74 protein-coding genes and 1 other RNA gene are annotated in these 94,222 nt (G+C 61.4%); 46 read left to right on the top strand and 29 right to left on the bottom strand.

Annotated features, from left to right (window positions below):
- A partial coding sequence (locus HMPREF2630_RS09225) for a hypothetical protein (RefSeq protein ID WP_210389017.1) occupies positions 1 to 243 on the bottom strand: 243 nt, incomplete at its 3' end.
- A 668-nt stretch (positions 244 to 911) separates the two neighbouring features.
- Here HMPREF2630_RS09225 and HMPREF2630_RS05580 point away from each other — a divergent pair.
- A complete protein-coding gene (locus HMPREF2630_RS05580) occupies positions 912 to 3,311 on the top strand; it encodes an S-layer homology domain-containing protein (protein WP_070483799.1) in 2,400 nt (799 codons plus the stop codon).
- Between the two features lie 104 nt (positions 3,312 to 3,415).
- Here HMPREF2630_RS05580 and HMPREF2630_RS05585 read toward each other — a convergent pair whose 3' ends face one another.
- The 4 genes from HMPREF2630_RS05585 to HMPREF2630_RS05600 all read right to left on the bottom strand — a co-directional run bounded on the left by HMPREF2630_RS05585 (position 3,416) and on the right by HMPREF2630_RS05600 (position 10,906).
- Positions 3,416 to 4,168, bottom strand: coding sequence for a PspA/IM30 family protein (locus HMPREF2630_RS05585; RefSeq protein ID WP_049332152.1), 753 nt, complete (start codon positions 4,166 to 4,168; stop codon positions 3,416 to 3,418).
- A gap of 156 nt (positions 4,169 to 4,324) precedes the next feature.
- Entirely contained in the window at positions 4,325 to 6,406 is a 2,082-nt protein-coding gene (locus tag HMPREF2630_RS05590) for a TPM domain-containing protein (protein WP_070483801.1), read from the bottom strand.
- A gap of 188 nt (positions 6,407 to 6,594) precedes the next feature.
- On the bottom strand, positions 6,595 to 8,169 hold the full coding sequence (locus tag HMPREF2630_RS05595) for a hypothetical protein (RefSeq protein ID WP_070483802.1): 1,575 nt from the start codon (positions 8,167 to 8,169) through the stop codon (positions 6,595 to 6,597).
- 370 nt (positions 8,170 to 8,539) lie between these two features.
- Entirely contained in the window at positions 8,540 to 10,906 is a 2,367-nt protein-coding gene (locus HMPREF2630_RS05600) for a non-ribosomal peptide synthetase subunit (protein ID WP_070483804.1), read from the bottom strand.
- Positions 10,907 to 11,673: 767 nt separating this feature from the next.
- On the opposite strand from HMPREF2630_RS05600, the gene HMPREF2630_RS05605 reads away from it, so the two are divergent.
- The gene (locus tag HMPREF2630_RS05605; protein ID WP_049333352.1) at positions 11,674 to 12,981 is read left to right on the top strand and encodes a S1C family serine protease; all 1,308 of its coding nucleotides are present in this window, start codon (positions 11,674 to 11,676) and stop codon (positions 12,979 to 12,981) included.
- Between the two features lie 157 nt (positions 12,982 to 13,138).
- Here the strand turns inward: HMPREF2630_RS05605 and HMPREF2630_RS05610 are convergent, their stop codons facing one another.
- Positions 13,139 to 13,786, bottom strand: a complete 648-nt coding sequence (locus HMPREF2630_RS05610; protein ID WP_070483806.1) for a uracil-DNA glycosylase family protein — start codon at positions 13,784 to 13,786, stop codon at positions 13,139 to 13,141.
- 1 nt (position 13,787) lies between these two features.
- A complete protein-coding gene (locus HMPREF2630_RS05615; RefSeq protein WP_049333350.1) occupies positions 13,788 to 14,255 on the bottom strand; it encodes a tRNA (cytidine(34)-2'-O)-methyltransferase in 468 nt (155 codons plus the stop codon).
- Between the two features lie 146 nt (positions 14,256 to 14,401).
- Between HMPREF2630_RS05615 and HMPREF2630_RS05620 the strand changes: the two genes are divergently transcribed.
- The 10 genes from HMPREF2630_RS05620 to secA all read left to right on the top strand — a co-directional run bounded on the left by HMPREF2630_RS05620 (position 14,402) and on the right by secA (position 28,199).
- On the top strand, positions 14,402 to 15,649 hold the full coding sequence (locus HMPREF2630_RS05620; RefSeq protein WP_070483808.1) for a cysteine desulfurase family protein: 1,248 nt from the start codon (positions 14,402 to 14,404) through the stop codon (positions 15,647 to 15,649).
- A 280-nt stretch (positions 15,650 to 15,929) separates the two neighbouring features.
- The gene (gene mnmA, locus HMPREF2630_RS05625; RefSeq protein WP_049343962.1) at positions 15,930 to 17,132 is read left to right on the top strand and encodes a tRNA 2-thiouridine(34) synthase MnmA; all 1,203 of its coding nucleotides are present in this window, start codon (positions 15,930 to 15,932) and stop codon (positions 17,130 to 17,132) included.
- 88 nt (positions 17,133 to 17,220) lie between these two features.
- Complete coding sequence (locus tag HMPREF2630_RS05630) at positions 17,221 to 17,622, top strand: chorismate mutase (RefSeq protein WP_049343966.1); 402 nt, start codon at positions 17,221 to 17,223, stop codon at positions 17,620 to 17,622.
- A gap of 37 nt (positions 17,623 to 17,659) precedes the next feature.
- Positions 17,660 to 18,928: a methionine synthase gene (locus HMPREF2630_RS05635; RefSeq protein WP_065425466.1), complete on the top strand. Its 1,269-nt coding sequence runs from the start codon at positions 17,660 to 17,662 to the stop codon at positions 18,926 to 18,928.
- A gap of 55 nt (positions 18,929 to 18,983) precedes the next feature.
- A complete protein-coding gene (gene mtrA / locus HMPREF2630_RS05640; RefSeq protein ID WP_080974956.1) occupies positions 18,984 to 19,685 on the top strand; it encodes an MtrAB system response regulator MtrA in 702 nt (233 codons plus the stop codon).
- Positions 19,686 to 19,733: 48 nt separating this feature from the next.
- Positions 19,734 to 21,497 carry an MtrAB system histidine kinase MtrB gene (mtrB, locus tag HMPREF2630_RS05645; RefSeq protein WP_049343973.1) on the top strand — a complete coding sequence of 588 codons (1,764 nt, stop codon included), beginning with the start codon at positions 19,734 to 19,736 and terminating at the stop codon, positions 21,495 to 21,497.
- A gap of 251 nt (positions 21,498 to 21,748) precedes the next feature.
- Positions 21,749 to 23,467 carry an LpqB family beta-propeller domain-containing protein gene (locus HMPREF2630_RS05650; protein WP_070483810.1) on the top strand — a complete coding sequence of 573 codons (1,719 nt, stop codon included), beginning with the start codon at positions 21,749 to 21,751 and terminating at the stop codon, positions 23,465 to 23,467.
- A 225-nt stretch (positions 23,468 to 23,692) separates the two neighbouring features.
- Positions 23,693 to 24,379 carry a ComF family protein gene (locus HMPREF2630_RS05655; protein ID WP_168162478.1) on the top strand — a complete coding sequence of 229 codons (687 nt, stop codon included), beginning with the start codon at positions 23,693 to 23,695 and terminating at the stop codon, positions 24,377 to 24,379.
- A 215-nt stretch (positions 24,380 to 24,594) separates the two neighbouring features.
- Entirely contained in the window at positions 24,595 to 25,230 is a 636-nt protein-coding gene (gene hpf, locus HMPREF2630_RS05660; RefSeq protein ID WP_070484057.1) for a ribosome hibernation-promoting factor, HPF/YfiA family, read from the top strand.
- Between the two features lie 341 nt (positions 25,231 to 25,571).
- On the top strand, positions 25,572 to 28,199 hold the full coding sequence (secA, locus tag HMPREF2630_RS05665; protein WP_070483815.1) for a preprotein translocase subunit SecA: 2,628 nt from the start codon (positions 25,572 to 25,574) through the stop codon (positions 28,197 to 28,199).
- A gap of 129 nt (positions 28,200 to 28,328) precedes the next feature.
- On the opposite strand, the gene HMPREF2630_RS05670 is transcribed toward secA, so the two are convergent.
- Together HMPREF2630_RS05670 and HMPREF2630_RS05675 are read right to left on the bottom strand one after the other, a co-directional pair.
- The gene (locus HMPREF2630_RS05670; RefSeq protein ID WP_070483817.1) at positions 28,329 to 28,952 is read right to left on the bottom strand and encodes an Rv3235 family protein; all 624 of its coding nucleotides are present in this window, start codon (positions 28,950 to 28,952) and stop codon (positions 28,329 to 28,331) included.
- A 41-nt stretch (positions 28,953 to 28,993) separates the two neighbouring features.
- Complete coding sequence (locus HMPREF2630_RS05675) at positions 28,994 to 29,869, bottom strand: LysM peptidoglycan-binding domain-containing protein (protein ID WP_053088811.1); 876 nt, start codon at positions 29,867 to 29,869, stop codon at positions 28,994 to 28,996.
- Positions 29,870 to 30,077: 208 nt separating this feature from the next.
- Between HMPREF2630_RS05675 and HMPREF2630_RS05680 the strand changes: the two genes are divergently transcribed.
- Complete coding sequence (locus tag HMPREF2630_RS05680; RefSeq protein WP_070483819.1) at positions 30,078 to 30,677, top strand: histidine kinase; 600 nt, start codon at positions 30,078 to 30,080, stop codon at positions 30,675 to 30,677.
- A 134-nt stretch (positions 30,678 to 30,811) separates the two neighbouring features.
- Here the strand turns inward: HMPREF2630_RS05680 and HMPREF2630_RS05685 are convergent, their stop codons facing one another.
- A complete protein-coding gene (locus HMPREF2630_RS05685) occupies positions 30,812 to 31,045 on the bottom strand; it encodes a helix-turn-helix domain-containing protein (protein ID WP_049333339.1) in 234 nt (77 codons plus the stop codon).
- A 360-nt stretch (positions 31,046 to 31,405) separates the two neighbouring features.
- Between HMPREF2630_RS05685 and HMPREF2630_RS05690 the strand changes: the two genes are divergently transcribed.
- From HMPREF2630_RS05690 to HMPREF2630_RS05700, 3 genes are all read left to right on the top strand, one after another.
- Positions 31,406 to 32,107 carry an SAF domain-containing protein gene (locus HMPREF2630_RS05690; protein WP_070483821.1) on the top strand — a complete coding sequence of 234 codons (702 nt, stop codon included), beginning with the start codon at positions 31,406 to 31,408 and terminating at the stop codon, positions 32,105 to 32,107.
- Complete coding sequence (locus HMPREF2630_RS05695) at positions 32,104 to 33,750, top strand: CpaE/TadZ family protein (RefSeq protein ID WP_070483822.1); 1,647 nt, start codon at positions 32,104 to 32,106, stop codon at positions 33,748 to 33,750. Before HMPREF2630_RS05690 ends, HMPREF2630_RS05695 begins: the two co-directional genes overlap by 4 nt.
- Positions 33,751 to 34,128: 378 nt before the next feature.
- Complete coding sequence (locus HMPREF2630_RS05700; protein WP_070483824.1) at positions 34,129 to 35,703, top strand: sensor histidine kinase; 1,575 nt, start codon at positions 34,129 to 34,131, stop codon at positions 35,701 to 35,703.
- A gap of 145 nt (positions 35,704 to 35,848) precedes the next feature.
- Here the strand turns inward: HMPREF2630_RS05700 and HMPREF2630_RS05705 are convergent, their stop codons facing one another.
- Positions 35,849 to 36,097 (bottom strand): WhiB family transcriptional regulator, encoded by a 249-nt coding sequence (locus HMPREF2630_RS05705; protein ID WP_004005030.1) that lies wholly within the window; start codon positions 36,095 to 36,097, stop codon positions 35,849 to 35,851.
- Between the two features lie 496 nt (positions 36,098 to 36,593).
- Between HMPREF2630_RS05705 and HMPREF2630_RS05710 the strand changes: the two genes are divergently transcribed.
- A complete protein-coding gene (locus tag HMPREF2630_RS05710) occupies positions 36,594 to 37,037 on the top strand; it encodes a hypothetical protein (RefSeq protein ID WP_049333329.1) in 444 nt (147 codons plus the stop codon).
- 18 nt (positions 37,038 to 37,055) lie between these two features.
- Here HMPREF2630_RS05710 and HMPREF2630_RS05715 read toward each other — a convergent pair whose 3' ends face one another.
- Positions 37,056 to 40,793 carry an FtsK/SpoIIIE domain-containing protein gene (locus HMPREF2630_RS05715; RefSeq protein ID WP_246822757.1) on the bottom strand — a complete coding sequence of 1,246 codons (3,738 nt, stop codon included), beginning with the start codon at positions 40,791 to 40,793 and terminating at the stop codon, positions 37,056 to 37,058.
- Positions 40,794 to 41,988: 1,195 nt separating this feature from the next.
- Between HMPREF2630_RS05715 and glf the strand changes: the two genes are divergently transcribed.
- The 18 genes from glf to HMPREF2630_RS05805 all read left to right on the top strand — a co-directional run bounded on the left by glf (position 41,989) and on the right by HMPREF2630_RS05805 (position 58,167).
- On the top strand, positions 41,989 to 43,176 hold the full coding sequence (gene glf, locus HMPREF2630_RS05720) for a UDP-galactopyranose mutase (protein WP_070483828.1): 1,188 nt from the start codon (positions 41,989 to 41,991) through the stop codon (positions 43,174 to 43,176).
- Between the two features lie 2 nt (positions 43,177 to 43,178).
- Positions 43,179 to 45,185, top strand: coding sequence for a glycosyltransferase (locus tag HMPREF2630_RS05725; protein WP_049343999.1), 2,007 nt, complete (start codon positions 43,179 to 43,181; stop codon positions 45,183 to 45,185).
- Positions 45,182 to 46,063 (top strand): ABC transporter permease, encoded by an 882-nt coding sequence (locus HMPREF2630_RS05730; protein WP_049333323.1) that lies wholly within the window; start codon positions 45,182 to 45,184, stop codon positions 46,061 to 46,063. Before HMPREF2630_RS05725 ends, HMPREF2630_RS05730 begins: the two co-directional genes overlap by 4 nt.
- Before the next feature lie 4 nt (positions 46,064 to 46,067).
- Complete coding sequence (locus HMPREF2630_RS05735; RefSeq protein WP_049345391.1) at positions 46,068 to 46,841, top strand: ABC transporter ATP-binding protein; 774 nt, start codon at positions 46,068 to 46,070, stop codon at positions 46,839 to 46,841.
- Positions 46,842 to 47,305: 464 nt separating this feature from the next.
- Positions 47,306 to 48,568, top strand: a complete 1,263-nt coding sequence (locus tag HMPREF2630_RS05740) for a TadA family conjugal transfer-associated ATPase (RefSeq protein WP_049333322.1) — start codon at positions 47,306 to 47,308, stop codon at positions 48,566 to 48,568.
- The gene (locus HMPREF2630_RS05745; RefSeq protein ID WP_070483830.1) at positions 48,568 to 49,422 is read left to right on the top strand and encodes a type II secretion system F family protein; all 855 of its coding nucleotides are present in this window, start codon (positions 48,568 to 48,570) and stop codon (positions 49,420 to 49,422) included. Before HMPREF2630_RS05740 ends, HMPREF2630_RS05745 begins: the two co-directional genes overlap by 1 nt.
- Entirely contained in the window at positions 49,419 to 50,351 is a 933-nt protein-coding gene (locus tag HMPREF2630_RS05750; protein ID WP_070483832.1) for a type II secretion system F family protein, read from the top strand. Before HMPREF2630_RS05745 ends, HMPREF2630_RS05750 begins: the two co-directional genes overlap by 4 nt.
- A 108-nt stretch (positions 50,352 to 50,459) precedes the next feature.
- Complete coding sequence (locus HMPREF2630_RS05755) at positions 50,460 to 50,687, top strand: hypothetical protein (RefSeq protein ID WP_070483835.1); 228 nt, start codon at positions 50,460 to 50,462, stop codon at positions 50,685 to 50,687.
- Positions 50,687 to 51,142 (top strand): TadE family protein, encoded by a 456-nt coding sequence (locus HMPREF2630_RS05760; protein ID WP_070483836.1) that lies wholly within the window; start codon positions 50,687 to 50,689, stop codon positions 51,140 to 51,142. The genes HMPREF2630_RS05755 and HMPREF2630_RS05760 overlap by 1 nt, the downstream gene beginning before the upstream one ends.
- The gene (locus tag HMPREF2630_RS05765; RefSeq protein ID WP_070483838.1) at positions 51,108 to 51,629 is read left to right on the top strand and encodes a pilus assembly protein TadE; all 522 of its coding nucleotides are present in this window, start codon (positions 51,108 to 51,110) and stop codon (positions 51,627 to 51,629) included. The genes HMPREF2630_RS05760 and HMPREF2630_RS05765 overlap by 35 nt, the downstream gene beginning before the upstream one ends.
- Positions 51,592 to 52,185, top strand: a complete 594-nt coding sequence (locus HMPREF2630_RS05770; protein ID WP_083298895.1) for a pilus assembly protein TadG-related protein — start codon at positions 51,592 to 51,594, stop codon at positions 52,183 to 52,185. Before HMPREF2630_RS05765 ends, HMPREF2630_RS05770 begins: the two co-directional genes overlap by 38 nt.
- Positions 52,186 to 52,446: 261 nt before the next feature.
- Complete coding sequence (gene prfB, locus HMPREF2630_RS05775) at positions 52,447 to 53,574, top strand: peptide chain release factor 2 (RefSeq protein ID WP_049344015.1); 1,128 nt, start codon at positions 52,447 to 52,449, stop codon at positions 53,572 to 53,574.
- Positions 53,575 to 53,592: 18 nt separating this feature from the next.
- Entirely contained in the window at positions 53,593 to 54,087 is a 495-nt protein-coding gene (gene smpB / locus HMPREF2630_RS05780; protein ID WP_005508591.1) for an SsrA-binding protein SmpB, read from the top strand.
- Positions 54,088 to 54,232: 145 nt separating this feature from the next.
- Positions 54,233 to 54,694 (top strand): DUF4190 domain-containing protein, encoded by a 462-nt coding sequence (locus tag HMPREF2630_RS05785; RefSeq protein WP_049344017.1) that lies wholly within the window; start codon positions 54,233 to 54,235, stop codon positions 54,692 to 54,694.
- A 213-nt stretch (positions 54,695 to 54,907) separates the two neighbouring features.
- Positions 54,908 to 55,651 carry a DUF4190 domain-containing protein gene (locus HMPREF2630_RS05790; RefSeq protein WP_049344020.1) on the top strand — a complete coding sequence of 248 codons (744 nt, stop codon included), beginning with the start codon at positions 54,908 to 54,910 and terminating at the stop codon, positions 55,649 to 55,651.
- Positions 55,652 to 55,909: 258 nt separating this feature from the next.
- Positions 55,910 to 56,282, top strand: a transfer-messenger RNA (tmRNA) gene (ssrA, locus tag HMPREF2630_RS05795).
- 256 nt (positions 56,283 to 56,538) lie between these two features.
- Positions 56,539 to 56,718, top strand: a complete 180-nt coding sequence (locus tag HMPREF2630_RS05800; RefSeq protein WP_049344022.1) for a hypothetical protein — start codon at positions 56,539 to 56,541, stop codon at positions 56,716 to 56,718.
- Positions 56,719 to 57,516: 798 nt separating this feature from the next.
- A complete protein-coding gene (locus HMPREF2630_RS05805) occupies positions 57,517 to 58,167 on the top strand; it encodes a hypothetical protein (RefSeq protein WP_070483840.1) in 651 nt (216 codons plus the stop codon).
- Positions 58,168 to 58,271: 104 nt separating this feature from the next.
- Here the strand turns inward: HMPREF2630_RS05805 and HMPREF2630_RS05810 are convergent, their stop codons facing one another.
- From HMPREF2630_RS05810 to HMPREF2630_RS05840, 8 genes are all read right to left on the bottom strand, one after another.
- Positions 58,272 to 59,213, bottom strand: coding sequence for an inositol monophosphatase family protein (locus tag HMPREF2630_RS05810; RefSeq protein ID WP_070483842.1), 942 nt, complete (start codon positions 59,211 to 59,213; stop codon positions 58,272 to 58,274).
- Between the two features lie 39 nt (positions 59,214 to 59,252).
- A complete protein-coding gene (gene rsgA / locus HMPREF2630_RS05815) occupies positions 59,253 to 60,380 on the bottom strand; it encodes a ribosome small subunit-dependent GTPase A (protein WP_049344028.1) in 1,128 nt (375 codons plus the stop codon).
- The gene (gene aroA, locus HMPREF2630_RS05820; protein WP_070483844.1) at positions 60,380 to 61,864 is read right to left on the bottom strand and encodes a 3-phosphoshikimate 1-carboxyvinyltransferase; all 1,485 of its coding nucleotides are present in this window, start codon (positions 61,862 to 61,864) and stop codon (positions 60,380 to 60,382) included. Before aroA ends, rsgA begins: the two co-directional genes overlap by 1 nt.
- A gap of 202 nt (positions 61,865 to 62,066) precedes the next feature.
- Entirely contained in the window at positions 62,067 to 62,357 is a 291-nt protein-coding gene (rsrA, locus tag HMPREF2630_RS05825) for a mycothiol system anti-sigma-R factor (protein ID WP_049344032.1), read from the bottom strand.
- Between the two features lie 64 nt (positions 62,358 to 62,421).
- Positions 62,422 to 63,099: a sigma-70 family RNA polymerase sigma factor gene (locus tag HMPREF2630_RS05830; protein WP_049333287.1), complete on the bottom strand. Its 678-nt coding sequence runs from the start codon at positions 63,097 to 63,099 to the stop codon at positions 62,422 to 62,424.
- A gap of 163 nt (positions 63,100 to 63,262) precedes the next feature.
- The gene (locus tag HMPREF2630_RS09470; RefSeq protein ID WP_095343185.1) at positions 63,263 to 63,337 is read right to left on the bottom strand and encodes a 50S ribosomal protein bL37; all 75 of its coding nucleotides are present in this window, start codon (positions 63,335 to 63,337) and stop codon (positions 63,263 to 63,265) included.
- Between the two features lie 213 nt (positions 63,338 to 63,550).
- Positions 63,551 to 64,150, bottom strand: coding sequence for a GDSL-type esterase/lipase family protein (locus HMPREF2630_RS05835; protein ID WP_049333285.1), 600 nt, complete (start codon positions 64,148 to 64,150; stop codon positions 63,551 to 63,553).
- A gap of 202 nt (positions 64,151 to 64,352) precedes the next feature.
- Entirely contained in the window at positions 64,353 to 68,048 is a 3,696-nt protein-coding gene (locus HMPREF2630_RS05840) for a multifunctional oxoglutarate decarboxylase/oxoglutarate dehydrogenase thiamine pyrophosphate-binding subunit/dihydrolipoyllysine-residue succinyltransferase subunit (protein ID WP_049344034.1), read from the bottom strand.
- 530 nt (positions 68,049 to 68,578) lie between these two features.
- Between HMPREF2630_RS05840 and HMPREF2630_RS05845 the strand changes: the two genes are divergently transcribed.
- The 5 genes from HMPREF2630_RS05845 to HMPREF2630_RS05865 all read left to right on the top strand — a co-directional run bounded on the left by HMPREF2630_RS05845 (position 68,579) and on the right by HMPREF2630_RS05865 (position 74,112).
- Entirely contained in the window at positions 68,579 to 69,928 is a 1,350-nt protein-coding gene (locus tag HMPREF2630_RS05845) for a hemolysin family protein (RefSeq protein ID WP_070483846.1), read from the top strand.
- Positions 69,925 to 71,019, top strand: coding sequence for a hemolysin family protein (locus tag HMPREF2630_RS05850; protein WP_070483848.1), 1,095 nt, complete (start codon positions 69,925 to 69,927; stop codon positions 71,017 to 71,019). Before HMPREF2630_RS05845 ends, HMPREF2630_RS05850 begins: the two co-directional genes overlap by 4 nt.
- Before the next feature lie 265 nt (positions 71,020 to 71,284).
- The gene (locus HMPREF2630_RS05855; RefSeq protein WP_049342791.1) at positions 71,285 to 72,286 is read left to right on the top strand and encodes a metal ABC transporter solute-binding protein, Zn/Mn family; all 1,002 of its coding nucleotides are present in this window, start codon (positions 71,285 to 71,287) and stop codon (positions 72,284 to 72,286) included.
- A complete protein-coding gene (locus HMPREF2630_RS05860) occupies positions 72,287 to 73,192 on the top strand; it encodes a metal ABC transporter ATP-binding protein (RefSeq protein ID WP_049347557.1) in 906 nt (301 codons plus the stop codon).
- Complete coding sequence (locus HMPREF2630_RS05865; protein ID WP_070483850.1) at positions 73,189 to 74,112, top strand: metal ABC transporter permease; 924 nt, start codon at positions 73,189 to 73,191, stop codon at positions 74,110 to 74,112. Before HMPREF2630_RS05860 ends, HMPREF2630_RS05865 begins: the two co-directional genes overlap by 4 nt.
- 181 nt (positions 74,113 to 74,293) lie before the next feature.
- Here HMPREF2630_RS05865 and HMPREF2630_RS05870 read toward each other — a convergent pair whose 3' ends face one another.
- Positions 74,294 to 74,758, bottom strand: coding sequence for a Fur family transcriptional regulator (locus HMPREF2630_RS05870; RefSeq protein ID WP_049342794.1), 465 nt, complete (start codon positions 74,756 to 74,758; stop codon positions 74,294 to 74,296).
- 162 nt (positions 74,759 to 74,920) lie between these two features.
- Here HMPREF2630_RS05870 and HMPREF2630_RS05875 point away from each other — a divergent pair, with 162 nt between their 5' ends.
- The gene (locus tag HMPREF2630_RS05875; RefSeq protein ID WP_049342795.1) at positions 74,921 to 75,598 is read left to right on the top strand and encodes an MBL fold metallo-hydrolase; all 678 of its coding nucleotides are present in this window, start codon (positions 74,921 to 74,923) and stop codon (positions 75,596 to 75,598) included.
- A 77-nt stretch (positions 75,599 to 75,675) separates the two neighbouring features.
- A complete protein-coding gene (locus tag HMPREF2630_RS05880; protein ID WP_049342796.1) occupies positions 75,676 to 76,104 on the top strand; it encodes an HIT family protein in 429 nt (142 codons plus the stop codon).
- Between the two features lie 107 nt (positions 76,105 to 76,211).
- Here HMPREF2630_RS05880 and budA read toward each other — a convergent pair whose 3' ends face one another.
- The 5 genes from budA to lipB form a co-directional block, all read right to left on the bottom strand.
- Positions 76,212 to 76,961 carry an acetolactate decarboxylase gene (gene budA, locus HMPREF2630_RS05885; protein ID WP_049333268.1) on the bottom strand — a complete coding sequence of 250 codons (750 nt, stop codon included), beginning with the start codon at positions 76,959 to 76,961 and terminating at the stop codon, positions 76,212 to 76,214.
- 553 nt (positions 76,962 to 77,514) lie between these two features.
- On the bottom strand, positions 77,515 to 78,939 hold the full coding sequence (gene glnA, locus HMPREF2630_RS05890) for a type I glutamate--ammonia ligase (protein WP_049333266.1): 1,425 nt from the start codon (positions 78,937 to 78,939) through the stop codon (positions 77,515 to 77,517).
- A 315-nt stretch (positions 78,940 to 79,254) separates the two neighbouring features.
- The gene (locus HMPREF2630_RS05895; protein ID WP_049346728.1) at positions 79,255 to 79,971 is read right to left on the bottom strand and encodes a DUF4191 domain-containing protein; all 717 of its coding nucleotides are present in this window, start codon (positions 79,969 to 79,971) and stop codon (positions 79,255 to 79,257) included.
- Between the two features lie 202 nt (positions 79,972 to 80,173).
- Entirely contained in the window at positions 80,174 to 81,181 is a 1,008-nt protein-coding gene (lipA, locus tag HMPREF2630_RS05900) for a lipoyl synthase (protein WP_049333262.1), read from the bottom strand.
- Between the two features lie 120 nt (positions 81,182 to 81,301).
- A complete protein-coding gene (lipB, locus tag HMPREF2630_RS05905) occupies positions 81,302 to 81,973 on the bottom strand; it encodes a lipoyl(octanoyl) transferase LipB (RefSeq protein ID WP_049342798.1) in 672 nt (223 codons plus the stop codon).
- A gap of 422 nt (positions 81,974 to 82,395) precedes the next feature.
- Here lipB and HMPREF2630_RS05910 point away from each other — a divergent pair, with 422 nt between their 5' ends.
- Positions 82,396 to 83,634 (top strand): peptidase, encoded by a 1,239-nt coding sequence (locus HMPREF2630_RS05910; protein ID WP_143131600.1) that lies wholly within the window; start codon positions 82,396 to 82,398, stop codon positions 83,632 to 83,634.
- A gap of 153 nt (positions 83,635 to 83,787) precedes the next feature.
- Here HMPREF2630_RS05910 and sucB read toward each other — a convergent pair whose 3' ends face one another.
- The 3 genes from sucB to HMPREF2630_RS05925 all read right to left on the bottom strand — a co-directional run bounded on the left by sucB (position 83,788) and on the right by HMPREF2630_RS05925 (position 89,043).
- The gene (gene sucB, locus HMPREF2630_RS05915; RefSeq protein ID WP_070483853.1) at positions 83,788 to 85,500 is read right to left on the bottom strand and encodes a 2-oxoglutarate dehydrogenase, E2 component, dihydrolipoamide succinyltransferase; all 1,713 of its coding nucleotides are present in this window, start codon (positions 85,498 to 85,500) and stop codon (positions 83,788 to 83,790) included.
- A gap of 205 nt (positions 85,501 to 85,705) precedes the next feature.
- Complete coding sequence (gene lpdA, locus HMPREF2630_RS05920; protein WP_070483855.1) at positions 85,706 to 87,091, bottom strand: dihydrolipoyl dehydrogenase; 1,386 nt, start codon at positions 87,089 to 87,091, stop codon at positions 85,706 to 85,708.
- A 455-nt stretch (positions 87,092 to 87,546) separates the two neighbouring features.
- Positions 87,547 to 89,043, bottom strand: a complete 1,497-nt coding sequence (locus HMPREF2630_RS05925; RefSeq protein WP_070483857.1) for a leucyl aminopeptidase — start codon at positions 89,041 to 89,043, stop codon at positions 87,547 to 87,549.
- A gap of 368 nt (positions 89,044 to 89,411) precedes the next feature.
- Here HMPREF2630_RS05925 and HMPREF2630_RS05930 point away from each other — a divergent pair, with 368 nt between their 5' ends.
- The 3 genes from HMPREF2630_RS05930 (at position 89,412) to HMPREF2630_RS05940 (ending at position 94,117) form a co-directional block, all read left to right on the top strand.
- Positions 89,412 to 90,317 (top strand): proteasome assembly chaperone family protein, encoded by a 906-nt coding sequence (locus HMPREF2630_RS05930; protein WP_049343436.1) that lies wholly within the window; start codon positions 89,412 to 89,414, stop codon positions 90,315 to 90,317.
- Positions 90,318 to 90,574: 257 nt separating this feature from the next.
- Positions 90,575 to 92,503: a metal-dependent hydrolase gene (locus tag HMPREF2630_RS05935; RefSeq protein WP_143131601.1), complete on the top strand. Its 1,929-nt coding sequence runs from the start codon at positions 90,575 to 90,577 to the stop codon at positions 92,501 to 92,503.
- Between the two features lie 252 nt (positions 92,504 to 92,755).
- Entirely contained in the window at positions 92,756 to 94,117 is a 1,362-nt protein-coding gene (locus tag HMPREF2630_RS05940) for an RNA polymerase sigma factor (protein ID WP_049333249.1), read from the top strand.
- Positions 94,118 to 94,222 lie beyond the last annotated feature (105 nt).

Raw genomic sequence — 94,222 nt, forward strand, 5'->3', positions numbered from 1 at the left:
GGGGGGGGGGGCTCTGTCGTCTCTAACTTGTTCCGAAATCTCGTGGTCGCAGATGGGTGTCTTGCTGGCCCTTATCCCCGTGCTCGTTGGTCGGTCCAGCATGTCCCGCTCTTCTCTCTTCAGCTTCTCTTCTCCTCTTTCCAAATTCTCTGAGTTTGTCAGTCGGACCAGTAGTGATTGGATCGACGGTGGGGGGGAATTGGGGCTTCGGGGCGGCTCCTCGAAGGAGTTCGAAGGAGTCAAAATGCCTCCTTGTCGAGGCACTCGGAATCGTGCGCATGGGGGCCGGTGAGCTGCTATGAACTCCCCGAAAGGACATTTTTACCTCATGCCAGAACCGGAATATGCGATAGGTTCTCTATATTCCCGGTTGAGAAATCAGTCGATTTACCCCGGAATTCTGCGGATTTTGGTGCAAAAATGGCTAAAAACCGCAAAAATTCACTCGGAAAGTGATTGTCCTCACAATAAAACTCTAAAGCCTGGAGTGAATGTTTTTGAATAGAGCTCAAAAAACGCTCAAAAACCGCGAAAAATCAAGGCAAAACCCCTCATTCAACCGTCGGTTGAACCCATGTCATTCTCAACTTAAACCTTAGAAAAAGTTTAGGCTTAGGGTTAGTATTTTGCGAGGGGGTAAAAATGCTCCAAAAAACCGTTAGAAAAGGCTTTTTGACCTGGTAGCTTTGAGTACATGGTTACCACGGTCCGCCGCGCAGGTCATCGGACTGACCCCGCACAAACCATCGCATGAGGACATCCCCGCCACGAGCACGGGATGGTGATGGACAAACCAAAGCGGTGCCAAAACCGCAGGCCGACCGCCTATAGGCTTCTCACCTATAGATCACCTATCACTCAACCACTCACGGGCGTTCACGCCCCAGAAACACCAACAACGAGGACACCCCATGGCACTTCGCCCCCGCACCGTTAAGGCAGGCTCTCTCGCGGCTATTGCCGTTCCCACCGTGCTCGGTAGCACCCTGCTGTCTCCCGCATCCGCGTTCGCTCCCGTCGTACAGGACATCCCCGGCGGCACACCCCAGGGCTCGCTCTTTACCGCGACCGCCCAGTCTACTCTTTCGCAGGTGGCTGTGCAGGTTCGCCAGCAGGCTGAGGCTCCCGCAACCAACCAGGTCCAGCCCATCCAGCAGACCTACACCGCACAGGCAACTCAGGCAGCACAGACCGAGCAGGCTACTCCCGCAACCTTCCAGTCTGCACAGACCACCCCCTCGGCACAGGCTACCCAGACCGCTCCCATAGTCACCGAGCCCACTCTCTCACAGGTTGCTAACGCCCAGACCGCTCAGGCGGCACAGTCCACCGTTGCCGGCAGCACCGTTCCCGCAACCCGCACCAACCAGACTTTCCTGTCCTACACCTCCCCGGCGGGCACCACCTCGCGGTACCACGTGTACGCTGAGGGCGTGGACTTCTCCAAGCCCGTTGGCGTGGTCTTCTACTTCGACGGCGACTACTGGCGCAACGACCAGTCCAAGGTCTACGACCCCTCCGGCGAGCTGGCTCAGATGGCTGCCTCCGCCGCTGCACAGAACATGCTGTTCGTGCCCGTCATCTCCCCGGACACCAACCGTTACGATGCTGGCGTGACCTGGTGGGAGGACATGGAGCGCAACGGCGAGTTCTTCCGCTCCTTCGCGTCTTCCTTCATCGCGGCTAACGGCGTGGACTCCTCCAACGTGTGGACCATGGGTTACTCCGGTGGTGCCGAGTTCATCACCTACGAGCTGAACACCAAGCCCCAGACCTGGCGCAATGGTGGCGGCTCCATCATGGTCGCCGGCGGTGGCCTGGATGAGGGCACCCCCTCCGCAGCGCTGAAGTCCCAGCCGATGTTCTGGTACGCAAACTCGAACGACGGCACCGGCGAGACCTACCCGCAGACCTGGAGCGCCCGCGGCGCCGTTGAGGGCGGCTACAACGCCTACCGCAACGCTGGCTACACCAACGCCTCCGCAACCGTTCTGAACGGCTCGGGCCACTTCGACTACAACTTCTCCCAGATCCTGAGCAACTCGCTCACCAAGGGTAAAGCAACCGCCGCGCCCAAGGCTGAGCAGAAGCAGCAGAGCACCCAGCGTGCCCGCACCATGAGCTCCGCAACCTACCAGAGCTACACCTCCCCGGCCGGCACCACCTCGCAGTACCACGTGTACGCGAACAACCTGGACTACTCCAAGCCCGTCGGCGTGGTCTTCTACTTCGACGGTGACTACTGGCAGCGTGACGAGTCCAAGGTCTACACCCCCGACGAGGGCATGCTCGCCGCCATGGGTAAGATCGCTAACGCCCGCAACATGGTCTTCGTTCCGGTCATCTCCCCGGACACCAACGCATCCGGCGACGGCATCACCTGGTGGGAAGACATGGACGCCAACGGTGAGTTCTTCCGCTCCTTCGCGAAGTCCTTCGTGAGCGAGAACAACCTGGACGCATCCCAGGTGTGGACCATGGGCTACTCCGGTGGCGCCGAGTTCATCACCTACGAGCTGACCGATCACAACACCTCCTGGCGTAACGGTGGCGGCTCCATCATGGTTGCAGGCGGCGACTCGGACGGCTCCGTGGACGCTGACGCAACCACCAAGGCATCCCCGATGTACTGGTGGGTCGGCGCGAATGACACCTCCGGTAACACCAACCCCGTCACCTGGAGCGCACGAGGCGCCGTCGAGTCCGGCTACAACGCATACCTGAGCGCAGGCTTCTCTGACGCCCGCGTGAAGCTGATTGACGGCTTCAGCCACCACGACTACGACCTGCCGCACATCCTGGCCTCCTCACTGGACTTCGCGGGCAAGACCCCCGCGCTGGGCTACAGCGACCTGTCCGACTCGAACCCGAACTACAACGAGATCAGCTGGAACTCTGATCACCGCATCATGCTCGGCTTCGCGGACGGCACCTTCCGCCCGAACGCGTCGGTCAACCGTGCGCAGCTGGCAACCTACCTGTACCGCGTGGCTGGTCGCCCCGCCGTGAACGCACCGGCCGTTTCGCCGTTCAGCGACGTTCCGGTTAACCACCCCGCGTACAAGGAGATTTACTGGCTGAGCCAGCAGGGTATCACCGGTAGCGACTTCCGTCCCCTGGAGGCCGTCACCGAGTCCACCATGGCCGAGTTCATGTACCGTGCGGCCGGCTCCCCGGCACAGGCTCAGGGCGGCTACGCATCGCAGGCCCTGGCCTGGACCGCCTCGAATGGCATCGGCACCGGCTCGACCTCTTCGGCAGCCATCACCCGTGACGCTATGGCAGGCTACCTGTACATCTACGCTAACTAAGGCGTACGGCTCCTAAAGCATAAAGAACCGCCCCGCTCCTTTTCAGGAGCGGGGCGGTTCTTGTATGTGACCTACAGGGAGGCGCCTATCGGCGCGCTACCGGATTAGAGGGTCTGGGTGGGGGTGTCGCCACCGATAGCGGGGGTCTGCTTTGCCTTCAGCTCGGCCAGGCGGGTGTCGAGCTCGTTCTGGCGACCCATCTCCTCCAGGGTGTTGAACTGTGCGTCCAGCGAGGAGGATGCCAGCTCCTGCTGACCGATGACGCGTGCCTCTTCGCGGCGGACCTTCTCTTCGAAACGGTAGATTTCGCTGGTCGGGTCCATCACGTCGAAGGCCTTCAGAGCGTCGTTGACCTGGCTCTGAGCGGTGGCGGTCTTCTGACGCGAGGTCAGTTCGTCGCGCTTGTACTTCAGCTCGTCGAGCTTGGTACGCATCTTGTCCAGACCGTCCTTGAGCTGGTTCACGACCTGGGTCTGGGAAGCCAGCTGGGGCTCGAGGGCCTGTGCAGCCTTCTCAGCCTGCATCTGCTTGCCCAGGGCAACCTTGGCGAGGTTGTCGAACTTGTCAGCGTTAGCGGTATCGCCAGCGGTGCGAAGCTCATCTGCCTTGTTGGAGGCGGCCAGAGCCTTGGCGCCCCACTCCTGGGCTTCCTTGAGGTCCTCTGCGTGGTCCTTCTCCAGCAGGCGCAGGTTGCCGATGGTCTGGGCGACGGCGGCCTCTGCCTCACGGATGCTGTTGGTGTAGTCGCGAACCATCTGGTCCAGCATCTTCTGCGGGTCCTCGGCAGCGTCGAGCAGGGCGTTGATGTTTGCCTTCGCCAGCTGTGCGATTCGACCGAAGATAGTCTGCTTAGCCATGATTTCCTACTTTCTGTTCAACGGGCTGCGGGGGAGCGCCACGCTCCTCGTGAGCCGTGCCCGTACAACTTATTATGTGAGAGGTTTCTGGGCGTGGGCTGTGAAAACCATGCACGCCCGATGACCTCAATCTAAACTTTGGGTGAATTGGGTGAACTAGAAGCTACCGCCGTCGCCACCGCCGCTACCCCAGTCGCCGCCTCCGCCGCCACTGAAGCCGCCGCCGCTCCAGCCTCCGCCGGAGGAGGAGCCGCCGGAGCTGCTGCCCCAGCTGTGGGTTGAGCCGGAGCCCAGGGTGTTCAGGATGGCGCCCAGCAGCAGGCCCTTTGCGAGGTCGCTACCCCAGCTATTACCGCCGCCACCGCTGGACCGTTCGGAGAACTGGCCCATCTCGCGGGCGGCGCGGTTCTGCGCGTCGTTGGCCTGCTGAAGGGCCATGTTGGCCTCGTTCAGAGCCTCCAACGGGTTGGAGTTACGCATCCGGTTGGCGTTCATGAGGTGACGTTCGGCTTCGGAGATCGCGGTCAGGGTCGTGGGGCCCACGGCGCCGCGACGATTATCGATGTACCCGCGGGCACCGGTCACCGCGGCGTGCGCGGAGCGGAGGGTGCGATCGAGGGTCTGGCTTGCCGCGCGGGAACGATCGCGGGTGGCGCGCATTTCCGTCATCGACTTGTCCAGCTCGCTCGAGAGCTGACGCAGCTGATTGGCCAGGGCCAGCGGGTCGTTCGGGCGGGCGGTGGAGCTCTGCGTCACCTGTCCGAGGACCGCTTCCATACCGGCAGCCACGGCGGCCAGGTCGGAACGGCCCTGGGACATGGCCAGGCTCTTGGCCTCGGCCACGTCGCGCTGAATACTCAGCAGGTCGGTACTCAAAGCCTCCTGAGCCGCGTTGAGCTCGTTGTTGCGGTTCGTCACCGCATTGGACAGCGCGAGAATTTGTGCCGAGGCTTCCTCGGCAGAGCGCAGGTGTGCAACGGCCTCGGCTCGGTTGGTATCCACCAGCTGCTGTGCTTTCTGAAGCTCATCGGTGCACAGAGCCAGGTTCGATTCCAGCAGAGCAGCGGTCTTCGAGATGGGCTCCAGAGCCGAGGGCAGATAGCGTTCCTTCATCTGGGCGTATCGGGCGGAGCACTCCGCCACCGTGCTACGCACCTGCGGGAGGTGCTCGTTCAGCGCAGCGATGGCCTGGGGCGCCTGCTGCTCAAGGTCGCGCATCTGGGCCAGCTGAGCGTCCTGCTCCTGCGAGATGCGGGCCACGGCCTGGGAATTATCGATAATCTCGCTCAACCAGGCGCGCTGCTCCGCCTCGGTGTCGGGAATACTGTCGGTCAGCAGCTGCTGGCGCTGGAAGGAACGGCGCATCAGTTCTTCGGCGCGGGCGATTTCCTCCCCGAAGCGGGCGACCTGCTGATCGCCGTACTGGGCGCGCGCAAACTCCAGCTCCTGCTTGGCGCGACTCATCGTGGTGTCGGCCTGCAGCAGGGCGCTGCCGGCGCGGGTGCGCAGCTCTTCCAGGGGAATCTCCGGGACCTGCGGACGCGGAACCGGGCGGGGAGCGTTATAGGTGTTCTGCTGCGGGGCGTTTTTGCGACGCTTGCGGCGACGAGCCGCGTACACGCCACCACCAACGGCAGCCACCGCACCGACTCCCAGCACACCGGTCACCACGCTCGAAGAGCTACCGCCCTTCTGAGCCTCGATCCCCTCGACCGCGGCCAACGCCGCGCCGGAGTAATCGCTGTTCTGCAGCTTCGGCTTGATGTAGTTCTGGTACACCTTCGTCTGCTGATCACTCGACAGGGTCTTCGTGCTACCGGCCAGGAAATACGCCTGACGGCTTTCGGTGGCAATCACCAGCACCACGTCGGCCGAGCCCCAGTTGTTCTTCGCGGCCAGGGCCTTGGTCCACGCCTGGGAACCCGAGGGGTTCTCAAACTTATCGATGGTCACCACGTGCAGGTCCACGTTGTGCTTCTTCGACAGAGCCGAAATCTTGGAACTCAGCGTGGAGGTATTGCCCAGGGAATTCGTGGTGTCGTAGATGCGGGTACCGGTAATCTGCATGGGGTCAGCGGCCTGTGCGGCCGAGGGGCCGGCGGCGGTAAAGAACGCCGAACCGGCCGGGGCCACGACAGGGGCGAAGGACAGACCTGCTGCCAGCGCTGTGGCACCCACTACGGTGCGTAGGCGCGGGCGCTGACTGCGAGAGTAACGCGCGGGGGCGTGGTTGGTCATACTATTTCCTCCGTTATCGTGACGTATTTATGTGCTCGTTCGTGCAGGTAGCGGTCGTTGCGTACCCTCAACACCGGTCACACTATTAGTGTAACCGCGGCCCCGCGGTCAAGGCCCGATGATACGAAGCCTTCAGCGAATATGACCCGAATATTGGAACTCTGTTTACTGATCGTTTACTTTGACCGTTAGCGGTGAGAATCCCTTGCCTGCTTGCGATTCATAAGAAGGTAATGCGGGACGCCCCGAGCATCCGAGCCGTACACGGTACCCACCTTTCCGTCGGAGACGCTCACCGTTGATACGGGGGCGCAGCCCCGCATCTTGGCGGTGCTCAGCCTTCTCTCACCATCACGGATGAGTTCCTGAGCCTGCTCCCACGCGTCGCGGAGCGAGGGGAAAGCACCCGCCGCAACGGGGCGGGAAGATTCGCGAGCCTCGATGAGGTCTTCCAACGCCTCAACGGTGTGAAGCACCCCAACGATCCCGGTATCGTCTGCGCACGGGCCACAAGCGGTGCGTTCGATGAGAGAAAGAGGAAGGTACCCGTCGCACGTGACGAGCCAGGTCAGTTGCCTCTGCACGGTATGTAGACGTACCGTCTGGCGGAGTAGACGTACGTGAGCCCGCAGCAGGGGGAGGGGAATCTGCTCGGGACGAGCCGGGGATGCGGAGCCGGGATTTGCGAGCAAGAGCTTCCCCTCGTAGTGCAGGAAACGGATGATATCGGGGAACCCCGTTAGCGATTGGATGCGCTTCCCGATTGTGATAAGGGAATAGGGACCGGGATGATCCCAATCCTCTATATGGCTGGGAATCATGATTGGCTGTTCCGCGGTCTTTGGGTCGTGCTGAGCCAGCAGGCGAAGGTCGGCGGTCATCTCCTCGATGATTCCCTCACCCTCAAGCGCGAGGATAAGGTTCATCGCCTCGATGGTCTCGCGCACATGAATGTCTAGCACGGCCGCGAGGAACTCGGCGTCCTGCAACTGTAGGCGTGCCGCATCGAGACTCTCCTCGAGAGTGGCTCGCATACCCGTCAGCTCAAACTCGTTCAGATCTTCGACGCGCAAAAATCGGGTGATGCCGTCCCGACCGGTGCGGTAGAACGGATCGGTGAACTTCAATACGGACTGAAATAGCTGCAGGGCTTGCTCGCGCAGAGCAGGAAGAAGATTCGTAGCGTATTGAATCGTGGCATCCCAGAGCTTTCTGCTCTCATCCTTTTCACCCAGCCCACCGCCATTCGACGCCTTATACTGCTGAGCTCGGTTAGCCAGTACGGTCTGGGAGAGATTCACCGCGAGATTGTAATTTTTCCGCTCCACAAAAGCTGCCAGCTTCTGCGCGCTCTCGCGCAGGTAACGCACCGCATGGAGGCGGTCGTTCAAATCGGTGGGCAGGGTACCCTCCAGCAGACGGCTACGGAAGGTGCGCTCGAAGCACCGCTCCGTCTCCGTCACCACTGAGGACGCCAATGCGAGGGAACGGTCTCGGGCGTACGCAAAGGAATCCGGCTTTCCCTCGAGGTTAGCGAGGGAAGCGTAGTACTTCAGGGCTTCGCTGAGCCGCATGCGGTTCTGCTCAATGGACTGCTCCAGCTCAGCTGAGAGAAGCTCCTTCGATGCGTTCGGCGTCTGCTTTAGGGAGCGCAGGGGAGAAACCTGCGCACGCTCAAGCGTCTGCAGATTCAGCACGGCGTGCACGAGGTAGTTTTCGAGGGCTTTGACCTGTTGCTGCCACGAATACTGGTCAAGGGGCATGATCGCTAACGGCTCCCACTAGCAGACGCTGCGAGAGTAACGCGCGGGGGCGTGGTTGGTCATACTATTTCCTCCGTTATCGTGACGTATTTATGTGCTCGTTCGTGCAGGTAGCGGTCGTTGCGTACCCTCAACACCGGTCACACTATTAGTGTAACCGCGGCCCAGCAACCGACCCAGCTAACAGCCCGGCAGCCTGCCCCACGGCCAAGGCCTGATGATACGAAGCCTTCAGCGAATAAGACCACAATATTGTGCGGTTGTTTGCCACCCGCTTACCGTCTTCCCAGGGTTATACAGGAAAGCCGGCATACAGGTGGGCCGGCGTCTAGCCTCCCGCCAGACCCCGGCCCACCGGTTATGTAGCCAGTTAGCGCCGACGCGCAACCTTTAGATTGCTCATCAGGTGCTCCACTACCTCCGCGGCATCAACATCGTGGATGCTCTGTGCTATGCCGTTCACTACCTTAACCCGCGAAGACGAGGCGAACATCCAACCCAAGAACCGCACATAATTCAGCAACCTAGAACTGCAATCTGCCTGCTTCCGCATCTGTGACCACAAAAAGGGCGTAGTCGGCACGCCACGGCCCTTATACACCTGGGAGTTAGAACGGGCGTCCAGAAGCTCAGCGAGCGCCTCAATATTTTCGGTCAGCTCCTTCAGATCCTCATCCGCGGCAGAGGGACCAACGTAATACCGTTCAACCAGGCTCAAAGGCATGTAGCCGCTACAGCTACTCACCCACGCCAGCTTCAAACGCAGATTCTGCAGGCGAAGCACCTGCTGCAGAAGCCGCGAATGGGTGCGCAACACCGACAGCGGCATGGAAGATGACTTCATCTCCTCCGAAAGCAGACCCTCGAAGGAATCTTCCCCGGAAAACGCCTTATACGGATCCGAGACGCCCACCAGAAGCACCGGTCCCTCGTAGTGAACGAACGCCAGAACCTCGGGAACACTCGAGAGGGAACGGATGCGCTCGCCAATGGTCGGAAGATCCTCCCCATCCGGGGCGTACTGTTCGCGGCTGAACATCAACGTCTGGATAGGCCGCTCGGCAAGGTCGGGCGAGTCATGAGCAAGCGCCCGCAAATCGGTCACAATCTCGGTCAGAACGCCGTCCTGCTCAACCTGCAGAAGCTCCTCCAGAAGCTCAATGACAGCGTTCGTCTGCAGGCTCAAGACCGCGGCGCAGAACTCCGCATTCTGAAGCTCAAGACGCACCTTCTCCAGGCGCTCTTCCAGCGTGGACTGCACGCCCTTGAGCTCAAACTCGCTCAGCTGCTCTGGGCGGAGCATACGGTGCACACCGTCCTCGCCAGTGCGGTAGAAAAGTTCGCTAAACTCCAACGTAGACTGCACGCCCTTCAACGCCCGCTCTCGCAACTCGGGCAGAACGTCAAAGGCGACTTCGGTCATCTCATTCCAGACCTTGCCCTCATCGATCTTCGAATCCTTGCGGGCCGTCTTTTTCCAGGTCTCGGCAAGCTGCATAGCGCGGTCATATTCGCTCAGCTCCACAAAAGCCGCCAGCTTCTGGGCGCTCTCACGCAGATAACGCACCGCGTACAGGCGGTCGTTCAAAGAATCCGGGAGGGTATCCTCCAGCAGGCGCCAACGGAAGGTACGCTCAAAGCACCGCTCCGTCATTTCAATGACGGTGGCGCTCAGGGAGAGCGCGTGGTCGCGGGCAAAAGCGAAAGAGCCCGGGGCCTCCGCCAGACGGGGCAGGGACGTATAGAACTCCAAAGCCCCGCCCAGCTTCAGCCGAGACTTCCGGATGGTCTCTTCCAGCTCAGCGGCAAGTACCGCGCGGTCAGCCTGGGCAGTCTCCTTGAAACTGTGCAGCGGAGACACCTGCGCACGCTCCAATGTCTGCAGGTTCATGACCGCACGCATGAGATAGTTCTCAAGAATATCGACCTGCTCCCAGCGCTGACGCTGATTCAGCGGAACATGATTCTCCTGCGTGCCCACCAGTAGATGCTGCGGCACACCGCTAATCGACGGCAGCGCAAAGACCTCATCCTCTGATGTACTGACAGAAAGCACCATGGGGTAGCGGCTGCGCTGCGCATACTCTAGAGGGGGAATGAGCTTGAAGTTGGTGCTCAAAGAGAAAGGGTCGGAAGGCGCAGGCTTGGGCTGGTCAGCCTCGTCCTTCTGCGTAGTTTCTTCCTGCTGAGTCGTTCCGATCGGGGGAGTGGCTTCCTGCCGAACGGCCTCCTCCGACCGGGATTCTTCGCGCACACCGGCCTCTCGAGCGCCCGCGGGGTTTTCCACCTGCAGGGGAGCGAGCGGGGAGGGCACCCCCTGCTTCGCTGCGGTGCTCTCAACACGGTTCTGCTGTGCGTCGTTAGCCGGGGCGGTACCCTGCGGGTCACCCGAGGGCTGCGGATTCGGCAGGTACTGCTGCGGATAGCTGACGGCACCCCGGACGGGCTGACCCTGCTGGTTCTGCGCCTGCGGAGGGTACCCGTGCTGGGGTTGTCCCGGAGCATGGGGAGGCGCCTGCGGTGCGCTCGCCGGGTACGGGCTGTACGGAGGCGACACCCGCTGATTCTGCTGCGCGTCGTTTTTGCCCCGCCGTTTCTGGGCACGGAGGCTAACCAGCAGAACAACAAGGGTGATAGCGAGTACACCCCCGAGGAGGGTGTACAGGGGTGCAGGGCCCGCCACCGATAGCGAAGGTAGCGTGGCGAGAAGAGCGAACGCGGCGCAGGAAGTACTCATGTCTTTACGATAGCCCAGCATGCCCCGCCGTGCTCGGGAGCGTGTGAATCCGCCGCATACTAAGAGTCGATACCCGAGCCATCCTGCGGAGCGGGTGAGCCCGGGACGCGGAGCTAACGCAGGTACGAGCCCAAACAAAGAAGCGGCCCCCACCCGTATTCGGGGTGGGGACCGCATCCTCATCACTCATCACTTAACACATATGTCCCGGCTCGGCCTCACCCGAGCCGAAGGACACTTTCGGGGATACACCCCCATCCGTTACGGGTCTCTCAACTCCCGTACCGGAAAACTCGTTCGACGGTAAAGTCTTATCCGTCGTCTTGGCCAACGCTATCTAGAAATGGCCGCGCTCTGGTGTCGCTCGTGGAGTTGTTCCTCCTGCTGGCGGCGGTACACCATGCCTGAGCAGCAGGCCACCACACCGGCACCGATGCCGATTGAGCAAACCAATATGGCGCAAAAGATTATGGTTGCAATCACTGGAGTTCCTCCTTCGTTTATCATCTGCCCTCCACGCTACGGGTCTTCTCTGTGCTTCAGCTGTGCGTGGAGGCGGGCACCGCTGTGTAGATTGCCGTTCGCTAGATTCTCATTTGCGGGCACTTCGCGGGTAGCGCGGGGAAAAGCCGACACTCAGAAAATTCCCAGGGAACTCTACGCTGAGCGACAGTGAAAAAGCATCGAACGGCACAAAAGACCCTCTACAGTAGATAGAGATAGTGCGCCCGAACGACGCACGGGTAGACTTCAAGGAGAACAAACCCATGACTCAGAACACCGGATGGTCTCCGGGCGGCAACGACGGCCTCTCCGACGCGACACGGCCTCTGCAGAGCGTAAACGGGCAACCCAATTACCAGGGTTATCAGCAGGCCGGGTACCAGGCCTCCCAAAACGGCTACTCGCAGGCGTACCCTCAGAACGGCTACGGGTATCGTGCGACCGCTACGGTAGCTTCCCCCGCCCCGGAGAAGAGCAAGCGTTACGGTGGCGGAGTTGTTCTCACCGCGGCCGTGCTCGCAGCCCTCGTGGGTGGCGGCGTGGGCGCCGGCGTCGGGTCCTTCACCGCCTCGGCCGGTTCCTCCTCTTCGAGCTCCTCTCGTGGGTCGGTGAGCTCCAATATCAGCAACTCGTCGACCGTCACCGGTGTCGCCGAGACCGCGAAGAAGGTTCTTCCCTCGACCGTTAGCATCGTGGCATCTGACGGGTCGAGCACTGCCGGCGGCGGCAGCGGCGTCGTTCTGGACAAGGAAGGACACATCCTGACGAATAACCACGTGGTGGTTTTCTCTAACAGGGAAGCCTCCATCGTCGAGGTGCGCCTGAACGACGGTACGGTGCGCACCGCCAAGATCGTGGGGCGCGATGAAGCCTCCGACCTGGCCGTCCTGAAGATTAACTCCTCCGGTCTTGACCTGCAGCCCATCACCTGGGGAGATTCTTCGAAGCTGGTCTCGGGCGAGGTCGTGGTGGCCCTCGGTGCACCCTACAGCCGCACCGACACGGTCACCTCCGGTGTGGTGTCGAACGCGAACCGCGTGCAGCCTGCCGATGAGAAGGGTCAGAATTACATCCCCATGGTTCAGACTGACGCCCCCATCAACCACGGTAACTCCGGCGGCCCGCTCGTCAACCTCAAGGGAGAACTGGTCGGCATTAACGCGCAGGGCCAGGCCAGCCAGGACGGCGGTACCGCCGACGGTATGGCCTTCTCGATTACCTCGAACTACGCCAAGCGTATCTCCTCCGAAATCATCGCTAACGGCAAGGCCACCCACGGTTACCTGGGTGCGAACGTTAAGAACAGCCCCGCCGACACCGGTAGCGGCTCCTCGAAGCTGATTTCCGGCGGCGTGGAGATTAGCTCTGTGACCTCCGGCAGTCCCGCAGCCAAGGCAGATTTGCGTGCCGGCGACATCGTAGTGGAGGCAGACGGCCACCCCATCACGAAGAGCGACGAGCTCAACGGCACGGTGCGTGCGGCGGCGGCCGGCTCGAACATGACGCTCAAGGTTAAGCGCGGCGGGACGACCAAGGACATCACCGTGACCCTGGGCAGCGCCAGCTCGTAGCGCTAACCCGCCTCTTTGGCGCTCGCCTCTGCGACGGGGATGCGAGCCGACAAATACGGGCGGGTAGAAGAGCAAATAGAGACGAAGCTCCCGACCCTCGATGTGAGGGCCGGGAGCTTCGTCGTATTAGCGCTACGGGAACGGCCTTGCGGGAAGGCTAGGCGTTCTTGAGAATCTCTGCTACGCGCTTCTGCAGGGCAGGGATGACCTCCTGCTCGAACCAGGGGTTCTTCGCCTGCCACCTAAAGTTTAGGGGCGAAGGATGCACGAGCGGCAGGAACTTCGGAAGGTAGGACTCCCACGCGCGTACCGTCTCGGTCAGGTTACGTTCGGCCTTCGGACCGCGCTTACCGTTCAGATAGTACTTCTGGGAGTACGCGCCCACCAGCAGAATCAGCTGAACGTCCGGCATGAGCTCCAGCAGCTGCGGATGCCACTTCGGCGCGAAATCCTTACGCGGCGGGTTATCACCGTGCGCGCCCTTACCGGGGTAGTAGAAATCCATCGGCAGCAGCGAAATGAGCTCGGGGTTGTAGAACTGCTCGTCTGTCACGCCCATCCACTCGCGCAGCTTCTCACCGCTCGGGTCGTTCCACGGGATGCGGCTTTCCTGCGCGGCGCGCCCCGGTGCCTGACCAATCACCACGATGCGTGCCCTAGGTGACGCCGAATAGACCGGCTCCCAGCCCTGCTCGGTGTACTCCTTATTCTCAGGATCCCGGCGAATCTGCTCGGCCAGGGGAGGGGTAGAACTCAGAATCTGCTGAACCATGTGCTCGGGCAAATCGTGGTGTGCGGTAGCCATGCTAGATGGCGCCTCCTTCAAACCCGTTCTGGCGCCAGGCCTCAAACACGGCAATCGATGCGGAGTTAGCCAGATTGAGGGAACGACGGCCAGGCTTCATGGGAATCTTAACCCGTTCGGTAATGTGCTCGTCCCGCTGTACCTCGGCGGGCAGACCCACCGACTCGGGGCCGAACATGAGGACGTCTCCGGGACGGTACTCGATATCCGCGTAGGAGGTCGAGGCCGTGGTGGTGAACGCGAAGACGCGCTCCGGCTCGAGGGCCCGCCAGGCGTCCTCGAGGGTCTTGTGGACGGTCACCACAGCCAGGTCGTGGTAATCCAGGCCCGCGCGGCGCAGGTGGGCGTTATCGAAGTTGAAACCCAGCGGCTCCACCAGATGCAATTCGGCACCGGTAATCGCGGCCAGTCGGATGGCGTTACCGGTATTACCCGGAATCTCGGGGGTATAGAAAAGAATCTTGAACACGTTCCTAAGTGTACCGCGTAGCCTTTGAACAGCCCGGCTGAGTAGCGCTCACCGACCTGCCCACAGGCAAATGCTGCTAGAAGAGGCCAGAGGCAGCGCGATAAAATAAGCGAGGCGAACAGCCACGCATCCAGCAGGAGGAACACATGAGCGCAGAAACCAACCGCCAGAACGGCCGCGTCTACCTTGACCACGCCGCAACCACCGAGGTGCTTCCCTCCGCCATCGACGCGATGGTCGAACAGATGCGCGCGGGCGGCAACCCCTCCTCACTGCACGCCCTGGGCCGAGACGCCCGAGCCACCGTCGAGTACGCCCGCGAACGCATAGCCCGCGCCATTGGCGCCGACCCCGCCGAGGTTATTTTCACCTCGGGCGGCACCGAGGCGGACAACCTCGCCGTCAAGGGCATCTACTGGAAGCGTCGCGAGGAAGACGCTCGGCGTACCCGAATTCTCGTCTCCTCCATCGAACACCACGCCGTGGAAGACACCTGCGAGTGGCTTGAAAAGGCCGAGGGCGCACGGATTGAATGGATTCCCGTGGACGAACGCGGCCGCGTGAACCCGCAGACGGTCCGCGAGCTCATCGAGAAGAACCCCGAGGACGTCGCACTCGTGACCGTCATGTGGGCCAATAACGAGGTGGGTACCGTGCAGCCCATCCCCGAGATTGCCGCTATCGCCGCCGAGTACGGGATTCCCATGCACTCGGACGCCGTGCAGGCCTTTGGTGCTGTGCCGATTGACTTCCATGCCAGCGGCACGACCACCCTCGCCATTTCCGGCCATAAGATTGGCGGCCCCATGGGCATCGGTGCGCTGATTGCTACCCGCGCCGTGCAGATGACCCCCGTGCTCCACGGCGGCGGTCAGGAACGCTCCGTGCGTTCCGGCACCATCGACGCACCCGCCATCGCGGGCTTTGCCGAAGCCGCCGTGCACGCGGTTGAGCACCTGCCCCAGGAATCGGCCCGCATCGCCGCGTTGCGCAACGAACTGGTGGCCGCCGTCAGTGCGCTCATTCCGCAGGCGCACCTGAGCGGCGAGGATCCGCTCACCGAGGAGTACCCCGGCCAGAAGCGCCTGCCCGGCAACGCGCACTTCACCTTCGAGAACGCAGAGGGTGACACCCTGCTCTTCCTGCTGGACATGCAGGGCATCAGCAGCTCCACCGGCTCGGCCTGCAACGCCGGGGTGACTCGCCCCTCCCACGTGCTCATCGCCATGGGTATGGACGAGGACACTGCCCGCAGCGCCCAGCGCTTCACCCTCGGCCACTCGAGCACCGGCGCGGATATTGCGCGCCTCATCGCGGCCCTGCCCGCCGCCTACACCCAGGCCGCCAAGGCTGGGCTGTCGTCTCAGCTGCCGGACGCATCCCGCTGGCACTAAGCATCCCCGCATAGAACGCCCCGGAACCGCCCAAAACACCCCGAAGCCCCGAACCTCACCCCTGAACCGGAGGTTCGCTGAGGGTGCACTGCCCGGTACCGGGGCGTCGCCCTGCGTACAATAGGTAGCTACAGCCCCGGGCCCGCGTGCCTCTGCGCACCCGCGCATCCGAGGCAGCCGATAGAGCATCGGCGTATAGACGACATCAACACAGGACCGGCCGAACACCCCGCCGCGCAACGCGCGGAAAGGTTCGGCCACGGAAACGAGGAATAGCGTAGTGAAGATCCTGGCAGCTATGAGCGGCGGCGTTGACTCCGCCGTGGCCGCGGCCCGCGCCGTCGATGCGGGTCACGAGGTCGTGGGCGTGCACCTGGCCCTCTCGCGCATGCCCGGAACCCTGCGCACCGGCTCCCGCGGATGCTGCACCCTCGAAGACTCCATGGACGCCCGCCGCGTCTGCTCCCAGCTGGGTATTCCCTTCTTCGTCTGGGACTTCTCGGAACGCTTCAAGGAAGACGTCGTGGACGACTTCATCGCCGAATACGAGGCCGGGCGAACCCCCAACCCCTGCATGCGCTGCAACGAGAAGATCAAGTTCGCGGCCCTGCTCGAACGCGCCGTCGCCCTCGGCTTCGACGCCGTGGTGACCGGCCATTACGCCCGCGTCATCACGAACGAGGACGGTAACCGTGAGCTGCACCGTGCCGCCGACTGGGCCAAGGACCAGTCCTACGTGCTCGGCGTGCTCACCCACGAGCAGCTCAAGCACGCCTGGTTCCCCCTGGCCGATACCCCCTCGAAGGCACAGGTGCGTGCCGAGGCCGCCGAGCGCGGCTTCTCCGTGGCGAAGAAGCCTGACTCCTACGACATCTGCTTCATCCCCGAAGGCGACACCCGCGCGTGGCTCGGCGAGCACATCCAGATGCGCCCGGGCCTCATCAAGGACACGAGTGGCCAGGTGCTTGGCGAGCACCCCGGCGCACAGGCCTACACCGTCGGTCAGCGCAAGGGCCTGGCGCTGGGCCGCCCCGCCCCCGACGGCAAGCCCCGCTTCGTGCTGGAGGTGCGCCCCAAAGAGAACGAGGTGATTGTCGGATCCCGCGAGCTTCTGGCCGTGGACGAGATTCGCGGCATCCGCGCCACCTGGGCGGGAGTCCCGGTGGATCAGGCAGCCCGCTTCCTGCAGGAACCGGAGCAGCTAGGCGCTCGCAGCGAAGAGTTTGAGGTGACCGCGCAGGTGCGCGCCCACGCCGACCCGGTGCGCGCCAAGGCGTACCTGACCTGGGCCCCCGACCCCGAAGCTGAAGAAGAGAACGCGCTGCGCCTGGAGACCGTGGTGCGCCTGCTGGACCCGCTCTCGGGCGTCGCTCCCGGCCAGACCATGGTGCTCTACCAGGGCACCCGCGTGCTGGGCCAGTCCACGATTGCCCGCGCATACTCCCTGAACCGCGAGGATATTCAGGAAGCCCTGGGCGCATAAGGCACAGCAGTAAATACTCTCGCGGTTTGCCCCAACCACACTGCAGCAGCAACGCACAGAAGACCACAACCAATCTGAGGAGAAACCGATGACCGCCGAACACACGTCCTGCGAATTTGACCCTCACGCCACCTCCATGGGCGATGAAGTTGCGCCCGAGGTCTACGAGGAGCTTTTCGCGATGCGCCGCTCCATCGACAACTTCGATGCGGCCCTCGTGCACATTCTGGCGGAGCGCTTTCAGGCCACGAAGCGCGTGGGTCTGCTCAAGGCTAAGCACAATCTGCCGGCGGGCGACCCCAGCCGCGAGGAAGCTCAGATTGCCCGTCTGCGCGCTATGGCGAAGGAGTCCAGCCTGGACCCCGAGTTCGCCGAGAAGTTCCTGAACTTCATCATTTCTGAGGTGATTCGTCACCACATTCGTATCGCGGCTGAGCAGCAGGACTCCGAGCAGGGCGAGAACCCCGCCTCGGCCGATCATGCAGAGTAGCCCTCGCCGGGGCGGGCGAGGCCCCGCGCCGGAACCGATGCCTCAACGTCTGCTGATGCCCGGCGAGTACCGTGCCCCCGAGGGCGACGAGCTGGACGAGCGGGAGCTCGCGGCCCTCGCCGCCGAGCGTCCTCTGGTGCGCGCCAGCGGCACCGGGCCCTTCCCCGGAACCTCCCTGGCGGAGGCGATGGCCCGCATCGAGGGAGAACTGGGAGCGCCACATCTGCCCTATCTGCCGCAGCTGCCGGCCACCGGCTGGAAGGGGACCGCGACCGCGCGCACCCTGGCAATCTGCGAGGGAATCGCCTTTGATGGTGCATCCTTCGGCTGGCGCATGGTGCACAGCACCGGACGCGGTGCACGCGAATCGGCTCTGGCCGAGGACCGGCTGCTCTCGGATATCAATCTTCTGGCTGACCGAGTGGGCTCACGCGCTTCGGGCCGCCGCACCTCAACGCAGACTGGGGGAGAAAGGGCGACCCGCCCCGCCTACAAGATCCAGCTCACCGGTCCGTTGAGCCTCGCCGCGCAGGTGTACCTGCCCGGTGGCGAACGGGCGATGAGCGATGCCGGCGCGAGCCGCGATCTGCTGGATTCTTTCCTCGAGGGTATGGAACGCTGGTTTATTCTCCTGCGGGAGGCCCTGCAAGCCCCGACCGCGCCGCTGGCCGTGCAATTTGACGAGCCAGAATTTCAGCGCCTGCTGGAGGGCTCTATCCCCACCGTGAGCGGCTTCCGTACCCTGCCGGCAATTGAACCACACGTCTATCGCGAGGCGTACCGGCGCCTGACGGAGCGGTGCGCCGACCTGAACCTGCAGGTCATCCTGAATATCGACGGCACCGGGGTGAAGCCGTTGCGCGCGCCGAAGGTGAGTGTTAAGCCCGCCCCGAGCCTGGACGCGCTCGAGATGTTCAAAACCATGCAGGCTGCAGCCAACCCCGCCCTGCCCTGCGCCCTGATGCTGCACCCCGACCGTTCCCGTCCGCGCGGGGCAGGAACGCTGCACGTGCCGCCCCTGAGCGACCCGCGCTCTTGGGAGCCTATCGCCCAGCTAGTGGATGCGGGGGCCCGCATCTGGCTGCCGGTCGTCACCGAGGAAATAGTGCCCCACCAGGCACGACGCCTTTTCAACCTGTGGCGCGAGGTGGGGTTGGAAGCCCGTCAGCTGAGTTCCGTGGGCCTCATGCCCGACGACGCTCGTCTGCCCGCCGGAGGCTACGCCTCGCTGAGCCTCACAGAGGCGACGGCTTCTCTGGCGCGAGTGACAGAGTGTGCCCGAGCCCTGGGCGAGTGCGGGGTATGATTAGAGGAATGACATTTTAGTGTAAGTAATTTCGGCAATTCTTTAGGGAGGTACTGTGAGCGTAGGCGACGCACACACCATTCTGGTGGTTGATGATGATGACGCCCTGGCGGAGATGATTGGTCTTGTGCTCGCACAGGAGGGGTTCAACGCCGTTTTTTGCGAGAATGGTGCACGCGCTTTTGAAACCTTTATGCGCTCCACTCCCGACCTGGTTCTTCTGGACCTAATGCTTCCCGGAATGAACGGTATTGAGGTGTGTCAGCAGATTCGCCGTTCCTCGAACGTGCCGATCATCATGCTGACCGCCAAGAGCGATACCGAAGACGTGGTCAAGGGTCTGGAGGCCGGTGCCGACGACTACATTGCCAAGCCGTTTAAGCACGCCGAGCTGTTGGCTCGCATCCGCACCCGTCTGCGCCCGCGTGAGAGCCGCCAGCTGGTCGTGTCGATTGGCGATATCGTCATGGACATGGACGGCCGCACGGTGAAGTACCACGACACCGAGGTCCCGATGACTCCGCTGGAGTTCGATCTTTTGGCGGCCCTGGTGCGCCACCCCGGCCAGGCCCTGAGCCGTCAGGAGCTGCTGGACATGGTTTGGGGCTACACCGACGTGAGCGATTCTCTGGTGAACGTGCACGTCCAGCGCTTGCGTGCAAAGTTCGACGAGCTGGGCGCGGATCGCTTTATCCAGACAGTGCGCGGTGTCGGATACAAGATTCCGACCGAACTGGTTGGTTCCTCCGCAAACTAAGCGGGAACACACGACGACTCTCACCACAGTGGCGAAGGGATAACCTGATTGTCTGTTGCGAAGTCGCGCCGTAAGCACGGCGCTTTGGCGGCGGAGGCGGTTGCTTCCGCCTCTTCGCGTACCCGAACCCCTCGGGCGCGGGAGAATCGCAAGCCGCGCCGAAACATTCCGCAGCGGATGCGCAGGCTCTGGCGTGAATCCCTTCAGTTCCGTGCATTGGCAACCGCCGGTGTGCTCATGTTCCTGAGCTTCTTGGCGGTGGGCTGGTCCCTGTCGAGCCAGATTGCAACGAGCCTGTTCGAGAACCAGAAGTCGCAGGCACTTCAGGAGTCGATCAGCGGTTTCCGTAACGTGCAGAGCGTGCTGAACTCCTCCGAGATGCGAAGCGACAGCGAGATTCGTCGTAACGTGAGCCGTACCCTGACGGTCTTGGACGCCGGCGCATCCGGCAAACGTAGCTGGATTCTTGTGCCGCTGGAGGGGCAGGGCAAGCAGGGTTTTATCCCCGAGCAGAGTAGCGATAAGTCCCTGAATTCGTCGAGCATCCCCACGGATTTCAAGAACACCGTCCGCGATAGGAGCGGCGTGTATTGGCAGACCTCCACTATTACAACGTTTGAGAATAACCGCGAACGCACCTACCCCGTGCTTATCGTGGGTACGCACGTTTCTATCGCGCAGAATCCTAACTACGGTCTGTTCACCGTGTACGACATGACCGATTCGTCCTCGACGATTGCGCACATTAACTTCGTGCTGTTCGGCGGTTTCTGCGCCCTGCTGACCGTGGTGCTGTCCGTGGTGTGGCTCGTGACCCGCTTCGTGGTGCGCCCGATTACGCAGACCGCCATCACGGCGGAGCGTCTGGCCGCCGGTGATTTGGACCAGCGCGTGTCGATTAAGGGCGAGGACCAGGCCGCGCGTTTGGGTATTTCCTTCAACCGCATGGCCGATTCTCTGCAGGAGAAGATTGTTCAGCTGGAGCGCCTGTCGACCCTGCAGCAGCGCTTCGTATCGGACGTGTCGCACGAGTTGCGCACCCCGCTGTCCACGGTGCGTCTGGGCACCGAGCTGCTTTACGACTCGCGTGAGAACATGACCCCGATGCAGGTGCGAAGCGTGGAGCTTCTACACGGTCAGGTGGACCGCTTCCAGTCGATGCTGGCCGACCTGCTCGAGATTTCGCGCTTCGACGCCGGTAGCGCAATGCTGACGATTGATACCGAGGACTTCATCCAGGTGCTGTCGAATATTCTGCAGGAGGCTCTGCCGCACCTGGAGCGTACGAACACGAAGTTGAACGTGCACACGAACCACGAGAGCATCATGGTCGATATGGACCGTGTGCGTATTGAGCGTGTGCTGCGCAACCTGCTGTATAACGCGATTGAGCACGGTGAATCCCGGCCGATTGATGTGTATGTCGATGCGAACGCCACGAACCTGGGTATCGCCGTGCGCGACCACGGCATCGGCCTGTCCGAGGACGAAGCTGTTCAGGTCTTCAACCGTTTCTGGCGTGCCGATACCTCGCGTAAGCGCACCCTGGGCGGTACCGGTCTGGGCCTGTCGATTGCGGCTGAGGATGTGCGCCTGCACGGAGGCACGCTTGAGGCATGGGGCGAGAAGGGTCGCGGCGCCTGCTTTACGATGAACCTTCCGCTGGTTCACGGCGCTCCGCTCGGGGAGTCCCCGGTTCTGGCGACCGGCGAACCGGAAGCGTCGGCTAACCGTCCCGCGATTGCGAAGGATACCCTGCCCTCAATCGATCCGCGGCAGAAGAAGGATACCGCGGAGGGTGAGGAAGGGTAGCTTCCTCACCTTACCCAAACCGTCAAGGGTATGCCTTTTTTCGGGGGAGTGTTCCCACCCCGACGAGGCGCGATGTTTTTCTGGCGAGCAAAGGGAATCCGTGGATGATTCGCACACGCAATGTGCCTCGTCACATTGCGTGCACAAGGTACCTAGCCAGTACAATCGAGGAACGTATATTTTCACTCCGCTGTTACTTCTACGGGAGCGACGGCCATAACGTCACTGTTCTAGAGGAAGGTCTGACCCCTATGCCCCAGGGTGCTGTTTTCTCTCGGCGCGTTGCGCTTTCTGCGGGTGTCGCCTCTCTGGCGGCGTTCCTCAGCTCCTGTGCCGGTCTTCCCTCGAACGATCACGTGACGCAGCACAGTAGCACTCTGGGAGCGAAGGATTCGAAGACCTCCCCGGCGCGTGCGCCCGGCCCGTTGGCCGGCGCTACCCCCGAGGCCATCATCGAAGGTTTTATTCGCGCGGGAGTCGACAGTATCGAGAACTATGCTGTGGCCCGCCAGTACCTGAGCTCCTCGTATAGCCAGCATTGGAACCCCATCGGCACGACTCGCGTGTACCGTAACACGATTCAAGCCCAGGCCGACGAGGGAATCTCTTCGTCTAACTCGGCGGAGAGCACCTACCACGTGCGCTTCCAGCAGACCGCTACGGTGAACAGCCAGGGCCTGACGAGCACCTTCCCCGAGGCGCAGACCGAGACCCAGGACTTCAAGCTGGTCCGGGAAGACAACCAGTGGCGTATTAGCTCCTGCCCCGATGGGCTGTGGCTTGACGGCAGCGAATTTGAGCGGGTGTTTAGTCCCTACCGCCTGTATTTTTACGATCGAGCCTTCCGCTACGCCGTGCCCGATATCCGCTGGTTCCCACACATCGAGAACTACTTTGAACTTTTGGTGCGCACGTTGATGTCCGGCCCTGCATCCTACCTGAAGGATGTCGCCTTCTCCGCCCTGACCGACTCCATGACCCTGGATGAGGCGCACCTCTCCAATAACCAGGACGCCACGGTGCGCCTGTCGGGTGAGCGTCTGGATGATTCTCGCCTGGCGCGTATCCGCGAGCAGATTGTTCACGGGCTCAGCAACTTCTCCGGTCTGGAGAAGACCGAGGTGTACTACAACGGCACCCTCATTCCCGAGCAGACTCCGAACGGGTACATGCCCGTGCCGCTGACGCTTTCGGTCCCCGACCGTACCGTGGCCATCACCGCGAACGGGCAGATGGTGGCCCGCGATAACTACATGAGTGCCTCGGGTGAGCAGATGCTCCTGCGCGGCGTCAGCCAGCTGAGCGCCCCTGCGATGAGCTACTCGGGCGATATGTTTGCCTGCCTGGCGAATGATGCAGGTAGCCTGTACACGGTGTACCAGGGGACCGCCCGCCGAGTGTGGCAGGGATCGAACCTGACCGCCCCGACCTTTGACGCGTACGGTTGGGTGTGGGCCGCCGATGCCGAGGGTACGGTGCGTGCCTTCAAGCCGAGCTCCGAGGACGCTCAGGAACGCGAGCGCGGGGTCGATATCGGTATGTCGTGGCCGCGCAACCTGAGCTTCACCAGCATCAACGTGTCACACGATAGCGCGCGCATTGCGATTGTTGCCTCCACGGAGGGCGCGTCGGCCGTGATTATTTCGGGCGTGGTGCGTGATGATACGGGTAAACCGCTCAACCTGACCGAGATGGTGCGTCTTAGCTCCTCGGTGGTGCCCCGTAGCGCGCGATGGGCTGGCGATCAGAACGTCGTAGTGGTGAACGTGAAGAACGGCGAATCCGAGGTAATCTCGCTGAGCGGTGAGGAGACGAAGCTGGATCGTCTGGACGGCGTGATGAGCGTGTCGACGGCCGATAATACCTCCAACATCATTGCCCACCGCTCCGATGGTTCCTGCTATGTGCTGGAGGAGCGCGGCTGGACCCGCTTGGATACCCTTCTGCACGAGATTAGCTACGCCGGTTAGGGCGCTTGCATGAATTCACAACAGCGTGGTTTGAATTCTGAGCGGGCCCCAGGCCGGAAGCCCGTGCGTGGTTCGGAGCACCCCGTGCGCTGGGTGGAGAGCGCGTGGGGATCACTCGGTGAGTTGCTCCTGCCGCGGTCGTGTTCCTGCTGTTCCGCGGTGTTGCCGTACGGCTCGGGGCCCGCGCTCTGCGATGGGTGCCTGAACCGCTGGGAGCGTGCCTGCGTGAGGGTCGAGCGGGTGCACCCGGTGCAGGACGTTCCGGAAACCGTGGCGGCTTCGCGCTATGACGGGATTGTGCCCCGGGTTGTCCTGGGGATGAAGAACGCGGGGCGGACCGATCTTGTGCCGTTGATGGGGGAGGCCCTGGCTCGTTGCGTGTACGAGTTGTTGCGCGCGCACCGAGGGGAGCTCGTTCGGAATCCCGCGTCCGGTGCCGCCAAAAGCGAGGTCCTGCTGATTCCTGCCCCATCCTCACCCGCGAGCGTGCGTCGACGAGGCTACGCCCCGGCCTCGCTCCTGGCCCGTGAGGCGTCCCAACGGTTGAAGGGGCGCCTTCCCGCCGGCCTGAGGGTGATGCCCCTGGACATCATGGGGTACACCTCCAGCCCATCCGGGAGTGCCGGGGGAAGTCTCGGTAGCGTTGTGGGGGCCCTGACCGGGCGTCTGGGCGGCGCCTCCGGGGGAGAGGAACAGAAGACCCTGACCGCGGTGGCTCGTTCCGAGCGGATGCACGGGGCCCTGCGCGTTCTGGAGCCGGCCCTGGTTGAGGGGCGGCTGTGCATCGTCTGCGATGATGTGGTGACGACCGGCGCAACGGCCGCGGAGATGGTCCGTGCTCTGCGTGAGGCAGGTTCCGTGGTGCTGGGCGTGTGTGCCGTAGCCTCCGTACCGAAGAAGGCCTCGCTCTAGTACCTAATCCGTGAGATGCGCCTTTCTGTGAATGGGCCTGCAGATTGTTCTGACTATTGATAAATAGAGAGTAATGTAGGCGAATATTTGTCACATATAGTGATGTATGGCATCCATTCGTATTAGAATATAGGCAAGGGAACGGCATCGAGGTCGAACCCCCGTACCGGGTCCAGCCGGACGCGGTATAAACCCCCAACCTGGAGGGAATGATCGTGGAAGTCAACATCTACGGCCGCAATATCAAGGTCACCGAACGCCTGGAAGAGTACGTGAGCGAGAAGGTTCAGAAGTTCGCCCAGCTCGGTGATAACGTGAAGGACATCGACGTCAAGTTCAGCAAGGACGGTCACCTCGGTGGCGAGTCCATCCGCGTTGAGATTACCGTGGTCGGTACCGGCCCGGTCCTTCGCTCTGAGGCTCAGGGCAACGATAAGTTCGCGGTCTTCGATGAAACCTACGGCAAGCTCCTGGAGCGTCTGCGCCGTGCACGCGACCGCCGCAAGCTGGCTAAGCGCGGTGGCAAGCACCCGGTATCTGTGGCTGACGCTACCGGCTCGATTCCCGTTGTGAGCGAGGCAATCACCGAGATTCTGCTGCCGGATATTCCGGTGGAAGAAGCCGCCTTCGACAACAGCGAGGTCACCCTGGCCGACGAAGCCGCATCTCCCATCGAGATTCGTCACAAGAGCTTCAAGGGCGAGCGCCTGACCGCTGCAGAGGCAGTTGACCGCATGGAGCTGGTGGGCCACGATTTCTACCTGTACATTGACAGCGAGACCGGTGCCCCGGCTGCGGCATACCGCCGTAAGGGCTGGAGCTACGGCATCATCACCCTGACCGACGAATAACGGACGGGCAGGGAGTAACGGTTCATACCCGTTGGGAAATCTTCTGTGAGGTGCTGGTGTAAGCCGCAACCTCTCACCCCGGGAAGGCCCGGGTCCCGAAGGACGCAAGGTAATACGCATTATTGCCGGGTTGTCCGCTACGGGGCCCGGGCTTTCGCGTGCCCCGCGCACGGGGACGATGCCGCCAGGCTGATGGCTCACGGTCCGAGCGCAGAGCGTAAAAAAGAGCTCGGACGGGCGAATTAGGCGGCTCTGCCATACAATATGTAGGAAGGCCTCACCGCGCGCACTCTCGCGCGCCCTTGGTGAGGGTACCGAGACAATCAAGGAGTAGAAGCTCAGTGGCATCTTTCTTGGAGAAAATCCTCCGAACCGGCGATAAGAGGGTTCTGCGACAGCTCGAGGCGTATACGAAGGCGGTGAACTCGCTCGAGGACAGCTTCGCATCCATGACCGATGAGGAGCTGCGAGCGGAAACCGATAAGTTCCGTGAGCGCGTCAAGGACGGCGAGTCCCTCGACATCCTGCTGCCGGAGGCCTTCGCGGTGGTTCGCGAAGCATCCAAGCGTACCCTGGGCAAGCGTCACTACGACGTCCAGATTATGGGCGGCGCAGCACTGCACCTGGGTAACATTGCCGAAATGAAGACCGGTGAGGGCAAGACCCTCGTCGCGACCCTGCCCGCATACCTGAACGCTCTGAGCGGCAAGGGCGTGCACATCGTGACCGTGAACGACTACCTGGCCGAGTACCAGGCGAACCTCATGGGCCGCGTGTTCCGTTTCCTGGGTATGGAATGCGGCGTGATTCTCTCCTCGATGGAGCCCGACGAGCGCCGCAAGCAGTATGCCGCGGACATCACCTACGGTACGAACAACGAGTTTGGCTTCGACTACCTGCGCGACAACATGGCCTGGACCGTGGAGGAGCAGGTTCAGCGTGGCCACAACTTCGCCATTATCGATGAGGTCGACTCCATCCTGATTGATGAGGCGCGTACCCCTCTGATTATTTCCGGCCCCGCAGCCGGTGAGGCAAACCGCTGGTATGCAGAGTTTGCGCGCATCGCCGCAACGATGCTCAAGCGCGATGAAGACTACGAGGTGGACGAGAAGAAGCGCACCGTCGGTATCCTCGAGCCCGGTATCGATAAGGTGGAAGACCACCTGGGTGTGAAGAACCTCTACGAATCCAAGAACACTCCGCTGATTGGCTTCCTGAACAACGCCATTAAGGCGAAGGAGCTGTTCACCAACAACAAGGACTACGTGGTCATCGACGGCGAGGTTCTGATTGTGGACGAGCACACCGGCCGTATTCTGCCGGGCCGCCGTTACAACGACGGCATCCACCAGGCGATTGAGGCGAAGGAAGGCGTCGAGATCAAGCCTGAGAACCAGACCATGGCGACCGTGACCCTGCAGAACTACTTCCGCATGTACGACAAGCTTTCGGGCATGACGGGTACCGCAGAGACCGAAGCCGCCGAGTTCATGAACACCTACAACCTGGGTGTCGTGCCGATTCCCACCAACAAGGGCGTGCAGCGCGTCGATAACCCCGATAAGGTGTACCGCGACGAGATTGCCAAGTTCAAGGCCGTCGTCAAGGACATTAAGGAACGCCACGAGAAGGGCCAGCCGATTCTGGTCGGTACCGCCAGCGTGGAGAACTCCGAGTACCTGTCCCGCCAGTTGGCGAAGGCCGGCGTGCGTCACGAGGTGCTGAACGCGAAGAACAACGAGCGTGAGGCCGCGATTGTGGCTCAGGCGGGTCGTAAGGGCGCCGTTACCGTGGCGACTAACATGGCCGGTCGCGGTACCGACATCATGCTCGGCGGCAACCCCGAGTTCGAGGCCGTCGAGAAGATGCGTCAGCTGGGCCTGGACCCGAACACCAACTCCGAGGCGTATGAGGCCCGCTGGCCCGAAGTTCTCAAGGAGTGCGAGGACGCCGCAGAAGCAGAGCACGAGGAGGTCACCGAGCTCGGTGGTCTGTACGTGCTTGGTACCGAGCGCCACGAGTCCCGCCGTATCGACAACCAGCTGCGCGGTCGTTCCGGTCGTCAGGGCGATCCGGGCGAGTCCCGCTTCTACCTGTCGCTGACCGATGAGCTCATGCGTCTGTTCAACACCGGCATGGCGACCCGCCTCATGGCCGCTGCCCCCGAGGACTCCGCACTGGACTCCAAGATTGTCAGCCGTGCCATTGCCACCGCGCAGGCCAACGTTGAGGGCCGTAACGCCGAGCAACGTAAGAACGTGCTCAAGTATGACGATGTGCTCAACCGCCAGCGCGAGGCCATCTACAAGGATCGTAGCCGTATTCTGCACGGTGACGACCTGAAGGAACAGATTTCCGGTTTCGTGGACGAGGTGCTGACCTCCATCATCGACGCACGCGTCTCCGAGGGGCACGCCGAGGACTGGGATTTCGAGGAGCTTTGGAGCGCCCTCAAGCAGGTGTACCCCGTCTCCATTACCGTGGATGACCTAGCTGAGGACGCAGGCGATCGCACCAAGATTACCCGCGACCAGATCGTGAAGGAAGTCCTTGCGGACGCTCACGTCGTGTACGACGAGCGTGAGGAGAGCGTCGGCGAAGAGAGCATGCGTGAGATTGAACGCCGCGTGATGCTCTCGGTCATCGGTCAGCGCTGGCCCGAGCACCTGTACGAGATGGAGTACCTCAAGGAAGGTATCGGTCTGCGTGCAATGGCCCAGCGTGACCCGCTGGTTGAATACCAGCGTGAGGGCTACGACATGTACCAGTCGATGCTCGACGCTGTTCGCGAGGAGACCGTGACCTACCTGTACAACCTGGACCTGTCCAAGCAGCGCACTCAGGCTTCCGCCGTGCGCCTGGCTGAGCCTTCGCGTCCGAAGTTCCTGCAGTACTCGGCCCCCGACGAGGACGGCCACACTCAGGTGCACGTGGAGCGTTCTCAGAAGAAGTCTCAGAAGAAGTAGTCGCGGTATAAACCCCGAAACGTACGGAGAGGGTGCGAATCCATCACTGGGTTCGCACCCTCTCCGCGCGTTTATAGGTTTATGGCAATCTGAGCTAACGGGGCTCGTCCTTCCTCGGGGCAGAGCCCGCTAATTTGCGCCCGGCCGATTCTGCGGCTGCTCGATGGAAGTAACAAGCCAGGCGCCGTGCAGCTCCCGAACCTGCAGGGTAACCACCCTGATACCCTGACCGCATCGGAACAGAGCAACCGCCTCGTAGAGCTTGGGGTTGACCCGCTGTGCGCGGACCCGAAGGAGCGCCGGAGGCATCGAGAGGGCCTGCCCGGCGGGAACCTGACGAGGATTCTTGGGAAAACGCGGTAGCAGGCGGTGAAAGCAATCCGCCGAAACCCACTGAGCGAGCTGCTGGCGCGAGCGTCGGGCAGCCATGATTTCGAGATAGGCGATGGCCACGCCCGCGCAACGCCCCTCAATTTGGCGGGAGATGGCGTCCACGGGGCGAAGCGGGCGACCAGCCCGAGGAGGTGCCGTTCGGTGCGAGGAGCTCTGCTCATAGCGGGGGAGAGGAACAATCGATACTGGGGAATCGAAGCCTCGGGCCTGCACAAGGGCGAGGGTTCCGGGTGCCTGCGCAAGCTTTTGCGAAGGCTCCGGAACGGAACCTGGAGTCGGCGTGCTCACCTTCGGGGGAGGGAACGTGCGGAGCGCCGGAGTGCGGCGGGGGAGCGGAGGAAGAAGAGGCGTGAAGCCCATGACGGGTTCCTTTCTGAAATGATGTAGAGGAAAATAACCGGTTAGCGACGGAAAGTCTGTAGCGGCTGCTCGGGAATCTGGAGTACCTGCCCCTCGTACAGCAGATCGGCGTTCTGCCCCAGCGCCTCGCGGTTGGCGCTGTAGATATCGAGGGTGTAATCGTAAATAACGGAGGCATCGGTGCCTTCGCCCAGCTGTTCGGCGGCGATGGACCAGAGAGTATCTCCGGCGCGTACCGTGTAGGCATAGGTGCCTCGGGCTTCGTGCGAGGGCGCGAAGAATGGGCTGCGATCCTGGAGTGACCCGGTGGATTCGGTAGTGTTTGGGGCGAGGGGAATCTCTGCATTGGTGGTGTTTCCCGCATCGGTCGGTTCCGTCTGGTACGCGACCGATGAACCGTCGGTACTGTACCCGGCTGAGCACGCATCCGGGGCCATCAACGAGGTGGTCGGCGCGGTCGGCGCGGTCGGCGCGGGGGTGTGACTCGCCTCGGCGGCGTGTGCCGGGGCGAAGACCGCCCCAAGCCCGATGGCCGTGCCGCCCAGCGTCAGAACGATGCGACGCATGAAGAGCGGGCGGAAAATGCGCGGCGTTCTCGGCAAACGAGGTTCCAGAGGGTTAGTGACCCTGTGGGCGGTTCGGGCCTCGTGAAGGGCGCAGACGAAGCTGACAATCCACCAGAGGGTGATGAGTACAGCTGATATCCCCGCGCAGAGGAGCACCGCATCGGTGAGCGGGTGGGCTGAAGGGATGCGCGGCAGGTGGACGCAGAGGGCAGCCAGCACAAGCGCCGAGAGTACCGGGGGAGCCGTGAACAGAAAGATGTCTTGGCGGCTGGCCCGCGCCTCGGGACGGAGCGCTTCGGAACGGGGCTCGTCGCTGCGTACACCGTGCGCGTATTGTGATGTTTGGTCCACGATGACCTCCAAAGAGTACGTTTGGTAACCCTGTTTGTACTCTATTTATACCCTATACTCCTATCTAGATGTAGCAAAATGCATTAAAACACATGAAAATTTTAGTTTTTTTGCTTTATTGAGGGATATTGGGGGTAGTTTTTTGTCACATCGTGTCATTAGAGTCTGTTTTGACCCGAGAGTCCCGAGTATCCGGTAGGGTCAAATCATGAGCATGGAAAAATTCCTCCGAGATATAGAATCCCGACTGGCCTCCGAGCGAGCCTGGGAGCTCGAACAAGACGCCCGCCAGGTTGCGCGCGTGCAATACTCCACCATCACCCTCGACGATCGCCTCCTGGCCCAAAAAGGTGGCCCCGTCCGGGTCTGCGCGACAGATATGCAGGTCTACGAGGGGAACCTCGATATGGTGGGGGAGGAATGGATTAACATTGAATCCCACGGTGAGAGCATCCTCATTCCCCTACGAGGTATGCTCTGGTGGGAGGGCGGCCGGGCGCCCGGCCGTGCAGAAATTCGCCCAGGAAGGTATCGCATGAAGCTGCAGCTCGCCCTGCGAGCGTTGGGCGTGGCGCGCGAACCGGTCCGTCTCTCCCTCGAGGGTGGAACCGTCAGCTATGACGGGGTGATCGAGCGAGTAGGGGCGGATTTTTTGGAGCTCCGTCTTCTCAACGGGGGACAGTATCCTCGCATCTACGAGCGGGGATCCTATTCGCGCGGGTCCCGTGAGGTGCGGGCGCCCGGCGCGGGTGTCAGAATTATTCCGCTGGCGCGTATAAGCGCCGTTATTGCACGTATTTCACGGTAGCTTTGCAGTGACTCTGAATGATTCTGAAAGATAAAAATAGTCGTCCGGAGAATAGAACAAGGGCCCGTTCCCTCACGAAAGGGGACGGGCCCTTGCAGACACCTGGCAGAGTGCCTTAGGTAAAACTAGTTGTATTACTCGGCCTTCGCCTTGGCAGTCAGCTTGCCGGAAGCAATAGCCTCCAGGGTCTGCTCGTGACGCTCAGTAATGTACTCCTCGAAACGAGAACGTTCAATGCGCCACTGATTGCGGCCGCCAATCTGGATTGCGGGCAACTCGCCGCTACGCACCAGAGCACGCACCTGAGAAAGCGAAACCTGCAGTTCCTCAGCGACATCGCTCAGGGTGAGGAAACGAGGTGCAGACATGAATCTATCCTTTCCATATGTGGAATCTTGGGCCCCAGTGTCACGGAATCGCGACACTACATTTAGAGTTCTCATCGAACATCTATTGAGTACCTTCAGTATATGACACTGGGGTAAAAATTGCTCGCAAAAGCCTTATACTGCCCGAAATATTATCGAATCGTGTCTGAAAATGAGGGTAGGTTTGCGAGCATTTCATAAAATGCGTTCTTGTTGAGTGAATACACTAAATGAAATATCCTGTTAGGGTTAGTCCCTGTAGCGCTTATAGGAACATCTAACAACCCACTCGCTCATCGGTTAGTCGAATACAACGGCTCGGCAGCCCGCCGAACTTCCGCACCGAAAGGCACAACCCACATGCGTACACGACAGAACGCGACGAAGCGTTCTACCCTCACCGAACCGCACGCCAAACGCCTCAAAAGGCCCACAATTAAAGACTGGAGATTCATTCTGGGGATTCTCCTGGTCCTCGTCTCCATGACGGGCGTCCAACTCTACGTGCAGGCGAACAACCACAAAACCGAGTACTACACCGCCAAAACAGAAATCCGCATGGGTGAGAAAATTACCGACGATAAGCTCGCCCGGGTGGAAGCCAACATTGACGCAGCCAGCGATAAATACTTCACCCGAGCCGATACAGCCCTAATGCAGGGAAAAATTGCGACGCAGCGCATCCCCGCCGGAAACCTCATCAGTAGGGAAGCTATCGGTACCGAAACCCCCTCCGGGCGTCGCCTCGCCACCATCACCATCGATCGAACCGCGGCGACCACGCTAAAGACGGGGGAACGCGTAGATGTGTGGACCTCCGGGCCCCGTAATCAGGACACCAAACGACAGGAATCAGCCGAGAACAACCCCTCTGGCGCCCGCGCCATCGTGACCAACGCCGAGATCGCCTCAATCACGGTGGACGAGGGCGTGCTGGGTGCGAACGGTAAGGCCACCGTGCAATTGTGGGTGAAGGAAGAAGCCATCGCGGCGCTCGTACAGGAGAGCAATAGCGACTCGAAACTCAGCCTCATTCCCGGAACCTACGGGGAGGGCGAATGAATATCCCGGTCATCCTCTACGGCGATGACGGCACGCTCCTGAACGGTATCGAAACTCAGCACGGGCGCATCTCGGTTGCCCGTACCGTTCAGGACTTCAGCGAGGCTCTCGGCATGGCCCACACCGGCATCGCCAGGGCACTACTCTGCGCTCGCGTTCCCTCAGAGTTGAGTGCCTCCACCGTTGACTCTCTCGCCCAATCCGAGGTTCTGCTCGCCGTCATCGCGCCCGAGAACCTGCCGCTACCGGCCGAGGCCCACCGCATCCGCACCGAGGCTGCGCTGGAAGAAATCCTTGGCTCCATCGAACGGGCCGTGGATGCGGCCTTGGCTCGGCCTCGCGGTGCGTACGGTGTGCAGCACACGGCATCCGGCACGCTGCCCGGAAACACCCTGACGATGGACCCCTCCGGGTACGGTTACGACGCGGCGGGCCAGAACGCGGTGGGCTACGGCTACGATATCGGGACCGGACACGCCGACTACTCCTTGCCGGGCCTCTCAGCCGGGGCGTACGGTTACGACCCCGCATACGGGGCTCAGTCTCCCGAATTTCCCGCGGATTCCTACGGCCGCAATACCCCCGAGGGGGCCGTGCCTTCCTCATTCGACCCCGTGGCGCAGAACCCCGAGGCGCCGGCAATCCCGGGCGACGAAGAATCCGTGCTGACCCGGGCTGCCGCCATCGTTGATGGGTTCGCACCCGGTAGCGAATACGCCCGCCGATTCGAGGAAGAAAACGGCGACAGCCAGCCCCTGCATCCGGACATCACCCCGACCCCCGAAGCCCCGGCCCGTTACCAGCCCGGGCACCGCATCGGCAAGATTCTGACCGTTTGGGGCACCCACGGCGCACCCGGCCGAAGCACCATCGCGTTCAACCTTGCGGCGCTGGCCGCGCAGAAGGGGCAGAGTGTATGCCTGATCGATGCGGATACCTACGCACCCAGCCTCGACGCGCTCATGGCGTTGGAAGACGCAGGATCGGGCTTGGCCATTATCTGCTCGGACGCTGACCGCGCGCAGCTCGACGAGAAGAAGGCCGGAGCAATCATGGAACGGGTTCCGCTCAAGCAGGGATTCTTCGATTTTCTGAGCGGGATTACTTCATCCTCTCGCTGGCCGGAGGTGCGTGCCCGTGCCTTTAGCGAGGTGCTGGGCTGGCTCAAGCTCCACTACGATATCGTCATCTGCGATGTGGCCGCGCCCATCGAGGTGGACGAGGAACTCACCTTTGACGGACCCGCGCCCCGCCGTAACGCCGCGACCCTCACCGCCCTGGCGGAGTCCGATCGCGTGATTGTCGTGGGGGAGGCTGACGTGGTGGGTCTGCCTCGCCTCATCAACCTGGCCCGCGAGGTGCAGGAGCGGTCGGACCTCATAGCTCCCGGCACGAGCGTGCAGTACTGGCTCAACCGTTCCCGGCGTGAGGCGGCGGGCTTCAACCCAGAGGCAAAGATGCGCGATAACTGGTCCCGCTACCTCTCCGTTCCCCTGGACGGGGTGATTCCATACGAGCGGAAGATCATGGATCGCCTGCGCCGTAACGGGGAGGCCCTCCTGGAGGTCGCGCCTCGACACGCGATGGTGCAGGCATTCGATGCGATGCTGGAGGGAATGTACGCGGTACGGCCCGTAGGCTGAGGCCCCTTCTAATACGGTCTTATTGCTTCTAACATTGGTAGGTTTTGGCCCCAATAGATATACCCGGTGCCTCGCGACCGGTCGGCCCCGTTCGGGCGCACTGGACGCGATGCATCGGGTATATTTTGGTGGGGTACGTAGCGTGAGAACGATTCGCCCTGAGCAATGTAATATTCGGGGAAATTCTGAGACTTAGGAGCGGCTAACATCTTGCTCTTCTATCCGTTTCTTTAAGCGTGGAGCGCCGCAGCGCTGATTTCAGGCAATCTCTCAGACAAGCTCGTTACACTGACCGAAATATTACCGCCCGAAATAGACTCGGGCGGGCAACCGCATAAAATGGTTGAAGATACCTGAACTTACGGGAAGCACACAAACATGTCTTTTGCAGAAGGAATTCTGAGCGCCTGCGACTTCGGCCCTGGCGATATTGAACGCATTCACCTCATCATGGGGGAATGGCAGATTATCTCTGATATTGCCCAGAGCGACCTTGTCCTCTGGTTCCCCACCGACTACGTGGTTGCCGACGGCACCTCCCCGGATGCCGTTTCCGGTCCCCGCGAAACCAGTACCTTCGCAGCATTTGCACATGTGCGCCCCTCCAACGTCCGCACCCTCTTCCACCACGACATCATTGACCACGACATGGAAGACGGCATCCGCGACGAGGCCTACCGTGCCTGGACGACCCAGGAGATCAGCACCTACACCGACCCGGCCAGGGGAGAAGGCCTGGGATACCGCCCGGAGGTAAACATCACCTTCGTGCCGATTGTGCGCAATAACCGCACTATTGCCCTGCTCACCAGCCATCGCGTTGCCACTCTTCACACCTATCCCAGCCTGAGCGAAGAGGTCTACGAGTTCGTCACCGACACCATGCTGACCATGCTGCACAGCGGCCTGTGGCCCGACCCGCTGGCCCAGGGCAGCCGCACCCAGGGCAATCCTCGCGCGATTGACGGCATTATCGTGCTCGACCCGACCGGTCGCGTGGTCGTTGCTTCCCCCAATGCCAACTCGATGTACACCCGCATGGGCATGACCGGTTACCTTGAGAAGCGTAACCTGGCAGACGTGACCCGTGCGATGCTTTCCTCCGGCGAGGAGGCGGACGAAACCCTGCAGCTGGTCCTGGCCGGCCGTAGCGACCTGCGTACCGAGCTGACCATCGCCCGAGCCCGTGTGACGATGCGCGCCATCCCCCTGCTCAAGCAGAAGGGTGCGCACATCGAGCGCCTGGGCGCCCTGATTCTCTGCCGCGACGTCACCGAGCTGCGCCGTCGCGAGATGGAGCTCATGACCAAGGATGCAACCATCCGCGAGATTCACCACCGCGTGAAGAACAACCTGCAGACGGTGTCCGCTCTGCTGCGCTTGCAGTCCCGTCGCATGACCTCCGATGAGGCGCGTCAGGGCTTGGAACAGGCGATGCGTCGTGTCGCCACGATTGCCACCGTGCACGAGGCTCTCTCGCAGGGTCTGGCTCAGAACGTCGACTTTGACGAGCTTATCGAGCGTCAGTTCCACCTGGCCGCCGAGCTGGCCTCCCCCGGCCAGCACGTGACGACCAAGCTGCTGGGATCCTTTGGTGCCCTGCCGAGCCAGTTCGCGACCCCCTTGGCGCTGGTGATTAACGAGGTCGTCGCCAATGCCGTGGAGCACGGACTCGACGGAGAAACCGGAACCGTGACGCTCGAGGGTATTCGCGGCACCAATGACGAGGGTGAGGACACCCTGACCGTCATTATTACCGATGACGGCAAGGGTATGGGCGATAAGAAGATCGAGGAGTCCGGTCCGAACGCCTACCGCCCGGTCAGCGGTAAGGAAGGTCTGGGCATGCAGATTGTGCGCACCCTGGTGGCGAGCGAGCTCAACGGCTCAATCCGTTGGGAGGCTAACGAACCGACCGGTACCCGCGTGGTTATTACGGCGCTCCTCATCTAAAGCGAAGAGAAAACCCGGCCGCGGGACCTTGATTTTGGGGTTCCGCGGCCGGGTTTATCGTTGCCTCGGGTATAGCAAAAGCGTGGTGCAGTGACCGATAAGTCACTGCACCACGCTTTTAATGCCCTATTGAATACTCCGGAAGTTAGGATGCACGGCGGGCACGAGCTGCGCGACGCTTCATGGCGCGACGCTCGTCTTCACTGGTGCCACCCCACACGCCGGAGTCCTGGCCGGTCTCGATGGCCCACTTCAGGCAGACGTCAATAACCTCGCAAGAGCGGCAGACGGTCTTAGCCTCTTCAATCTGCAACAGGGCGGGTCCGGTGTTTCCAACGGGGAAGAACAGCTCCGGGTCCTTGTCCAAACAAGCTGCACGACTACGCCAATCCACGGTGGACCTCCTTCTCTATGTGCAGTCCCGCCGAAGCGAGATGCTGTTTATTATTCCTGTGCGCGTGCCAAATAGGCCCACCGTTGGGGTGTGCGCCCCAAGTTAGGGTGAAATTTGACTTATCAACTTTCGCACGTCGGGGCTAATGTGACAAGTGCTTTAAGCTAAAAACTTGAAGTATTACACTGAGGCATCTATCACTAAGGGGAGCCTTTGTCTAATTGTCCGGTTGGAGAATCGCATGGTGACACAATCCCTCGCTGAGTCATCTCACAACCGGGGAGCCGCCCCGCAGGGGAGTGGCGCCTCGGGCATAATATAAAGCGGTACTTCACCCGACGAACCGCACCGATGACGAGGCGGCGAGCCCCTGCACAAATGCAGGCACCCCGCGCGCAAACAAGTGTGCGGGGGAAGTGCCCAGCCGCTAAACTACAAGCGCATCAGGCTGAATACCCCTCGGCCTGCCAACGACACCACCTGTGAGGAGCCCACCGTGACGTCACGCCCGTTCAACGTCCTCTACGCATTCGTTCTGACCGAAACCTTCGCGGCATACATCTTGATTCGCGGTATCCTCTACCCCTTCCTCCTTTCTAATGGCGAGCCCGCCCAGGGCGTGGTCGGCGGCGTACTTCAAGTGCTCATCGCCGCGGGCATGACCTTTTACGCCCTGCGTTTCTACCGCGGACGTTACGGCTCGCGCCTGCCCATGATCCTGATTACCCTCTGCGCCCTGTGGGTCACTGCAAGCACGCTAGTGCAGAGCGTGAGCGCCTACGGCGTAAGCATCAATGGATTCAACCCTCAGACCGTGGCGGGCGTTATCGGCGCGGCGGTAGCCTTCATCTTCGTCCTGATGCCCAGTAGCCGCCGCTACATCGAAGCCGTCACCGAGGAACGCGGTGAGGAAGCCAAGCGTATCGGCCGCCGTCGCTAGGCTATCTCCGGATTGTCTCTACGCAATGGGATGAGCGTCGAGGACCCTCGGTAGCGGAACCTGTATCGCTTCAACGGAGCTGCCGTCCACCGCTACCGCGCGCCCGGCCGGTTGCTCGCCTCGCGTGAAACGATCCGCCGGAAGCGCCGTAACGGTGCAGATATCGGCCTCCGCCAGGGTCGCGGGCGCGAGCAGAATCGCACGCGAGCATCCCATAAGCGCCGAAAGCAGCGGGGAGGAGGCCCGCCTCGGCCAGGGTGTGTAGGTCACGAAGACCGCGCGGAAGGCCCCGCGGCGCTCCAGCAGAACGTTCTGCACTCCGGCCGAAAGGTACTGCAAATCATCGACGAGTAGCAGAGTCTGGGCGGGATGCTTCACATCGCTCAGCAGGGAACGTACCATTTCCTCCGTGAACGGCCTGGAACTATTGCCTCCCTCGATGCAGAGCGCCTCCAGATGCGGGTTGAGCTGGCGGACGCTCTCGAGCAGCGTGCTCTTACCCGTCGACCGGGCACCCGGAACGGGAATGATGCTTCCCCGCCCGGCGCTCAGCCACCCGGGAAGACGGCGGCGGTTGAAACCCACGAGAAGCTGCTCACCCCGAGGGTTGCAGGTCTTTTGAGCTACGCGAATATACTCCTCCGCGGGCATGCGGAAATACTCCGGGAACTGGCGTAACAGGGTGCCTGCCTGAGCGGATGCGCTCGCAGTTGAGCGGGTATACGTCTCAAAGTCTCGGAGGGATAGCGCGCACGGTGCCAACACCGAGGCGGTAAGCGGCTGATCCCCGATAAATTCCTCGTTGATGCTCCCCTCGACACAGTAGTGACCCTGGGACGGGACCGGGTAGTCGCGGCTGGCCGAACGCATCAGGTCGGTATCAAGGAAGCGGCGGCTCAGCAGAGTGGAGTGCGCGACCGTGCCGAAGCGTCCCCTCGGGCTCAGTGCAGAGGTGAACAGCACCGAGTAGCCGCGCCGGTAGCCTTGCGAGAGTACATCGTAGAGTAGATGCTCCGTATCAGGATGGCGGATGAGCGCATCCAACCATCCGTCCAAGCCGTCCACGATGATGAGTGGGCGGTGTCCCTCGCTTTCGGCGTGCAGGCGCTGTTCTCTCAGCTCCTCAAGGCAGAAACGCAGATGCTGGAGTTCTTGCGGCCCCACGAGCACCTCAAGGAACGGAGAATAGGGCTCCAAGTCCCGCTGGAGGGAGCCATCGGAGGTCAGCAGAACCACTGGGACTTTGGCGGATATCGCCTGGGCGAGCAGGCCCAGAAGAAACGGTATACGTTCCGCGCTCTGCGCCAGAAGCCCCAGCGTTTGTCCGCCGTTCCACCTGTACCGGCCACGAACACCGTAGCGGGCAATCTCCAGTTCTCCCAGCAGATACCGGTTCCCTCGCTCCGTCTCCTCGGCCGGAAGTGACAGGGATAGAGATTCGGGAAGCTCCTCGGGGATGGGGCAGTACTCTTCCTGCTCACCCTTGCGGGGCTTGGTGCCGGGAGCACCGTGCAGATATGAGGCGCCGTGAGACCCCGCTACGGCGCGGAAGGTTTCTCTAATAGACCGGGTGAGGCACTCATCCTCTCCGTAGCCTTCCCTCGGCGATTCCTCCGTAACGTTGATGCACCTCCAACCTTCGGGCTCGAGCGAAAAGACCTTCGGAGGAATCGCCTGCACCTCGGAGGGAACTCGGTCCGTGAGAGGAGCGCGGAACGAGAGGGAACGTCCATCCGGCAGACGAACGTACCCGGCCCCGGGCTGAGCAGCCGAGATATAGGCGGCCGCTTCGTGCTCCAACAGGTTGTAGGAATCTTGTGCGCTGGCCACGCGCAGGCAGATACTCGTGGCGATATTGGCGCGGATATCCTGTGAAATCGTGCCCTGGGGACGCTGCGTAGCAAGAATCAGGTGCAGCCCCAGGGAGCGGCCAATCGTTGCGATGCGCATGAGCTCCGTCATCGCATCGGGCATGGAATCAATCAGCATGCGGAACTCATCAACGACGATGAGCAGCTCGGGGTAACGGGGGAGTACACCTTGCGCTCGGCAACCCGCCAAATAGTCGCGGTAAGAATTGACCCCTGCAGCCTGTAGATTGGTTTCCCTTCGACGGACGTCTGCCCTCAAGAACTCTAGGGCGCGCTCAACCGCGGAAACATCGAAATTGCTCAAGATGCTCAGAGTATGGGGCAGCTCGGCGAGGGGGCCCAGGCCCGCGGAGCCCTTAAAATCCACCAGAATCAACCCGAGACGCTCGGGCGGGTAGGCCAGGGCGGCGCTCAGCACCAGGGAACGTAGCAGCTGGGATTTGCCGGCACCGGTGGTGCCGCCAAGCAGCCAGTGGGGCCCGTGTTCCGAAAGGCCGAGCGAAAACGAGCCCGCCTGCGAAACCCCCAGGTAGCAGCGGATGTCTTCGGCGTAAAGCCCCTTCGACCACCGTTCCTTAAGCCTCTCGGCAGATAGGTCAACCCCGCCTTCGCCCCTGCCATTTTTCGCCTCCGATAGGGAGGAGAACCGATGCGCGAATTGGTGCACCTGCGCGTCGCTGATCTTGCCCGTCCTCGGCCCCTCCTCAACTAGATAGAGGTGGTCTAGAGCTTGGATAAATGCCTCGACGCTCAGCCCATCGGCGTGCAGGCATAGGTCATCGAGGAGGAGGGGGTGCACCTGTACTACTCCTTCGCTGGGCTGCTCCGGAGGCTTCGAGTAGTGCCGTGCCGCATAGCGGATGGAATGACGGTGGCTACCCTCGCTGACGCACTCGAGCCACCCCGCGGCGAAGAGAGACTCGCAGACCGTACGACCGGATGACGATCGCGTACCATCCTTCGGATCGGCGACGATGCACAGAGCCGCCGATGCGCCCCTCGACTCTTTGGGAGCCCGCGAGCCATTCCGTGTTGCGGCTTCGACGGACGCCGCCTCAGCCTGGAGCGTGCGCACGAGCGGAGCGTAAATATCGCACGCGTCCTCCGACATAATCAACAGGGGAGGGATCTGCGCGGAAAGTTCGTCGTGCAGGGCATCGTGAAGAGCCTGCCTTTCCTCGGGGGCGGTCTCGGAGCGCTGAGAGTACACGCTAACCCGGGGCACCACGGCGAGAGTTTGCAGGAGCGCGTTGATTCGCTCCTGTTCGGCGCTCGCAGGAGGGCCGAGCAGGATTGAGATACTTCCCGGATAACCGGCGACCAGCTGAACGAGATAGGCGCGCAGGTGCCCCTCGTCGAGCGAAAGAAGGTGCCCGAGCGCACCGGCGGGTAAGGGAACGTAGTGGGGTGCCCTCTGGAGCCTGGGTAGTGAGGCGAGCGTAAGGTTACGTCCACGCAGGTAGGGCAGCCGAGGGCCGCATCCGAGCACGATGCCGGGGTGAGCGGGGAACGCGAGAAGGGCGGGGGAGGTTGCGGCGAACGCCAGATCCGCGGCGGTGGGTAGATTCAAGGCCCGTTGCTCCTCTCGTTCGGCCGCCGTGCGGGTCATTGCGCGGCCCGCACGGTTTTCGGCTCGGCTTCCAAAGAAGTGCAGGAGCATGAGCAGGGAAGAGGCCGCCGACATGAGAAGCAGAAACCACAGCCCGGTCAGCAGCGCAATGGCCAGGCCCACGAGAATCGGCAGGCAAACGCTGAGTAGAATCTGCTTGAGCTTTCGAGGCTGGGCCGGGTTGACCGTGACGGGTTCAAACGGATTGCCGTCGGGGGAGTCTGCTAGGGAACCCTGAAACTTGTCGGCACCGCCCTTGGAAACGGAAGACGCCACACGGTTGGAAGGAATCGGGCCTGAAACGCCGGGGTCTCGAAGAACGCAAAGGGACGATCCCAGAAGGAAGGGCTCGTCCCAGACAACCGGCCGTGCCCCATCGTCCCGAGTTCTCCGGATTTTACGCGCGGGAGTATTCACCGGGCGCCACAGCACACCCGAGCTATCGGCGCGGAAGGTTCCGTGAACCCCTCGTAGGAAGGGGTCTCGCAGATGCACGTGCCCGGCTTTTCCTCGTCGTCCGCGCGGGGACCTGCCCAGCGTGGTGTCCCCGCGGAGAATCGGGAAGGACTTGCCGGCGTCCGGGCCGCGCAGAACGCAGAGAAGGCTGATGGCCCGCCCGCTGTTGCCCGCACCGGTGGTATTTTCCTCTTCTCTGGAGCGTTCGCCCCGTGTAGGCAGGCTCAGATGCTTCTTACCGCTTGCGTTTTGTTCTTGTAGAGCGGCGGCCAAATCGTGCTCCAGGCGTTTTTCTGCCCGGGCCAGCGTCATGCTTTCGGCCCTACCCGGTTCACCTTCGACCCGCACGACGCGAGGGTAGGGGCGTTCTGCGGAGGTTTTGGCGCGGTCAAGAAAATAGAGAGTCATGCCTATAGGTAAACCCATAGTGAATTAATGCTCAATATATGCCATTTAAGATGACATAAATATTCGAATAATGCGTTTTTGTTATCTAAATATCTCAAATTCTGTGGATACTGCATATTTGCTTGAAAGGCTACCCGGGGTGATTTTCGCGATCGACCCCGGTGCGCGGCTTGTGCGCATACGGTCGGCGGGTGCGCACACCATTCCTTGAATGGTCTCTTCTGGGTAGTGGGCTTGTCTGCCCCTCAAGTGAATATTTACGCGTAAATAATTTCCCGCCCTGTTTCGCGCAGCTTCCGAAGCTCTTATCCTGAACGGCAAATAAAAATCTTCAGATGCGTGCTAATCCCGTTCATGTCCATCCGGAACCCAACGACCAATAGCGCAAAAACTAGTTCCCAAAAGTACCGAAAATCATGTCATAAGTATGCGGACCAGTTGATAAGCGGGTATCTTAGAGTATGACTATATCCATCGTGGGAGGGGCAAGGTGTGCCCCGCCCACGCGGATCGTGCCCTCCCCGAACCAGCGGGGAAATGCCCGGTCTGGAAGGCGAAAACCAGCCCCGATAGGGGTCGGGGCGCCGTGATAATACAGGAGAAAACATTGACTGCTGACCTCGTAGTTGTCGGATCGGGCCTCTTCGGCCTGACCATCGCAGAACAGGCCGCCACCGAGCTGGGCCTGAAAGTCGCTCTGCTGGACCGTCGCTCCCACATTGGCGGTAACGCATACAGCGAGAAGGAGAAGCAGACCGGCATTGAGGTGCACCGCTACGGCGCTCACCTGTTCCACACCTCCAACGAGCGCGTGTGGGAGTATGTGAACCGCTTCACCGACTTCACGAACTATGTGCACCGCGTGTACACCCGCCACAACGGCATCGTGTACCCCATGCCGATTAACCTCGGTACCATCAACCAGTTCTTCAACGCCGCCTACTCGCCGGCAGAGGCAAAGGTGCTGATTGCTGAGCAGGCTGGCGAGCTGGCTGGTACCGACCCGCAGAACCTCAACGATAAGGGCATCTCCCTGATTGGTCGCCCCCTGTACGAGGCCTTCATCAAGCACTACACCGCAAAGCAGTGGCAGACCCCGCCGGAGGAGCTGCCCGCATCCATCATTTCCCGTCTGCCGGTGCGTTATACCTACGACAACCGCTACTTCAACGATAAGTACGAGGGCCTGCCGGTCGACGGCTACGCCGCTTGGCTGGAGCGCATGGCCGCACACCCGAATATCGAGGTTCACCTGAACACCGATTTCTTCGAGCCCGGCCACGAGTACTCCCGCGAGAACGTGCTCGGCCAGATTCCCGTGGTTTACACCGGCCCGGTGGACCGCTACTTCGACTACGCCGAGGGCGATCTGTCCTGGCGCACCATCGACCTGGAAGAAGAAGTTCTGCCGATTGAGGACTTCCAGGGCTGCTCCGTGATGAACTACCCCGATGCTGACGTCCCCTTCACTCGTATCCACGAGTTCCGTCACTTCCACCCGGAGCGTGACTACACCAAGGACGCAACCGTCATTATGCGTGAGTTCTCCCGCTTCGCTAACAAGGGTGACGAGCCCTACTACCCGGTGAACACTGCCGTGGATCGCGAGAAGCTGCTGGCTTACCGCGACCTGGCTAAGGGTGAGGATAACGTGCTGTTCGGTGGCCGCCTGGGTACCTACAAGTACCTGGACATGCACATGGCCATCGCCTCGGCACTGTCGATGTTTGACAACAAGATCCGCCCGCACTTCACCGACGGTGCCAAGATCGAATCCGGTGGTGTGGACGCATAGTTATGGCTACTCAGACTTTGAAGACTCTGCAGCGGGTCATTTTCCCGAGCGCGGTTGAGACCGACGTCGTGCCCCTCTACGTGGATGCGGGCGTTGCAACCGGCGTTCAGCTGCCCACCCGTATCGACGGCGACGCCTCGACCTCCATCGCGGAGGCGATGAACACCTCCGGTCAGTCTGTATCGAACGCTAGCGCGAACCGTGATGCCGCGAACAGCTTGAACAGCCGCCGCTCCATCACCGTGAGCGCGGGCCAGAGCCTGTCGTTCGGTACCTATTTCAACGCTTTCCCCGCTTCGTACTGGCGCCGCTGGACCGACCTGAAGAAGGTCACCCTGAGCGTTCAGACCCGTGGCGAGGGCATGGTCATTGTGTACAAGTCCAACGGCCGTGGCGTGATCCAGCGTGTGGACGCCAAGCTGCTCTCCGGCGAGGAGACCACCACCTTCACGATGCCCCTGGCACCCTTCGGTGACGGTGGCTGGTACTGGTTCGACCTGTCAGGTACCACCGACCTCGAGCTGGTCGAGGCAAATTGGCTGGGCGATATCGAGCCCCGCGCCGACGTGAAGGCCGGCCAGGCAACCGTGCAGATTACCACCATGAACAAGGTGGAGTACTGCATCAACAACATTCGTGCGCTGGGCGAGAGCCCCGAGATTTTCGATGCCGTGCACGAGTTCCTGATTGTCGACCAGGGCACCCAGAAGGTTCAGGACCACGAGGACTTCGAAGAGGTCGTCAAGCCTCTGGCGGGCAAGTTCCGCATCATTAATCAGGGCAACCTGGGCGGTTCCGGCGGCTTCTCGCGCGGCATGTTCGAGGCCGTGAACAACGGCTCCGACTACGTGCTGCTGCTGGATGACGACGTTATCGTTGAGCCCGAGTCGATTCTGCGCATGGTGACCTTCGCAAACTACTGCAAGGAGCCCACCATCGTGGGCGCACACATGTTTGACATGTTCGACCGCTCGGTCCTGCACGCGTTCGGTGAGGTCGTGGATCCGTGGCGTAACTTCTACGCTAAGCCGCACGAAGACATGGCAATGGGCCACAACCTGGGCCACCACAACCTGCGTAACACCCCGTGGCTGCACCGCCGCGTGGATGTGGACTACAACGGCTGGTGGATGTGCCTCATCCCGACCGCGGTCATCAAGGAGATCGGCCTGTCCCTGCCGCTGTTCCTGAAGTGGGACGACGCCGAGTACGGCCTGCGCGCTAAGGCCGCGGGCTTCGCGACCGTGTCCTTCCCCGGCGCCGGCGTGTGGCACGTGTCCTGGACCGATAAGGACGATTCCGTCGGCTGGCAGGCTTACTACCACGAGCGTAACCGTCTCATCACGGCCCTGTTGCACTCTCCCTTCGACAAGGGTGGCCGCGTGCTGCTGGATTCGCTGTTCCTTGACGTCAAGCACACCCTGTCGATGCAGTACTACACCGAGGCCGGCCGTCTGCTGGCTCTCGAGGACCTGCTGTCGGGCCCCGATCACCTGCACCCCTCGCTCTCGAAGCGTCTGCCGGTGATTCGCGCGATGGCTAAGGAGTACCCGGAGTCTCAGGTGAAGCCGAACGTGGACGACTTCCCGGCTATCCAGTCGAAGAAGCCGCCGTTCCGCGGTCGCCGCTCCTTCGCATCCCCCGGCTACAAGAAGCTTGCTTCGTGGACCGCGAAGACCGTGGGTCGCCAGCTCTTCAAGCCCGTGAGCGAAGAAGCGAAGGCGCATCCGCAGATTCAGCTGAACTACGGTGAAACCAACTGGTGGACCCTGTCGAAGTTCGACTCGGCTCTGGCCACGAACGCTGAGGGTACCGGTCTCTTCTGGTACCGTCGTGACCCCGAGCAGCTGAAGTCGAAGCTAATTCACGCCGCGAAGCTGCACGCTCAGCTGGTGACCGGCTGGGAGAAGCTGCGCGACCTGTACCGTTCGAAGGCCGCAGAGGTTGCCTCCTACGATGCGTGGGCTAAGACCTTTGCTGAGCATACGGATTCTGAGCTGACCCGATGAGCGATTTGAAGTCTGTTCCCCTGAAGGCGCCCGGTCGCGGCCGCGGCATTCTGGATGCGATGAAGAATCGCTACCTGCTTCGACTGCTGGTCGATAAGGAAATCCAGGTCCGCTACCGCGGCTCGGTGCTGGGTATTTTGTGGTCGTACATTAAGCCGGGTGTGCAGTTCCTGGTGTTCTACATTGCCATGGGTCTTTTCCTTGGCCTGGAACGCGGTATGCACAACTATGCGGTGTACCTATTCTCGGGCATGATTGCCATTAACTTCTTCTCGGAGGGGTTCGGCAATGGTGCTCGCGCCATGGTGGTTAACAGCGCTCTGATTCGCAAGATTTACCTGCCGCGTGAGTTGTTCTCGCTGTCGACGGTGTGGGTGGCTCTGGTGCATTTTGTGCCGCAGATTGTGGTCATGCTCCTGGCGTGTTTTGCGGTGGGTTGGCATCCGTCCGCGTTGGCTTTCGGGTCGATTCTGGCGGGCATGCTCATCGTGATGCTGCTGTCCTATGGTCTGGGTCTGATTTTCGGTGTGGCTAACGTGTTCTTCCGAGATTCGGAGAACATTGTGGACATGCTGCTGATGGTGGCTACCTGGTTCTCGCCGGTGCTGTACTCCTGGACCATGGTGCGTGACACTCTCTACCCGTGGGTGTTCAACGTGTTCATGATTAACCCGCTGACCGTTGCGGTGGAGCTGTTCCACTATGGCTTCTGGCATCCGACGCTCCGTCCTGAGGATTTGGCGCTTCCTGCTTCGCAGGTGGTTCCGCATCTCTTCAGCTTCTGGACTCCGATTGCCATTGGTATTTCTCTGCTGACCGTTTTGATTGGTGATTTGCTCTTCCGTAAGTTTGAGGGCAACTTCGCCCAGGAGCTCTGATTCTGTGGATATTAAGAAGCTTGAGTTCCCGCCGGTGAGCCCGGACGCTCCCGTGGTGATTCACGTGGAGAATTTGGTGAAGCGCTTCGTTCTGCGCCACACCCGTTCGATGAAGGAAGCTTTTGTGTGGCTGATTAAGGGCCGCAAGGGTGATCTTTCGGAGAAGTTCAATGCGCTCAACGGCGTGAGCCTGGATATTCGTCAGGGTGAGCGTGTGGCTCTTCTGGGTCTGAACGGCTCGGGTAAGTCCACGTTGCTGAAGATGATTTCTGGCGTGATGCGCGCCGACGAGGGTGAGGTTCTTACTCGCGGCAATATTGCGGGTCTGATTGAGGTGGGCGCTGGTTTCCACCCGGATTTGACCGGCCGCGATAACGTGTACCTCAACGGCGCGATTTTGGGTATGACCAAGGATGAGATTGAGGCTTCCTTCGATTCGATTGTGGATTTCGCTGAGATTCACGACTTTATCGATACCGAGGTGAAGTTCTACTCTTCGGGTATGTACCTGCGTCTGGCGTTCTCGGTTGCCGTGCACACAAGCCCGGATATCTTCCTGGTGGATGAGATTCTTGCGGTGGGCGACGAGCCCTTCCAGAAGAAGTGTATTGCGAAGATTCAGGAGCTGTGCTCGGCTGGTAAGACTCTTGCCGTGGTGAGCCACGACCTGGATTTGGTGTCTAAGATTTGTGACCGCGGCGTGGTGCTGGAACACGGTAACCTTCGATTCGACGGCCCGATTAAGGAGGCCGTGAAGGTAATTCGCGGCGGTGACTAAACGCTAAGCGTCATGGTGAAGGGGCGTGTATTCCCGTGAGGGGAGTGCACGCCCCTTTGCCGTGCCCTGTCACTGCGCTCTTTCGTTGCGGGGTTATCGGCTCGTGAGGGACAGCGCGGATGGTCCTGGCCAAATCCGCGGTGTGGATAAAGCACCAAATGTTACGCACGTATTCGTGGTAGGAAGATGGGCTGGGCGCTAGATGCTGCAAGCTACCTCCCAAGGGCGGAGAAGAATACTTGTGGCGATTGACTAGGGCGTTTGTACTGATCCGGGTATTCCCCGCGTAGAAATGGCACATATCACGATAGAAAATATCGAAAAACTACACCTGTAAATATTAAGTAGCGAAATATATAGTTTTGATAAATTTGATGCCCTGTGGCTAGGATGATGGAAGTAATAGGTTACAGTCGCAAAGTTGCATGTAACGCCACCACACACCGCAGCATCGGATTATTTCAATGGAGAACACCGTTCCGAATACCAAAATGGAACACCTGGCTCTACTTGAGGAGAACATTCGCAAGGCCATGCGCCGTCGCAACCTGGACCCTCGAGAGGACCGGGATGCCGTACGCGCGCTCATCGGTGAATGTTTGGATGAATATGAGCAGAAGCGCACCCGCGTCTCCCTGCCCGATGTGGGGGAGCGGAGCGTCGTCATCCAGCGGCTCCACGATGAAATCTGCGGTTTCGGGGTCATCCAGCCCTTCCTCGATGATGAGAGCGTTGAGGAGATCTGGATTAACTCGCCCGATGAAATCTTCATCGCGCGCAACGGCGAAAGCGAGCTCACCGGCCTGCATCTGAGCCCCCGGGCCATCAACAGCCTGCTGGAGCGTATGCTCAAGCCCTCGGGCCGTCGCCTGGACCTTTCCTCTCCCTTCGTGGATGCTTCCCTGCCGGATGGCTCCCGCCTGCACGCGGTAATCCCGGATATCACCCGCAGGCACACGAGCATCAATATCCGTAAGTTCGTGGTGCGGGCCCGCCGCCTGCCCGATCTGGTCCGCATGAACTCCCTGAGCGCCGGCGCGGCGTCCCTGCTGCACGCGGCGGTGGAGAGCGGCATGAATATCCTCGTCTCGGGTGCAACCCAGTCGGGCAAGACCACGATGCTCAATTGCCTATCTGCATCGATTCCGCCGCGGGAACGCGTGGTCACCTGTGAAGAGATTTTTGAGCTATCCGTGCCGCTGCGAGACGTGGTGGGCATGCAATGCCGCCAGCCGAACCTTGAGGGTACCGGCGCCATCGAGTTGCGCCGCCTGGTCAAGGAAGCCCTGCGTATGCGCCCGGACCGCATCCTCATTGGCGAGGTACGCGAGGCAGAATCTCTGGACATGCTGATTGCGCTCAACGCGGGTCTGCCCGGCATGTGCACGATTCACGCGAACTCGGCACGCGACGCCGTGACAAAGATTTGCACCCTGCCGCTACTGGCGGGCGAGAATATCTCCTCCTCATTCGTGGTGCCCACCGTGGCCTCGTGCTTTGACATCGTGGTTCACTGCGGCCGCGATACCCGCGGGCAGCGCCGGGTCGAGGAGATTAGCATGCTCGGCGGTCGTGTCGAGGACGGGGTGATTGAGATGTCGCCGCTATTTGTGCGACGTGATGGGCGCATGGTCTGCGTGGCCCTGGAACTGCCGAACGCCGAACGCTGGGTACGTGCGGGACATCGTCCCGAACAGGTGCTGGCCCTCGCGAAAGCGGGGCAGTGATGCCGCTTTTCCTCAGCCTAATTCTGGGCATCGGCGTGTGCCTGGTGTACCTCTCCTGTTTTCCGGAGGGGCAAAAACCGGTCCGCGAGGCCGCCGACCCCGCGCTGGTCGTGGCGTTGCGCAAAGCCGGGATGCACACGCTGACCCCTCGAACCTTCACCTGGGTGAGCCTTGCGAGCGCCGTCGCCCTGTCCCTGCTGCTTCTGCTGGTTAGCCAGTTGGTGGCCCTGGGCGTGCTCGGGTTTATCGCCGGGCTGGTGGCCCCTCGCGTGGTGGTGAATCATCGCGCCCGTGCCGCGGATGCACGCATCTGGCAGCTGTGGCCGGATGCCGTCGACCACCTGCGTTCGGCGATTCGTGCGGGTTTGTCCCTGCCGGAGGCGCTGATTCAGCTTTCGTACCGCGGCCCGGAAGAGCTGCGTGATGCCTTCGCCCACTTTTCGCGTGACTATCGCGCCTCGGGCGAGTTCGTGCCCTCGCTGAACCGTCTGAAGGAATACCTCTCGGACCCGGTTGCGGACACCATCATCGAGGCGTTGAAGATTGCTCGCGAGGTGGGAGGCTCTGACCTGGGCAAGCTGCTGGGCACGCTCAGCGATTTTCTGCGCGATAATGCCCGCACCCGCTCGGAGCTTCTGGCTCGCCAATCCTGGACAGTGAATGCGGCCCGGCTCTCGTGCGTGGCCCCCTGGTTCGTGCTCTGCCTGATGGCTACGCAGCCGGCGGCGCGCATGGTGTACAACTCCTTTGCCGGGGCCGTGCTCATGATGGCCGGGGCGACGGTTTCGCTGGCCGCCTATCGTCTGATGCTTCGCATCGGTGAGCTTCCGCGCGAACGGAGGGTCTTCGGATGAACCTTCCCATTGTGTTTGCCCTGTTGCTGGCGGCCGGCCTGGGCCTGATTCTTTCGTCGGTTCTGAATACTCGAAGCGTTTCCTTCGCCGATCGCGTGGCATCGCAGCTTCGCGGTGAGACTCTGCGTGAGTCGCTGTTGAAGGAGCAGGAGCGCCGTGAGCCGAGCCTGCTGGAGGCGATTTCGGCGTTCTGTGCGCCGCTTCTGCGTTCGCTGTCTTCGTCGTTGAGCGGCTCGTCGCTGAGTGATAGTTCGGTGCAGGAGCGTCTGCGTCGTGCTGGTTCTTCGCAGAGTGTGAGCGCGTTTCGTGCTGAGCAGCTGCTGTGGGCTCTTGCCGGTGTGACCGTCATGAGTGCCTTGACCGTCATTGGCGTGGTGCAGGAGCGTTTCTCCATCCTGGTGGCTCTTGTGCTGGTGCTGGTGAGCGGTTTGAGCGGCTTTCTGGCACGTGACTGGTGGCTGGGTGAGGCGGTGACTAAGCGTGAGAAGCAGCTGGTTGCTGAGTTCCCGGCGCTGGCGGAGATGATGGCGCTGTCGGTGACGGCAGGCGAGTCGGCGCTGGCGGCTTTGGAACGTATCTGTTTGACCTCTCGCGGCGAGTTGGCTCGTGAGTTTTCTGAGATTTTGGCGCAGACCCGCACCGGCGTTTCGCTACTGAGCGCGCTGCAGGAGTTTGCGGAGCGTACTCGCGTTCCGGCGTTGAGCCGCTTCGTTGAGGGTATTGCTGTTGCGATTGAGCGCGGTACCCCTCTGGCTGATGTGTTGCGTGCGCAGGCTCAGGATGTGCGCGATAACGCTAAGCGTGAGCTGATGGAAACAGCCGGTAAGAAGGAGATTGCGATGCTCGCCCCGGTGGTGTTTTTCATCCTGCCGCTGACCGTAATTTTTGCGGTCTTCCCGGGCCTGTCGCTCATGCGTTTGAACTTTTAGATTTTGCGGCGGGTACACACCGTACCGGCTGCACCGCGGTGGGCTGGGCTGATTGCCCGGCGCGCCGCACCAACCACACACTACACCCTTTGATAGAAGGAGAAAATCATGTTCCATCGTTTCCGCACCACCCTCACCGTGCTGATTGCCCTGGCTATCGCATCCGTGCTGGCTCTGCGCCTGAAGAACAAGCAGGATGATCCCGAGCGCGGCGACGTGCCCGGCTGGGTCATGATTACCATGATGAGCGCCGTGCTGGTTGCCGCTATCCTGGCGATTGCTCAGCCCGCTCTGACCAAGATGTTCAACGACGCGATTGCTCTGGTTCACCAGTAATGCGTAAGCCCCGCATCGCTTCTGAGCTGACTGCCGCTGAGCTATCCTCCGCGGAATATTCTGTGGAGGAGAGCGAGCGCGGTGACGCCAGCACGGAATTCGTCATGGTCGGTGCGCTGTTGGTGTTGCTGACCATGGCGATTCTGCAGGTTTCTTTCGCCCTGTATGCACGAACCATGTTGGTGGATGCTGCGGCGGCTGGGGCACGGTACGGTACGATGCGTGACCGCACTCCGCAGGAGGGCATGGAGCGTACCCGTCAGATGATTGAGGGGACTCTTCCGTCTTCGTATGCTGAGAATATTTCGTACCGTCAGAGTAGTGATTCTACGGGTGTGCGCACTTTGGAGGTGACGGTGAAGTCGCCGTTGCCGGTGCTGGGTCCGTGGGGTTTTCCGGATTCTATTGAGGTGAAGGGGCATGCGATTTATGCGGAGCATCGTTCCGGTGATTAGCGACTTTTCGCTTCGGCAGCGGGTGAAGGAACGCCTGAAGAGCCGCTCTGATCGGCCTCTTTCTGAGCAACACGACTCTGAAGAGGGCAGCGCCATTGTGGAGTTCCTGGGTTTGGGTATTACTCTGCTCATCCCGGTGCTCTACGGCATTCTGACGATTTTTAGCTTGCAGTCTTCGGTGATGGCGGCTCATGCTGCGAGCGCCCAGGTGGTGCTGTATGTGCAGGAGCAGCCGCAGGATTCATCGGTTGGCCCGGATTTGGCTCAGCGTCTGGCGGTGCATGCTGCCGCGGATTACGGGGTTGAGCCTTCCGATGTGAGCGTGTCGTTGAGCTGTGCGTCGGGGGAGTGCGTCTCGGGTACGAAGGCGTACGCCACGGTGACGGTTCAGGCGCGTTTGCCGCTTCTGCCTTCGTTTATGGGTGGCGGCGTGATTCCGGTGAGTTCTCATGCGACGAGTTGGGGGTCTGGTCATGCTGATTCCTAATGGTTCGCCCGCTCATCTGTTCTCGCCCGCTCGCCTGCTTTCCTCTGTGCGGGAGCGCTACGCTAACACATACCGTCGTGCCCATCTACAGGTTCGTGCCCGTGCGCAGAGCCGGGCGCTCGCCGCTGACCCGATCGCTTCGGGCCCGGAAGAGGGCAGTATTGCCCCGCTGATTGTGGGCATGCTCGCGTTGCTTCTGCTCATCGGTTCGGTGACGGTGGCGATTACGGGCGCGTATCTGCAGACTCAGCATCTGCAGGATATGGCGGACGCTCAGGCGAACTCGATTACCCGCACGATGCGCACTCCGGATGAGGCGAGTGGTTCGGCGGCGTGGGAGTATGCGAGTGCGTACCTGGCTGAGGTTCAGCCGGGGCAGGATTTTCAGGCGCTACGTCTGGAGAACGTGTCTGTGGATTCTGACCAGAGTGTGCATGTGTACCTGTCGGCTCGTATTCGTCCGCCGCTACTGTCGATTCTGGTGCCTGATGGTATTGAGGTAACCGCTCACGGTTCGTCGCGTTTGAAGACGAGCCAGGGCCCGTCCACTGATTAGTGCGTCCATCAACGGCGCACGGGCGTATCGGCGACGGGTATATCGGCTCACTCGCTTATTGGCGTGTTGTGAGCCTCCTAGACTGCGAGGGCGCATCCGCAAGGTAGTGTAACGGCTAGCGGATGCGCCCTCGTTTTATGCCCTTTTTAGGTCTTCGCTGCGCGGGTTCTGCCCTCTGCCTGCCTTATCCTTCTGCGCTGTGGGCTGTTGGGGGCTGTAACGGCGGGACTTTCTGGCCGTTTCGCGATAGTGTTAAAAGCTATGGCATCCTTCGATTTTTCCGCTGAGATTAAAGAGCTTCGCGCTATCTTTGCCTCGATTGCCGCAGTGAGCGACATCGAGGGGATTGAGCGCGCCATTGAGGAGCTGTCCGAACAGGCCGCCGCCCCCGATTTGTGGGATGATGTTGAGCATGCCCAGAAGGTGACGAGTGCCCTCTCCTACAAGCAGTCGGAGCTGAATCGTCTGCGCTCGCTGTCCTCTCGCATTGACGATGTTGAGGTGATGGTGGAGCTTGCCGAGGCCGAGGATGCTGAGACCGCCGCCGAACTACTGGCAGATGCTCAGGAGGAATGCGGCCAGATTCGCGCCAAGCTGGAAGAGCTGGAGGTTTTGGTCCTCCTCTCCGGTGAGTACGATCAGCGTGAGGCTGTGGTGACGATCCGTTCGGGCGCTGGTGGCGTGGACGCCGCTGATTTCGCGGAGATGCTGCTGCGCATGTACCTGCGTTGGGCGGAGAAGAACGGCTACCCGACGAAGGTTCTGGACACCTCCTACGCTGAGGAGGCGGGCCTGAAGTCGGTGACCTTCGAGGTGAACGCGCCGTACGCTTTTGGCCGTCTGTCGGTGGAGGCGGGTACTCACCGCCTGGTGCGTATTTCGCCGTTCGATAATCAGGGACGCCGCCAGACCTCGTTTGCTGCGGTTGAGGTGATTCCTCTGATTGAGCAGACGGATGCTATTGAGATTCCCGAGTCTGAGATTAAGGTGGACGTGTTCCGCTCGTCGGGCCCGGGCGGTCAGTCGGTGAACACGACGGATTCGGCGGTGCGTATGACTCACCTGCCGACCGGTATTGTGGTGTCGATGCAGAATGAGAAGTCGCAGCTGCAGAACCGTGCGGCGGCCCTGCGCGTGCTGCAGTCCCGCCTGCTGTTGCTGCGTAAAGAACAGGAAGACGCGAAGAAGAAGGAGCTTGCCGGCGATATCAAGGCGAGCTGGGGCGATCAGATGCGCTCCTACGTGCTGCACCCGTACCAGATGGTGAAGGATCTGCGCACCGGGTACGAAGAAGGTAATACCTCGAACGTGCTGGATGGCGGTTTGAACGCTTTTATTGATGCTGGGATTCGCTGGCGTGCTTCGGGGCGCGCGGCTGAAGACAGCTAAGACGTGAAGGATTGAGTAATGGCTCAGAAAAAGAAGAAAGACGCAAAGAAAGACCCGAATAACGCGATTATTGCCCAGAATAAAAAGGCTCGCCACAACTACAACATTGTGGATACCTATGAGGCGGGTATTGTTCTGCTGGGTACTGAGGTGAAGTCTCTGCGTGATGGTGGGGCGTCCATTGTGGATGGTTTCTGCCAGGTGACCGATAACGAGTTGTGGCTCGAGGGTATTCATATTGCGGAGTATGGTTACGGTACGTGGACGAACCATGCGGCTCGTCGTCGCCGTAAGCTGCTGCTGCATCGTTCTGAGATTAATAAGTTGGCGCAGAAGTTGAAGGAGACCGGTTACACGGTGGTTCCGTTGAAGCTGTACTTCTCGAATGGTCGTGCGAAGGTTGAGATTGCTTTGGCGACCGGTAAGCGTGAGTACGATAAGCGTCAGGCTTTGCGTGAGCGTCAGGATGACCTGGAGGCGCGCCGCGCGATGCGTTACCGCAACCTCGGCTAGGGACTGGCGCATCGCTCTTCTCCCTCGGGAAGGGTGGGCGCCCCTACCTATAATGGTAGGTGGATAGTGCGCCGACCGGATGTTGCCTACAATTCCAAGCTCCGTCGTGCGCCGCCACAAACTATATCTATGTAAGGAGACCGATATGTCTGAGTCCTCGAACGTTCAGCCGTTGCCCGAAGACGCCGCTTCCGCGCCGGTGCAGGATGCTGCGGAGCGCACCTCGCACTCTGCTGCGGAACAGAAGCCGGGCTCGGGGCTGGCTATCGCCTCCTTGGTATGCGGCATTTTGGGTATTCTGACCGGTATTTTTATCTACGGTGTTGCTCTCGGCCTGGCCGGTATCGTGCTGGGCATTGTTGCGCTGGTTCAGGTGCGTCGAGGCGCTGCTTCCGGTAAGGGCCTGGCGATTGGCGGTATCGTGACCGGTGTCGTGAGCTTCGTGGTGGCCGCGGTGACCATCGCGGTCATCGTGCTGAACGCCATGATGGGTCAGGAGTGCATCAACAACGGTCACGAGACGTCCGATGGTGGTTACGTGTGCACCCTGGGCGGTCACGAGCAGACCCTGAGCCCCTCGGAGTACAAGAACCTGAGCCGTTTCTAGGGCAGACGGTGCTGCCTCCTCACGGGGATAGCGCGCACTGGCTCCGAAGCATATTGGCTGGATGGAGGGCGTGACGGCTCTCCTGATGAAAAAATTGCGTGATATGTGGTCAAAGAGCGGCTTGTTTATATAATTGTGGGTAAGGCTTGGCGCTACGTAGCGCGTTGAGCGAGATGAAACTGTTCACTGCAACTGTGAAAGAAAGAATGACAGATGTCTGAGAATAACTACGGAAACCCCCAGGGGAACGCGCAGAACCCCTATGCTGCTCAGCAGCCTGCTTCTTCCCAGCAGAACGACGCGTACGGCCAGTCCTCCTACAATCAGTCCTCGTACGGTCAGGATTCGTCCGCTCAGGGTTCCTACGGCCAGAACTCGTATGGCCAGAACTCCTACAACCAGTCCTCGTACGGTCAGGAGAGCCAGAACCAGTTCGGCCAGTACGGCCAGGACTCCTCGGCTCAGCAGTCTTCCCAGTACGGCCAGGGTTACCCCCAGCAGGGCCAGCCGGGTGAGTACAACAACTACCAGTACCAGCAGAACTCCTACCAGCAGCCCGGCCAGGATCTCTACAACTACGGCCAGCAGGGCAACTACCCCTACCAGGCATCGAAGAAGACCCCGGCTCTGGCTATCACCTCGATGATTCTCGGTATTGTTGGTCTTCTGACCGGCTTCTTCGCAATCGGCCTGCTCTTTGGCATCGCTGCCGTTGTTCTGGGTATCATCTCGCTGAAGCAGACCAAGGCTGCCGGCGCGGGTCAGGGCTTCGCAATTACCGGTATCATTACAGGTGCTCTGGCCTTTATCTTCGGCCTCATTATGGTCTTTGTCTATATCTTTACCTTCCAGACCATGCAGAAGTGCGCCGAGGTTGGTACTAGCGACGGTCACGGCCACGCGGTCTGCCAGATTGGTGACGATCCGGACGACCTGATGACCGTCCCGGCACGTTAATAAACTTTAGAACGCCACCTGACGAGCGCGTTAGGGGAGGGGCGGAGTCTCAGATTTTCTGAGGCTCCACCCCTCCTCCTTTGTATTTGGAGACTGATACTCAGCGCGTGCACGTCGTCGGGGGAAGCATCGAGGGACTTGCGCCCGTTCGGGTGCCTCAGATATACTGAATCTCTACCGTGTTTGAATGGCACCACAGCGTCTAGGTACGCTGAGGAAAACTTTCAGAGGACGGTGGGCTTTTTGATAAAAGCATAGGGGGATGATCGGTTTCGACGATGTGAGTTGAGACGGGTGAAGCGTGCCGAGGATGCAGGGTTATCTCGTTAACGCCCTCTGCAAAAAATTAAGTGCAGAATCTAAGCGCACTGACTTCGCACTCGCTGCCTAAGCACGAGTTGCCGTCTGTCGGCCTGAGCATGCCTTTGGCTCAGTTACCGGCATCGACTTAAAAGGCCACTGCTGCTAGCCCTCGTCGCGGGGGCTGGCGGGACTTTTACGTGACTAGGCTCGTCGGTATATGTGTTTATGCAAGTACCGGAGCCGAAAAGTAGCGTTCGCATAAACTGCGCACGGAGAAGCCCCGTTGACGCCACATCGGACCGGGGTTCGATTCCCCGCATCTCCACGATCTCCCATCCGCCCGTACCCCTTGGGGAACGGGCGGTACTTGGTTCCAATCCAGAGGAAGAACCGCGGTAGGTTTCTACCACCCGGCAGGACGCCCCACGGCGTCACCTGCCGGGTATTTTTATGCCCAATTGTCGGTCTGTTCTGGGATGTACCGGCGTGCCCGAGGGTACTCAGGTGACCGCATTGTAAGTGGGTTGGGCGTCAAAAGGTTTGGGCTGACGTCAAAAAGTATGGGCTGGCGTCGAAAGGTTTAGATGGACAACATCTTCATCCGCACCGACCCTGCCGGGATCATCAAACCCGACAAAGAAAAATCCACCGAGAAGATCGACGGTGTGGTGGCCACTATCATGGGCCTCGACCTGGCGATTAGATGCGGCAGTGGACCCGCCACTGAGAGTGTGTATGACAGAAGAAGCATATTTTTCATGTAATGTAAATTTGCGTGTTACATCTGGCGAGACTCTCTGATAGACTGCTGAGTAGTGACGTAAGATACGTCACTATATGACGTGGGAATGCAAACACAACCGCAATTTCTGCTTGGAATTGGGGGCTAGCTGCTTCCACGATTGCAAGAGCTTTAGGGCCAGCATTTGTTGGTGGTTTTGGAAAAGCCATTGGAGGTCCGGCAGTAATTGCCGCTGCGCTAGCTGTTGCAGCAGCGTCCTGCACTCTCACTCTTTAACCTGGGAGAGGTCCAATGCGTACGAAGAATATATTTACACTAGGATTTTTTCTCACTATTGTTCCGGTGTTCTGGGTGATTATCTCATTTGCCAGAGACGGGGAGTTCTTTAATCCAGTATCAATTCTAGGTGCAATTTTAGGAGGTCTTTTGGTCACTTTTGTAGTCAGAAGGATGCTTGAGAGTGATTCAAAGTTCCCTAAGGGACCTAGTAAGTAAAACATCGCTTAGAAGTTTCTAAGAGGAAGAACCGCGGTAGGTTTCTACCACCCGGCAGGCGCTCGTTTGAGCACCTGCCGGGTATTTTTATACCCGCTGCGGGGCGAACGTGCGACCGTATCGTAACGAGAACGTCACGTAAGAAGACGTAAAGAGAACTCATGACGTAGTATCAAAGGGTAGATATTGTTCCGACGCCGCGACGCTTGAGCCTTCGTAGCCGTATGATGAACGATAGAGAGCCAATGGATACCCACGTTGCCGGGGGCACTCGGAGCGTACCGTCACGCACCGGAGCTCGGCGACACCCGAATAAGGACACACCATGGATAACCAGAACCCCACCCCCGCTTCCGGCGGCGCCCAGGGCGGATTCGCCACGGCATCGAACAATAGCGCTCCCTACGGCGCTTCGCAGGCTCAGCCTGGAGGACCCGGCGCAGCTCCCTCCTTCCAGCCCGCCTACGGTGCTCCGAACGGTCAGCCCGGTGCACCCGCGGGAGTGGCTATCGCACCCGCCGCGTACCCCGAGCGTGACGATACCTACCATCGTATCCCGGCCGAGTACACCGTCCCCGAAGAACACCGCCGCCCCTACGGCGACGCCACCGGCGATTTCCGTGGCCCCGGCTACTACTACTCCATCGGCGCCTTCTGCTCCGGCCTGGGAGCCCTGGCGCTCACCATCTACGCCTGGATGGTTGTGGGCCTGCGTGCCCTCGAGATGAGTGAGATGAGTAGCCGCGGCTACCGTTCCAGCTCGCTAGCCTACGACTCGACCTCGGTCGTCGGTCTATTCCTGACGGGCCTGATTCCCGCCGGTATTGCTATCTGGCTGGCCATCTATTCCGCGCAGGTCAATAGCGGCCACGTCACCAAGTACACCTCGAAGATGAACACCTTCAATATCTTCGCCTATGTCCTTGCAGGCCTGAGCATTCTGGCCTTGCTGGGCGTTCTATTCGTCGCTCTCTAAGAAAGCGATATAACGCAGGAAGGCGGCGGCACCCCGTATTGGGGTGCCGCCGCCTTTGTCATATGCGCGGCTCCGGCGAGATAAGTCCGGCGGGAGAAGGAGGCCTAACCCTCCGTGTTAAGGATTTGGAGGACCTGTTCCTGAACCGCTGCGGTATTACTGGCCACCAACGATACCGTCTCGGACGTACCGGCGTGCTCGGGCAGGTTGCCCTCGAGGGTAGAGGCAACGCCGCCGGCCTCACGGATGATCGGGAGGAGAGCCGCCACCTCGAAGAAGGAAAGGGCCGGATCCACCACGGTATCCACGGCCCCCTCGGCGAGCAGACACGCCGACCAGAAGGACCCGTAGGCGCGGGAACGGCTTGCGGAGCGTAGCAGGTGCAGCAGGCGCGGGGTGAGGTTCGGGACGGAGGAGCCAGCCTGCTCCCACGAGGCGATATCCGTGTACGCTACGGAGAGAAGATCGAGCTGCGTCACCTCAGAAACCTGAAGGCGAGTCGCCTGCGCGAGCGACTTGCCCGTGTACGCACCAGAACCGCGAGCGGCCCACCAGCGACGGCCCAGCGACGGGGCGGAGACCACGCCCACCACAGGCTCACCCTGGTCCAGCAGAGCGATGAGGGTGGCCCACACGGGAACGCCGCGGCGGAAGTTATCCAGCTCCGCGAGGGGCGCAATAACCCACTGGCGCGCCGCCTGGCCGTTGTGGCCCGCGTGTTCGCCGGCGATGCCGTCGCGGGTGCGGACCCTCGACAGCTGAGCCCGCAACAACTCCTCAACTTCTAGAGCAACCTCCAGCGCATAATCGGCGGGTGCCTCCGGCACGACCGGTTCGTGCTCGGCACTCCGCTGCGCGGCACGTTGCCAGGGTGCCAGGGGCGCGGACTCAGCGGGCTTCTGCTCCTCTTCGGAGATAGCGGGGCTGTCCTCCGCGGGGGAGTATGCGGGACGGTCACGGAAACGGGCGGAGCTGACCCGGTCCACGCTATCGGCCAAAATGTGCGCGAGACGCAGGTCGTCGGTGTACAGCGGGGTACGGCTCATGGTTGGTTGGCTCTTCTCACGGTAGTAATCGGTGTGTGGCTAGGCGAGGGCGCCCAGTTCCTTCTCGGAGTCCCCCTCCTCGGGGGTCAGCAGCAGGAGCTTGCGTAGCGACTCCAGACGCTCGGGGCCGCTGGGGCCCGCCTTCCCGGCGGCCACGTAGGCTTCGATTCCGCAATCGGGGGCCTGCGCTGCGTGGGTGCATCCCTTCGGGCAGTCGGCGGCACCGGGGGCCAAGTCGACGAAAGCATCGACCACGGTCTCACGCGGCACATGCGCCAGGCCGAAGGAGCGGATACCCGGGGTATCGATAATCCAGGTACCCGCAGGGACCGGGCGGCCATCGCGCTCCACGGGGCGCAGGGCCAGGGCCGAGGAGGAAGTGTGTCGGCCTCGACCGGTCACCGCGTTCACGTGGCCGGTTGCGCGATCCGAACCGGTCAGCGCGTTCACCAACGTGGACTTACCCACGCCCGAGTGGCCCAGCAGGACCGATACCTCACCCAGCAGCTCCTGCAACAGCTCCTGCACGGGAGCCGACTCGAGGCCCTGGGCACCGTCCTGGCTGGGGGCCAGGCCGTCCGAGGAGGCCGAGAGAACAATCTTGAGGCCGCTGGCGGCGTAGTAGTCCAGCAGATGCTGGGGGTAACGCACATCGGTCTTCGTGATGCACAGAATCGGTTCGATTCCGGCATCAACCGCCGCCACCACGGCGCGGTCAATGAAACCGGTACGCGGTTCGGGATTGGCCGCAGCGACCACAATGACGAGCTGCTGGGCGTTGGCCACGACCACGCGTTCCGAGGGGTCGGTGTCGTCGGCGCTTCGGCGTAGCACGGAGGTGCGTTCCCCCAGACGCACGATGCGCGCCAGGGTATCCTTCGCCCCCGAGGTATCTCCCACCACGTCCACGAAGTCGCCGGTCACAATCGGGGTGCGGCGCAGTTCCTTGGCGCGGGCGGCAATCAGGGTACGCTCGTTCTCGGTGCCCTCGTCCACGACCACGGACCAGCGGCCTCGGTCCACGGTAATCACGCGGCCGCGAATGGCCTCCTTGAAGGTGGGGCGGTCCTTGGTGCGGGGGCGGGAGCCCTTCTTGTTGGGGCGAACGTGCACATCCGATTCATCCCACTCGGAGAAGTCACGAACATTCATTCGGGAGGAACCCATTAGCGCACCTCCTCGGTGGTTTGTGCGTTCTGCGGGGCTTCTGGGGCCTCACCGGCCCACTGCGCGAGCATGCCCTCCCACATGGAGGTGAACTCGGGCATCGTCTTCGCGACGGTCCCCACGTTCTGCACGACGGTGTTGCCGCGGCGAAGGCCGACAATGGCCGCGAAGGTAGCCATTCGGTGGTCGTCGTAGGTGCGGGCCACCACGGTCTCGGCGCGGGCCTCAGCGGGGATGGGAGCCTCAATCACGAGGCCGTCCTCGGTATCGCGGGCACGGCCGCCCAGACGGTTAATTTCGGCGGCCAGGGCGGCCAGGCGGTCCGTCTCGTGGCCGCGCAGATGCGCAATGCCGTGCAGCTCGACGGGGCCGTGCGCCAGCGCGCACAGGGCGGCCATGGTCGGGGCGAGCTCGCCCCCGGCCGACAGGTCGTAGCTGAGCGGCCCCTCCGGCAGGGAACGCGGGCCGGTCACGGTCAGAGCACCGTCGCGATACTCGACGCGCGCACCCAGGGTCGGCAGAAGCTCACGCCACATATCGCCGACCTGCGTGGTACCGGCCGAGGAATCAGCCGCGGGGGCGGGCCAGTGGGGAACGCTCACAGAGGCACCCGTGGCCACGGCAGCCGCCAGGAACGGGCCGGCATTCGACAAATCGGGTTCCACGGTGACCTCGAAGCCGGGGAAAGAACCGGGGGAAACAACCCAGCGGTACTCGCCACCCTCGGCGGGGTAGTGCTCCTGCACCCGCACGCCACGTTCGCGGAGCGCCTCAACCGTCATCTGAATGTGCGGAATCGAGGGAACCGAGGAGCCCTCGTGCACGAGCACGAGCCCCTTCGGCAGGCGCGGAGCCATGAGCAGAAGCGCAGAGACGAACTGGGAAGAGGAAGAAGCGTCGATGCGCACGACGGGAGCCTCGTCCACCGGCACGGAGGCCAGGCCCGGGGTACGCAGAATGAAGGGTAGAGCATCGGGCGCTTCGGCGCAGTCCACGCGCACGCCCAGCTGGCGCAGACCCTCCAGCACGGGGCCCATGGGACGCTGGCGTGCGTGAGGGTCACCGTCAAAGGCGAACTCACCGGGTAGCAGGGCCGCCAGGGCGGGTACGAAACGCATCACGGTGCCGGCCAGACCGCAGTCAATACTGACGCGGTGAGCCTCGCGAACCCCGGAAGGCTCGGCTGACGCGGAGAAATCCAACGGGGTAACCCGCAGGTCGGGGCCGAAGGGCGAATCGGTGGGAATGAGCTCAACCCCGGCACCCAGGCGGCGTAGCGCCTCAATCATGAGGGCAGAATCGCGGGAGTGCAGAGGCGCGCGTAGGTACGAGGGAGAATCGGCCAGAGCAGCCAGGAGCAGGTATCGGTTTGTGAGCGACTTTGAACCGGGGATATGCACCGTCGCGTGACGACCGAGGGCCGAAGCGGGGGCTGGGGGAGCGGGCCAATCACCCGCGGACAGCTGCACTGATGCGTCGCTCATAAATCCTCTTCCAAATCGGCATGCTACGGAGGGTAGCCCGCACTCGGCGGAATCCGTAGACGGTCTAGGTCTATTCTACCGGGTGAAGGTTTAGCGCACCCCGCCGGAACCCCCGGATGAGACGGGCCCGCCCGGTGCTCGAGGGGAGCGCCGGGCAGGCCCTATAAGAAAAGCTGAAAAGCAGAGTGGGGAGACTCAGTGCCTAGCGGTGCACCTGCTCGCAGAAGTCTCGCACATCCTGCAGCAGACGGCTCTTGAGCTCCGCGGGAGCTTTCTGCGCGCAGGAGGAACGCATCTTCTCGCGGAGCGCCAGCTCAAAGTTCTTGACATCGGTGCACTCGGGGCAGGCGGTGAGGTGGCGCTGAATCGTGCGCACCTGTTCGCTGCTCAGCTCGCCGTCCAGGAACTCGTAGAGCTTCTTGAGGGTCGTGGAACAGGGTTCGCCGCCGCAGTCTTCAGAAGGGGCAGCAGAGGTATTCGGGGTATCAGACATCGGAGGTTCCTTTCACACGGAAGGTGTAGGGGGAAGCAAGTGGGGCAAACGTTTTTTGAGGGGGCTAAACCGATTTGGGGGAGGTTTTCGCCGCGGCCTTGGCTGCCGAGGCGGCGGCCTTCGCCTCAACCTTGGCAACCGTGGAGGGGCGCAGACCGTTCTCCCTCGCGTAGTCGAGTAGCTTTTCTCGCAGGATGCGTCGTCCTCGGTGAAGACGGGACATGACCGTACCTATCGGGATGTCCATAATCTCGGCGATGTCCTTGTAGGCGAAGCCCTCGACATCGGAGTAGTACACCACCATGCGGAAATCCTCGGGGAGGGAGCTCAGTGCCTCACGCACCTCGGTGCCCGGCAGGGAGCTCAGCGCCTCGGCCTCAGCCGAACGCAGACCCACGGCGTCGTGATCGCCGGCAGCGGCCAGCTGCCAGTCCTCGACGGTTTCACCCTGACTCTGCTGCGGTTCGCGCTGACGCTTGCGGTACAGGTTGATGTACGTATTCGTGAGGATGCGGTATAACCACGCCTTCAGGTTCGTACCCTCGGTGAACTGGTGATAGGACGCGAAGGCCTTCATATAGGTCTCCTGCACCAGATCTTCAGCGTCGGCGGGGTTGCGGCTCATGCGTAGGGCCGCGCTGTAGAGCTGGTCCACGTACTGCATGGCCTGTGCGGTAAAACGTTCACGTAGCTCGCGGGTGTCCTTGGCACTGACACTCTGAGTGTCTGCGGTCTCGGCCATGATTCCTCCTCTCTACGGGAACGCTCCATACGGTCACCGTAGAACATAACGTCTGATTTGGGGCTTTATTCCCCGCACCCGGGTGATGGGGGGGGTAAAGCAAAACCCCGGGTTCGAATAGAAGATTCGATACGCCGGGGTTTTAAAGTGTATGCAAGATACCTTATGCGTTGGGGCGCTTACCGTGGTTTGCGCCGCCCTTACGACGGTCCTTGCGCTTACGACCGCGCTTGCTCATGAGAGCCTCCTTATAGTGTTCATGGAAACACGCCCCACCTTCGCGGTGCGCGTTCCTCGTTAACTGCCCTGTGAGAGGCGGTCACCGAAAATCGGTGGTCCACGCTATAGGGGCAACGCCGTCTATTTTTTCATAGAAACGGCCTGATTGCATCTTGGAACCGAGATATGAGCGAAAAAACACGAAGTTTCTTCGCCTTCCTCTTCCAAAGGATTAGCCGTGCTCCGGGATGTTCAGCCAGTTGTACCAGCCGCGGTGCAACACGAGCCAGGCCATGAGGCCGTAACCGGACTGGCCGGGGCGACCGTCATTTGCTGCCAGGTCGTTGCGCCACTGCTCGTGGTGCAGCAGCGGGTTGAAGGTGTCCACGTACACGTGGTTACGGCGGGTCACGACATCGGCGTATGCGGCCGACAGATCGGCGATGCGGCGGTTACGCTCGGCATCCAGGGTCGGAGGGGGACCGACGACCAGAACCTTGATGTTGTTCTGCGAGGCCATGTCCACAATGTTAGCCAGGTTCAAGCGGGAGCGTGCGCTGGTCAGACCCAAATCGATGTCGAAGGTCGACGGAGCGATGACGAGGCGGTTGTCGGCGCCCGGAATAAAGCGGCGGCGGGCCTCCTCAAACCAGCGAGCGTTGAGCTGCTCGCTGCCTTCATTGGGTGCGGCCAGGTTGTACGCCGCGATGGATGCGGTGGTCTGCGGGGTGCGTGCCATGACGCGGCCGAACCAGCCGAGGGTACGGGGATCGCCAACACCGGCGAGCAGGTCATCGCCGACTGCCACAATTCGAATATTGCGTTGCTCCACGGAATTCTTTCTTCTGCAGGATGGACCCGCCGTGAGAGGCGGCGGGGCACGTGAGTAATAGTCTTTATATCTAGGATAAGCGCTTACGGGCCGGTTTTCGAACTTAATCCCCTATCCACAAGCATCCGAGACCAAAAACCCGTCGCCCCACCAGGCGTACCTGACGGGGCGACGGGTTGTGAACGGTTAGAACTTCAACCGTTTAGCCTTCGAAGACCTGCTTGAGCAGAGCCTCGTTCTCGGCGGCGTGCAGCTTACCGGTACCGGCTGCCGGGGAAGCAGCGGCCGGGCGGGAAGCCAGACGCACGCGGCGGTCGAGCAGCGGCAGCAGGTTGACCGCCATGAACGGCCACTGGCCCTGGTTGGCCGGCTCGTCCTGAGCCCACACAAGGTCGGTTGCGTTGGAGTACAGGGCAAGCTGTTCCTTGATCTCCCTCTCGGGCAGCGGGTACAGCTGCTCCACCGAGACAATCGCGGTCTTGGTGTCGCCGCGGCGCTCGCGCTCGGCCTCCAGATCGTAGTAGAGACGACCGGACACGAAGACCAAGCGCTCCACCTGAGCCGGGTTAATGCCCGAACGGTCGCCAATCACCGGCTGGAACGAGCCCTCGGTGAAGTCCTCAACCGAGGATGCGGCGGCCTTCAGACGCAGCAACTGCTTGGGGCTGATAACCACCAGCGGCTTGTACGGACGGTGCTGAGCGTGGCGGCGCAGCAGGTGGAAGTGCGAAGCCGGGGTCGAGGGGACCGCAACGGTCATGTTGTTCTCGGCGCACAGCTGCAGGTAACGCTCGATGCGTGCCGAAGAGTGGTCAGGACCCTGGCCCTCGTAGCCGTGAGGCAGCAGCATAACCAGCGAGGAGCGCTGGCCCCACTTCTGCTCGGAGGAGGAGACGAACTCGTCGATGATGGTCTGGGCACCGTTGGCGAAGTCACCGAACTGAGCCTCCCACACGACCATCGAGTCGGGGCGCTCCACCGAGTAGCCGTACTCAAAGCCGAGCACGCCGTACTCCGAGAGGAAGGAGTTGTAGATACGGAACTTACCCTGGTTCTCGGAGAGATGCTGCAGCGGCGACCATTCTTCGTCGGTCAGGTGGTCGTGCAGGACCGCGTGACGCTGAACGAAGGTACCGCGCTGAACATCCTGACCGCTCATGCGAACGTCGGTGCCCTCCAGCAGCAGCGAACCGAAGGCGAGCAGTTCGCCCATACCCCAGTTCACGTTACCGCTACGGCCCATCTCAACGCGCTGGTCCATGAGCTTCTTCAGCTTCTTGTGGACGGTGAAGCCCTCGGGAGCCTTACCGAAGGCATTGGCAATGCGCTGGAGAGTCTCCAGGGAGATTGCGGTCTTGCCGGCGTGAACCACCTCGGTGTTCTGCTGAGCAGCCGGCAGTTCCAGACCGGAAACATGTGGAGCGGTCGGAGCCGGTGCCGAGGACTGGGTCTCGACGAAGATAGCGTCCAGCTTCGAGTGGTAGGAATCCAGAACCTCGTCTGCCTCCTCCTGGGAGACATCGCCACGACCGACCAGATCCTGTGCGTACAGGGTGCGGGTCGAAGGCAGAGCGTCGATGTCCTGGTACATCTTCGGCTGGGTCATCGACGGGTCGTCGGCCTCGTTGTGACCGCGGCGGCGGTAGCAAATCAGATCGATGACCACGTCGCGGCCGAAGCGCTCGCGGTACTCGAAGGCCAGGCGTGCGGCGCGGACCACGGCATCCGGGTCATCAGCGTTGACGTGGAAGACCGGAGCCTTAGTCATACGCGCAATGTCGGTGGGGTGGGTTGCGCTACGGCCGTCGTTGGGCAGGGTGGTGAAACCGATCTGGTTGTTCACCACAACGTGCACGGTGCCGCCGGTGGTGTAAGCCTTCAGGTCTGCCATCTGCAGGGTCTCCATGACGATGCCCTGGCCGGCAAACGCTGCGTCACCGTGAATCAGAATGGGCAGAACCGGGTGGCCCTCAACGCCCTGCTCGCGGTAGACGTCCTGCTTAGCGCGGACAATACCCTCGAGCACGGTGTTAGCGGCTTCGAGGTGCGAGGGGTTAGCGGCCACATACACCTGGGTCTGCTTGCCGGAATCGGAGGTGAAGACGCCCTCGGTGCCGAGGTGGTACTTCACGTCACCCGAACCGCCCTCGTAGGGAGCTGCGGTTCCGGAGAACTCACGGAAGATCTGAGCGTAGGACTTGCCCGCGATGTTGGTCAGCACGTTCAGGCGACCGCGGTGTGCCATACCGATGGCAACGCCCTTCAGATCCTTGTTGGCTGCCTTGTCAAGAACGGCATCCAGCAGCGGAATCAGGGATTCGCCACCCTCGAGGGAGAATCGCTTCTGACCCAGGTACTTGGTCTGCAGGAAGTGCTCGAATGCCTCGGCCTCAACCAGCTTCGAGAGCACGCGCAGCTGCTCTTCGCGGTTGGGCTTGGTCGCACCGTGCTCCAGACGCTCCTGGAACCATGCGCGCACCTCGGGGTCTTCGGAGTACATGTACTCGACCGCGAGGGAACCCGAGTATGCCTCGTGCAGACGCTCCAGGATGGTGCGCAACGGCAGACGCTCGGCGCCGCCGAAGCCACCGGTCGGGTAGACGCGGTCCAGATCCCACAGGGTCAGGCCGTAGCGCTCCAGCTTCAGGTCCGGATGCGAACGCATCTTGTAGCCGACGGGGTTGGTTGCCGCGGTCAGGTGGCCGTGCACGCGGTACGCGTGAATCAGCTGCTGAATACGGGCGACCTTCGAAATCTCGTGCTCGTCGTCGATGTGGTTGTCGCGGGCCCAGCGCACCGGCTCGAACGGGATGCGCAGGTCGCGGAAGATAGCGTCGTAGAAGTCATCGCCGCCGAGCAGGTAGTGCTCGACCAGCTTCAGGAACTCACCGGAACCGGCGCCCTGAATCACGCGGTGATCGTAGGTGCTGGTCAGGGTGATAATCTTCGACAGGCCCTGCTGAGTAATCAGCTTCTCGGACAGACCGCGGAACTCAGCCGGGTACTCGAGAGCACCCACACCAATAATGGCGGCCTGGCCCTTCGACAGGCGGGGCACCGAGTGAACGGTACCGATACCGCCGGGGTTGGTCAGCGACACGGTGGTGCCGCGGAAATCCTCGATGGTCAGCGCGCCGTTACGGCCGCGCTTGACGATGTCGTTGTAAGCGTCCCAGAACTCGCGGAAGCTCAGCTGCTCGGCACCCTTAATGTTCGGAACCACCAGGTTACGCGAACCATCGGGGCGGGGGATATCAATTGCCAGACCGAAGTTCACGTGAGCGTTGTGGACGGCAACGGGCTTGCCCTTCTCATCCACGTTGTAGGTCACGTTCATGGAGGGCATAGCCGCAACGGCGCGGATGACCGCGTAACCAATAATGTGGGTGAAGGAAACCTTGCCGCCGCGGGTGCTGGCCAGGTACTTGTTGATGGCGCTACGGTTCTCAATCAGAAGCTTAGCGGGGACCGCGCGAACAGTCGTAGCGGTGGGGACGGTCAACGACTCTTCCATGGTCGTGACGACTGCCTTAGCAGGGCCACGCAGGGGGACAATCTTGTCTTCAGCAGGTTCCACGGTATTAGCTTTCGGAGTAGCAGGTGCGGGGGAGGGGGTAGCAGGCGCTTTCGTAGGCTTCGATGCCACGGGAGCGGTGGGGGCTGCAGGAGCCGCCGGAGCGGCGGCGGGAGTTGCGGGAGCAGCCGGTGCGGCTGCGGCAGGGCTCGGAGTACTCGCGGTACCGGCGCCTCCCAGCGCCTTATCGATGGTCTCAAAAATGGGCCACCATGAAGGGTCCACGAGGTTCTTGTCCTTCTGGTAACGCTCGTACTGTTCTTCAACGAACCATTCGTTACCGGCAAATTCCTCAGGCACCAGATGTTCTGGCAGATTTGGCACGTTAAACGCCTCTTCCAATTAGTGTGAATTTATCCGTCGCGTCCGGGACTCACCCCGGCATAGACGACCCGCGTCTTCGAGGGGCGAATCATCACGCTGAGCATGTGCGCATCGCCTGCGGTAGAGGCCGTATGTGCGGGGTGTGCACCGTACAAACCTGCCTAGCGTGCCGTGAACTCCGGAGTTCATCCGCTTGCTTGGCGGCACACTCATGCTCCTATGTATAAGTGTAGAGAGAATCACCGTGAAGTTTCCACCTGAGAACAGTATGTAGACAATGCAATTTTTCACTCAACACGGTTCAAATAAGCTAAGGGCCGCCATAAAGCCCCTCACGAGGCCTTCCGCCCAGAACGGAACCGACCCGGAGCAACGAGGCGGCCCGGAACCTTCGCTAGAATATGGGGTATGGATGACCCTTCGAGTACGAACGTACACACAGACCAGCGCGGAGTACCCGCACTATTCCGCGACCCGACCGCTACTCTACCCGTGCTCGGCGCATCGCTCCGAACCGAGGTGGTGACCGAGTGGATCTGATTCTTCTGCTGATCGGGCTATTGCTCATTCTTGGAACCGGATTCTTTGTGGCCGTCGAGTTCTCTCTCGTGGCCCTCGAAGCCGCCACCGTGCAGCAGGCCAAAGACTCCGGCGACAAGGCCGCAGACGCCGTCCTGCGCTGCCTCAAGACCCTATCCACGCAGCTCTCCAGCTGCCAGATCGGCATCACTATCACCACCCTGCTTACCGGTTACACCCTCGACGCCGCCATCAAGGCGCTCACCACGGACGCCATCGGTAGCCTGGGCCTGCCAAGCGGATTAATCGACGTTCTTACCCTCGTCCTCGCGATGCTCATCGCGACCCTGCTGTCCATGGTGATGGGCGAACTGCTGCCCAAGGGGCTCGCCATCGCGGACCCCTACAACGTGGCCCGCCGCCTTGCCCCCTTCCAGCTGAACTTCACCCGCATTATTTCGCCGCTCGTGCGCATCATGAACGGCTCCGCAAACTGGATTCTGGGCCGCTTCGGCATGGAAGCCAAAGAAGAACTCTCCGCCGCCCGCACCCCCGACGAACTCTCCTCGATGGTGCGCCGCTCCGCTAAGGAAGGTACCCTCGACTCAGCCGTAGCCCGCTTCCTGGACCGCACCCTGCGCTTCTCCGAGCTGACCGCCTCCGAGGTCATGACCCCGCGAGGCCAGGTCTCCATGCTCGAAGACACCGCACCCGTCAGCGATATCATCGAGCTGGCACGCTCCACCGGCCACTCCCGATTCCCGCTCTACAAGGGCGACCACGACAACATTGTGGGTGTTGTGCACGTCAAGAAGGCCGTGGGCGTTCCCCCCGAAGTGCGCGGCACCCTCGAGGCCGGCGCGCTCGCCGAAGACGTTCTGCAGGTCCCCGAGACCCTGCACCTGGACGCGCTGCTCACCCAGCTGCGCCAGGGAGCCCTGCAGCTTGCCGTGGTCCTCGACGAGTACGGCGGAACCGCGGGTATCGCAACGCTCGAAGACCTCGTTGAAGAAATCGTCGGCGAAGTCTCCGACGAACACGACCGCGGACGCACCGAGCGCCCCCTGCGCTACGGCAACGGCGACTGGATCTTCTCCGGCCTGCGCCGCCCCGACGAAATCAACGCCCTTATTCCCGGACTCGAGGTTGAGGAAAGCCCCGAGTACGAGACGGTCGGCGGCTTTATGATGGATCGACTCGGCCGCATCCCCGAAATCGGCGACACCGTCCCGGCCACCGGGGGCACCCTGCGCGTTGACGCCCTCGAAGGCCGGCGCGTTGACCGCATCCGATTCACCCCCGACTCTAAAGAAAACTCGGCTCACGAGGACACCGCACCGAAGAAGGGAGTACGCGCATGAACGACTGGGTAGCCATCGCACTGCTGATCCTGCTGCTTGCCGGAAACGCCTTCTTCGTCTCCGGTGAGTTCTCCATCATGTCCACCCGACGTGCACAGGTCGAGCCCCTCGCGGAGGAAGGCAACAAACGGGCGCAGACCGTCATCTACGCCCTTGAACACGTCTCGCTCATGCTCGCCACCTGCCAGCTGGGCATCACCATCTGCTCGCTGCTCATCCTGAATGTCTCGGAGCCTGCGCTACACCACCTGCTGGAGATGCCCATGCACCTGGTTGGCCTGCCTACCGCGGTCGTCGACGTGCTGGCCTTCGGCATCACCCTCATCCTGGTGACCTACCTGCACGTCATCTTCGGCGAAATGGTGCCCAAGAACGCAACCGTCACCCTCGCCGCCCGAGGCCTGGCCCTCTGGGTTGTGCCGCCGCTGGTGCGTGTCTCCAAGGTCTTCGCACCCATCGTGGCTCTGCTCAATAACCTCTCCAACAGCCTGCTGCACCTCATGAAGGTCGAAGCTAAGGACGAGGTTGCCTCGACCTTCACCCTGGGCGAGCTGCAGACCATCGTGGCCACCTCGACCGCCGAAGGTACCGTGGAGGATGACGCCGGCGTGATCGAGGGCGCCCTCGAGTTCACCGAGAAGGAAATCTCCGACATCATGGTGACCGGTGACAAGCTCGTCACCCTGCCCTTCGGCAGCACCCCCGCAGAGCTGGAGCACGCCGTGGCCCGCAGCGGTTACTCTCGCTTCGTCATCACCGACAGCGACGGAACCTACATGGGATACCTGCACGTGAAGGACGCGCTCGCCGTCTCCCCGGAGCGATTCAACGAGCCCTTCCCCTGGTATAAGTTGCGCTCTCTGGATACGCTCTCGCCGACCACGGATATCGACGATGCGTTGACCTCGATGCAACGCACCCGAACCCACATCGCACAGGTCATGGACAGTCACGGCCGCACCCTGGGTGTGGTCTTCCTGGAGGACGTGCTCGAGGAGCTCGTCGGCGAAATCAACGACACCACGCAGGACGAGGTGCGCGAACGTATTCGCCGTCAGCGTGCCCGTGCTGCGGGTCGGGACGCCGACTAAGGCGACGTCCGGCCCCTCGGCTCGGCTACTCGAGGCTCCTACCCTCCGGTGACCGTCTGCGGCAGAAACGATGCCCCGTGCTTCAGCGCCCGCTGCCCTGAAGCACGGGGCATTTGCGTACCCGAACCGTCGATAAGGCATGCTTCCAAAGGACATCGAACGCGGGTATTCGCCCGGTCGGGACAACAAATAAAGAGTTGTTTATACGGGTATGCGCGTGGTGTAGTTAAGAAACACATCAGCAGACGAACAGAAAGAGAACGATATGTCGCATCGCCCCATCACCCGCAAGCACTTCCTCACCGCGCTGGGATCCCTCGCCGCGACCTCCCTCTTTCTGACCGGCTGCGCCACCGAGAACGGCTCCTCCGGTTCGAGCGCCTCCGCTAACTCGAACGGCAAGGTTAAGGTGCTCGCCTCCACCGACGTGTACGCCGACATCGTTAAGCAGGTCGGTGGCGACAACGTTGAGGTCAGCGCGCTGATTTCCTCCACCGGCACCGACCCCCACTCCTACGAAGCCACCAGCTCCGACCGACTCAAGGCCAAGGACGCATCCCTGATCGTCATCAACGGCGCGGGCTACGATCTGTTCCTTGAAGACCTGGCCGGCAAGGATAATGCCTCCCAGAAGGTCGTGAACGCGGTCAAGGTCAGCGGCAAGCTCACCGACGCAGAGTACAACCACCTGGTCGAGGACCACCGCGGCGGCGAACACCACGAGGACGGCGGCGATCACGCCCACGCTCACGAGTTCAACGAGCACCTCTGGTACGACTTCGAAACCGTCAAGAAGGTTGCCCAGCAGATTGCCGAGGACCTCGCCACCCTGGACTCCGCGCACGCTGAGGCCTACCGCTCGAACGCCGCCAACTTCGTCAAGGAGCTGGACGGCCTCGAAGCCTCCGCAAAGGCCATCTCCGGTGCGGGCAAGAAGTATCTCTCCACCGAGCCCGTACCCGATTACCTGATCTCCTCCACCGGCGCCGAGAACGCAACCCCCAGCGAGTTCGCCGAGGCTGTCGAAGCGGGTAACGACGTTCCCGCCCTCGTGCTGAAGGAAACCAAGGACCTTATCAGCGAGAAGAAGGTGCAGCTGCTGGCCTACAACGAGCAGACCGCCACCTCCCAGACGAACGAGGTGCTGCAGACCGCGAAGGACGCTTCTGTAAACTACGTATCCTTCACCGAAACCCTGCCCGAGAACACCGACTACCTGGCATGGATGAAGACCAACGTCAGCAACCTCGAAAAGGCGCTCTCCTAAGTGACTGATAACAATAACGGTGCCACCCCCGCGATTTCGATTCGCGGGGGTAGCCTCGCTTTCGGGGCCCGCACCCTCTGGAAAAATCTCACCCTCGATATTGGGGCCGGGGAGTACTTCGCGGTGCTCGGCCCGAACGGCTCCGGCAAATCAACCTTCCTCAAGGTCATCCTCGGACTGACCGGTCTTAACTCCGGCGAAATTTCGGTGCTCGGCAAGCCCGCCCGCCTGGGCAACCCCGGTGTTGGGTACGTGCCCCAGCAGAAGGCAATCGATCCCTCCACCCCGATGCGCGCTCGCGACCTCGTGGGCCTGGGCGTGGACGGGCACCGCTGGGGTATCCGCCTGCACGGCCGCAAGTACCGTGCCAAGGTCGACGAGCTGCTGGAGGCGGTGGGCGCCACCGAGTACGCCAACGTTCCGGTGGGTCTGCTCTCCGGCGGTGAGCAGCAGCGCCTGCGCATTGCCCAGGCCCTCGCGAACGACCCAAAGATTCTGCTGGCCGATGAGGCGCTCCTCTCCCTAGACCTAAACCATCAGTACGCCGTGGCGGAGCTGATTCACCGGTTCAACCGCGAGCACGGAGTCTCGGTAATTTTCGTGACGCACGAGATCAACCCGATTATCGAGCACGTGGATCGCGTGCTCTACCTGGCCAACGGCCGCTTTACGGTTGGTTCGGTCGAAGAGGTTATGACGAGCGAGACCCTCACCTCCCTGTACGGAACTCCGGTGAGCGTGCTCAAGTCCAACGGCCGCTACGTGGTGGTGGGGGAGACCCACGCCAGCGATCACTGCCACGTTGAAGGCGGCGACCAGAATATCCACGGTGCCCACCTGCGAGTCGAAGCACAGCCCGGCGACGCGTCCGGCACCCTGCACCTACCGGGAGGAACCGCTCGATGACCATTCTCTCTTCCCTCCCCGCGTTGGCCGCCGCTACATCCAGCACGCAGGGTGATTTGCTCTCGCGCATCTTCGTGTTTGACCGTTACGGCGAGCTGTTGCATATGCTGCAGAACTCCATTTTTGCGGGTGCTGTGCTGGGCCTCATCGGTGGCTTCGTCGGCATCTTCGTGATGATGCGCGATCACGCCTTCGCGGTGCACGGCATTTCTGAGATGTCCTTCGCGGGAGCGGCCCTGGCCCTGCTTCTGGGCTACGACGTAGTCACCGGCTCCATGGTTGGCTCGATTGCCTCGGCCCTGCTGATTGCGATGATTGGGTCCAAGGCGAGCGAGTCGAACTCGGTGATTGGCGCGCTCATGCCCTTCGGCCTGGGGCTGGGTATTCTGTTCCTTTCGCTGTATCAGGGTCGTAGTGCGAATAAGTTTGGCCTGCTCACCGGTCAGATCGTGTCCGTGGATGCCGACCAGCTGAACACCATGATTATTGGTGCGGTGGTCATTATTGCCCTGCTGATTATTGTGTGGAGGCCCCTGAGCTTCGCCTCCCTCGACCCGGATGTGGCTCGGGCGAAGGGCGTTCCGATGCGCTTCCTCTCGCTGGTTTTCATGGTTGTGCTGGGTATCGCGGTGGCGCTGTCGGTGCAGGTGGTCGGTTCGCTGCTGGTGCTGGCCCTGCTGATTACCCCGGCGGCGGCGGCGATGCAGGTGACGGCTTCTCCGCTGCGCACGCTGCTGCTTTCAGTGCTTTTCGCTGAGGCCTCCATCGTAGGCGGCATTATGCTGGCGCTGGCCGGCTCACTGCCGATTAGCCCGTACGTGACGAGCATTTCCTTCCTGATTTACCTGGTGTGCCGTGTGATTGGTTCCGTGAAACGCCGCCACAGCGCCTCGGGCCGTCATCTGGCGGCAAAGAACTAGCTTACGTCCGCAGACGTGAAAGAGCCCCCGCTCGAGTTGAGCGGGGGCTCTTTCACGTCGTGCTACGGGGTTGGGTTCTCAACGCCCTGTGTGTTGTCGTGCTGATATGTTGTCGTGCTATTGGTGGGATTCGTCGGTATTTGGCCGGAATCCCAACCGCTTCTAGGACGGTGTGCCGACCCTAGCGGGCCGATTCGTTCTGCGTTTCTTCTTCTCGCAGGGCCAGGGTGCAATCGGGGCAGTAGCCGGTCACCTCGACCACGTGCTCGAGCTCCGAGAAGCCGTACTTCTTGCCCATGGTCAGTGCCCAATCCTCGAAATCGGGAGCTTCCAGCTCGATGGCGGTGCCGCATCGGCGGCAGAGCAGGTGGTGGTGGTGTTCCTTGGCCCGGCAGTGGCGGTATAGGGTTTCGCCCTCAACGCCCTTGACCGAGTCCAGTTCGCCGGTGTTGGCCAGCGACTGCAGCACGCGGTAAGTGGTTGCAAGGGAGACCTGTTCCTTGCGGTTTGCGAGAGTGAGGTGCAGATCCTGTGCCGAAATAAAATCGCCGAGCTCTTCCATCGTGGCCTTGATGATGCGGCGCTGACGTGTGTTGCGAGCTTCGGCGGGCTTCGTAATTCTCCGAACGGGAATGTGAGTGTCCATTGATGAACCTTTCGGAGCGGATAACCGCCCCCAATAGTCACGGTCGATCTTGTGTAAAGAACTGTACACTAAAGCCACATAGAAAGCCTCTGATTTGCACTTTGTCTCAAAAAGTGAAGTTTTTTGGGATAAGGAGAGAGACACAAGAGTAAACTGAAACACATGAAGCTAACGAAGTACACCCACTCCAGCGTCCGCATCGAGAACGACGGACACGTCCTGGTGATTGACCCCGGTAATTTTTCCCCCGAGGGAGAGCACGCCGAGGCCCTGCAGGGCGCGGAGTACCTGTTCATTACCCACGCCCACCCCGACCACTTTCACGCCCCCTCGGTACTGCCGATTATTGCCCAGCGCATCGCAGAGGGTAACCCTCTGAAGATTTGGACCGTTCCCGATGTCGCCAAGGTCATTCTGGAAGCCTCTCCCGAGGCTGAGGTGACCGTTGTGGAGGCGGACACCGAGTTCGCCATCCCCGGCTTCGATGTGAAGACCTTCGGCGGCCAGCACGCTCTGATTCATCCGCTGATTCCCGTAATCCGCAACGTCGGCTACCTGTTCAACAACAGCCTGTACCACCCGGGTGACTCCCTCGTTGTGCCCCACCGCGTGAAGGCGCAGACCGTTCTGGTACCGATTCACGCGCCCTGGTCGAAGGTTCAGGAAGTCATTGATTTTGTGATTGCAACCGGCGCGCAGCGCGTGGTCCCGATTCACAATGGCATGATTAACGCCAACGGTACCGGCATTATCGAGGGTCTGGTGACGAACTTCGGTGGCAAGTACGGTACCGAGCTGAAGCACCTGAACCCCGGCGAGAGCATTGAGGTTGAGGACTAACCCTCATCCCCGTACTACCCGTTCTGCCGCTCACACGTTCACCGCGTGGGCGGCGGAATAACATCAAAGGAGATAGCATGAGCACGATTTTTACCAAGATTATTGACGGCGAGATTCCCGGCCGATTCGTCTGGAAGGACGATCAGTGCGTGGCGTTCATGGACATCATGCCCCAGTCGGAAGGTCACCTGCTGGTGGTTCCCCGCGCCGAGATTGACCGCTGGCCCGACCTGCCCGAAGACCTGGCCGCGCACCTGTTCTCCGTGGCGCACAAGATTTCCGGCGCCCTGGACGACGCCTTCGATAAGGACCGAGTCGCGCTCATGATTGCCGGCTTCGACGTGCCGCACACCCACATCCACCTGTTCCCCGCGGACGGCATGGCTGAGTACGACCCCGCCAACGCCAAGAAGGATGCCACCGCCGAAGAGCTGGATACGGCCGCCGAGAAGGTACGTGCCGCCCTGCGCGAGCGCGGCCACGGCGAGTTCGTGCCGGAGGCGTAAGCGCCCTTTACAGCACGTAGGACACGAAGGAGCCGCCCTCTACACAACAGTAGAGGGCGGCTCCTTCGTTAATATAGCCCGTTGCTATATCCCGGTGGGAAAGAAGCTTAGTGCTTTTCAGCCTTGGAGATCTGTTCAGCCAGGTCCTCGGGGGAGAGGTTAGCGGAGGAGAACTCGGGGGTTAGCGGCAGGTGCAGCTGCAGGCCGGTACCGGGGCAAATTTCGACCTTTGCCGAACGCAACTTGAAGTCGACCACGTGGCCGCCCTGAACGTGCTCATCATCGATAAAGTGGGCGTGGCAACCGGGCACCGAGATACCCTGCTCGTAGATCGGGGTGCGGAAGCCAACAATCGTGCCGGTCACGTTATCGAACTGGACAATGTCCTCATTCTCGGTGGCCGCAACCATCTTCGGGTAGGGCTTCTCCTGCTTGATGACGGTTCGGGTGCGGACCCACTCGAACTCGCCGTAAATCTTGATGGCGTACATGTAGTTCTTGGAGACGGTGAAGTCATCCAGAATCTGCGAGGCAGACTTACGCAGCAGGTTCTGCGGTAGTTCGCGCTTGATCATGGGCACGAAGTTGGTGACCACGGCGTAGGGGGTCTGCTGGCGCAGATCGGGCAGGGATACGGAGCCGTCGTGACGCACCTGATAGCAGACGCCGTCGAGGACAACCATTTCGCCGTCGAGGCCGTTGAAGGTACCCACGCCAAAGTTGCCGTGGCTCAGGAGCTCACCGATGGTCATTTCGCCATCGTAGATACCGTCCAGCAGCTGGGACATGAGGCCGGTCTGAAAAACTTCGTTACGAAAAACGGTTTCACCGTTTAGGATGGTCGGCTGATATGCCATGGTATTTCTCCTCGTTGACAGTTGATACGCGGCGTCAGACGAATCGGTCGGTCATCGGCGATGCTCGCCCAGGGATGCGTGAGAGTGCTTCGGGAGGGCGGCGCTGAGAACACGGCGTATGGTGTCGTTTCTCGAGAAATTCGTAGGTGACGCAGGCCGGGCGCGCGCACTTTCTATTTTACTCCTCTTCGCTTTTTGCGTTCAGGAAGGGAGCTCTAACATACATCGTTCGTGCCCGAGTGGACAGAAGTGAGCATAGAAAATGCTGGCGCCCCTCCCGGTTGCACGACGTAAGTAGGAGGAGCGCCAGCACCTTTAGGTTAATCCTTAGAGTCGCTCTAAGCGCAAGTCACAGGCTTGAACCAGGGATAACGATTCAGCACGCGGGGCCTCGCGAATTCCCAAAACCTTATAACCTGAACGGGCGACAGATGCCGCGGCGCACGCGAATCGCATCAGGGCCGGTAGAGGGGCGGGATAAACGACTGTTCCCCGCGCACCTCACGGGTGAGCGGGGAACAGCTACAGGCTAGCTACTGAAATAGGGTAGCTCTTAGACGCCGTAGTACAGCTGGTACTCGAGCGGGTGCGGAATCAGCGAGAGGGGCTCCAGCTCGTTCTTACGCTTGTAATCAATCCAAGCCTGAATCAGATCCTCGGTGAACACGCCACCCTCGAGCAGGAAGTCGTGGTCAGCCTCGAGAGCTTCCAGAGCGGCCTCCAGGTTAGCGGGAGCCTTCTTGATGTCCTTGGCTTCCTCGGCGGGCAGCTCGTACAGGTCCTTGTCAATCGGGGCGGGCGGCTCGATGCGGTTGCGGATACCGTCCAGACCAGCCATCAGCTGAGCGGCAAACGCGAAGTAGGGGTTAGCCGAGGGGTCGGGTGCACGGAACTCGAGGCGCTTAGCCTTCGGGTTGGTACCGGTAATCGGGATACGGATACCAGCGGAACGGTTACCCTGCGAGTACACCATGTTCACGGGAGCCTCGTAGCCGGGAACCAGACGCTTGTAGGAGTTCACGGTCGGGTTGGTGAAGGCCAGAACAGCGGAGGAGTGCTCAATCAGACCGCCGATGTACCAGCGAGCGATGTCGGAGAGGTTGGCGTAGCCGCGCTCGTCGTAGAAGAGGGGCTCACCGTTCTGCCACAGCGACTGGTGGCAGTGCATACCCGAACCGTTATCACCGAACACGGGCTTCGGCATGAAGGTCACGGACTTGCCCCAGGCATCCGCGGTGCCCTTGATAACGTACTTGAACTTCAGCAGATCGTCAGCGGCCTTGGTCAGGGTGTCGAACTTGTAGTTGATCTCTGCCTGGCCGGCTGCACCCACCTCGTGGTGGCTACGCTCGACCTCGAGGCCAACCTCGTCCAGAGCCACGCACATTGCGTCACGCAGGTCAGCCTGCTTGTCGACGGGGGAGACGGGGAAGTAACCGCCCTTGACGGGGGTCTTGTTGCCCAGGTTGCCGCCCTCTTCCTTACGGCCGGTGTTCCAGGGAGCCTCGTCAGAGTCAATCTTGTAGAACACGGAGTTCGGCTCGACCTGGTAGCGCACATCCTCGAAGACGAAGAACTCAGCCTCGGAGGCGAAGAACGCGGTGTCCGCAATGCCGGTGGACTGCAGGTATGCCTCGGCGCGCTCAGCAACGCCGCGGGGATCGCGGTGGTAGGGCTCGCCGGTACGGGGGTTCACGATAGAGCAGATGATGACCAGGGTCTTCTCAATGCGGAAGGGGTCAACGTATGCGGACTGAACATCGGGGATCAGCTGCATGTCAGACTCAGCAATACCCTGGAAGCCGCGAATGGAGGAACCATCAAAAAGCTGGCCGTTGACGAAGAAATCGTCATCAATCGCCTTGGCGGGCAGGTTGAAGTGCTGCTGCACGCCGGGCATGTCGGTAAATCGAATGTCGACGAAGACGACGTCTTCGTTCTTAATGAAATCGAGGACTTCCTGGGGGCTGGTAAACATGAGGACTGCTCCTTGTTTGATTGAGTGCGGAGGAGGAATAGTAACCCGCCGCGACACCTCAACCTGTTTGTCTAGTGTCGGTTTCGGGCGAATCACGAATCACCCGGACATATCCAGCATAGTAGGTATTTTTTTCGGGTGCATGACTAACGTGTTTCGTCAATGTTACAAATTTGGGAAACAGGTAACATCTCTGTTTTTTCTGTGTCTCATCTTTCGCGCCCGGTGGCAGCGGAACGCTACCGGCAATAACGACCCCGGGTACGACGAAGGCCCCGACCCTCCGCGGGGGGAGAGGTCGGGGCCTAGCATTGCCTAACGGCCGCGCATCGCGCGACGATCGGGGCGTGCACGCATCGGGTCGACACCCTTGGGCAGACCGTTCATCGGGTTGCGCATGTGGTTCAGGGTCTTCAGACGACCACCCACCGCCTGCACTTCCTGCTGGGTCAGAGCCTTGGGCAGCTTGTTCATGGTCTTCACGACATCCTTGAGCTCCACCTGGCCCTCATCGTGGCCGGTCTCAATCACGTGCACGGGCACGCCGGGAGCCACACGGTTCAGGTGCTTCTTCTCGGTGTTCACCAGGACATTCACGCGGCTGTGGGGACCTTCGGTCACCAGCACGATGCCGGGGCGGCCCAGCGCACGGAACACCATATCCTGGTTGCGGTTAGCGGCCACCGGCTGCTCCTCAACCTGCCAGCCGCGACGCACCGAGTTCATGGCTGCACCGCTTCGGCCGGGCTGACCCTCAATCTGCGAGAAGGCGGCGGCCTCCGCGCGACGGCTCAGGATCAGCATGGCCACAACGGCGGCGGCACCCAGACCCAGAATAAGGAAGGTAATCCAGTTACCCAGGGCAACGCCGATGAGGATAAAGACCAGGAGAGCGCCCAGGGCGGCCAGGCTCAGAATCCAACCGATATTCGGGTCGGACTTCTTGGTCATCTGGTAGACCTGCTTCATCTGGGCGAAGGTGCCCGGAGTGCGTTCCTTCTTCTTTTTCTTCTCTTCGCGCTTATCTGCCACGATTCTTCCTCAGTGGTTCTTCCGCGGTCCCGAGGCGCCTCAAACGCTCACGGAACCATAGTGACGTAACGATGCAGTGTGCCTGCAATTTATCTAGTTTACCCTACCCGCACAATGGCCGGGGCATAAGGGAAAGCTCCCCGAACACCAGCTGAATACCGGTTTGGGGAGCCTCCACGCTTCAGACGGAATCCGAAACGGCTTAGTAGCCCGCAGCCACCAGAGAGGAGGCTTCCTGCAGAGCAGCGCCCTCACTCTCGATGTGAGCCAGGTTCTCGGGGATGGGGTAGCCGTTCTTGCGCATCGCGCGAGCCCACAGGCGACCCGCGCGGTAGGAAGAACGAACCATCGGGCCGGCCATAACGCCGGCGAAGCCAATCTCCTCAGCCATGTTTGCGAAGTCCACGAACTGCTGCGGCTTCACCCAACGCTCGATGGGGTGGAAGAGCGGGCCGGGGCGCAGGTACTGGGTGAGGGTAATGATGTCACAGCCGGCATCGTGCAGGTCGCACAGCGCCTCGTAAATCTCGTCGTCGGTCTCGCCCATGCCCAGAATCAGGTTGGACTTGGTGACCATGCCGCCTTCCTTAGCCTGGGTGATGACATCCAGGGAACGCTCGTAACGGAACGCCGGGCGAATCTGGCGGAAGATACGGGGAACGGTCTCCAGGTTGTGGGCGAACACCTCGGGCTTCGCGTCAATCACCTTCTGGACGTGCTCGGGAACACCCTTGAAGTCGGGGACGAGCATCTCGACGCCGGTGTTCGGGCACATCTTGTGAATCTGGCGGGTGGTCTCTGCGTACAGCCACGCACCGCCGTCTTCCAGATCGTCACGGGCCACGCCGGTCACGGTAGCGTAGCGCAGACCCATGACCTTCACGTTCTTTGCCACCTTGAAAGGCTCAGCGTAGTCCACAGCGACGGGCTTACCGGTCGCAATGTTGCAGAAGTCGCAACGACGGGTGCACTCGGAGCCACCAATCAGGTAGGTTGCCTCACGGTCCTCCCAGCACTCGTAGATGTTGGGGCAGCCGGCCTCTTCACACACGGTGTGCAGACCCTGGCCACGAGCCAGCTCGCGCATCTCGTTGTACTCGGGGCCGACAATGGCCTTGGTCTTAATCCAGTGAGGCTTCTTCTCGATGGGAGTCTCGGCGTTGCGAGCCTCCACGCGCAGCAGCTTGCGTCCGTCAGGCTTGGTGCTCAAAGGTCTTCTCCTTGGGTTCGACGTGCCCTCTGCTCAATCGGGCCACGTCCTATTCTACGCCCGGTGCGGCGTAAGTGTAAGCGAGTTTAATATATGACGTATAGGTGACGAACCGGCCGCTTAGGCGCTGACCGGCTCGAAGGATTCGGCCAGGCGGTCCTGGTACTTCACCAGCTCGGCCTCCAGCGGCTCCAGGATTTCGGCGGGGGTAACGGTGCGACCCAGCTGCTCAGAAATCGAGGTGACGCCCGCATCGCTAATGCCGCAGGGGATGAACTGAGCGAAGGGCTCAAGATCGTTGCAGCAGTTGATGGCGAAGCCGTGCATGGTGGTGTTACGCGAAACGCGCATGCCCAGGGCGGCGATCTTCTTATCCTGGGTCTTGCCATCGCCCAGAATCCACACACCGCTGCGGCCCTCGACGCGCTCACCCTTGATACCCAGGCCCGCCAGGACGTTGATGATAATCTCCTCGACAATGCGCACGTAGGCCACCACGTCGATGGGTTCGGGTAGGCGAAGGATGGGGTAGGCGGTCAGCTGGCCCGGACCGTGCCAGGTGAGCTTGCCGCCGCGGTCAATCTTGACGACCGGGGTGGATTTGTCTGCGGGGTACTCGTGGTCTTCGGTGCGCTTTCCGGCCGTGATGACGGGCTCGTGCTCCAGTAGAAGAATGGTGTTCTGTCGGGTGCGGTTGGCCACCTCATCATGGATGCGGTACTGGTCCTCGAGGCACTCGACATAGTTCACATAGTTCGGGGCGAAGCCCACTCGTTCAATAGTCACAGACATACCTCTACCTTAGACCCGCGGATGAGCTGATGAAAATTAGGTCGCCCTGAATCATATGATGAGCGAACACGGGACGACACAATACCTTGTGTACTGGTAGGTGAGCGGTGCTGAAGACTAGGGCTTAGAGGTTTAATTTTATCTTTGAGTATTTAATGAAATTATTTAGTGTAATTTGATAGTATTAAGCCATGAATAACGATGAAGTATTCCCGCTCGAAACCATCGGAAACCCCGCCGTGGGCACCCTGAACATTGTCGATTGCCCCTTAGAGATGCGCGTCGAACCGGCTCTGCGCCCGGGGCGCTACACCCGGCGCATCTTCAAGATCCCGGGGAAATCGATAACCCCGAGGCCCGCAAACGGTCCAGGACTCGCGCGGCTCTACGGGATGAGCGGCCCCTCGGGAGAGAACAACACGGTGAGCCTCTACTACGAACCGCTTGATGCGGGAACCCTGGACCGGCTGCTGGCCCTGCGCCCGCTAGAAATCGAAGAGCTCGTGACCCTGGCCCGCTCCCTGCACGAGGCCATCGAGACCCTGCGCGAAGCGGGGGAGCGGTACGGAGTAATCTCCGCCGAGTACGTGGGACTCACGGCCGGAGGCAAGCCCCGACTGCTGCTCCCGGAGAGCTCCTATATTGCTGCGGAACCCGCTCCCCAAAAGAACGCAGAACCCACAAGCTACGCGTGGGCGGGCGAGTACGTGCGCTCCGCCGCAGCCCTGCTATGGCGCGCCGCCTGCGGGCACGACCCCGAACCGGCCGAGGCCCGCGTGCCCCTCAGCCTGCGCCTCGGCCCCGGAACAAAAACCGAAGCCGACCGGGCCCGAAACCTCGGCCGTGCCCTCGAGTACCTGCTGGATGCCCCCGCCGCCCGGCTGGCCCGCATCGGTCTGAACCCCGTGCTTGATCTTGACCTCGACTCCAGGCCCATTAACGTGTATCTCAGCTGCTCCGAACGGGCCCGGATGCTGATTCCCGCCGCTCCGGAACGAGAGGATAGCGCGCGGGATACCCCGCTCGAGAAGACCCGAGAAAAGGTCCGCAAGTTCTTAGAAACCCGCGGGATGGTGACACAACGCGGAAAGTCGGGGAGGCACACCCCCGGGAGAGCCAGCCCACCCGCTACCCACCTCGCCCGACGGCTCGTAAACGCCGACACGGGAGCTGACAAGAAAATCGCCAAAGGCTTGCGGCTTAACACCCCGATGCGGCTCGGGGCCACCGCGCTGACCCTGGCCGCGCTCGCGACCTCTGCCGGCATGCTGACTCTCAGCGGGGGAGAGGTAGAAGCCTCGGCTCAGGTGCACGCCGCCTCCGGTGAATCCCCCACGGCACGCGATGCTCCCGACGTATCGGCGGCGGGGGAACGCGATAACCCAGAGGCGGTGCTGAGGGCTCTTCTCGACCAGCGCAACCGCGAACGCCGCGCCCGAGGCGGCGCCGAGCTCATTCTCGAAAGCATCGAAGACTCCGCCGGAGGCGGGGAAGACCTGCGCATCGTCGCGGTGGTTTCGGCATCGGGCTACCGGCCCAGCGCTGAGGAGAAGCAGGCCCGCAAACTCAGCGAAGAAAATGGGATCACCCGCCAAAAAGTTATTTTCGAACTGCACCGTGGAGAGCAAGGCTGGGAAATCGTCCGCGCCGAACCCGTATAACCGCGGCTTTGCGGGAACACAAAAGCGGCGGCCCCACCCACCGAAGTGGATGGGGCCGCCGCTTTTACGCGCCGCCGGAAAAACCGGCGGAGCTACGCTCGGTTACCCGTCAGGGTATCGCCACAAGGAAACTTCCTTGAGTCTGTGCAGGTCTTAGAGACCCAGCTCGGACTCGAAGTTTGCCTCCTCCAGGCGGGTCTTGACGGTGCGCAGGAAGCGACCTGCGTCTGCACCGTCGACCACGCGGTGGTCGTAGGTGAGGGACAGGTAGCACATGGAGCGGATAGCGATAACGTCGTTACCGTCTGCATCCTGGATAACCATGGGGCGCTTCACGATCGAACCGGTACCGAGGATTGCAACGTTCGGCTGGTTGATGATCGGGGTGTCGAACAGTGCACCGAAGGAACCAATGTTGGTGATGGTGAAGGTCGAACCCGACAGCTCCTCGGGGGAGATGTCGCCGGTACGTGCGCGGCCACCCAGGTCGGCGATAGCCTTTGCCAGGCCAGCAATGCCCAGGTCGGAAGCGTTCTTGATGACGGGAACCAGCAGACCCTTGGGGGTGTCCACAGCAATAGCGATGTTCTCGGAGCCGTGGTAGGTAATCTGCTTGTAGTCCTCGGTCATGGAAGCGTTCAGAGCGGGGTGCTGCTGCAGAGCCTCAGCGGTTGCCTGGACGAAGAAGGGCAGGAAGGTCAGCTTTGCGCCCTCGCGAGCAACGAAGCCGTCCTTAGCCTTTGCACGCAGCTGGACAACGCGGGTCACGTCAACCTCGGTGACCTGGGTCAGCTGGGTGGAGATGTCCAGAGACTCGCGCATACGCTTTGCGATGACCTGGCGGATGCGTGCGGTCTTCTCGACGGTGCCACGCTTGGGGGAAACCTCGAAGGTGTGCGGTGCCTTTGCGGAACCAGCAGCCGGAGCAGCAGCTGCAGCGGGAGCAGCAGCTGCAGCGGGAGCAGCAGCGGAACCCTTAGCGGCGATAGCAGCCTGAACATCCTGCTTGCGGATGCGGCCACCAACACCGGTGCCCTTCACGGTGGACAGGTCGATGCCGTTGTCCTTAGCGAGCTTACGGACCAGCGGGGTCACGTATGCCTCACCCTCAGCAGCTGCCGGAGCGGCAGGTGCGGCGGGAGCTGCGGGAGCTGCGGGAGCCGGAGCGGCGGGAGCTGCGGGAGCCGGAGCGGCGGGAGCAGCAGCCGGTGCGGCAGGTGCGGCGGGAGCGGCCGGAGCAGCTGCGGGAGCCGGAGCGGCGGGAGCAGCAGCAGCGGAAGCGTCACCGATGATAGCCAGAACCTGGCCAACCTCTGCGTCCTCATCCTCGGGGATGCGGATCTCGAGCAGGGTACCTGCAACGGGGGAGGGAACCTCGGTGTCAACCTTGTCGGTGGAAACCTCAACCAGGGGCTCGTCAACCTCAACCTGCTCGCCAACTTCCTTCAGCCAGCGGGTCACGGTGCCCTCGGTCACGGACTCGCCCAGTGCGGGCAGCAGGACCTCGGTGCCGGAAGCGGAGCCAGCGGCGGGAGCAGCCGGAGCGGGTGCTGCGGGAGCTTCAGCAGCCGGAGCGGGAGCTGCGGGTGCAGCGGCAGCGGCGGGAGCAGCCGGAGCAGCAGCGCCGGAACCGTCGCCAATGATAGCCAGAGCAGCGCCGACCTCGACGTCCTCGTCCTCGGGGACGAGAATCTGCTCGACGACGCCTGCTACGGGGGAGGGAACCTCGGTGTCAACCTTGTCGGTGGAAACCTCAACCAGGGGAGCGTCAACCTCAATGGTGTCGCCGACCTCTACGAGCCAGCGGGTGACGGTACCCTCGGTCACGGACTCGCCCAGTGCGGGCAGTACTACGGTGTGGGACATAATCTTTCCCGTTCTCCTTGGTGAATGCTTGAACTAGAAAAATGTGGGGCGGCAACCCGGACGCGCGCCCCCGGTTCAGAACCGGGGAGCACGCATCCGGGTGCGGGGCGTTGTTCAGCGGATACGCCCGTCACCGCCTTGACCTGAAAGGTCGTAACTAAGCCGACGCGAAAAACATCAGCCAGTAAAAATATGTGCGCCTGGATTATGCGCTGTGCAGCGGGGTGCCGTTCAGGAGCATTGCTGCCTCACCCAGGGACTCGTTCTGAGTCGGGTGTGCGTGGATGAACTTGGCGACGTCCTCGGGGAATGCTTCCCAAGCAACCCACATCTGAGCCTCACCAATCTGCTCACCCATGCGCTTACCGATGGCGTGAACACCAACGATGGGGCCGTCCTTCTGGCGAACAACCTTGACGATACCGGTGGCGCCCAGGATAGCGGACTTACCGTTACCGGCCAGGTTGTACTCAGCGGTCTCAACGTTGTCAGCGCCGAACTTCTCCTTAGCCTTGGGCTCGGAGTAACCGACGGATGCAATCTCGGGATCGCAGAAGGTGACCTTGGGGATGTTGATGTCTTCAACAACGGTGGGGTTCAGGCCAGCGATTTCCTCGGCAACGAAGATGCCCTGCTGGTAACCGCGGTGAGCCAGCTGAACACCGGGGACGATGTCGCCCACTGCGTAGATGTTGCCCACGCCGGTGTGCAGGCGCTCGTTAGCCAGGACGAAGCCGCGATCCATGGGGATGCCCTGCTCCTCGTAGCCCATGTTTGCGGTGTTCGGGCCACGACCAACAGCGACCAGAACGATGTCAGCCTCGAAGACCTTGCCGTCTGCCAGGGTGACCTTAGCGCCGTTAGTATCCTGCTCGACCTTCTCGAAGAAGGTGCCGGTGTTGAACTTGATGCCGCGCTTCTTGAAGGCACGCTCCAGGACCTTGATGATTGCGGGGTCCTCGTTCGGGACCAGGTGGGGCAGACCCTCAATGATGGTGACGTCCACGCCCATAGCGTTCCACATGGATGCGAACTCGCAACCAATCACGCCGCCGCCGAGCACGATAGCGCTCTTGGGCAGGTAGTCCATCTCCAGAGCCTCGGTGGAGGTCAGGATGCGGCCCTCAATGGGCAGACCGAAGGTCTTGGAGATCGAACCGGAAGCCAGGATGATGTTCTTACCCTTGTACTCCACACCGTTAACGGTGATGGTGTCCTGAGCGGTGAGCTTGCCCTCGCCGGCAATGATCTCGATGCCCTTCATCTTCAGCAGGCCAGCGAGACCCTTGAACTTACCGGAAACGATGCCGTCCTTGTAGTCGCGCACCTTGCCCATCTCGATGGACTGCAGAACAGCGTTGACACCGACCTTGGATGCCTCGCGTGCGTCCTCGGCCAGCTCAGCTGCGTGCAGGTAGGCCTTGGTGGGGATGCAGCCGGTGTGCAGGCAGGTGCCGCCGACCTTTTCCTTCTCAATCAGACCGACGGTGAAGCCCAGCTGGCGTGCGCGAATAGCTGCAGAGTAACCAGCGGAACCGCCGCCGAGGATGAGGATATCGAATTCTTGAGCCACGATATTGCTCCCTTGCATAGTTGGTGGGGTACGACCCCGTGCAATGAGTTCTTACCTTATTGGTAGGTTCCCCGGCACACACAGCAGGCCCGTATCAAAAAGACGCGCGCCCATCCGCGTACGCAGAAAAACACTTAATACAACAATACCCCCGATACCGCCCCTTTAAGTTCACTCAGAGTGGTTTTTAGCCAAATAATCCCGCAAAGAGGCCAAAAAATTCGAGGCGTATAGCATGCTGGACACCCCGTCCGGTCGTTCTCGCACGGGGATGCTAAAAGGCCCGGACGGGAGAAGAAAAGCTCCCTCCCCAACGAACCGAGAAAAGGCGGCAATGACCTCAACGCAACGCGCGAGGCGCCCCGGCCTGTTCGGCCGAAGCGCCTCGCGCATCCCTATATAACCGTTCAGCAATCAGCGGAAACCCTGCAGAAAGGAAGCCCTCCGCAAGAGTCCCGGCGCCGCCGAACCCTCTACTTGGCGTAGGACTGGATGAAGTTCACCAGGGTTGCGGTACCGAAGCCGGTACCCTCCTTCGGGGTGTAACCGTAGGGTGCCTCCTCGTTGAACGCGGGGCCCGCGATGTCCAGGTGTGCCCACGGAATACCTTCGCCCACGAACTCCTTCAGGAACAGGCCCGCGGTCAGGGCACCGCCGAAACGCGAACCGATGTTCTTAATATCGGCGACCTGCGAGTCCAGGCTCTTGCGCAGGTAAGACTCCAGCGGCATCGGCCAGTAAGCTTCACCGGCGGATGCGCCGGCAGCCTGCACGCGCTCGCGAATCTCCTCGTCACCCAGCAGAGCCGCGGTGCGCAGGCCCAGGGCGGCCATAGCGGCACCGGTCAGGGTGGCGATGTCCAGAATGACGTCCGGCTTAGCCTCGGAAGCCAGCGCGATACCGTCCGCCATAACCAGGCGACCCTCGGCATCGGTGTTCAGCACCTCAACGGTGTGGCCGTCGCGCATGGTGATGACATCCTCGGGGCGCAGGGCGTGGCCGCCGGGCATGTTCTCGGCCAGGCACAGGTAACCGGTCACGGCCACCGGAACCTCCAGCTCAGCGGAGGCCACCACGGCGTTCAGCACGGCTGCGGCACCGGCCATATCGCACTTCATGGTCATCATCGAAGCGGCGGGCTTCAGCGAGTTACCGCCGGAGTCAAAGGTGATACCCTTACCCACCAGAGCCACGTGAGCCTTCGGGTTCTCGGGGACGTACTTCACCACGGCAAGAACAGGCTTGCGGGGAGAACCCTGGCCAACGCCGGCAATACCGCCGAAGCCCTCCTCGACCAGGCGGTCGTAGTGGAAGAGCTCAATCTCAACGTTTGCGTAATCCTCGGCCAACTCAGCCGCAAACTCACCGAAGGTCTCGGGGTACAGGTGCGACGGGGGCAGGTTCACCAGACGGCGTGCGTCCTTGGTGGTCTCACCCAGGACCAGGGCCTGCACCAGTGCGGGCTCCGCCTCGTCGGGATCAATCGAGGAAATAATCAGGACGGACTCAATCTCTTCCTTAATCGAATCCTGGGTCTTGCCGCGCATACCCTCCTCGATGAAGTTACCCAGCACGGCGCCGTGCGCGACGGCCTCAATCTCATCCACGGAGGACAGGCCGAAATCGAAGGCAATCTCCTCGGCGGAACCGGCCAGCTGACGGCTTGCCGAACCAGCGGCATAGCGCAGGGCATCCAGACGCTCCTGACCGGTAGCCTGATCGGAACCCAGACCAGCCAGAGCCACAATGCCGGCACCCGAATCCTCAAGACCCGGCAGACGCAGCAGCTGATCGGGGGCGCCCGAGGCACCCAGCGCCTCCAGCAGCTCGTTGATACCCTCGGCGGAATCCTCAGACAGCGAGTTCGGGGCCAGGTACGGGCCCTCGGAACCCTTCAGAACACCCAGGACCAGAACGTCGGCCTCCAGTGCCTCAAGGTCGGTGCTGTGAATCGACAGGGAAAGAGACATCGTTACTCCTTTGCGTATGTCTTCTTGAAACCATCCCACCCGAAGCTGGCGAACCGTGCGAAACGGTGCCCGTAGAGGCGGGATGCGCCGCGCAAAAGTACGCGGACTACCCGTTTCTACTCTACCGGATGGGGCGGGGGAGCGGCGCGTACGCTCGCAAGCCGTCCGCGGGGGTCCCCAGCATTTCGGCTCATGCAGGGCAGACCGTTCACCCGCCGCGAGAAAACGCCGAGATAGAAGCCAACACAATCTTCTTGGCTTAGAATGAAAGACTACGGAAAGCGTCTGTTGACAGAAAGGCGCGTCGGCCAGCCCCGTGACGAAACACGGTGTGGCGGGCCGAACGGATTCATAGTGAGGAGGCTGTCATGCTCAATCCCGAAGATCTCTACTTAGCGAACACCAAAATCCTCGACGATCCGCGGATGCACGGGCTGACCCTCGTCATCGCCCTCTCCAGCCCGCAGGACGCCGGATCCACCGCCGGACAGCTCGGGCAGGTGCTCCTCAGCGAGCTGAAGAACATTGAAATCGTCGAGTTCGACAGCGACCAGCTGCACAACTACCGCGCCCGCCGCCCCTTCGTGCACTACGAGAAGGACCACTTCGAGAACCCGCAGTACCCGCAGCTCAAGCTCTACGCCGTCGAGGATAGCCTCGATCAGCCCTTCCTGCTGCTCACCGGCGCCGAACCGGATCTGCAGTGGCAGCGTTTTCAGAAGGCTCTGCTCGGCATTGTGCGACGCCTGCAGCCTTCGCTCATCGTGCTGGTTTCGGCCTACCCCATGCCCGTACCGCACACCCGGCCCTTCCCCGTCACCGCGCACGGTTCCCGCAAGGACCTGATTCGCGGCATCTCGCCGTGGAAGCCTACCGCGGATATGCACGCGACCATCACCAACCTGCTCGAGGTGCTCTTTACCGACAACGGCTACGACACCGTGGGATTCGGCGTGAATATTCCGCAGTACATCTCCGAGGCCGACCTGCCGCAGGGCACCCTCATCGCCCTCGAGCACGTGGGCATGGCCGCGCATCTCTCGCTACCCACCGACGATTTGCGCGAGGCTGCCCGCCACGTGCACGGGCAGATTAACGACCAGGTCAAGCAGAACCCCGAAATTGGGCGCATGATTACGACCATGGAAGAGAACTACGACGAGAACTACCGTACCTCGGATATCGCCATTCCGCTTTCGCGACGGGACGCCAACAACATTCCGAGCCGCGACGAGATTGGTGCCCTCTTCGAACGCTTCCTGGACGAGCACTAGAGGAACGCTAGGCAGACGCTAACCGATTCGTCGAGGCGCGGCGCCGGGAGGAGGGGAGACTCACCTGCATCTGCGGCTCTCCAATCGACCGTACAGCGGGGCATTCGTGACCGAATGTGACGGAACCGCCGCGGTGCAGTACCCGAAAAACCGAATAAAACGAATGAATCTGTGGATTTTCTTCTCTTTACAGAGGAGATATCCACAGATTTTTTCTTTAACGGATGCCAAGGCGGCGCACCTGACATTGTGGAACCATGAACAAGCCCCGCAAGACCCAGAAGCCCAGCCCCCAGACCCCTAACACCCGAGATGGCCTCCAGAGCGCAGCAGTCCGGACGGATAGTCTTCCGAACGGCACCCCGAGCCCCGCGCCTCCCTCAATCTCCACCGAGTACGACGTTCTCAGCCACGCCCTCCACCACAACGGCTACTGGCCCGAACGCTCCCTCATCATCCTCACCGCCCACAACTCCGTCCTCGGCCCCAGCCTGCGCGTCAACCTGCCTGAAGAACCGCTCCCCGAAAGCCACCGCGCCGTGTACCTCACCGGCCTCTTCACCATGATTCCCGCCGAATACGACGGGGCGCCCCTCAACCGCTTCTACGCCATCATCGTCGATGGCGATAACGCCGTACGCCAACGCCAACTCGACCCAGCCACCCGAACCGCCGCGACCCTGCACGAAGTCGGCGCAGACATCACCGCGCAGAGCCGCATCAGCTCCTGGGCACACATGCTCTTCGACCCGCGCATCGTCGGCGAACGACGCTGCGAAGACATCATCTACGCCGGCGCCGCCACCGTGTGGGCTCTCAACGACCGCATGGAAGCGCTCACCCTTCTCGGACCCATCGAAGACCTTCACGCCAGCCGCTACCAGGCATGGCGAACCAGTCTCGGCGACAGCATCGCGCCCGACGCAACCGGCAACTTCGCCCGGAGCCCCTGGGATACCGACACGACCAACAACCCCTCTGCCCGCGATGACTGGGAATCCGCCACCGAGCTCTGGAGCGCAACCCGCGCTCAACGCGTCCCGGTCACCACCACCGGCCGAGCCTACCGCCAGGCCCAGCTCGACCTCTGCTACTGGGAGACCGCCATCAGCGCTGTCGAACCCTACCTGAACACCCCGCCCGAGCTCAGCGAACGCACCATCGGCGACACCCTCCGCGAGCTCATCCCCGCCGAGGTCGCTGGGCACCTGCGTGCATCCCTGCAGCCCAGCACCCTCACCAACGCCTTCGAGGAGCACAGCACCCTCGAAATTCTCAGCCCGGAGACCCTGGCGTACCTCGCCGGGTACGGCCTCGACCGAACCCAGCAGGTACTCGCCATCCAGCGGTACACCACCGATTACATTTACTATGCCCTCGGCGGCGCCGCACCCCTCGGTGAGCCTCGCGAAGAGCCCATCGAACCGCCCCATTACGGCACGCGCATCACCCGAAAGGCCCGGATGCCTCGCAGTTTCACCGCCGCCTTGGCAGGCGAGGGGCCCGCCGTGCGCACCGTCCCCGCCAAGTGCAAGCAGTGGCAAGACTGGATTCGCCGAACCCATCGCACCATCCAAGCCGCCGATCTCGAGCGCTGGGCCTTCACCGAGCTCGACGGAATCGACCTCGCCGAAAGCTCCCTGCTTCACGAAGAAACCCTCCACGAGTACAGAGGCGGTCGGGTTTCTCCCTACGCCGCAGAAACGGACGGGGAAGCACCCGCAACCGATGAAGAAAACCGCGACCAACACATCATCCAACAGCTCAACAACAGCACCTATATGAGCGAACCCCGCCGCCTCGCGGCCCTCAACCACTACCGCGCCGCGCTCGCCGGGTCTGCCGACGTCGAGGCACCCGACTACCGCCGTCTCAACGCCCTCGAGCTTCTCTCCAGCCTTCTCGTTCCGGGCTCCAACACCGCGGAGTACAGCGCCCTACGCACCCTTCAATCCTGGAGCAACTGGCTCAAGGGACACAGCACCTACGCCAACCTGTTGCGCCACGAAGCACAACTCCACGACCTCCGCCTCAGCCCCAACATCATCGATGCGCGACTCGCCACCGGAACCTGCCCCGCCTGGCTCACCGCTCGGCGTGCAAATACCGACGCGCTTACTGAAGGGACCACCATCAGCACCCTCAAGCCCCGCAAAAACACCCCGACCTACGGCCAGTCAAGTTGAAAGCCCCCGAAAATCTGCAATACTTATGTATTGACCCCGTACAGTCGATGCGCTATAGCGCGCCCTCAAACAGCTCAGTACAACGAGCCGCGGCACCACGTAAACGACCAACGCGAGCGGAATAAAAACCCGTCCCGCAGCGTTAATCGGTTCAGAGTCGCAAACACACCAAAGAGGACGCCAGCACAGACTTGACAGGGTCTTAGGTGTTTTGCAGACAAAGCACCCCAACACAAGCCAGAAAGGGTACTAGTGGCACCTGCACCCAGCAAGAAGACTGCAACCGGCGACGCAACCGAAGAAACCGCCGCCAAGACCACCCGCGCCACCAAGGCAACCAAGACTACTAAGGCTACTAAGGCAGCCAAGACCACCTCCGAGGCAGCCAAGGAAACCACCGCAGAAGATACTGCCACCGCAACCACCGCGGAAAAGCCCAAGCGCACCCGCAAGACCACCGCTAAGGCAACCACCAAGCGCAAAACCGGCGGACGACGCAAGAAGACCGGCGACGACTTCGACCTCGAACTCGACGACGATCTCGAAACCACCGACGCCGACGAAGAGCCTGAAGAAGACGAAGCCACCGTCGCCAAGAAGGAAGAAAAGAAGGCCGCCGAGGCTGTAGCAGCCAAGGGCTCCGGCTTTGTTCTCACCGCCAGCGACGACGACGATGCCCCCGCTCAGCGCGTCGTCACCCCCGGCGCAACCGCCGACCCCGTCAAGGACTACCTCAAGCAGATCGGTAAGGTCTCCCTGCTCAACGCACAGCAGGAAGTCGACCTCGCCATGCGCATCGAGGCCGGCCTCTACGCAGAACACAAGCTCGCCGAAAACCCCGACATGGACAAGGACCTCAAGAAGGCCATGCGCTGGGTCGTCCACGACGGCAAGCGAGCCAAGAACCACCTGCTCGAAGCCAACCTGCGACTCGTCGTCTCCCTCGCCAAGCGCTACACCGGCCGCGGCATGCTCTTCCTCGACCTCATCCAGGAAGGTAACCTCGGCCTCATCCGCGCCGTCGAGAAGTTCGACTACTCGAAGGGCTTCAAGTTCTCCACCTACGCAACCTGGTGGATCCGCCAGGCCATCACCCGCGCCATGGCAGACCAGGCCCGCACCATCCGCATCCCCGTGCACATGGTCGAGGTCATCAACAAGCTCGCCCGCGTGCAGCGCCAGATGCTTCAGGACCTCGGTCGCGAACCCACCCCCGAGGAGCTCGGTAAGGAACTCGACATGACCCCCGAAAAGGTCATCGAGGTTCAGAAGTACGGCCGCGAGCCCATCTCCCTGCACACCCCCCTCGGCGAAGACGGCGACTCCGAATTCGGTGACCTCATAGAGGACTCCGAGGCAGTCGTCCCTGCAGACGCGGTGTCCTTCACCCTTCTGCAGGAGCAGCTCCACTCCGTCCTCGACACCCTCTCCGAGCGTGAAGCCGGTGTCGTCGCAATGCGCTTCGGCATGACCGACGGTCAGCCCAAGACCCTAGACGAAATCGGCAAGGTTTACGGCGTGACCCGCGAACGAATCCGCCAGATCGAGTCGAAGACCATGTCTAAGCTCCGTCACCCGTCGCGTTCGCAGGTACTGCGCGATTACCTGGACTAAAAGTTCATATCTAGCGGTTCTAACGTGCTGGCGGATGCTCGTGCAGCTGGTCTGCTGTCCGGCACGCAGAGGATGCTCGCGTAAGTTCTGCACAGCCGGCTTGCG

Source organism: Rothia sp. HMSC072B03, assembly GCF_001809565.1.
Classification (GTDB): Bacteria; Actinomycetota; Actinomycetes; order Actinomycetales; family Micrococcaceae; genus Rothia; species Rothia mucilaginosa_A.

What these genes read in the sequence shown, in the direction of transcription:
- HMPREF2630_RS05580 (WP_070483799.1), top strand. Translation starts at nt 912, where the DNA reads ATGGCACTTCGCCCCCGCACCGTTAAGGCAGGCTCTCTCGCGGCTATT.
- HMPREF2630_RS05585 (WP_049332152.1), bottom strand. Translation starts at nt 4,168, where the DNA reads ATGGCTAAGCAGACTATCTTCGGTCGAATCGCACAGCTGGCGAAGGCA.
- HMPREF2630_RS05590 (WP_070483801.1), bottom strand. Translation starts at nt 6,406, where the DNA reads ATGACCAACCACGCCCCCGCGCGTTACTCTCGCAGTCAGCGCCCGCGC.
- HMPREF2630_RS05595 (WP_070483802.1), bottom strand. Translation starts at nt 8,169, where the DNA reads ATGCCCCTTGACCAGTATTCGTGGCAGCAACAGGTCAAAGCCCTCGAA.
- HMPREF2630_RS05600 (WP_070483804.1), bottom strand. Translation starts at nt 10,906, where the DNA reads ATGAGTACTTCCTGCGCCGCGTTCGCTCTTCTCGCCACGCTACCTTCG.
- HMPREF2630_RS05605 (WP_049333352.1), top strand. Translation starts at nt 11,674, where the DNA reads ATGACTCAGAACACCGGATGGTCTCCGGGCGGCAACGACGGCCTCTCC.
- HMPREF2630_RS05610 (WP_070483806.1), bottom strand. Translation starts at nt 13,786, where the DNA reads ATGGCTACCGCACACCACGATTTGCCCGAGCACATGGTTCAGCAGATT.
- HMPREF2630_RS05620 (WP_070483808.1), top strand. Translation starts at nt 14,402, where the DNA reads ATGAGCGCAGAAACCAACCGCCAGAACGGCCGCGTCTACCTTGACCAC.
- HMPREF2630_RS05630 (WP_049343966.1), top strand. Translation starts at nt 17,221, where the DNA reads ATGACCGCCGAACACACGTCCTGCGAATTTGACCCTCACGCCACCTCC.
- HMPREF2630_RS05635 (WP_065425466.1), top strand. Translation starts at nt 17,660, where the DNA reads ATGCCTCAACGTCTGCTGATGCCCGGCGAGTACCGTGCCCCCGAGGGC.
- HMPREF2630_RS05650 (WP_070483810.1), top strand. Translation starts at nt 21,749, where the DNA reads ATGCCCCAGGGTGCTGTTTTCTCTCGGCGCGTTGCGCTTTCTGCGGGT.
- HMPREF2630_RS05670 (WP_070483817.1), bottom strand. Translation starts at nt 28,952, where the DNA reads ATGGGCTTCACGCCTCTTCTTCCTCCGCTCCCCCGCCGCACTCCGGCG.
- HMPREF2630_RS05680 (WP_070483819.1), top strand. Translation starts at nt 30,078, where the DNA reads ATGAGCATGGAAAAATTCCTCCGAGATATAGAATCCCGACTGGCCTCC.
- HMPREF2630_RS05685 (WP_049333339.1), bottom strand. Translation starts at nt 31,045, where the DNA reads ATGTCTGCACCTCGTTTCCTCACCCTGAGCGATGTCGCTGAGGAACTG.
- HMPREF2630_RS05690 (WP_070483821.1), top strand. Translation starts at nt 31,406, where the DNA reads ATGCGTACACGACAGAACGCGACGAAGCGTTCTACCCTCACCGAACCG.
- HMPREF2630_RS05695 (WP_070483822.1), top strand. Translation starts at nt 32,104, where the DNA reads ATGAATATCCCGGTCATCCTCTACGGCGATGACGGCACGCTCCTGAAC.
- HMPREF2630_RS05700 (WP_070483824.1), top strand. Translation starts at nt 34,129, where the DNA reads ATGTCTTTTGCAGAAGGAATTCTGAGCGCCTGCGACTTCGGCCCTGGC.
- HMPREF2630_RS05725 (WP_049343999.1), top strand. Translation starts at nt 43,179, where the DNA reads ATGGCTACTCAGACTTTGAAGACTCTGCAGCGGGTCATTTTCCCGAGC.
- HMPREF2630_RS05730 (WP_049333323.1), top strand. Translation starts at nt 45,182, where the DNA reads ATGAGCGATTTGAAGTCTGTTCCCCTGAAGGCGCCCGGTCGCGGCCGC.
- HMPREF2630_RS05740 (WP_049333322.1), top strand. Translation starts at nt 47,306, where the DNA reads ATGGAGAACACCGTTCCGAATACCAAAATGGAACACCTGGCTCTACTT.
- HMPREF2630_RS05745 (WP_070483830.1), top strand. Translation starts at nt 48,568, where the DNA reads ATGCCGCTTTTCCTCAGCCTAATTCTGGGCATCGGCGTGTGCCTGGTG.
- HMPREF2630_RS05750 (WP_070483832.1), top strand. Translation starts at nt 49,419, where the DNA reads ATGAACCTTCCCATTGTGTTTGCCCTGTTGCTGGCGGCCGGCCTGGGC.
- HMPREF2630_RS05755 (WP_070483835.1), top strand. Translation starts at nt 50,460, where the DNA reads ATGTTCCATCGTTTCCGCACCACCCTCACCGTGCTGATTGCCCTGGCT.
- HMPREF2630_RS05760 (WP_070483836.1), top strand. Translation starts at nt 50,687, where the DNA reads ATGCGTAAGCCCCGCATCGCTTCTGAGCTGACTGCCGCTGAGCTATCC.
- HMPREF2630_RS05765 (WP_070483838.1), top strand. Translation starts at nt 51,108, where the DNA reads ATGCGATTTATGCGGAGCATCGTTCCGGTGATTAGCGACTTTTCGCTT.
- HMPREF2630_RS05770 (WP_083298895.1), top strand. Translation starts at nt 51,592, where the DNA reads ATGCGACGAGTTGGGGGTCTGGTCATGCTGATTCCTAATGGTTCGCCC.
- prfB (WP_049344015.1), top strand. Translation starts at nt 52,447, where the DNA reads ATGGCATCCTTCGATTTTTCCGCTGAGATTAAAGAGCTTCGCGCTATC.
- smpB (WP_005508591.1), top strand. Translation starts at nt 53,593, where the DNA reads ATGGCTCAGAAAAAGAAGAAAGACGCAAAGAAAGACCCGAATAACGCG.
- HMPREF2630_RS05785 (WP_049344017.1), top strand. Translation starts at nt 54,233, where the DNA reads ATGTCTGAGTCCTCGAACGTTCAGCCGTTGCCCGAAGACGCCGCTTCC.
- HMPREF2630_RS05790 (WP_049344020.1), top strand. Translation starts at nt 54,908, where the DNA reads ATGTCTGAGAATAACTACGGAAACCCCCAGGGGAACGCGCAGAACCCC.
- HMPREF2630_RS05800 (WP_049344022.1), top strand. Translation starts at nt 56,539, where the DNA reads ATGGACAACATCTTCATCCGCACCGACCCTGCCGGGATCATCAAACCC.
- HMPREF2630_RS05805 (WP_070483840.1), top strand. Translation starts at nt 57,517, where the DNA reads ATGGATAACCAGAACCCCACCCCCGCTTCCGGCGGCGCCCAGGGCGGA.
- HMPREF2630_RS05810 (WP_070483842.1), bottom strand. Translation starts at nt 59,213, where the DNA reads ATGAGCCGTACCCCGCTGTACACCGACGACCTGCGTCTCGCGCACATT.
- rsgA (WP_049344028.1), bottom strand. Translation starts at nt 60,380, where the DNA reads ATGGGTTCCTCCCGAATGAATGTTCGTGACTTCTCCGAGTGGGATGAA.
- aroA (WP_070483844.1), bottom strand. Translation starts at nt 61,864, where the DNA reads ATGAGCGACGCATCAGTGCAGCTGTCCGCGGGTGATTGGCCCGCTCCC.
- rsrA (WP_049344032.1), bottom strand. Translation starts at nt 62,357, where the DNA reads ATGTCTGATACCCCGAATACCTCTGCTGCCCCTTCTGAAGACTGCGGC.
- HMPREF2630_RS05830 (WP_049333287.1), bottom strand. Translation starts at nt 63,099, where the DNA reads ATGGCCGAGACCGCAGACACTCAGAGTGTCAGTGCCAAGGACACCCGC.
- HMPREF2630_RS05850 (WP_070483848.1), top strand. Translation starts at nt 69,925, where the DNA reads ATGAACGACTGGGTAGCCATCGCACTGCTGATCCTGCTGCTTGCCGGA.
- HMPREF2630_RS05855 (WP_049342791.1), top strand. Translation starts at nt 71,285, where the DNA reads ATGTCGCATCGCCCCATCACCCGCAAGCACTTCCTCACCGCGCTGGGA.
- HMPREF2630_RS05865 (WP_070483850.1), top strand. Translation starts at nt 73,189, where the DNA reads ATGACCATTCTCTCTTCCCTCCCCGCGTTGGCCGCCGCTACATCCAGC.
- HMPREF2630_RS05870 (WP_049342794.1), bottom strand. Translation starts at nt 74,758, where the DNA reads ATGGACACTCACATTCCCGTTCGGAGAATTACGAAGCCCGCCGAAGCT.
- HMPREF2630_RS05875 (WP_049342795.1), top strand. Translation starts at nt 74,921, where the DNA reads ATGAAGCTAACGAAGTACACCCACTCCAGCGTCCGCATCGAGAACGAC.
- HMPREF2630_RS05880 (WP_049342796.1), top strand. Translation starts at nt 75,676, where the DNA reads ATGAGCACGATTTTTACCAAGATTATTGACGGCGAGATTCCCGGCCGA.
- budA (WP_049333268.1), bottom strand. Translation starts at nt 76,961, where the DNA reads ATGGCATATCAGCCGACCATCCTAAACGGTGAAACCGTTTTTCGTAAC.
- glnA (WP_049333266.1), bottom strand. Translation starts at nt 78,939, where the DNA reads ATGTTTACCAGCCCCCAGGAAGTCCTCGATTTCATTAAGAACGAAGAC.
- lipB (WP_049342798.1), bottom strand. Translation starts at nt 81,973, where the DNA reads ATGTCTGTGACTATTGAACGAGTGGGCTTCGCCCCGAACTATGTGAAC.
- sucB (WP_070483853.1), bottom strand. Translation starts at nt 85,500, where the DNA reads ATGTCCCACACCGTAGTACTGCCCGCACTGGGCGAGTCCGTGACCGAG.
- lpdA (WP_070483855.1), bottom strand. Translation starts at nt 87,091, where the DNA reads ATGCAAGGGAGCAATATCGTGGCTCAAGAATTCGATATCCTCATCCTC.
- HMPREF2630_RS05925 (WP_070483857.1), bottom strand. Translation starts at nt 89,043, where the DNA reads ATGTCTCTTTCCCTGTCGATTCACAGCACCGACCTTGAGGCACTGGAG.
- HMPREF2630_RS05930 (WP_049343436.1), top strand. Translation starts at nt 89,412, where the DNA reads ATGCTCAATCCCGAAGATCTCTACTTAGCGAACACCAAAATCCTCGAC.
- HMPREF2630_RS05935 (WP_143131601.1), top strand. Translation starts at nt 90,575, where the DNA reads ATGAACAAGCCCCGCAAGACCCAGAAGCCCAGCCCCCAGACCCCTAAC.